Origin of the sequence: Mycobacterium arosiense ATCC BAA-1401 = DSM 45069 (assembly GCF_002086125.1) — a bacterium.
Lineage (GTDB): Bacteria > Actinomycetota > Actinomycetes > Mycobacteriales > Mycobacteriaceae > Mycobacterium > Mycobacterium arosiense.
In genome coordinates, this window is record NZ_MVHG01000007.1 from 1 (window position 1) to 112,856 (window position 112,856).

Below are 112,856 nucleotides of genomic sequence, written 5' to 3' on the forward strand. Positions count from 1 at the left end.
TCGCCGTCGTCTACCGCGGCGCAGCAGTCCTACGCGCCATCACCCTCTGGCTACCCCATTTGTCAGACACGCCCTAGTCCTCGGCGGTCATGACGGCGGCTGCCGAGGGCGCCCGCCCTGCCGTGCGCCCGCCCTGCCGTGTCACGGATCCGTTCTCCGGTTTACTTCTGGTGTTTTCGGGCATGTCAGACCGGCCAAGGTTGGGTGGCGCCGTCAACTCGACCGTTGACGACCGAAAAGCCTTGAACTGCAAGAACTATTCGCGATTGCTGCCGACGCTCCTGTTACTGCCGACGCGTTCGTGCGCGGTCAACAGCAGGTGGTCGAATTCCGACTGGGTGTTCAAAGATTGGCCCGCGCCGCGGAAGTCGTGGGCGATCTGCTCCGCGAGCGGTCGCAGCTTGATGTTCGCCTCCTGGGACAACCACTTGAGCAGCTCGAAGGCCGCGCTGTCGCTGATGCCGTAGATCAGCATCAGCATGCCTTTGGCCTGCTCGATGCCCGCCCGATTCTCACTGATCTCAGCGAGTTTCGCGCTCATGGCATCCTCGCGCGCCTGTTCGTAGTTCGCGGAGACCTCGATGTAGAACCCGTGTGTTCCGATCACGTCACCGTCGTCGTCGAAGATCTGGTCGCCGACGACGACGACGTGGTGCACCTTCCCCTGGGTATCGACGATCCGGTGGCGTGTGCTGAACGCCTGGTGGGCGTGGACGATTTGATCGATGGTGGCCGCGACGTGTTTGCGGTCCTCGGGATGCTTGTGGGATAGCACCAGTTCGGTGGTCGGGGTGACGCTGCCGGGTTCGTAGCCGTGCATGCGTTGCACTTGGTCGGACCATTCCCAGCGCTGATCGGTGAAGTAGAACCTAAACCACCCCGTGGGTTGCGCATCGCCGCCGGCCAACGCCTCTTCAACGTTGGCAGTCTGGCCGTCGAGTTCCCATTTCATCGTGTATCCGTCCGCCGCGGGTTAGATGTTGGCACCGGTGACCGGTAGCTGGCGGCGTGCGGCGGCCGCATGCACGTGTGCGTTGAGTGCGGCCGCCGCACGGCCCCCGGTCGGTCAGGCGTTGATGACCTCGTGCTGGGCAGCGCCCTCGCCAACAGCCCGCTGAGCGTGGTTGCGGCCGACCGTGATCTTGCGTGGCTTGGCCTTTTCGGCCACCGGGATGCCCAGGCGCAGAACGCCTTCGGAATAGGACGCCTCGATCCTGTCGGTATCGAGGTTGTCGCCGAGCACCAGCTGGCGGCTGAACACGCCGCGCGGCCGCTCGGTGGCCAGCATCTCGCGGTTTGGGTCGACGGCCGGTCGTTCGGCGCGCACCGTCACCACATTGCGCTCGATGTCGATGTCCAGCGAGTCGGCGTCGATGCCGGGCAGGTCGAACTCGACCACGAAGTGCTCGCCTTCACGCCAGGCGTCCATCGGCATCACCGCCGGCCGGGCGGCGGTACCCAGGACCTGGTGGGCGAAGCGGTCGAGCTCACGGAACGGATCGGAACGCATCAGCATGGTTGTCACCTCTCGCTCCTATCTAGGCGGTGGGTCGGCAATTTCCTATGTCTAATGACATAGATTTTATATAGCACTATCGACAGGTTGATGCAAGTGTGCTAAACAGATTTTCTATAGTGGTTAACGAAGGGGAGGTGCGATGGTCGACTACGGCGGAAACGCGGATGCTCCGGCGTCCGACCATGGGGTGTATGGCATCTCGGTGGCCGCCGAATTGTCCGGGGCTGCGGTGCAGACGCTGCGGCTTTACGAACGCTACGGCCTGATCACGCCGTCGCGCAGCAAAGGCGGCACCCGCCGATACAGCGCCGACGATCTGGCCAGGATCAAGCGCATCAGCGCGCTGGTCGAGTCCGGGGTCAACCTGGCCGGTGTCGGGCGGATCCTCGATCTCGAAGACCACAACGCCACGTTGTCGGCGGCCAACACCGATCTGCGGTCCACCAACCGCACCTTGCGAGAAGCCGGGAAAGCGGCGAAGCCCGCCGAGCCGGGCACCGTCTGAGTCCATCGCGGATTGCACCGACGCAGGTCGGGTACCCATGTCGCTATGCGTTCAAGGAGAAGCAATGGGTGAGCTGACGGAAACCGGTGCTCAGGTGGTCGATGGCGCACGAGAGGAAGCGGACGCCTACCGGGGCGACAACGATCGCCCGCTGGGCGGCTACCTGGCGGTCATGGCTGTCTACGGCGTGGTCGTGGTCGCCGCGGTGCTGGCCGCGCTGGCCACCGGCCGCACGTTGCCCACGCGGTGGCGAGTCCAGGACTTGTTGATCCTCACCCTGGGCAGCCACAAGCTGTCGCGGACCCTGACCAAGGACGCGGTGACGAGCCCGCTGCGCGCGCCCTTTACGCGCTACCAGGGCACCGGCGGCCCGGCCGAAGTCCAGGAAGAGGTCCGCGAGCAAAGCCCGCTCCGGCACAGCCTGGGGGAGTTGTTGACCTGTCCGTTCTGCCTGGACATGTGGGTGGCCACCGGATTTGCCATCGGCCTGGTGTTCGCGCCCCGGTTCACCCGGCTGATCGCCGGCGTGTTCAGCGCCCTGGCGGGCGCGGACTTTCTTCAGCTCGCGTACGCGATGGCCCAGCAGTCGGCGGAGGGCTGAGGCGCGGCGCGTCAGCTTGTTTTTGGCATGGGAATGCCTTCGCTGGCCGTGAATTGCGCGTCGTCCTCGGAGGTCAATCCGATCGAAACGACCGAACGGGTGAACAGCGCGTCGGTCAGGTAGGCCAGCGACACCGCCCACCGGTTGACGCCGCGCGGAATCGCATACAGGTGGTAGGACCTGGTGACCGCCTTGGCGGGCAGCCCGGACAGGTGGATGTTGAGCGGATTGGCCACCGCATAGCGCGGCCCGAGGTCGACCACCAGGCCGAGGTTGCGGTGCTTGTATTCCTTGCTGCTGCCATAGCCGAGGCTGGCCGCGACGTTGCGGGCCAGCGCCTTGCCCTGCCGAGTCGCGTGCTGGGCGGTCGGCGGGGTGATCTTTCCTGGCTGGGTCAGATCGGGCACGGCGGCCGCGTCGCCGGCCGCGAACACCTCGGGGTGATCCGGCACCTGCAGGTCGGCCTGCACCTTGAGCCGGCCCTTTTCGGTCGGCAGCCCCAGGTCTTGGATCAGCGGCGCCCCGGTCACCCCCGTCACCCACGCGATCGTGCGCGTATCGATGCGCGAACCATCGCTGAGCACAACGTGATCGGCGTGCACTTCCTTGAGGGTGATGCCCAGCCGGACGTCGATTCCGCGCTTGCGTAACACCTTGAGCGCGGCGTCACCCAGCCTCTTTCCCACCTCCGGCATCACCTGGTCGGCCAGGTCCAGCAGCAAAAACCGCACCTCGGCGCGGTTGAAGCCCATCTGTTTAGCAGCCGCGTCGGCCAGCGCCCGCAGCTGCGCCACCAGTTCGGTGCCCGAATAGGACGCGCCGACCACCACGACGGTGCGCCGGGCGGCGGCCGCGCGCGGATCGTCCTCGATGTTGGCCAGCTCCAATTGTTCGATGAAGTGGTCGCGCAGGTAGAGGGCTTCGGCGGTGGTCTTCAGTCCGCGCGCGTGCCTGGCGAGCCCCGGTACATCGAACAATCGCGTCACCGAACCCGGCGTCAGCACCAGCCGGTCCCAGGACAGCGAATGGCTGCGCTCTTCGGGATCGCAATAGGTCAGCGTGCGTTGGGTGAAATCCACGGCATCAACACGGCCACGCACCGCACGTACGTCCTTGAGCGAATTGGCCAGGGGGACAGCGACAAAGCGGGCATCGACGACCCCGCCGGCGACGTCGGGCAACAACGGCGTGTACAGCATGTAGTCGACCGGGGAGATCATCGTGATGTTTACGGGCGCGCGCCGCCGGCGCATGATTCGGGCCAGCCGCCGGGCGCAGGTGAATCCGGTAAAGCCGCTTCCCACGATCACTATGGAGGTCACGGACCCGAGTGTAAGCGGGCTCGATCCTGTCGTACGAGCTCTCATCGGCGGCGCCGGCATGGCCGCGCCTAACTTCTATGCCGACCGTCCGCGGGCATTCAGCGAGGAGGTCGTGGAAGTCGGCGCCGTATTCGCAACGCACATCGCCCTGGCGTGGTCGATGATGCGCCGGCCGGACCAATTTCGCGGCGCCTTGGCTTCGCGGGACATCATCGGGCAGGCCAAGGGCGTTGTGATGGAGCGCTTCAGTCTCGACGCGGTCGAAGCGTTCGAGCTGCTCACCCGGGTGTCACAAAAATCCAACGTTTGGCTTGTCGACATTGCCGCCGCGCTGATAGACAGCGAGCATCCCCTCAAAGGCGACCGGCACTGATCAGAACTTGCGTAGCATCGGCTCTCAAAATTCCTGCACCCCAATAGATTTGGGCTGATTCTCGCCGCGCTGTGCTGCGGCCGCCCGGCCGGGCCGTCGCCGACGGTGATCGTTTCTCCGCCGGCTCGCCTTCGGGTGCGGTTTCGACGAGCGCGAGAAGGGTATGTGCCACCCATATGAAGGCTGTTACCTGGCAGGGCAAGCGTGATGTGCGGGTGGATTCGGTGCCCGATCCGAAGATCGAGCAACCGACGGATGCCATCGTGGAAGTCACGTCGACCAACATCTGCGGCTCCGACCTGCACCTCTATGAGATTCTCGGCGCGTTCATGAACCCCGGGGACATCCTCGGGCACGAAGCCATGGGCATCGTGCGGGAGGTCGGCACGGAGACGGGCGACCTGCGGGTGGGCGACCGGGTTGTCATCCCCTTCCAAATCTCCTGCGGCAGTTGCCACATGTGCGGCCAGCAGCTCTACACCCAATGCGAGACCACTCAGGTGCGCGAGCAGGGCATGGGGGCGGCGCTGTTCGGCTATTCGGAGCTCTACGGCGAGGTGCCCGGCGGCCAAGCCGAGTTGCTGCGCGTCCCCCAGGCGCAGTTCACCCACATCAAAGTTCCTGTGGGCCCGCCGGATTCGCGGTTCGTCTACCTGTCCGACGTGCTGCCCACCGCATGGCAGGCCGTCGCCTACGCCGACATTTCGGACGGTGGCTCGGTGACCGTGCTCGGGCTGGGTCCCATCGGGGACATGGCCGCGCGCATCGCCGACCACCTGGGCTACCGCGTCATCGCCGTGGACCTGGTGCCCGAACGGCTCGGCCGCGCCGCGAAGCGCGGCATCCACACCATCGACTTGGCGCGGCTCGATTCCTCCCTCGGGGATGCGATCCGCGACCTGACCGATGGACGGGGAACCGACTCGGTCATCGACGCGGTGGGCATGGAGGCGCACGGCTCGCCGGCCGCCAAGCTGGCGCAGCAGGTGGCCGGGGTGTTGCCGGATGCTCTGGGCAAGCGGCTGATGCAGACCGCCGGCGTGGATAGGCTGTCCGCCCTGTACTCCGCCATCGACGTCGTGCGGCGTGGCGGAACGATCTCACTCAGCGGCGTGTACGGCGGCACAGCCGACCCGCTGCCGATGCTCACCCTTTTCGACAAGCAGGTGACCCTGCGGATGGGGCAGGCCAACGTCAAGAGGTGGGTCGACGACATCATGCCGCTGCTGACCGATGACGACCCACTCGGCGTCGACAACTTCGCCACCCATGTGCTGCCGCTGGACCAGGCCCCGCACGCCTACGAGATCTTCCAGAAAAAGCAGGATGGGGCGGTCAAGGTCATACTTAGGCCATGATCACCTATCCCACAAGGCTTTCCGCTTGGCGCCGGCGACGGCGCGTCGTGGCCCACCGTTTGACGGCCACGACGGCAGGGTATTGACACCGCCATGACCACCGCAGACGCCCTGGCCCCCACGCCCACCGGAGAGGTGTGGCCCGGCAGGGCCTACCCGCTGGGCGCCACATACGACGGCGCGGGCACCAACTTCGCCGTCTTCAGCGAGGTGGCCGAGCGGGTGGAGTTGTGCCTGTTCGACGCCGAGGGCGCCGAGAGCCGCATCGCCCTGCCCGAGATCGACGGTTTTATCTGGCATGCCTACATCCCCAACATCGAACCGGGCCAGCGCTACGGATACCGCGTGTACGGTCCGTACGACCCGCAGGCGGGGCTGCGCTGCAACCCGAACAAGCTTCTGGTGGACCCGTATTCCAAGGCCATCGACGGCTCCTTCGAGTGGAACCAGTCGCTGTTCAGCTACAACTTCGGCGACCCGGACAGCCGCAACGATGACGACTCGGCGGACAGCATGCCCAAGTCGGTGGTGATCAACCCCTACTTCGACTGGGGCAACGACCGTCCACCGGATCACCAATACGCCGACACGGTGATCTACGAGGCGCACGTGAAGGGGCTGACTCAGACCCACCCCGATATCCCGGAACCGCTGCGCGGCACCTACGCCGCGGTGGCGCACCCGGTGATCATCGAGCATCTCAAGGAACTCGGCGTCACGGCCATCGAATTGATGCCGGTGCACCACTTCGCGAACGACTCCACCCTGGTCGACAAGGGACTGTCCAACTACTGGGGCTACAACACGATCGGGTTCTTCGCGCCGGACTTCAAATACTCCAGCTCCACCACGCCGGGCGGGCAGGTCCAGGAGTTCAAGGCCATGGTGCGCGCGCTGCACGAGGCCGACATCGAGGTCATCCTCGACGTGGTCTACAACCACACGGCCGAGGGCAACCACATGGGCCCCACCCTGTCGATGCGCGGCATCGACAACGCGGCGTACTACCGGCTGGTCGATGACGACAAGCAGTACTACATGGACTACACCGGCACCGGCAACAGCCTCAACGTCGGGCACCCGCATGCGCTGCAGCTGATCATGGACTCGCTGCGCTACTGGGTCACCGAGTTGCACGTCGACGGGTTCCGCTTCGACCTGGCCTCGACTTTGGCCCGCGAGTTCTACGACGTCGACCGCCTGTCGACGTTTTTCGAACTCGTGCAACAGGATCCGACGGTCAGCCAGGTCAAGTTGATCGCCGAGCCGTGGGACGTCGGTCCTGGCGGCTATCAGGTGGGCAACTTCCCCCCGCAGTGGACCGAGTGGAACGGCAAGTACCGCGACACCGTCCGCGACTTCTGGCGCGGCGAGCCCGCTACTCTCGACGAGTTCGCCTATCGGCTCTCCGGATCGGCGGATCTCTACGAGCACACCGCGCGCCGGCCGGTGGCCTCGATCAACTTCGTCATCGCCCACGACGGGTTCACGCTGCGTGACCTGGTGTCCTACAACGAAAAGCACAACGAGGCCAACGGCGAGGACAACAACGACGGCGAAAGCCACAACCGGTCCTGGAACTGCGGCGTGGAGGGGACCACCGACGACGAGCAGGTCAACGCGCTGCGCGCCCGCCAGCAGCGCAACTTCTTGACCACGCTGCTGCTCTCCCAGGGCGTGCCGATGATCTGTCACGGCGACGAACTCGGGCGCACCCAGAACGGAAACAACAACGGCTATTGCCAGGACAACGAGCTCACCTGGATCGACTGGGACAACGCCGACGCCGGGCTGCTGGAATTCACCAGGACGGTGTCGGCGCTGCGGGCCGAGCATCCGGTGTTCCGCAGGCGCCGATTCTTCTCCGGAAAACCGGTGGGCCGGCGCGGGCAGGACGGCCTGCCCGACATCGCCTGGTTCACCCCCGAGGGCACCGAGATGACCGAGGAGGACTGGGGCGCCAGCTTCGCCAAATCCGTTGCGGTGTTCCTCAACGGCCACGGCATTCCCTACCTCGACGCGCGAGGTCAGCGCGTCCTGGACGACTCGTTCCTGTTGTGCTTCAATGCCCACTACGAGCCGATCGAATTCACTTTGCCGCCAAAGGAATTCGGCGCGGCCTGGGAGATCGTGGTGTACACGGGGCCGGAAGAGACGACGCCGGCCGACGAGGTGCCCGGTGGTGGCGCGCTCAACGTCGAAGCGCACACCGCCGTGGTGCTGCGGGCCCTGCCCTCGGAGTAGCCGTTCGCGACACCCGGGCTGCTCGCGGCGCTGCGCGTCGTCGACGATCAGGTCGAGGCCGGGACTTGGTGCTGGCAGCCCTGGCGGCTCGGATCCCCGAAAGCGCCCGCAGCACCGACGAGCTCGCCCGGATCGCGGAGAAGAATCCCAGCCGGGTCGCCGAGCCGATCCACATGTCCGGCAACATGATTCGCGCCACCTTTGAGCATCGCTGCCACGCTCGCCCGTTCCGCCGAGACCGTCGCGGCGCGAGCGGACGAAACATGTACCGGGCCAGATCGGGCGACCGGAACACCGTCGTTTCGAACTAAGTGGCCCGGTGCGCACCACGCGGTGCCCGCCATCCGGTAGGTTTCTCGCGACAGCGTCTTGCGTTACAAGAGAGGGCGAATATGTCAAGGACAGTGGTGGTCGGCGCCTCTAGCGGGTTGGGGCGTTGCATAGGTGTCGGTCTCGCGCAGCGCGGTGATCACGTCGCGCTGCTTGCCCGCCGTCGGGAGCGCATCGAGGCTGCGGCCAAGGAAGCCGGGCCGAACGCCGTCGCCATCGAATGCGATGTCACCGACCAGGCGTCGTGCCGCTCGGCCATCGACCGCGCCGCCGCCGCACTCGGCGGCATCGACAATGTGGTTTACACGCCGGCCGTCGGGCCGCTGGTCCGCATGGTCGACACCGATGCCGACACGTGGCGGCGCATCTTCGACACCAACGTCATCGGCGCATCGCTGGTGACGGCCGCGGCGGTGCCGCATTTGACCGCGTCGGCTGGCAAGGCGGTCTACCTGTCCTCCGACGCGGGGACCTTCGGGCCGCCGTGGCCGGGCCTGGGCGCGTACGGCGTGAGCAAGGCGGCGCTGGAACGGCTGGTGGAGGCGTGGCGGGCCGAGCATTCCGACATCGGCTTCACCAACCTGATCGTCGGCGAGTGCGCGGGCGGCGAAGGCGACGGGCAGACCGGCATGAACGAAGGCTGGGACATGGATCTCGCGATGAAGGCGGTTCCGCTGTGGTCCTCGCGCGGCTGCATGCCCGGCAAGTTGATGCCCGTCGAGGACCTGATCGACGTGGTGCACACGATCCTGCGGACCAACGCCTCGACGTCGATGCCGCTGGTGGTGGCCCGCGGCGCGCCGGCCAGCCCCGCGGCGTTCGCCGAGGCCAATCAGTCCTAACCCGGCCGCTCAGCGGCGGCCGAGTTTCTCCTTGGCCAGGTCGGTCAAAAAGCGTGCCGCCGGGGTCGGTTGGAAGGCCAGGGCCGCCTCGGTAAGCGCGTCACGGGATGCGGTGGGCAGCTCGATGTCGGCCGCGGCGACGTTGAACTCCAGCTGCTCGACGGACGAGGCGCCGGGAATGGCGACCACGCCCGGATAGCTGATCAGCCAGGCCAGGGCCACCTGCGCCGGCTTGGCGTCGACGTCCTTGGCGACGTCGCGCAACAGCTGCAGCAGCGGCTCGATGCGGCGCAAGTTTTCGGTGCCAAACCGCGAGTTGACCGCGCGCACGCCACCCGGACGGTTGTCCACGCCGTACTTGCCCCCCAGCAGGCCTTGTTCCAGGGGGCTGTAGGCGATCACGATGCGGTTCTCCCGCTCGGCGAACGGCACCAGGTTCTTCAGCGCCTTCGGGTAGGCGAGCGAGAAGTGCACCTGGTTGCTGATCACCGGCCGGCCGAGCGCGGCGTCGGCCTGCTGCCAGCGCTGCAGCGAATAGTTCGAGACGCCGGCGGCGCCGATCTTGCCGCGCTCCAGCAGGTCACGCATGCCCGGCATGATCACCGAGTCGGGGAACACCGGGTTGGGCTGGTGGATCTGGTACAGCGGGATGCGTTCCAGCCCCAGCCGCTGCGCGCTGGCGCGGGCCCGCTGCTTGACCACGGCGGGGAACGGCGCGACCGGCATGATTTTGCTGGCTACCGCCACCTCGGCGCGCTCGTCGCCGAGCGCCTCGCCCAGGATCCGTTCGCTTTTGCCCAGGCCGTACACCTCGGCCGTGTCGAACAGCGTCACCCCCAAAGCGCGGGCGCGGCGCACGATGTCACCCGCGGCGCCGGCGGCGTAGCTGTCCCCGTAACCCCACTCGCGTGAACCGAACTGCCAGGTGCCCAGGCCGATCCGGCTGACCCGGCCGACCCCGTCGACGTCCACGTATTTCATGTGGTCAGCCTAGTGGCGATCGCAAGTGCGGCGGAGCCGGGCGCGGCGGGTCGCCACCGTTTGGGTCTAGTGGCGATCGCAAGCGCGGCGGGCGCTCAGCCGGGGATCTTGCCGAGGATGTAGTTGGCGATGCTGACCGCGGCCGCGCGGGGCAGCGTGCTGTCGGTGGTCCCGCTGGCGGAAACGTTCAGGTCGATGACGACGTTCGCCTTGGCCGCGATCGCCCGTGCCGAGCGCACCTGGATGCCCTTCGGCGTCAGGTCCAGGGTGGTGATGCCGTTGCCGGCGTCGGCGGGCTCGCTTACCGACATCGGGATCGGCTGGCCGCCCGGAGCGGACACGGTGACGGTCGTGCCGCCGCACTTGTGCCATCCCGACTGCAGGGCGGCCAGCTGCGCCTGTGCCGCGCCCGGATCGCGGAACGCCGCGACGCCCTGGATGACCTGCATGGACTTCAACATGCTGCGGGTGTCGGTGAATTCTCCTGCGTGGTATCCGGCCAGCGTCCCCGGAGTGTAGGCGTCGGGGCTGCCGGCGGCGATGCTTTCCCAGCACTCCGGTCGGTCGATGCTGCCGTCATCCGGGGAGCGGCCGGGGCTGTTCCAGGTCGGGCCGACGTCGAGGTTCGCGTCGCCGGTGATGTTGCGCAGCGCATCGAGGCCGGGCAGCAGGGTGGCGATGGTCTCCGGCGGCACGGTGGGCGGCGGTGGCGCGGCGGCCGTGCTGGAGCCGGCGGACGTCCGGTGCGATGAGGTCGAACCGGCCAGCGTGGCCCAGCCGGCCAGGGCGACGACCGCCAACAGGATGAAGATGTATGACAGCGTCACGCCCACCAGCGCACGATCGCGGCCGAGTTCGCCGGTGCGGCGGATCTGCGCCAGCCCGAGGTGCCCCAGGAGAGCGCCCGCTGGCGCGAACAGGAACGCGAAAATCAGCGACAGCGTCGCCAGGGTGTTGACCGGCGGCCGGTAGGGCGGGGGTGCGGGCGGCGGTGTGTACGGCGGCGACTGCGGCGCAAGCGGCTCAACCTCCGGGGGTGGGACGCGGCCGAGCGGGTCATACCTCAGCGGGTTCTGCCAATATGGGTCCTCCGGGTTGGTCACGCAGCGCCTCCTTCGCGGGGAGAACCTGCCCGAAATGTAGCCGACACGGGTGCGGGGCTAAACCAGGGCCGTCACAGGCGCGGTTTGGCGATGCTGACGACGTACGGCGCCTCGGCCAAGGTCAGGTAGACCCGATGCGGCCCGACTGCCATGCCCGACAGATGGGCCGGTTGCGCGGCGGGGGGCAGCCCCGACCGGTAGTCGATGGTGCGCAGCACGGGAATTCGCCCGTCCGGGAAGCCGGTGAAGCTTGCGGTCTCGAGCGCCACCAGTTCGTGGTCGGTGGCGGCGTAGATCCTGGTGTCGTCGGTGCCGAGTTCGCGGATCGTCGAGGGCAAGCGGGTGCTGGCCAGCACCTCCATCCCCCGTCCGCCCCGGCGCGAGTCGACGGCGCGCACCGTGTCGTCGTCCTGCCCGGCCACATAGCTGCGGGTCACCGCGGTGCCATCACCCGCGGACACCGCGACGTCGACGGTCAGCGAGCCGCGTTGTGCCGGCGGTGACGACGTGCCCTGGAAGTGCCGGATGCCCGATGATCCGTACAAGTGGTAGTCGAGTTCGCGGCCCCGGTTGGCGCCGTCGATGGTGTCGGCGCTGCTATCGGTGGTCGCCGTGGGCAGCTTTCGGTAGTCGTCTTGATCCACCGGTGTCACCGCCGTCCCGTCGGCGGACAGCGCCAGCAGCATGCGCAATCCCGCGTCTTCGGCCAGGTAAGCCGGCGCCGGTCCGGCGTCGAAATCGTCGACCTGGCGCAGGCTTTCCAAGTCGACGGCGGCCACCTTCCCGCGGGCGGGCTGCGGCACGAACACCAGCCGCTGGTCCTTCTGGCTGATCTGCAGGTTGCGTCCGGACGCCATGGGGGCCGAGAGGCGCGTTTTGGCATCGGTGCCGCGACCGCCGTCAATGACCTCGGCCAACCGGTGATCGTCGGTGAGCGCGACCAGGGCCCGCGTGACGTACGACCACACCGGTTCGTGCAAGGGGACAGCTGTGCGCCACAGCTCGACGGCGGGGGCACTCTCCAGCGATGCCCCTGGGCGCGAACACGCTGTGGTCAGCGAGGCCACCGCCACCGCGCCGCCGACCGCGCGGCGCAGCAACACCCGGATGCGCTGGCCCGCGGTCGAACCCGCTTCGGCGCCCATCGACCCGCCCGCTCCTCTCACTGTTTGTCCAGGACGTTTGTCCAGGACATACCCCACGCGGGCGCGGCCACACCCCGTTTGGCGGTCGGATTGGTCGGGTAGCCGGTTCGGGAGTGCGCACAGCCCGCGCGCCGAACCAAAGATGGGAGGGACATTGTGGCATCCGCCGCCGCCATGCAGTCGCCCACCGACGTGGTCGACTTTCTCGTCAGTCAGCATCAGCAGATCAAGGCGATGTTCGCCGAAACGCTTCAGGCGTCCGGCGAGGCCCGCCAGAAGGCCTTTGTCGAGTTGCGTCGACTGCTCGCCGTGCACGAAACCGCCGAGGAAGAAATCGTTCACCCGCGCGCCAAGCGCAAGATCTCCGGCGGTGCCACCGTCGTTGACGAGCGGTTGCACGAAGAGCACGAGGCCAAGACCGTTCTGCAGAAGCTGGAAAAGCTGGACGTGGACAGCGACGAGTTCGCTCGCGAATTGACCAGGCTGCGCGACGCGGTCATCCAACACGCCGAGCATGAGGAGCGCGACGAATTTTCCAGGCTCGGTGAGGAATTGAGCGGCGACGAGCTGGAACGGATGGGCCGCGCCGCGAAGCTTGCCGAAGCGATCGCCCCGACCCGCCCGCACGCCGGTGTGGAATCCCAGGTGGCCAACCTGGCGGCGGGACCGTTTGCCGCGATGCTCGATCGGGCCCGCGACGCCATCATCGGCAAGGGCTGACAACAGCCACCCCCGGCGTGGTACCCCCGCTCGGTGGGGGAGCGGGGGTACCACGCCCTTTACGAGGAAATCATGGTCGCAGCGACAAAAGCGCCCGGTGCCCAGCGCTACCTCCCGGCGGAGCGAGGTCTGGATTCCTTGCGGGTAGCGGCCGAAACATGCCACGGCTGTTCGCTTTTCGAAGACGCCACCCAAACCGTGTTCGGAAACGGACACCCCGGTGCGCCGATCATGCTGGTGGGTGAGCAGCCGGGCGATCAAGAGGACCGCGCCGGTGAGCCGTTCGTCGGCCCGGCAGGGCGCCTGCTCGCCCGGGCTCTCGAGGACGCCGGCATCGAGCCGGCGCTGGTCTATGAGACCAACGCGGTCAAGCATTTCAAGTTCACCCGCAAGGGCGGCAAGCGACGCATCCACCAAAAGCCGGGGCGCACGGAGGTCGTCGCCTGCCGGCCGTGGCTGATCGCGGAGATCGAAGCGGTGCGGCCGCAGGTCATTGTGTGCCTGGGCGCCACCGCCGCACAGTCGTTGCTGGGGGCCACATTCCGGGTCTCCACGCAACGCGGCCAGCAATTGCGGCTGCCGTCATCCGTCGACGTTCACGTGGAGCCCGAGCCGATCGTCGTCGCCACGGTTCATCCGTCGTCGGTGTTGCGCGACCGCAGCGACCGGCACGACGAGGTCTACAAGTCCTTCGTCGACGACCTGCGCAGTGCGGGTTCGGGCGTCACCAAGGGCAGCTGAAACCTGAACCCACTGCGGTTCAACTCTTCTTGTGCGGCAAGAACTCCTGGGCTTTGGTCTTCAGGCCGACTTTGACGAAGCCCACCCGGTCCTCGTCACCGGAGAGCACCGCCGCGGTCGCCGACTTGAACTGCTCCCACGTCGCGTGGGGCGGAATCGGTGGCATGTCGGGGTCGGTGTGAACGTCCAGCACGGTGGGACGGTCCGCCGACAGCGCGTTGCGCCAGGCGTCCGACAGTTCCTCCGGGTCCTTGATGGCCATCGCGTTCAGGCCCAGGCTGGCGGCGAATGCGGCGAAGTCGATGTCGGGAAGATTTTGGGACTCCGCGAATTTCGGGGCGCCGGCCATGGCGCGCATCTCCCAGGTAACCTGGTTGAGGTCGTTGTTGTGCAGGATGGCGATGATCAGGCGGGGGTCTTGCCATTCGCTCCAGTACCGCTTGATCGTGATCAGCTCGGCCATGCCGTTCATCTGCATGGCGCCGTCACCGGCGAACACGATGACGGGCCGGTCCGGGTGGCCGAACTTGGCGCCGATGCCGTACGGAACCCCGGGGCCCATCGTGGCCAGCGTGCCCGACAGCGAGCCCCGCATGTTGCCGCGGAAGCGCAGGTTGCGCGCGTACCAGTTGGCCGATGAGCCGGAATCGGCTGTCACGATGGCATTTTCGGGCAGCTGGGGGGACAGCTCGGAGAACAACCGCAGCGGGTTGATCGGGTTAGCGCTGACCATCGCCTCCTTGTCCATGGTCTCCCACCAGCGGGAGACGGTCTTCTCGATGCCCTCGCGCCACGACCGGTCCTCCTTGCGGCGCAGGTGCGGGATCAGCGCCCGCAGCGCGGTTTTCGCGTCGGCGACCAGGTTGACCTCGTAGGGGTAGCGCATCCCGATCATCCGGCCGTCGACGTCGATCTGCACCGCGCGGGCCTGACCGAATTCCGGCAGGAATTGCGTGTAGGGGAAGCTGGACCCCACCGTCAGCAGCGTGTCGCAGTCGCGCATCATCTCATAGCTCGGCCGCGTCCCGAGCAGCCCGATCGAACCGGTGACCCAGGGCAATTCGTCCGACAGGACGTCCTTGCCCAACAGGGCCTTGGCCGCCCCCGCGCCAAGCAGGTCGGCAACCTCGGCCAGCTCTTCGTGGGCCCCGCGCGCGCCGGTGCCCACCAGGATGGCGATTTTCTTGCCGGCGTTGAGGACGTCGGCCGCCCGCGTGATGGCGGTGGCGTCGGGGGCGATGTCCGGGTACTCGATGCCCAGGCTGGAGGGCACCATTTTGAACGCGTGCTCGGGCGGCGAGTACGGCAGCTCCTGGACGTCGCTGGGAATGATCAACGCCGTCGGTGCCCGCTGGGTCATCGCTATCCGGATGGCGCGGTCCAGCACGTTGGGCAACTGCTCGGGGACGGTGACCATTTGGACGTAGTCACTGGCGACGTCTTTGAACAGGTTCAGCAGGTCGACCTCCTGCTGATAATTTCCGCCCATGGCGCTGCGGTTGGTCTGGCCGACGATGGCCACCACCGGGACGTGATCGAGCTTGGCGTCGTAGAGCCCGTTGAGCAGATGGATCGCGCCGGGGCCGGACGTGGCCGCGCAGACCCCGACCCGCCCGGTGAATTTCGCGTAGCCCACCGCCTCGAAGGCGCTCATCTCCTCGTGGCGCGACTGGATGAATTTGGGCTTGTTGTCCGCGCGGCCCCACGCAGCCAGCAGCCCGTTGATGCCGTCGCCGGGATACCCGAATACATGCTCCACGCCCCACGCGCGCAAGCGCTCGAGCAAATAATCGGAAACCTCTTGTTTGGACATGTTTTCCCTCCTCGGCAGACGGTTCTACAGTGCTGGCGGATGGGTGTGTGGCTATTGTTCGAGCCACCTGCGCGGCACCGCCGCCGATGCGCGCACCAACCGGGCGCGGCTCCCGCTGACGGGCGTAACGTATGCAGGCTGCGACCGCATGGGCGGCTTGGGCACTTCCCACCCGAGCCGTATTACCCGGATTGGCCGGTGTTATTCGCCGAAACGACGCCGGCGGGCCGACTCTCAGCCAGCTTTCAGCTGGCGAGTGTGCAACATTGCCCAGCGGTGCACCCGTAACGCTCGAGGCCCGCATCAAAAGCCTTGTGGCACACCGTTTCCGAGATAGACAAGGCCCGCTTCACGCACCGTGGCCGGGTCGAGCGAGTTTCTGGCATCGATGACGACGGCCAGCGGCGCGTCCTGCGCGATGACCTGCCAATCGAGATCGCGGAATTGCGGCCATTCGGTCAGCACGACGATCGCGTCGGCGGCTTTGGCGGCGCGGTAAGGGTCGTCGACGGCCGTCACCCCGCTTTGCTGCAGGACGGTGGGATCGATGTTGGGCAACTGGGGGTCAAATCCCACCACCTGGGCGCCGACGGCGGTGAATTCTTCGCACGCTGCCAGCGCGGGCGAGTCGCGGGTGTCGCTGGTGGCGGCCTTGAAGGTGAGGCCCAACGCGGTGATTCGACAACCCGATAACGGTCGACCGATCGTTTGCCGCAGGGCGGTGACGATTCGTTGTGCCTGCCCGGTGTTGGTGTGGCGGGCCGCTTCGACCTCCGAGAAGGACACGTCGTGCCGGTGTGCGATGTGGACCAGCGCCGCCGTGTCCTTCGGCAAACAGGAGCCGCCCCAGCCCGGGCCCGGGCGCAGAAACTCCGGCCCGATGCGCCGATCGGCGCCCATGCAGCAGGTCACGTCGTTGATGTCGGCGCCCACCCGCGCGGACAGCGCCGCGAGTGAATTCGCGTAGGACAGCTTGACCGCGAGGAAGGCGTTGCTGGCGTACTTGGCGAGCTCGGCGCTCTCCGGGCTCATGCGCAGCACGCGGCGTGCGGCGAAACCGTACGACTGCTGCACCAGTTGGGCCGCCAATTCATCGTCGGTGCCGATCACCAACCGGTCAGGATGGCGGAAATCGCCGACGGCGCGCCCCTCGCGGAGAAACTCGGGTGCGGAAACGACACGAATGCCCCTGCGACAGAGCCGCCGCGCCATGACGGAGGTGGTGCCGACCGGCACGGTCGACTTCAACGCGACAATGGCCCCGCGCCGCAGCACACCGCCGAGGCCGTCGATCACCGATTCGACGGCGCCCAGATCCGCGGCTCCATCGACGGCGCTGGGGGTGGGGACGCAGACGAACACGACGTCCCGGTCTGCCAACGCACCGAAGTCGGTGCTGAAACTCAGCGTGCCGCGCGCGAGTCCGTCGCTCAGCAATTCGCACAGCCCGGGTTCATCGATGACCGAAACCCCGGCTGCGAGTTGGCGCACCCGGCGCGGGTCGGCGTCCACCGCAACCGTATTCAGTCCTTGCCCGGCCACACAGACCGCGGTGGTCAAACCGACGTAACCGGCGCCCACCACACCGACGAGAGGGCCGCCGCTCATGCCGTCTCGCCCAGGACATGGTGGCTTGCGGACAGCACGCGGTCGACGGTGATGTTCAGCAGGCCTTCGTCGGGCACCGCGGCGTGGGGGTCGCCGCTGCGGCCCGCCCACAGCGCGGCGTGTGGCGCGGGCCCGCGCGGCCCCCACTGGCGCGGCGAGGTGGGGCCGAACAGCACCACCGACGCCGTGCCGGTCGCGGCGGCAAGGTGCGCCACACCCGTGTCGCCGCAGATGACCAGCCGGCTGTCGCTGATCAGGGCGGTCAGCGCCGGCAGGTCCAGCAGGCCGGACACGACGGCGGTGCGCTGCAATCGGGCGGTGCGGGCAACAGCGTGGGCGAGGTCGAATTCGCTCGGCGATCCGGTGACGACGATTTCGTAGCCCTCGTTGCGCAACGCGGCGGCCACCGCGGCGAACCGTTCCGGTGGCCACTGCCGCGCCGGTGCGGAGGCGCCGGGATGGATCACGACGGCCCCGGTCTGGTCACGGGGAAGCGCTGGGCGCGGGAGCAGCATATCGGTCAAATCGCAAGGGATTCCGGCCCATTCGAGCAGCGCACACCACCGGTGCATTTCGTGCAGATCGGCGCGCCAGCGCGGGCCCGCCACGGCGGGATGGCAGTGGTGACAATGGCTGATCACCGATTGCGGTGCCCAGGCCAGCAAATGCTCGATGCTCTGCGGCCCGCGGCCGTGCAGGTTGACCGCCAGCGCCGGCGGCCCGCCCAGCGGTTGCACGTCGCCCAGTTCGCTGGTGGGCAGCAACCCGTCGATCGCGCCGGTGAGCATGGCCAGGTCCCGGTAGCGGTCCGGCGCGGCCAGCGTCACGCGCGCTGCCGGATAGTGCCGCCGCAGCCCACGCAGGGCCGGCACCGCCGTCAGCAGGTCGCCGAGCCCCAGGGCGCGCAGCACCACGATGCTGTCCCGCGCACCGGCATCGAGAGTCGCTGCGGCCCTTAGGGCCACGACGACTCCGTGGAGGCGCAGACCACCATCTCTCGCACCTCGCACCCGGCCGGTTGGGAAAACGCGAAAAGCACGGTCTGGGCGACGTCTTCGGGCCGATTGAGCTTGGCGCCCGCCGGCGGCTTGTACTGCTCGGGCCGCCCGTCGAAGAACGGGGTGTGCATGCCGCCGGGGATCAGCAGCGTCACACCCACCTCCCCGGCGAGCTCGGCCGCCAGCGCGCGAGTGAATCCGACGACCCCGAACTTCGACGCGCAGTAGGCGGTGGCGTCGCTGACCGCCTTGATGCCCAGCGTGGAGGCGCAGGTGACGACGCGCCCCCGGGTGGCCTTCAGGTACGGCAGGGCGGCGCGGATGACCGCGGCCGTGCCGACCAGGTTGACGGCGATGACCCGTTCCCATTCCTTGGCGGGGACCTGCTCGAGGGTGCCGCAGCAGTCGATGCCCGCCGGGGTGAAGACACCGGTGATACGGCCGCTCACCTTATCGGCCAAAGACTCGACGGCGGTCGCGACCGCGCCGGTGTCGGCCAAATCGCAAGCGACATAGGGAACGTCGGCTGCCGGTGGTTTCTTGTCGATCACCAGCGGCAGGCCACCGTGGGCTGATACCGCGGCCACGGTGGCCGCGCCCAAACCGGAGGAGCCGCCCGAGATGAGCACACCTTGAAGCGATTGCTGCGTCATGACAACACCTTTCACCTATGTTCGCGGCGCGAAGTTGCCGCGGCGATCAATCGGGAAGACGAATAGCCCGCCACCGTGGGCAGGATCATCACCTCGCCGCCGTGGCGGTACACCACGTCGGCTTCGGGCAGGTCGGCGGCGGCGTAGTCGCCGCCTTTGACCCAGATGTCGGGTCGCAGCTCTTCCAGCATGCGCTCCGGAGTGGGGCCGTCGAAAATGGCCACGGCGTCGACACAGGCGAGCGCTGCCAGGACGCGGGCCCGATCCGCGTCACGCATCACCGGACGGCCGCTGCCTTTCAGCGCACGCACCGACGCGTCCGAGTTCACCAGCACGATCAGCGCGTCGCCCAATTCGCGGGCCTGCCTGAGCAGCCGGATGTGGCCGGTGTGCAACAGGTCGAAGCAGCCGCCGGTGGCCACCAGCGTGCCCCCGCGACGGCGCAGCCGCGCCGCCAGCGCAACCGGGTCAACCGTGCTGGCGTCCGCACGGCCGGCGGCGCCGGCCAAAACGTCAGGTCCATTGGCCGACACCGGCGTCGAGACCGACGCCGCGCCACCGGCGCCGACGAACCGCGCCGCATCGCCGACTGCGGCGCGCACGGCGGCGACGGCGTCGGCACCGGCACCGAGTGCTACCGCCGCGGCGACCGCGAACCGGTCGCCGGCCCCGCAGACGTCGGCGGCACCCGCCGCGGCGCCCTGCGGGATCCCGACATGATGGACGTCCGCCTGCGGCAGGTAGACCCGCGCGCCGCGGGCTCCGCGAGTGATGCACACCGCCGCCGCGCCCCACCTCTGCAGCAGCAGTTCCGGGCCGTCGCTCGGCGAATCTTTGCAGAAGGTCCGGGCTTCTTCATGATTCGGCGTCACCAGGGCGCATCCCGGCACCGGTGGCGCGCCGCGCGGGTGCGGGTCCCACACTGTGGGTATCCGGCGCGCGGATTCGGTCAGCGCCGTCCGGATGGCCGGCAGCGCGGTCACGCCCGCGCCGTAGTCGGCGACGCAGATCGCCCGCGCACCGGCCAGGGCGTCGGCCACCTCGGCGGCCAGCGGGCGGTTGATCGGGGCGCCGTCCCCGCGATCCACCCGGAGCATCGACTGGCCGCGGGCCCGGATCCTGATCTTGCTCACCGTCGTCCCGCTCATCGGCAACGCCAGCACCCGCACCCCGGAGGCGGTCAGCAGGTCGTGCAGCTGTCGGCCCGCGTCGTCGTCGGCGAAGCCGGTGATCAACACCACTGCGGTCTCGGTGCGGGCCGCGAGCAGGGCCGCCAGCCCGGCCCCGCCCGGCCGTTGTACGAGCCGTTCGGCGTCGACCACCGGCACCGGGGCCTCGGGGCTGAGCCGGTTCGTCGAGCCCAAGATGTCGATGTCCAGGATCGAATCACCAACGATGACAAGCGGTTTGGCGGTCATGATGCTTCCCGTCGCAACAGGATGTCGTCGAGCGCCATGCACAACCCGTGGATCAGCATCAGGTGGACCTCCTGCACGGTCGCCGTGCTGGCGGCGTCCACGCAGATCGCCTCGTCGCACATGCCGGCCAGCTCGTTGGGCCCCCGGCCGGTCAGCGCCCAGGTCACCATGCCGACGTCCTGCGCGGCTTTGGCCGCCGCTATCACGTTGCGGCTGGCGCCGCTGGTCGACAACGCCACCAGCACGTCGCCCGCCCGGCCGTGTGCCCGCACCCCGCGCGCGAACATCTCCTCCTCGCCGTAGTCGTTGACGATCGCGGTCAGCGCGGACGTGTCGGCGTGTAAGGCGATGGCGGACATGGGGATTCGTTCCTCGCGAAAGCGCCCCACCAGCTCGGCGGTGAGGTGTTGGGCCTCGGCGGCGCTGCCGCCGTTTCCACACGCCAACAGGCGGCCCCCGCGGGGCAGCACCACGGCCAGCTGCCCGCCCCAGCCGCGCAGCCGGGTCGCCTCAATGCTGGTGCGCCGCACCGCGTCTCGCAGCGCATCGAAGTGCACCTCGATCATGGCTCTCCTCCTTCCACCGCGGCGAGCAACTCCGCATCGGTGATGTGGTCCAGGCACGGGTGTCCGGGTACGGGGCAGACCCGCGCGCGGGTGGCCGCGCACGGCGCGGACTGATCGCCGAGGACGGTGACGCGCGGGCCGTGGGGCCGCCATTGCGCGGCCGGCACCACCGGGGCGAACAACGACACCACCGGGGTGCCCACCGCGGCGGCCAGGTGAGCCGGGCCGGTGTTGGGGACAACGACGACGCGCGCGGCCGCGAACACCGCGGCGAGTTCGGCGAGGCTGGTACGACCGCCGAGATCGACGGCCAGGTCGCTGGCCACCGATGCGGTCAGCGCTGCCTCCTCGGGGCTTCCCGTGACGACCACACGGTGGCCGGCGCCGACGAGCGCGGCCACCATGGCCGCGCTGCGCCCTGCGCTGGGCCGGCGCGCCGGCACGGCCGCACCGGGGTGAACCACCAGGAACGGCCCGGTCCCGAGCTGGGTCGCTAGCCGCGGCGGCACCGGGCCTATCGCCCGCACCCGCAGCCCGCCGTCGTCGCCGGCTGGCAGGCCACAACCGGCGGCCCGCGCCAGCGACAGCGCCCGCTCCGGCTCGGGGATCCCCTCGGGCACCTGATGCCGCAGGTTCAGCAGCGCGCCGGGATAGTCCACGCAGATGGCGCCCACCCAGGGCACCGCCGCCATGCGGCACAATAAGGCCAGCGGCAGCGGCGACTGGTGAAACGACGTGAAGATGTACACCCGGTCGGGGGCGAGATCGCGCAGCTGCTTGATCAGCGCCTCGGCATGCGCGGCGGTCATCTCGGGCGCCTCGAAATCCACCCAGGGCGCCTGCCATTCGACGATCTCGTCGACGCCGACCAGCAGCTCGGCCGCGTCCCGGCCGCGTGGCCCCACCAGCAACGTCAGCCGGTCGTGGTGCGCGGCCACCGCGCGCACCGCCGGACCGGTGATCAACACGTCACCGGCGCTGTCCAGGCGGGCCACCACCGCGGTGCTCATCGGCACTCCGAAAGCACCAGGGACACCGCGTCATTCAGCGTCGCGGCCACGCGCGCGTGCCGGCGCGCGTGCTCGACCTCGGCCGCCACGGTGCGGTCGGTGGGAACCAGCACCGCCCGGGCGCCGGCGGCCAGGGCGGCCCGGACGTCGCCGCCGGTGTCACCGATCATCACGCAGCGCCGGGGCGGCACGGCCAGGGCCTCGGCCGCCGCCAACACCATGCCCGGTCGCGGCTTGCGGCATCCGCAGCCGTCGGTCTCGTCGTGGACGCACACCTGCCAGGAGTCGAACGGGCCAAGCACGTCGTCCACCCGGCGGTTGACGGCCCTGAGCTGTTCGGTGCTGATCAGCCAACGCGCCACCCCGGACTGGTTGGTCACCACGGCCAGCAGCAGGCCGCGCCGACGCAGCCGAGCCAGCGCCCGGGCCGCTTCGTGGGTGGGGCGGACACCCGCCGGATCGTTGAGGTAGGGCTGGTCGACGATCAGGGTGTCGTCGCGGTCCAACAGCACCGCAAGCGGCGGATCCCGCCGCGCCCGGCGAAACGTCCATTCCCCGGCCAGCCGGTGGGCCACCGCGACCGGGGGAATGATCGCGCTGCTCAGCGAAAGCCACAGCGCCTCAACGCCGTTGCATGGTCCGCTCAGCCAGCGCCGGGCGGTGAACTCCGTCGTCAAGAGCAGCCACAGGGTGCCGGCCCGGCGGGCCGCGCGGCGACGACGCGACAGCGCGGCCCCCAGGGTGACCACGCCGGCCAGTGTGATGGCCGAGTGTGCCGGCATCCGGCCCGGCCCTTCGCCGATCTGCACGCGCCAGGCCCGTCCGTACTTGCGGCGCAGCAAGGCGTTGTCTCGGTTACCGATCTGCGCTGCAACGCTCGACCGCCAGGTGGCCGGCGCGACGGGGTGGATCGAGCGACGCTCGCCGCGCAGGATCGTGCCGCCTGCCGCCACAATCCGCAGCGCCAGGTCGGAATCCTCGCGGTAGGCGCGCGGAAACCGCTCGTCGAATCCGCCGACCGCCACCAGCGCGTCGCGGCGATACGCCATGTCGGCGGTGATCCATTGCGCCGTCGACAACCGTGCGGTCCGGCGCTCGTCGTCGGTGGGGCGGCGCGACCGGCTCGTCGGGACCACGAGCACCGCCTGCGATCCGACCGCGCCGGCGGCGTCCGCGGCCTTCAGGTCGATGCACAACGCCGACCCCCAATCCGGATCCGGCACCACGTCGTCATCGACGAAACACACCCAGCGGGTGGTGGCCGCACGCCATCCCACGTTGCGGGCGGCCGCCGGTCCGCGTCCGCCGCTGCGCAGCACCCGCACCCCCAGGCCGTCTTTCACCGCCAGCTCGCGGGGCGGCCCCGGCCTGTCGTCAACCACCACGACCCGCGGCGGCACCGGACCCGCACCACGCCTCAGTGCAATCAGCAAACGCCGCAATGAATCCCGGCCGATGGTGGGGATCACGAGGGTGCATTCGGGGATCACAGGTACCGCCTTACCAAATAGGGGCCCAGCGCCAGCACGTCGATCGGCGAACTGCCGAACACCTCGAGCGCGTCGCGCGGTGTGTCCACCATGGGTCGTCCGGCGGTGTTGAAGCTGGTGTTGATGACCACCGGAACCCCGGCGTGTTCGGCGAATCGGCTGATCGTCGCGTGCAGCAGCGGGTCTTCGGCCTTGTCGACGGTCTGGATCCGCGCGGTGCCGTCGACGTGGGTAACCGCCGGGATGCGGCCCCGCCAATTTTCGGCGACGTCGTGGACGAACAGCATGTAGGGGCTGGGAAGTGGCCCGCGAGCGAAGATCTCGGCCGCCCGCTCGCCCAACACCATGGGCGCGATGGGCCGGAACTGTTCGCGTCCCTTGACGGAGTTGAGGCGCTCCAAGTTGGCGGGGCAGCGCGGATCGGCAAGCAACGAGCGCCCGCCGAGGGCGCGCGGCCCGAATTCCGCGCGGCCCTGAAACCATCCGATCAACTGGTTTACGGCCAGCGCGTCACCGACCGCCGCCGCCAGGTCGTTCGGGCGCTCATAGCGAACGGCCGCGTCGTCGAGTGCGGCCTTGATCCGTTCCTCGGACCAACCGCGACCCAGCCGTGCGGTGGGCATCGGTGTGATCGGCTCGTGAAACGATGCGGCCAGACTCAATGCGGCCCCCAGCGCGGTGCCCGCGTCGCCGGACGCCGGCTGCACCCACATCCGGTCGAAACCTCCCTCGGCGTAAATGCGGCTGTTGGCAACGCAATTCAGCGCCACGCCGCCGGCCAGGCACAGCGCGTCACCGTCGGTACGGTCGCGCAGCCAGCGAACGAGATCAAGCAGCACGTCTTCGATGACCCGCTGCACGCTGCAGGCCAGATCGGCGTGCGCCGGGTCCAGCTCCGCCGCATCCGCCCGGCGCCGCGGCGCCAGCTGTTCCCAGTCGATCGGTTCGGTGCGAAAACCTCCGTCGCCGCGGGCGTAAACCCGGTCGCGAAGCCGCTCGGCGAAGCGTGGCCGGCCGTAGGACGCCATCGCCATCACCTTGTACTCGTCACTGGATCGCACGAAACCCAGGTGCTCGGTGAGGCTTTCGTACAGCAACCCCAGCGAGTGCGGCAGCTGTTGCGCGGCCAGCACGTCGAGCTTCTGGTCGCGATACGCACCGGCCAGCATGGAGGTGCATTCACCGCGCCCGTCGACCACCAGCACGGCGGTATCGGGATGTGGGGAGGCCAGCGCCGTCGATGCGGCGTGTGCGACGTGATGGCGGACGTGATGCACGACAGCGGGATTGAGGCCGGGCAGCGCGGTCTTGAGAAACCACGGCGCGCGCTCGGCGTACAGGGTGCGCAGGTACTCCCAATCCTTGTCGAGTCCGGCGGGATCGACTGGTTCGTCGTACATCAACGCCGGATCGTAGGAGTAGCCGACGGCATCGATCTCTTCGGCGGCGACACCGGCGTGCTCGAGACACCACCGCATGGCGGCGACGGGAAGTTCCCAGGTGGCGAAGGGAACCGCCTGCTTACCGTGCTTGCGCCGAGAAAAGCGTTCCTCTTCGGCGGCCGCCACCACCTGGCCGTCGATCACCAGCGCGGCGGCGGGATCGTGGAATACCGCATTGACACCGAGAATTCGCACTGCTTCCTCCTACCAGGTGCGTCGATCATCGGCCGGGACGAGCTCTTCATCGAATTTGTCCTCCGCGTCGGTTGTGCAGCGAAACCAGTCCACGGTCGTCTTCAACCCGGTGCGGTAATCGACGTAGGGTTGCCAGCCCAGGCGCTCGCGGGCGAGCGTGATGTCGGGGCATCGCCGTTGGGGATCATCCGTGGCCGGCGGGGTGAACAGGATCGTCGACGTGCTACAGGCGAGGTCACGGATCAGCTCGGCGGCGGCCAGGACGGTGAGCTCGTCGGGATTGCCGATGTTGACCGGTCCGCTGAAGTCGCTGTGCGCCAGAGCAAGCAACCCCGCGATGGTGTCGTCGACGTAGCACAGCGATCGGGTCTGCAGACCGGTGCCGGACACGGTCAACGGATCACCACGCAGCGCCTGCAGGCAGAACGTCGGAACCATGCGCCCGTCGTCGGCGCGCATGCCGGGCCCGTAGGTGTTGAAGATGCGCGCCACCCCGACATCGGCGCGGCCCAGGCGGCGGTGGGCGAACGCGAGCGCTTCGGCGTACCGCTTGGCTTCGTCGTAGACGCTGCGCGGCCCCACCGGATTGACGTTGCCCCAATATGTTTCGGTTTGGGGGTGCACGTCGGGGTCGCCGTACACTTCGCTGGTGGAGGTCAACACGAACCGGGCGCAGCCGCGCTCCGCGATGTCCAGTGCTGTCGCGGTGCCCGCCGACCCGGCGCGCAGCGTCTCGATCGGCCTGCGCTGGTAGTCGACCGGGGAAGCCGCCGAAGCCAAGTGGAATACCACATCGAAAGAACTGCCGATCTTGTCGACCAAGGCGGGATCGCAGACGTCGTGCTGCACGAACCGGTACCCGGGATGCCGTGCCAGTCGGTGATCCGTTGTGCTGGTGGACAGGTCGTCCACACTGACCACCTCGACACCGGCGGCAAGGAGTCGGTCGCACAGGTACGCGCCGAGGAATCCGGCTCCGCCGGTGACCAGAGCGGTTGAGAGCGAACGCATTCGGCTCTCGTACCCGTGGGTCTGGCGGTGAAACTCCGTTTCGCCGTTCGGCCTCGGGGCGTCCGCCCTTGGCGGGGCAACCAAGCTGATATTGGAAAACATTTGAGCCACAGGATCACCCGGAACGTGTGCTCGGTGTGCTCACGTCGCGCCGGGCGGGTGCCATTTTCTCGTAGATGCGTTCGGTGTCGGCGGCCACCCGGTCCCAGGTGTAGCGTGCCCGGGCCCGTTCGCGCCCGGCCTTACCCAGCGCCCGTCGGCGGCGGCCATCGCAGATCAGGGTCGCCAGGGCATCGCCGAGCGCATCTGGATCCTTGGGTGGCACCAGCCGGCCCGTGCCGCCGTCGACGACGGTGTCGCGGATCCCGCCCACCGCGGTGGCCACCACCGGGATGCCACACGCCATGGCTTCCAAGGGCACGATGCCGAACGGCTCGTACCAGGGCGTGCATGCCACCACATCGGCGGACCGCAGCAGCGCCGGCATTTCGGCGCGGGTGACCCCGCCGAGCAGGCGCACCCGGTCGGCCACCCCGAGCTCGGTCGCCAGTCGGTGCAGTTGTCGTGCGTGCGAGTCCTCGGGCAGCTCGGTGATGGGCGGGCCGCCCACGATCATCAGCTCGGCACCCGGGATGCGCGGCATGGCCCGGATCAGTGTCCCAAAGCCCTTGCGCGGCACCAGACGCCCCACCGAGACGATGCGCGGCCGGCTCCCACGGGCGGCCACCGGGCCGTGTGGTGTGAACGCGTCGATGTCCACCCCGCACGGCACCACGGAGGTCCGGGACTGCGCGCGGCCCATGCGAACCAGCTCGAAAACCTCGTCGGTGCTGGTGGCGGCAACCCAGTTGGCTTCCCGTGCGATCCGGGCCTCCACGGTGATTCGGCAATCCGGGCTGGTGTCGTCGGTGCCCTGATGCAATTTCTTGGTCAGACCCAACGCGTGGAACGTCTGCACGGTCGGTATCGAGTGCGCCCGCGCGGCGCGCTGGGTGGCCACGCCCGACATCCAGAAGTGCGCGTGGGCCACGTCGGGCGTATCCGTCAGCCACCGGCCATCGAGGAAATGGGCGAAGCCGTACATGTATTGCAGCAATTGGTCTTTGGGTAGCACCCGGGCCGGGCCCGCGGGAACGTGCACCACGGAATAGCCGTCCGGTGTCTCGACTGACTCGGGAAGCTCCGGGTCGTCGCGGCGGGTGTACACCACGACGTCGTGGCCACGCCGCGCCAGCGCGGAGGACAGCTCGGCGACGTGGACGTTCTGTCCGCCGGCATCCACGCCGCCCAGGTGCGCCAGCGGGCTGGCGTGCTCGGAGATCATCGCGATCCTCATGCGGGCTCCTTCCTTTTCAGCTGCACTGTTCCTCGATCAGTTGGTCCCACTCGGCGAGGAAGCGCCCGAGCCCGAACCGGGCGGTGGCGAATTCGCGTGCCGCCTTGCCGGCGGCCGCCGCGGTTGCCCGGTCGTCGAGGAAGTCGCGTAACCCTTCACCCAGCACCACCGGGTCCGGGCTGACAACGCCTGCCTCGGTGGGGATTACGAACGGCGCCATCGTCGCGCCGACGGCCACGATCGGCATCCCCAGCAGCATCGCCTCGATCAGGGACAGCCCGAGCGAGGTCCAGCGGGCGGTGTGCAGGTACACGCGGCGGCGGGCGATCTGACGCCACAGCTGCGGGGCGGCGACGTCGCCGCTACCGGTGACCGCGCCGCGGTTGACGCAGATCCCCTCGGTGCCGATGCCCCACACGTCGATCTGGGCATACTTCGACAACGGCTCCAACAGGTCGGCCCCGACCACACGGCCGCGTCGTGCCGGCTCGTTGATCATGGTGGCCGCCCGCGGCATGTCGCCGGTGTACAACTGGCCGGGATCGGCAACGCCGTGATCGACGACCCGCGTCGGCGCGCGACCGTTGTCCCACATCAACCGGTTGAAGTCGGTGACGTGCACCAGGGGAATGTCGCGGCGTTCGGCGAGGGGATGCCGGGTCTGGGCGGCGCGCTCGCGTGGCGCGTTGTGCTCGACATACACCGCCGGCAGGTCCAAGCCGGGGCGGCGGTGAGTCCAGCGGGCCACGAGTTCTGCTTCGTGCGGGCGTTGCAGCACCACCACGTCGATGTCTTCGGCGGCCAGGTCCTCGAGTGCGATTTGCCGCGCGTTGGGCCACGAGCGTCCGGCCAGCCCGATGCCGTCCTCACCGGCATCGGCGGCCACCGGAATCAGATACCGGTGCCTGCCCGCGACGAAGGCCTGCGCCCACGATCCGTGGACATGCCACACGAGAATGCGCTTTGCTCGCCCTGCATCCAACATGGCGAGCCAGATACCCTGTGACTTCTCCGATAAACGGCGTTTCGGGCGCTGTTTCTTGCGTGGTCGGGCGCTCACGGGCCGGCGTAGCTGCATCTATCGTTGGTGCACAACGGATTTGGCCGAAAAGCGGTCCCCATCCCGGGCAGCGTCAAGGTCGGGCCCAGTGTCCACGATGCGAACACCTTTGGACACGGGGCGAATACCTCCGGACGAGAACCGGTTTGCCCGGCCGCACCGTCAGGATCGGCCGAGCCCGCGGTCTTTGCTCAGGCGCTCTTTGGCAGCGATGATCCTGACACGCTGTTGCCCTTGGCGACTCGCCGGATCAGCATGCGGGTGGCCTTGTCCAGGATCTCCTGCGCCACGTCCGGCTTACGGGCGCGTTCGGCGCGGCGCGTCGCCGCGGCGATGGTCAGCCCTTGCTCGTAACCGGCGACGACGCGGGGGTCGACGTAGGAACCGCGCGCCACGGCCGGGGTGTTGCCCAGCTCCTCGGCCACCTCTTTCATCACCGCGGATTCCACGCGCTTGGCGACCCGTTGCGAGACCGCCGGGTCGGCATCGGCGAACGCCGTGGCCGCGAGCACCGTCCCATGCCAGGTTCGCAGGTCTTTGACGGTGTACTCGTCACCCACCAGCTCCTTGAAGCGGGCGTTGAGATCATCGGCACGCACATCGATCCACCCGGATGCGGTGCGGCACACCAACAGTCGTTCGGTGCGGTTGGGCCGGCGCATCAGGGCGCGCACGGCGCGGACCACTTCGGGATCCTCGATTCCCACGGTGCGCCGGACCCCGCTTTTGGCCGGGAAGTCGAACTCGACGGCGTCGCGCCGGACCACGACATGCTCGCACAACAGGGTGGACAGGCCGTAGGACTCGTTCTCCTCGGCGTACTGTTCACCGCCGGCACGGAAGTAGCCGCGATCCAGCAGCCGCAGCGCGAGCGCCAAGACACGCTTGCGGGTCAGACCCTGTCGCGTCAGATCTTTGGCAATCTCTGCGCGCCAGGCCGGCAGCCGTGTGGACAGTTCCAGCACCCGGTCGAATTTCTCCTCGGCACGCTCCTGCTGCCAGGCGGAGTGGTACAGGTACTGCCGGCGACCGGCCGCGTCGACGCCCACCGCCTGAATGTGGCCGTTGTCGAACGGCGAAATCCATACGCTCCTCCACGCCGGTGGAATGACCAGATCCTTGATGCGCTGCAAGGTTTCGGGGTCGGAGAGCGGTTTGCCATCAGGTTGGTAGTACGCAAAGCCTTTGCCACGACGCTTGCGCGCGATTCCCGGCTTGCTCAGCACGCTACGGCGCAACCGCATTGTCGTCCTCCAGTCCTGGTAGCTGACTGCACAATTACCCGCCGGAGAAGTTGTTCACACGGTTCGCAAAGCGCAGCCGAAATCCAAACGACCCGCCACGACGTCGTGGCGGGTCGTCTCGGACTCCGATCAGCCGGCCATGAATTCCTGGTAAGCCGACTCGAGGTAGGGCGGCAGGGCGGTGACATTGCACTGCCGCTCGGTGTCGCCGATCGGCGCCAGGATGCCGCGCAGGTCGTTGTATTCCTGCGGGTGGCCGGTGAAGTAGCTGCGCAAGCTCGACTCGGCCTGGGGCCGCGGCTGCCCGTAGGCGGCAGTCACCACCTGGTTGGCGCCCGGGTGCGCCGCCAGATACTGCTCGGCCGAGCCCTGTACCGCGGACACGGTGTTGTTCACACCGCCGGGACTGCAGTCGGGTGCTGCCGCCGCCGATGGTGCGCCGACGATGCCCGCGGCCATTCCGGCGAGCAGGCAGCCGGCACTGAATCCGGCCACTTTCCGGCGCGCGACAATGCTGCTGATTTTCATGATGTGTGATGTCCTTCGAAAGCGAAGTGATTTTCTCTAAAAGAGGCTCCCGATCCTCGAAATCCAAAGTAGCGGAGGCAAAAAGTGGAGGCGTTCGCCGACAACGAACGCCTGGGCCGTCGAGACCACTTCAGGGGTCATTTGCTAAGTGAACGATCAAACGATCCACCAATTTCTAAGAAACGGGGCCGTTTCTTAAGGAATCGTCATCGGGATCGTGACGCAATCGTTATCTGAAGCCCGTTATCGAAGCCCGTTATCTGAAGCCGGGCTTTCCGTCGCCATCTACGTGGCCGTCGGTGCTGGGCGGCGCCAAGGTGTGCAACCAGGTGTCGACGTCGGGGCCGACGACCACCGCGCGATCGCAAGCCAGCAACGCCCCGGCGCCCAGCGCGGCGACCGCCGGCTCCACCACGCGAACCTGCCGGGGATCACCTTGCTGGCTAAGCAGTTTCGATGTCAGCTCCGGCAACCGGATGGGGTCCGGCCCGGTGATGGTGCGCGGCATGTGCGTCTGACTCAGGGCGGCCTCGACCAGCACGTCGGCGACGGTATCGGCCGCGATGGGCTGAATCAGCCAGTCCTCGACGACCACCTCGTGGTCGTCACAGCTCACCGCGTCGTGATTGGTGGCGAACTCGTACCAATGGGTCGACTTGACGATCGAGGTCGGCACCGGGCCGTCGAGCAGGATGTTTTTCGCCCGCCGTTTGGCCTCGTAGTAGGCGAAGCCGTCGAATACCGGGTCTTCGATTCCCGCGATCGTCGACACCACCAAACGCTGCACTTCCTGCGTGGCGCACGCGCCCACCAGGTTGTGGGAGGCGGTGGCAAGGGTCTGGCCGATGTCGGACCGCCCGTCGGGTGGCACCGGGTTGGACACGTCGATGACGACGTCGACTCCCTTGAGCGCCTGCGAAAGGTCCGCTCCGTTGAACAGATCGACGCCGTGCTCACGCGAAATCTCGACCACTGCGACGTCGCGCGCCCTCAACCGGGCGACAACACGCCTCCCTGCTGTGCCGGTCGCTCCGATCACGGCGATGGTCGTCGTCACTGAAACCTCACCCCCCGGCGTTCGTCGTCGAACACTACCCAGTAATACCCGGCTCAAACCGGCCGTTTTAGCGAGCCTACGTGTGAGCTTGGGGCGCAGATACCGAGTGAGTGATCGCACACACCGCGGTGCCTGTCCAGGCTCGACGCGTGGCCCGGCGTTTGATGCCCCGCGCGGCGGGAACGCCCTAGCCGCCATCGAGCGCACGTCCAGAAACCACCCCAGACACCAAGAAAGGAGGTCGACCCATGGGCGACCAGAACAGCGGCCCGCAAGAAGCGGTCAAGGGCACCGTCGAAGGCGTAAAAGGCAAGGCCAAGGAGGTCGGTGGGACGGTACTCGGCCGCGACGACCTGACCGAAGAGGGCCAGGCCCAGCAAGATAAGGCCGACGCCCAACGCGATGCGGGCAAGAAGGAAGCCGAAGCCGAATCGGCAAGGGCCGGCGCGGACGCTGCCGAAGAGCGCCAGAAGAAGAACCAATAGGGTTTTCGCAAGGGGCCGGGTCCGATCGTCGGGCCGGGCCCCTTGCGCGCGTGAGGTATACCGACGGCATCGATCGCCGATCGACGGTTTCAAGCCGTCCCGCCGGGCTACTCCGGAGCTTGACTGCTTTTGGCGGGCGGCGTGCGGAGGAGCGGGGTGACAGATGAGTCTGGGACAGCGGGTGGCGGGCGCGCTCGCGTTTTTGCGGGCGGGCTGCCCCAGGGGCGCGCCCGAGGTCGGCTACGCACCGCTGTTGGCTTTATTGCCACGGCGGGTGACCGACGACGAAGTCACCGCCATCGCCCGCAAGCTGCTCACACCCGGCCGCCTCGGGATCGGCCACGCCGACGTTGGAGTGGCCATCATCGGGGTCACCGACGCGATGCCCAGCACGGCAGACGTCGAGCGGGTGCTGGCGGCGATGAGATCGGTTGGCGCTCAGGCAGACTGAACGGGTTCAGTCCCGGTCCAGATCCACCACCAGCGGACGGTGGTCGGAAATGGTCATCGGGTCTGCCTTGACGGCGCCGCCGCGCAGCCGGGGATCGTCGGTCAAGATGTGGTCGAGCTGACGGTTGGGCCCCTCCGAGGGGAACGTGTGCGCCGTGGCCAGCGCCCGCATGCCGGACCAGCGGTGCACCGTCTTGGGAGTCATGTTCAGGTCGCCGGTCAACAGCCGCGGACCCGGGAAACCGCGCAGGTCTCGAATGAGCCGCCGCAGCTGGCGCCGATTCCATCCCGGAACGAACGACAGGTGCGTGTTGGCCACCGTCAGCCCGCCAATCGGGGTGTGCAACTGCGCGATGACCGCCGCCCGCGGCTCCTCGTCGACGACCATCACCTTATTGGGACCGGGCAGGTACATGGGAAACCGTATGGGAATCCGCGGCAAGCGCAGCACCTGCCAGCTGGTCACCGGGTATCGGGACAGCAGCGCAATCCCGTAGGCCGAGGTACCCGGCTGTTCGCGGCCGGTGGCGGCCATCCAGGTCGCCCCCGGTGTGCCGGAAATGGCCGCCACGAACCGGTGTTCGACCGCTCCCATGGCTTCAGCCGCCGCGGCTGTCAGGTCGGCGCGCTCCGACCGAGGCTGATCGCAGTCGACCTCTTGCAGGCTCAGCACGTCGGGGTCGAGGCGCCGCACGCAGTCACGCAGCCGGTCGACCACCACGCCGTCGCCGACGGTGCGACCGTGCAGGATGTTGAATGTCGCCACGCGCATAGGCCTTCAGCTACCCACTTTCGCGGTACTCGGTCACCGGGCGATGCGGTCACCGGAATACGACTTCGCCCACCGTGAGCAGTCGCGAAAGAACGAAGCCCGGCAATATGGGCGCTGAGTGGCCTGTGCTGGAAGCGAATTGGCTACGGTAGCATTGCGCGGCGCGCCGTTTGCGCTGCATCGCCCAGCCGGGCGTGTGCACCGAGTAGGCCCGGTCCCATGGCACCGCCGAATCGGCTGGAATTGCCCAGTGCCACATCCAGATCGGATATTCCAGCAGCGTGGCTGCGGTGCGCTCGCATGCGGCCGAGGCCGCACGGCCAACGGCTTCGTGATCGGGATCTCCGTCGCCCCGCCAGGTGGCCGCGCACCAGGCCGCGGGCCCGGCGGCTTCGAGGATCCCGGTGAGCTTTTCGGTCAGCTGGTCCTCGTGGATTGTCAGCTCGCCGGCGGGTAAGCCCAGCGACACTGGGGGAGGGACGTTCAAAAGGTGTGTTGCCCTGCGTGATTCGTATCGAAGGATGGTTTCCATGCGAAGCCGCTCCGAGCCCGACGCGCCGGGGCGTGCGGCACCGCCATCGCTGGCGCAGACCACTCGAATTCGCGCCCCGGCCGCGGCCAGCTGGGTGATCATGGCACCCAGACCCAGAGTTTCGTCATCGGGGTGAGGGGCCACGACCACCAGGTTCTTGCACTCGGTCAGATCCAGCGCCGGCAGGGGTCGCTCCGCAAATGCGGCCAGCCACAACGGCGCTGGAGTGCCGCTGTGCGTCAGGGGCTTGACCGCGAACCTGGTGCAGTTGCCCGCCGGCAGGGTCTTCATGGGTGCCTCGTCGGCTGCCGGCCCGCCAGCCGCCCGAGCTCGGCAAGGTCTCGCTCCGCGTGGCTTTGGCGGATGTAGATGCTCAGATCGGCGACCCGTTGCGCGTGCCGGCCATCCTGGCACAGTGGGCCGGGGCCCAGCGCACGCCCGGTGCGGGTGATGGCTTCGTCGACCGCGTGTTCCACCACCGTGCGCACGCGGCGGGCCAACAATTGCGCGGTGCCGGCCCGGTCGAACGGGTCGTCATCGACCTGACTCGCCGCTGCGGCCAGGATCGCGTCACCGGCGGCCAGCGCGGCGTCCACGGCACCCAGGTGCGCCAGTGAATACGCGTCGGCGGATTGGCTTGCGGCGCACCGGTACAGCGGGTCCGCGACCCGGCGCGCGCCACCCAGCCAACAGGCGGCGACACCGATGGCGCCGTGCCAGAAGCCGGGCCGGCTCAGGTAGGCCCCCGGGTCGCCCACGGCGACGGCTTGAGCATTGGTGAACTGCACCGGCCTGGTGTCACTGCCCGCCATTCCGGCGTTCCACCACGTGCTGGGCAACGCCTTGACCGTCGGGTCGGTGGCGGCGACCGCGAACAGGCCGCGGGTCCCGTCCGCCAGTCGCGCGGTCACCAGTGCATGGGTGCAGAACCCCGCGCCGGCGCACCACACCTTGGTGCCGCTCAGGGTGAAGGCGCCGTCGGCGCCGGTGGCCGTCAGCGCGGCGTCCGGGGCTTCGGCCGTCCACACGCCCCATAGCTGACCCGGTTCGGGTGGCTTGCCGCCCAGCTCGTGAAGGATCGCCACCGCGTCAACGTGGGCTTCGGCGATCCTGGCCGCCACGATGTTCTCCTCGGCCAGCCGCGCCAGGCGTTCCCAGCGTTCGGCGGTGCGACCGGAGGCGGGAAAGGGTAACTCGAGTCGTCCGGACTCCAGCCAGTGCTCAACCAGCCCCGCCGTCATGCGCAATCACCCGCCGCCGATCTCCCCAACTGCCCGAGGTGGGCGAATCCGTCAAGGACCCGAGCCTCGGTCCGCGCCGGTGTGATCACAGACAGTTCGGTGTGACGATGAATGCGGTGTCCCGCGGCTTCAAACCGCTCGATTAGGTCGGCTTTCTCGCCGGTCGGCAGGGTCCGAAAGCCGCCGACATGCCAATATGCCCGCGCGTCGAAGCCCATGTCGCCATCGACGAACTCGTGGCGGCTTTCCGGGCGACCGGGGCCGGCTTCGTAGTACCGCACGACGCCCACCACTATGTCCGCGCCGGACTTCAGCTGATGAGCCAGCCAGCGTGGGTCTACCCGGCTGTCGGCGTCGGTGGTGGCGAACCAGCATCTGGCTCCGTCTCTCAAGAGGGAGCGCGCGTAACCGAACCCGACGGCCCTGGCCGTGCCGAGGTTGTGCACGCCGACCTCGATGAAATGCACATCGGGCCCGTATTCGCCGGCCAGCTCCTCGCTGCCGTCATCGCAAGCGTCGAGGACCACTACGATGTGCACCGGGATCGACGCGCACAGGGCGGCGGTCAGCACCGCGCGCAGACACGCAGGCAGCTTGGCTCGTTCGTTGTGGACGGGAATCACGATGGCTGCAGCGTCATATGCGCATGGCACGGCGGTTGACATAACCCCAAGATTTCCCAATTGGCCGCGAGTTAAACGGCTTTAGCACCGCACCAGGTTGCCCCGCCCGCTCGCCGGGTATGACCTAAACACCATGGCCGCCACCGACGCCCAGACCGATGGCTCCGCCTGCGCGACGCCCTTGCGAGATGCGCTGCGGGGCGCGGCGTCGGCGCTCAAGGGTCGCGGACCACGCTTCGCATTGGCCGGCAGCTACGCGCTATGGGCTTACGGCGCACCGGAACCCAGCCACGATGTGGACCTGGTGGTTAGCGAGTCCGACGTGGACGCGGCCGTCACCGCCTTGGCCGACGCCGGGTTCGTCATCGAACGCCCGCCGGAGGATTGGCTGTTCAAGGCCCGCACCGGCGGCGTGCTGGTGGACATCCTGCATCGCATCAATGGCGTGCCCGTTGACGCGGACACGCTGGAGCGGGCCGAACAACGCGACGTGCTGGCGATCCGCATGCCGGTGTTGCCTCCCACCATGGTGCTGGTCCAGCAGCTGCGTTCCCTGGGCGAGCACCACTGTGATTTCGCCAGATTACTGCCCGCGGTCCGCGCGGTGCGCGAACGCCTGGACTGGGAAGCCATTCGGGCGCAGACCGCCGACAACGACTACGCCGTCGCTTTTCTGGTGCTGGTCGAGCGACTCGGCCTGACGGGTCAGTGATTACGCAGTTTGGCGACCAGTTTGTCTTTGCTCAGGCTCGAATAGCGGGACATGCCAAGCTCTTTCGCACGCTTCTTGAGTTCCGGCACCGTCCAATCCCGATAGGAGCCCGACCTGCCCCCCTTGCGGGACACCTTCGGCTTGCCCTGTCCGGCGGCGGCGTTCGAGACGCGCGCGGCCTTCTCCTTGGAATCGCCCTTCTTGCGCAAGTCCTGATACATCTTTTCGTTTTTGATAGACGAACGCGGCATGATCTCTCCTCCTGTCCACGGCGAGGCATCCTCGTCAGTAGTGCCCGCCTCGGCCGATTCAAAAACCTTTTCAGGCCGGCACCGGATCCGTGCGCCGGTCCCAGCAGCGGTGTCGCGCCAGTGCGGCGGCGAATTCCTCCGCGAAGCGGTCGGGCAGCTCGTCGGCGGCCGCTTTGGTGGTGATGACCGACTGTTCGTTGAGAACGTCGGTGTCCTCGGCCAGCCGATTGGCGATGCGGGCGGTGCGCAGCAGCTCAACGCCTGCCCCATAGGCGCCGATCGGCTTCAGGTGCTTGTACGCCTCGGTCACGAAGTGCACGGCGTAGCCGTCGTCGGACAGCGTCGATACCGACCGCGGCCCGCAGGCCACCACAACGGCGTCGTAGAGCACCGACGCCATGGTGGTGAACGATCGGTCGACCGCAAGCTCGCCGCCGGACCCGCCCTCCAGCGTGCCGCCGGCCACCGGCGCTAATACCTCGACCACCGCGCCGCGTTCGCCCATCTGCTCGATGAAGCGCTGCGTTCCCACCACGTCGACGCCGTCGGCGGCCAGCACCGCGATCTTGCGCGAGGCGATGGTGTCGCTGACACCGATCTGGGACAGCGCCGGTGACGCGGCCACATTCTCGTCGACCGGCTCCTCGGGCGGTTCGGGGAGGCCCAACTTGGCCGCCACCTGTGCGGCCAGCCCGCCGTCCACCCGGGCGAGCTGACCCACGACGGCCGAACGGATCTCGGGCATTTCGACCTTGCCGAGTTCAAATGCGAACGCCGCCACGATGTGTTCGGCTTCGATTGGCGACATGCTGTGCCAGAACATTCGCGCCTGGCTGTAGTGGTTTTCAAAGGACTTGGCGCGCTTACGCATCGTCTGGCCGTCCACTCGCTCGGTGTAGTGGCGGAAGACGTTCTCGTCGGCCAGCGCCGGGCAGCCGCCGCCGACGCTGTTCCTGAAGTAGCTCGAACGGCCCTGCGGGATCGCATGCTGTCCGTAGCCGTCGTGCTGATTGGTCCGCACCTGCGCCACCGGCCGGTTGATGGGCAGCTGCACGAAGTTGGGGCCGCCCAGCCGGATCAGCTGGGTGTCCAGGTAGGAGAAGTTGCGGAATTGCAGCAGCGGATCGTTGGTGAAATCGATGCCGGGCACCACGTTCGCCGTGTGGAACGCCACCTGCTCGGTCTCGGCAAAGAAGTTGTCCGGGTTGCGGTTCAGCACCATCTTGCCCACCGGCCGAACCGGAACCTGCTCCTCCGGAATGATCTTCGTCGCGTCCAGCAGATCGAAATCGAACTTGAACTCGTCCGCCTCGGCGACGAGCTGCACGCCCAGCTCCCACTCCGGGTACTGGCCGGACTCGATCGCCTCCCACAGGTCGCGACGGTTGTAATCGGGATCCTTGCCGGCGATCTTCTGGCACTCGTCCCAGATCAGTGAGTGCACACCGAGGCGCGGCTTCCAGTGAAACTTGACGAAAGTTCCGTCGCCGCTGCTGTTTACCAGCCGGAAGGTGTGCACGCCGAAGCCTTGCATCATGCGGTAGCTGCGCGGCAACGCCCGGTCCGACATCAGCCACATGATGGTGTGCAGGGTTTCGGGTTGCAGTGCCACGAAGTCCCACAGCGTGTCGTGCGCCGACTGCGCCTGCGGAATCTCGTTGTGCGGCTCGGGTTTCACCGCGTGCACGAAGTCGGGGAACTTGATGCCGTCCTGGATGAAGAACACCGGGAAGTTGTTGCCCACCAGGTCGTAATTGCCTTGTTCGGTATAGAACTTGGTGGCGAAGCCGCGCACGTCGCGCACCGTGTCGGCCGATCCGCGTGACCCGGCCACCGTGGAGAACCGGACGAACACCGGCGTCTGGACGCCCGGGCCGGTCAGGAATTTGGCCGCGGTGTAGTCGGCCAGCCAGTCGTCGTACGGTTCGAAATAGCCATAGGCGCCGGCGCCGCGCGCGTGCACCACGCGTTCGGGAATGCGCTCGTGGTCGAAGTGGGTGATCTTCTCCCGGGCGTGAAAGTCCTCCAACAGCGTCGGACCCCGCTCGCCGACCCTCAGCGAGTCGTCGGTGTGGTCGACGCGGACGCCCTGCTGCGTGGTCAGGTATCCGGTGTCGCGGCGGAACCGGGCCGGCTCCAGATCGCGTTGCTTGGGATTCTGGTCGGTGGCCATAGGTCGCCTCCTTTCCACGTTGGGGTTACCACCGGGCAACCGGGGCAAACGACACGGATGCGCAGCAAGTGAACGGACGCCGATTACTTAGCCTCGTTTGGGGTAGTAGAAAGCGATGGTTTACATGGCCTAGGTCGGCGCGGGTGACCGACATCGGCGCAGCGGGGTGAAGCCGGATGCATGATGATCGTTCGGCTACCCGGGTGGAGCCGGAGACCGTCCCCGAGCTACCGGTCCTGACCGTCGAGGGCGTGCTGGACAGCTCCACCTATCGGACCGTCCGCGACGTCATCATCAAAGCCGCGATCGACGAGCCGCGCGCGGTGATCGTCGATGTCAACCGTCTGCAGGTGCCGTCCGCGTCGGCCTGGACGGTGTTCACCAGCGCTCGTTGGCACGTCAGCGTGTGGCCCGATGTGCCGATCCTGCTGGTGTGCGCGTCGCCGGAGGTGCGGCGCACAATCAGGGCGGCCGGCGTCTCCCGAATGTTCCGATACATGCAGCGCTGGAGCCCGCCGTGGACGCCGCGGCGAGCCGGTCCCTCCTCGTCCGGCGGCGGGCGCGCGCCAGCCTTGCGCGAAACATCAGCAGCCTGGAAATCGCGCGCGGTTTGATCGCCGAATGGCTCACCCAGTGGGAGATCGATGGGGCGATCCCGGTGGCTGCCACGTTGGCCACCGTCTTCATCGAAAATGTTCTCGACCACACCCAGAGCGCGCCGGCGTTGATTGTCGAGAGCTACCGGGACACCGTCACCGTCGCGGTCGAGGACAACAGTTCTCACCTGCCCGGTCGGCATGAGGATGCCGACTCGGGGGCCGACCTCGTCTCCGGGCTGGCCATCGTCGCCGCGCTGTCCCGGGTGCGGGGTGCGGTCCCGACGTCGTCGGGCAAAACGGTCTGGGCACTGATCGGGCGAGAAAACCAGTTTTGACGGCTTTCGAAGCCCCGATGCGCTGTACGCGGGCTTCGCGCGGATTCGGCGGGTTATACCGTTACGCTCGGAGAACGAAACGTGTTGAGGTGCCTGCATTTTGGCCTTTCCCTGCACCTGAGGCGCCGAACGCACATTCGCCTGCAGGTGCTCGCTGATGGAGGTCGTGGGCCAGCCACCGGCCAGCAGGCGAAGTTCGGGCCACGATGCGAAGAGGCTCTCGCGGCCGTTTCGCGATTTTCGGGCCCGGGTATGCCACTTGATGTTGTGCAAAAGCGGGTGGCGCGGAGGGAATCGCAGTTGAGGGTCGCAATTGTCAGCGGCGATGACGTCGCCGGGGAGGACCCGGAACAACTGTGCGCCGCGCTGGGAGCCCAGGGACACGATGCCACGCTCTGCCTGCGACGAGCCAGTCGGCGGTCCGCGCAGGCGTCCGCCGAGGCCGATTACCACCGCGTCTCGATTCCCGTCGGTCCGCGCGGGGCGACATCACCGGTCGACGTGCTGCCCTATGTGGGGCAGTGGGCGGCCACTTTGGACCGAATCTGGACGACCGAGCCACCCGTCGTCGTGCACGCCTACGGCTGGCTGGGCGGCCTGGCCGCTCAACTGGCCGCGCGCCGTCGACGAATCCCGACCGTGCAGACGTTTCTGGGGTTGGCCGCGACGTCGCCCGGCCATGCCGGGGCGGAAAGCGAACGGAAGCGCATCGAGCCGCTCCTGTCGCGCAGCGCGACCTGGGTGACCGGCGAAAGCAGCGACGATGTCGATGCGCTGGCCCGACTGCGCCGCCGCCGGACCCGGGTGTCGGCCCTGACCTGCGGTGTGGACGCCGAGCGCTACACTTCGACGGGTCCGACAGCCCCGCGCAACGGGCTGCAACGCATTCTCGCCGTGACGCCGAACCCGTTGTCGCACAACGGCATTGATATCATCATCCGCGCTCTGCCTAAGGTGCGCGGTGCCGAATTGGTGATCGTGGAAAGCGACGCCACCAACGGCAGCCACAACGACGCGCGCGCAGTGCTGCAACGTCTCGCGTCGGAGCTGGGAGTGGCCGATCGCGTGCGCTTTGCCGGCCGGGTCCCGGATGACGAACTGCCCATGTTGATCCGGTCCGCAGACCTGGCTGCGTGCACTCCCCGGCAACCACCCCGGGCCACCACCGTGTTGCAGGGCATGTCCTGCGGGGTGGCGGTGGTCGCGGCCAGCGTGGGAGTACTGGCCGACGTCGTGCTCGACGAGATCACCGGTCTGGTGGTGGCCCCGGAGAATCCCGCCGCGTTGGCCGCGGCGGCGAGAAGGCTTCTCGGCCATCGGTTTCAGTCCGAAAGCATGGGTTCGGCGGGCCGCAGCCGCGCGGCGTCGCGTTTCGCGTGGCAGCGGATTGCGCTCGACGCGTTGAATATCTACGCAAGCCTCGGTTCACCAGATCGGACACCGGCGGGTGCGCCATCCACGGTGCGGTGAGGCAATGATGCGGGCGCTCGAGTTGTTTCATCCAGGCCGGCCATGACCATCGTGACGAGCGGAGCCGGCAGCAAGCCTGCCAAACTGGCCGGGGGGAACGCCGGTGACCCGACGGAACAGACCGGGGCCGATTACTGCCCCGCGCGTCCGATGCTTGGCCGTGACGCCGAACCGGCCCTCCATCCGGCCGCGGTGCAATACAAGCAGTTTCGCACTGCCGATGGGCATGCCGCGCGGCGGTTCTTCGCCGATGCGTATCAACCGGGATGGCGAATCTCCGGGCTCACCACTCACGCCGGGATGTCACATCGGCGCAGTGATGCCGGCTGGTTGACGGTGGATGAGGTGATGATCCAAGGTCGTTCGACCCTCGAGGTGCCGGCGTCTGAAACCATCCTGGTGATCCAGCCGCGTGCGGGATCTTTGAGCGTCGCGGGCGGTCCGCTGGCGACCACGGACTTCCCTATCCTTGTCGCCCACGGGATGTCTTGCGTAATGCACTGCAGCTGTGCAGGTTTCGATGTGATCACCATCGAGGAGGACGTGCTACAGAGAGTCGCCGCGGATTGGCATGCGTCGCTGGGGCAGCAGACCCAGTTCGTGAATTGGCGTCCCCGTTCCCGTGCCGCCGTGCGGGCGTGGCACCGGGCGCTGGACTACGCGGTAACGACGTTGGCCTGCGCCGATACCGCCCAGCAGCCGCTGATCGCGGCGGGTATGGCCAGCCTGCTGGCCGGTGCGCTGCTCGAGTGCTACCCGTCCAACCTCACCGAGCATGACCCGGCCAGCGATCTGGCCATGCCCGAAGCCCTCAAGGAGGCGGTGTCCTTCATTCACCGCCACACCGTTGAAGACATCGGCATCAATGAGGTCGCGGCGGCGGTGCACCTGACGCCCAGGGCGGTGCAGTACCTCTTCCGCCGACAGCTCGACACGACACCGACCGAATACATGCGTCGTGTCCGGCTCAGCCGCGCCCATCAAGAGCTGATGACGGCGACATACCCCGCTTCGACGGTCACCGAAATCGCCCAGCGGTGGGGGTTCGCGCACACCGGACGGTTCGCGGTGCTCTATCGGCAGACCTATGGGCAAAGCCCGCACACCACGCTGCGGCAACAAACCGCACCCTCTTGATGGCCCCGCCGGTCGCGGCAGCGAAGAACGCCCGGCGCAACAACCCCGACACGAGTTTAAGCGGCATATAAGAATCGTTTGCCGGATTTGCCAAAAGCACGCCGACCTCAGGGATAAAATCCTCGCATCCTTAGCTGCGGCAACGGCGCCGCGTGGAGGGGGGAGCGGTGATGAGTCCTCGACGATCGACCCGCCCGATTGACCCGTTCCCCGAGCAGCTGCCGCCGAGTGAGACCGTCACGGTACGGGCGGCCGACGGCACCCGGTTGCACGCGGAGGTGTTCGGGCCGCCCGACGGTTACCCGATCGTCTTGGCGCACGGCATCACCTGCGCCATCCGCGCGTGGGCGTATCAGATCGCCGACCTGTCCAACGACTACCGGGTGATCGTCTTCGACCATCGGGGTCACGGCCGCAGTGACTTGCCCCGAGCCAACAACTACAGCCTCAATCACCTTGCGTCCGATCTGGATTCAGTGCTGGATGCGACCTTGGCGCCGCACCAACGCGCCGTGGTGGCCGGCCACTCGATGGGCGGTATCACCATCGCGGCGTGGTCGCAGCGCTACCGCCACAAGGTTCCCCGCCGCGCGGATGTGGTCGCGCTGATCAACACCACCACCGGCGATCTGATCCGCAAGGTACAGCTGTTGCCGGTGCCCTACGGGTTGTCGCCTGCCCGGGTTCTGGCCGGGCGCGCCCTGATCAACACGTTTTGTGGGTTCGCGGTGCCCGGTGCCGCCCGAATCCCGAGCCGCTATATGGTGGCGATGCTGGCCACCGGACGAGACGCCGATCCGCGCATCGCCAGGCTCGTCTACGAGCTCTTCGAGAACACCTCGCCGGCGGGACGGGCCGGCTGCGCGCGGGCGCTGGTCGCGTCGCTGGGCTCTCGCTATCTGAACCTGGACGGGTTGACCGTCCCGACGTTGGTCATCGGCAGCGAGCGCGACCGGCTCACCCCGATCAGCCAATCCCGCAGGATCGCGCGCACCGTGCCCAACCTGATCGGCCTGGTGGAACTGCCCGGCGGGCACTGCTCGATGCTGGAACACCCGCGAGAGGTGAACCGCCAGCTGCGCGCGCTCGCTGAAACGGCGATCCGCACCGCGGCCACCCGCCGAATCAGCTCATAGCAGGGCGGTGATTTCGGCGGCCGCGCGCTGCCCGGAGCGGATCGCCCCGTCGAGGAAACCGGTCCACTCGTCGGCGGTTTCGGTGCCGGCCCAGTGAATCGGCCCGACCGGTTCCCGCAACCACGGCCCGAACCGCGTCCACGACCCCGGTGGCACCGCGGCGGTGGGGCCGCCCGGCGCGAATTCCTCTGCGCCCCAACGATGATCGATGTAGTCCAGGGGCTTGAGCGCTTCGTCGCCGAAAAGCGTTGCGAAGCAGCGCAGCGCGTCGCGGCGGCGCTGATCGCCGGGTAGCGCGTCGAACGAGCGGCCGTCGACAAAACCCATCAGGATGCCCGGTCCGTCGGGGTGCGGACTCACGTCGAACGTGATGAAGACCGGGCCCTCGTCGGACAGCGCCTGGCCGGAAAACCCGTTGGTCCGCCAGAACGGCGTGGAGTAGGCGGCGTAGGCCTTGCTGAGCCGGCCCTGCGGCCAATGCCGGGCGAGCTGCTCGTACTCGGCGGGCAGCGGGGGAGTGAACTCGATGGCGGCGCGGTGGGCCGGCGGGATGGCGACGATGACGAATCCGGCCTCGGTTTCGGCGAGGTCGGTGGTGACGGTGACGCCCGCGCCGTGGCGCTCGATCCGCCGCACCGGTGCGTTGAGCACCACCCGGCCGCCCAGTTCGGCGGCCGCCGCCTCGGCGATCTGTTGGGTGCCACCGGCGAACCGATCCTGTTGGGCGCCGTCCTCGACGTCCAGCAGCCGGTCCAGGCCGCCGGCCGCATGCGCGTAGCGGGCGGCGTGCAGCATCGACACGTCGTCGGGTTCACATCCCCAGGTCACCCGCGCCACGATCGCCAACAGGTCCTGCGAGGAAGCGGTCGCGCGCACCGAGCGCAACCAGCCGCCGAGCGACAGGCCGTCGAGTTCATACGCGCGGCGGGCGTCCCACGGCGCCGCTAGCGGGATGCTGCGCGCGATCCGGTCGAATTGCCAGCGCAGCCGACCGATGTCCAGCAGGCCGGTCAGCGAAAGCTTGGGGATGGTGCCGTGGTACGCGTGCGTCCACCCGCGCCAATGAATCAGATTTTTGCCGTCGTGATGGGTCGGGGTGGTCGGGACGTCGAGCTCGGCGGCCATCGTCAGTACGGCGTCTTGGGTAGGCCCGACGAACGTGCCGCCCAGATCGGCCGGCAATCCGGCGACGCTGCCGGTCAGCGAACGTCCGCCCACCCGGTCGCGACCCTCGAAAACCGCGACATCATGGCCTTGCTGGGTCAGCTCGCGCGCCGCAGCGAGTCCGGCGAAGCCGGCACCGACCACGACAACGTCGACAATTCGCGGCGGATTCGACACGCGGTCCAGTGAACCGCATTTTTCCGCTTTTCACGGCAATTTCTGCCAAGCTGAATGCCGGGCGTTAGCCTCACGGCGATGGCAAACATATGCCGACCTCGCTATGTTGATTACGCTGCCGCCACGTGCTTTCCGAAAGTCCCGTCACCAGTCCGGCCGCCAGTCCTGCCAGTTCAGCCCCATTTGCCGGCACCGCGTCGAACCTGCGCACCGTGGCCCTGGGCAGCATGATCGGCACCACCATCGAGTGGTATGACTTCTACCTGTACGCGACCGCATCGGCGTTGGTCTTCAAACCGCTTTTCTTCCCGAATATCTCACCGACGGCGGGAACATTGGCCTCCTTCGCCACCTACGCCGCCGGATTCGGGGCCCGGCCCCTCGGTGCGGTGTTGTCGGGGCATTTTGGCGACCGGTTGGGCCGCAAAACGGTTTTGGTGGGCGCGCTGGTGGTGATGGGTCTGGTCACCACCACGATCGGAGCGCTGCCGACATACGCCGAAGCCGGGCTGCTCGCGCCTGCCCTGCTGGCGACCCTGCGTGTGGTGCAGGGCCCGGCCGTGGGCGCCGAATGGGGCGGTTCGGCCGTGCTGTCGGTGGAGCACGCGCCGCCCGATCGTCGCGGATTGTTCGGCAGCTTCACCCAGTTGGGCTCGCCGGCCGGCATGCTGCTGGCGACCTCGGTATTCTTCCTCACGCGAAAGGCCACCGGTCCGGGCTTTTTGGCATACGGATGGCGAATCCCGTTCCTGCTCAGCGTTTTCCTGGTGGGCATCGGTCTGTTCGTCCGGCTGAAGCTGACCGACGCGGAAATCTTCGAGCGGCTCAAGCGGCGCGACGAGCTGGCCCGGCTGCCGATAGTGGAGGTCTTGCGCAAGGACTCGCGCAACGTGGTCATCACCACCGGCTTGCGGCTGTCACAAATCGGGCTTTTCGTCTTGTTGACGACGTATTCGATTACCTATCTTCAGGATTCATTCGGTAAGGGCAGCGCGGTGGGCCTGATCGCGGTGCTGGTCTCCTCGGCCCTCGGGTTGCTCAGCACGCCGGGCTGGGCGCTGATGTCGGACCGGGTGGGGCGGCGGCCGCCGTATCTGTTCGGCGCGCTGGCTGGAGTCGTGGCCCTGTTGTTGTTCTTCGTGGCTGCCGGCACCGGGTCGGCGCTATGGGTCATACTGGCAATCGTGTTCGGTGTCAACGTCGTTCACGACGCGATGTATGGCCCGCAGGCGGCCTGGTTCGCCGAACTCTTCGGCACCCGGGTGCGCTACAGCGGCGCGTCGCTGGGCTATCAGATCGGTGCCGTGCTGTCGGGAGGGTTCGCGCCGTTGATCGCCGCGTCGTTGTTGGTGCTCGGCGGCGGACGGCCCTGGCTGATCGTGGCATACTTCGCGGTGCTGGCGGCGGTCACCGTCGCCGCCGCGTACTCAGCGCCCGAGACGCGTGAGGATTACATCGGGTGAATACGCCGCGCAGGATCTTTCTGAACGCCTTCGACATGGCCTGTGTCGGGCATCAGTCCGCGGGGCTGTGGCGCCATCCCGACGATCTGGGTTACCGCTACCGGGAACTGGGCTATTGGACCGAGCTCGCCCGCATCCTGGAGACCGGTGGGTTCGACGCGTTGTTTCTCGCCGACGTGCTCGGGGCCTATGACGTGTACGGGGGCTCGCGCGACGCCGCGGTCGTCGACGCCGCCCAATTTCCGGTCAACGACCCGACCGCCGCGGTCTCGGCGATGGCGGCGGTGACCGAGAGCCTCGGCTTCGGAATCACCCTGTCGCTGACCTACGAGCAGCCCTACGTGTTGGCCCGCCGGCTCTCGACCCTCGACCACCTGACCGGTGGCCGGGTGGCGTGGAACATCGTCACATCGTATTTGGACAGCGCCGCAAAAAATTTGGGCCTGGACGCGCAGATCCCGCACGACCAGCGTTACGAGATCGCCGACGAGTACCTCGAGGTCTGCTACAAGCTGTGGGAAGGGTCGTGGGAGGCCGACGCCGTGGTGCGCGACGCGGAGCGGGGCGTGTTCACCGACCCGACCAAGGTGCACGACATCGAGCACAAGGGCCGCTATTTCTCGGTGCCCGGTCCGTTCCTGTGCGAGCCGTCGCCGCAACGCACCCCGGTGTTGTTCCAGGCCGGAGCCTCGCCGCGGGGTGTGCGGTTCGCGGCGGCCCACGCCGAGGCGGTCTTCGTCTCGGGCCCGACACCGCAGATCGTGCGCGGTCCGGTGCGGGCGTTGCGGACCGCCGCCGCCGCGCTGGGCCGCGATCCACGCTCGATCAAGGTGTTCACCATGGTGACCCCGGTGGTCGCCGAGACCCACGACGAGGCCGTCGCCAAGCTGGGTGAATACCGGCGGTTCGTCAGCCCCGCCGGCGCGCTCGCCCTGTTCGGCGGCTGGACCGGCGTCGACCTGGCCGAGCTCGACCCCGACGAACCGCTGAAATACGTCGAGACCGACGCCAACCGCTCGGCGCTGGCCTCGTTTACCACCGCCGCGCCGGACCGAGCCTGGACGGTGGCCGAGCTGGCCGACGAGATCGGGATCGGCGGCCGCGGCCCGGTGCTGGTGGGTTCGCCGACCGAGGTGGCCGACGAACTCGAGCGGTGGGTCGCCGAGGCCGACGTCGACGGGTTCAATCTGGCCTACGTGACGACCCCGGGCACCTTCGTCGATTTCGCCAAGTTCGTTGTCCCCGAGCTGCGCCGCCGGGGACGGGTGCCCGACGACGTGCCGCGTCGCACGCTGCGCCAGCGGCTCGGCGGCGCCGCGCCGCTGCTGCCCGACGATCACCCCGGCGCAGCCTACCGCCGCTGAACTACGGCGCGACCGTCAGCCAATCGGCGAATCCGGACGGGTCGTGCCGGCCCAGCGCGCCGTGCTCGTAGAGGCCCCAGCCCTCGACCGGCTCGCCGTCGCCGTCGCGGCAGACCGCGCGGCCGACATGGTCGATCACGCCGAACCCCGCGCGGCCGACGATGGCCGGGTCGGTCATGTCGTACGTCACCCGTTCGGCGAACTTTTCGCCTTTCCAGGTGCCGTGGATCCAGTCGGAGTCACCGCCATAACCGCCGCCGACGTGAATGGGCACCGGCAGCTTGGATTCCACATCGAAGTGGACCGGGGTCCCGTCCGGGGTGGTGGCGTCGATCGTCGCGCCGGTCGGGATGCGGGTACCGGAGCGGTAGTGGATCTTGACTCGGGGCCAGCCCAGCTGCTCGACGCGGCCGTCGCGCCAGATACGCGTGCAGTCGTTGAGCGAGCGGAACCCGTTGGGCTCCTCCTGAATGATCAGCACGATGGCGAAATCGTCGAAGGCCATGGGTATGTAGAGCCACCACATGCCCTCGAAGGGCGGGTCGGCGGGCCGGCCAGCGGGCTCGGCCTCGCCGATCGGGCGGATGCCCCAGGACCGGTCGCGACTGCCCAGCCAGGTGTTGGGGTCGACGATGATCTCCTCGCCGTCGATGACGAGGTGCCCGCTCCAGCTGCCCAGCTGCGCGAAGCGCTGCGCGTCCAGGGTGACCCGGTTGCCCGAGCGCAGGATGTGCGGCTGTTCCTGGACGACGTCGAACAGGCCATTCCAGGTGAGATCGGCTGCGATGCCTTCGGTTTCGTCGAGCACGATGCGCAGCTTGCGCAGCGGCTCGATGACCTCGACGCGGTAGCCGTTCACTTGCTGGTTGAGGCGGTCCTGATCGATGGCATTCGAAACGTGAACGGCGGTCTGGGTATCCCCGCGCCTGATGAGCAGGAACGCATCCTTGACCCCGAGGTTGGGGTAGTAGCCGATGCCGCTGATCACGAAGATGTCGCCGGTGCGGTCGTGGGCGTTGAAGTAGGAGCGGTCGTAGAAGTTGCGGTCCGAAGAGCCCGGCCAGGCGATCGGCTGGGGGATCTGGTGTACCGGAAATTCGTCGAGCGGTCCGAGCATTACTGATCCTCTCCGATTGAGCCCTCGCCGATTAAGCGGCGCATCAATCCGGCGTGATAGAACAGGGATTCGACATCGTCGGGCTTTTCGGTTTCGCCGAAGTGCACTCGCCGGGCGCCGGTGCGCATGAACACGCACGCCCACATCACGCCGGAGTACACGTAGAACCAATGTAGGTCGCCGACTTCGACTCCGGCCAGGCGCGCATAGGTGGCGCGCACGTCCTCCTCGCGCATCACCCCGGGCAGCCCCGGCAGCGTGGCCAGACCGGCCAGCTCCTGAAAAACCATGTGCGCGAATATCATCCACGCCACGTCGAGCTCGCGCGGTCCCAGCGTCACCATTTCCCAGTCCAGCACGGCGACCGGCCGGAAGTCGTTGTACAGCACGTTGCCGACCCGGGCGTCACCCCACAGCAGCACCGGCTCGGCGGCGGCCGCCTCGGCCGGCCAGTTCGCCTCCAGCCAGCCGAAAGTCCGCTCCAGCAGCGGCGATCGCCCGATGTCGGGTACCGCGAAGTCGTACCAGGACCGCACCCAGTTGAAGTGCTTGCGCAACGCGGTGTCGCCGGATTGGCCGTCGGTGAGGAAGCCAAATATGCTCTGCGCGTTCGGAATCGAGTGCAACTTCGCCAGGATGCCGACCGTGGCGTCCTGCAGTTCGCGCTGCCGCTCGGCGGGAGCGTCGGCAAACCAGTTGCCGCCGAAGGTGTACGGCATGACGTCGGGGGGCACCTCACCCTCGACGTAGTCCATCACGAAGAACGGTGTGCCCAGGACGTCGCCGGTGTTCTCCAGCCAGCGCACCCGGGGCACGGGCACGTCGGTCAGTTCCCCCACCTTCCGGATGACCTCGAATTGGTGGTCGAGCCGGTAGGTTGGGAAGACCTGCACATCCTCGGTGGAGGGCGCCACCCGCGCCACCAGCCTCTGTTCGGTCGGCCGGCCGTCCTGCTGCCAGCGGGTGGTCAGGATGATCGTCTCGGAGGACATGCCCGTCGAATCCACGCCGCTTTCCACGGTCACCTCGGGATTTGCGGCGTCCGGCAGTACGGTGGAAAGCCAACGTGACATGACCGTCGGCAACGTGGTGACGTCGCGGCTGGAGCGCTGGAGCCGGTCGACGTTGTCGACCGCCGGTTCTGTTGCCATAAGGTGCCTCCTTCGTTGAGGCAATTACGATACGGTAGGTAGCGTTATGAAAGCAGACCCGTCCGACCTTGACAAGGCCTCCGGGGCCGGCCGCCCGCGCGATCCGCGTATCGACTCTGCCATCCTCTCGGCGACCGCGGAACTGCTTGTCCAAACGGGCTATTCCAACATCAGCCTGGCCGCGGTCGCCGAGCGCGCCGGCACTACCAAATCCGCGCTGTACCGGCGGTGGTCGAGCAAGGCCGAACTGGTGCACGAGGCGGCGTTCCCGACGGCCCCGACGGCGCTGGAGTCGCCGGCGGGGGACATCGCCGCCGACATGCGGATGATGATCGAGGCCACCCGCGACGTGTTCACCACCCCGGTGGTGCGTGCCGCGCTGCCCGGTCTGGTTGCCGACATGACCGCCGATCCGGCGCTCAACGCGCGGGTGATGTCGCGGTTCGCGGACTTGTTCACCGCGGTGCGGGTGCGGCTGCGGGAGGCGGTTGACCGGGGCGAAGCCCATCCCGATGTGGATCCCGACCGTTTGATCGAACTGATCGGGGGAGCGACGATGCTGCGGATGCTGCTGCGTCCGGGAGAAGAGCTTGGCGAGGCGTGGGTGGAGCAAACCACCGCCATCATCGTGCACGGGGTGCGGCGGTGACGGGGCGGCTTACGGGGCGCGCCGCGATCGTCACCGGCGGCAGCCGCGGTCTGGGCCGGGCCATCGCGCTGGCCCTGGCCGCCGAGGGGGCGGCGGTGGCGGTCGCCGGGCGTACCGAAGAAGTATGGGACGACCGCTTGCCGGGCACCATCGGGGAGACCGTCGCCGACATCGAGGCGGCGGGCGGGCGTGCGGTGCCGGTCCGGGCGGATCTGACCGATCGCGAGCAAATCGCCCGGCTGGTGAAATCAGCGCGAGAAGCGTTGGGCCCCATCGGGATTCTGGTCAATAATGCGGCCTTCACCGCTCCCGGTCGACCGCCGGCGCCGGGCGCGCAACCGCGTGACGGCGCCGCCAAGCCACCGGGCGCCGCCAGGCCATCGAGTGCCGCCAGGCCACCGGGCGCCGCCAGGCCCGGCTGGCCGGGATTCGTCAGCACGCCCCTGCACGCGTATCGCCGGCACTTCGACATCGCGGTGTTCGCCGCCTACGAGCTGATGCAGATGGTTTGTCCCGACATGATCGAGGCGGGTGGCGGCTCGATCATTAACATCACCTCGATCGCGTCGCGATTGCCCGGTGATGGCCCGTATGCCGATCGCAGCAGTGGGGTACTGCCCGGGTATGGCGGATCCAAGGCCGCGCTCGAGCACCTGACCCAGTGCGCCGCATTCGATCTGACCGACCACAACATCGCGGTCAATGCGTTGTCGCCGTCCAAGCCGATCCTCACCCCGGGGCTGTCCTACTATGCCCGCGACTTCGATGACACCGCGTCTGAGGACGAATTCGCTCGCGCGGCAGTCGAATTGGCTCTGGTCGATGCCGGCAAGGTCACCGGCCGCACCATCGGTCACCTCCAGGTCCTCGACGGCAGTTTCCGGCCCTTCACGGTGGGCTAGACCGAGTCGCCTTCGGGCGGGTCGGGATCCCCGCGCAGCAGCTCGTCGGGATGGTGCGCGTGGTTGACCTCGGGCGGGCCGTTGCCGTCGGTCCAGCCGAGTCGCCCGTTGTCGGCCACCACGGTGCGCCATTCGCCGCGGCTCACCGCACCGTGGTCGGATCCGCAGGCGAAAAACAGGTTGTCGGCGTCCGTCCGTCCGCCATCCGCCCACTCGTGCGCATGATGGACCTCGCAGTGATAGCCGGGTTCAAGGCAATTGGGGTGGGTGCAGCCGCGGTCACGGGCGTAGCAGACGAGCCGTTGATCCGCGGATGCGATGCGTTTCTCTCGCCCGAGATACAGCGGCCGGCCGGTGTGTTCGTCGAACACCGCGAGGTAGTGAATTGCTTTGGCGGCTATGCGAATCAGATCCGGCATGGGCAGTCGTGAACCGCCGCCCGTGCGCGCCGGCGCGGGCATCGGGATTGACGAGTCGACGGCGGCGTGCGCGGCTCGATCGAGTTCGGCCAGCGTGGTCGTGGCGATCACCGTGACGGGCAGGCCGCGGTGCGCCCCGATACCGCCGGAGGCGATGGCGATTTCGAGGCCCAGCTTGAGGGCGTCGTGGCAGCGTTGGGCCGGGGTGCGATCATCGCGTGCCTCGGGATCGCTGTCCGGGGTCTGATGGCGGCCGGGCCGCACCGCCGCTTCGAGGGCTTCGAAGTAGGCCCGGGCCTCCGGATCCAGTAGACCGGAGAGCCGCGACATTCCGTCGGGCCGTTGCGGGCCGAGGTACACACAACGGCGGCGGGCGCGATCGACGTCGGTGAACCGGCCGTCGGGATTGAGATAGTCGGCGATTCGGTGGCCGAGCTTGGTGACCACCGCGGCGTCGAGCTTCGTCGCGTGCCGCACCAGCGTGCGCTCGGCCTCCGCCACATCATCCGGCGAGGCGCACGAGGGCAACGTATCCACAGCGGCACATACGGCGCGGATGTGGTCCTCACCCACGGCGCCGGCGGCCACCGCCTCCGCCAGCGCTGGCAGTTCGGGTTCCAGGGGCGCGCCGGTCAGCGTACGGCGCGGCCGTAGGCGGGCGGTGAGCCGAAACCGGCGCGCGACTTCCTTGGGGGTGATGCGTAGTCGCGCCCACAGTGCGCCGCGCACCGCGGGAACGCACCCCACGCCGTCCGGTGGGTCGGCGATTTCGCCGAAAATCCGGTACATCAGGCCGCGATTGGTGCGGTCCTGCGCCTCCAGGCGTTCTGCGACGTCGACCCGAAAGGCGTTGCCGACCGCATCCGACGGGGTCTGGCGCAGCGCCTCGTGGGCAGCGTCGATCGCGTCGAGCGCCGAGCAGATTCGCTCCCGCGCCTGTGCCGCGTTCACCAGAGGACCCACACCCGCCATGGTATGGAACACACGTTCGAATCGGCACCGCGCGCGAGGAATCTGTGGATGAACCGCCGACTGTGGATAACCAAGGACGCCGATCCTGGCCCTGGGGCCGTTTGACGTGCAAGTATGAGGAAAGTCAGTGCCGCGACGGCGGCAGGCAACCAATCGAGTGGTGTGCCAATGCCTGGTATGGACAAGCCGACAGGGCGGGTCGTTGCCCTGATCGTCCTGCTGCTCGTGGTCGCCGCCGCCCTGCGCGGCTACCTTCCCGCTCGCCACGATGCGGTGCGCAACGAGCCGGCCGGACGGGCGGCGCTGGCCTTCGTGGTAACGGCTCTGGCCGTCGCGCTCGCGCTGATCGCGATCGCCGTCGTCGCGCGGCTGCGTGACCCCCGCGCTCCCGCGCCCACCGCCGGTGCACTGTCCGACATGCTGGGCACCGGTAGGGGGCGACCGAGCTGGCGGGTGTTGCTGATCGGACTGGCCGTGATCGTGGCCTGGCTGCTCGTCGTGATGCTGCTGGCCCGATTCCTGCCCCACGCCCTCGCCCCCGGCCCGTCACAGCCCGACATCGGCGCGGCGCCGTCGACTAACCCGTCCGCACCGCCGTCACAGCAGCAGCGCCAACACCGACCCCGCGACGGTACGCAGGACATGCTCGGGATGCTGCTTGCCTGCACGGTCGCGATGCTGGTGCTGTTCGTCGCCGGTACGGTCGCCACGGCGCGCCGGCGCTGGCGTCCGCCGGCGCCTGGCGTCGCCGACGAACCGGCGGAACCCCCGGCGCCGGCCGCGCGTTCGGAGTCACTAGCGCGGGCGGCCGAACGCGGTCTGGCGGAAATGACCGACCTGAGCCGTGAACCGCGCGAGGCGATCATCGCCTGCTATGCCGCTATGGAACGTGAACTCGCACATGTTCCCGGCGCCGTCCCCCAGGAATTCGACACCCCCACCGAGGTGCTGGCCCGCGCGGTCCAGCATCATGCCCTGCACGCCGACAACGCCGTCAAATTGGTGAACCTGTTCGCCGAGGCGCGGTTCAGCCCCCACGTGATGAACGAGGGCCACCGCGACATCGCGGTAGTCGTCCTCCGGTTGGTCCTCGACGAGCTGAGTTCGCGGAGTTCCGCATGAAAAAGATTACGACACTGGGCGTTTGTTTCATCGTCGGCATAGAACTGTTGGCGCTGACCCAGCATGATCGACGCTGGGTGTTGGCGGCCTCCGGTGTGGGGCTGGCGCTGGTGCTGCTCACCCTGCGTCGTGCGCTGGGGCGGGGTCCCGATGCCGACGCGGAGCCGAGCGCCGATGATCTCGGAGATTCGTTGCGCCGCTGGCTTGCCACCACCGAGACGACGATCCGGTGGTCGGAGTCGACGCGGGCCGACTGGGATCGGCACCTGCGCCCGATGCTCGCCCGCCGGTACGAGATGACAACTGGCCAAAGGCGATCCAAGGATTCCGAGGCGTATCACGCAACCGGGCGCATGCTTTTCGGTGTGGAACTGTGGGAATGGGTCAATCCCAACAACGTCACCCGCAGCGGTGATCGCCAACCCGGCCCGGGCCGTGCGGCGTTGCAGGAGATTCTGCAGAAGCTGGAGCAGGTATGACAGGAGGCGCGATCCCAACATGACGCTGCCGGCCGCCACCACGACCGCCCACTGCGAGGCGATTCTCGACGAGATAGAACGCGTGGTGGTGGGGAAACGATCCGCGTTGCGGCTCATCCTCACCACTGTCCTGGCGCGCGGCCACATCCTCATCGAAGACCTGCCCGGCCTGGGCAAGACGCTGATCGCGAGATCTTTTGCCGCGGCGCTGGGGCTGCAATTCACCCGAGTGCAGTTCACCCCCGACCTGTTGCCCGCGGACCTGCTCGGCTCGACGATCTACGACATGCAGTCCGGCCGCTTCGCGTTCCGGCCCGGCCCCATCTTCACCAACTTGTTGCTGGCCGACGAGATCAATCGCACACCGCCGAAGACCCAGGCGGCGCTGCTGGAGGCGATGGCCGAAGGGCAAGTGAGCATCGACGGCGAAACGCACCAGCTGCCAAAGCCTTTCATTGTGCTGGCCACTGACAACCCGATCGAGTACGAGGGCACGTATCCGCTGCCCGAGGCGCAACTCGACCGGTTCGCGATCCGGCTGGAACTGCGGTATCTCAGCGAGCGGGACGAGGCGTCGATGCTGCGCCGCCGCCTCGAACGCGGTTCGGCCGAACCGACGGTCGACCAGGTGGTGGACGCGCGCGACCTGCTGGCCATGCGTGAATCTGTCGAGCAGGTGACCGTGCACGAAGACGTCCTGCATTACGTGGTGTCGCTGGCCAACGCCACGCGGCACCACCCGCAGGTCGCGGTCGGGGCCAGCCCCCGCGCCGAACTCGATTTGGTCCAGCTCGCCCGCGCCCGCGCGCTGCTGCTCGGACGCGACTACGTCATCCCCGAGGACGTGAAGGCGCTCGCCATCGCGGCGGTCTCGCACCGAATCACCCTGCGCCCGGAGATGTGGGTACGAAAAATCCAGGGCGCCGACGTCATCGCAGAGCTGTTGCACCGCCTGCCGGTGCCCCGCACCGGCGCCGGCGCCGGTGAGATCGGATGAGCCCCGCATGACCCACAGCACGGCGGTCGAGTTCCGCTGGCGGGCATCGGAGTTGACGCGAGCCATCGCCACGTGCGCGGGGTTCGCGATCGCCGCGGCGGTGATCGGAGGCCGGTGGCAGCTGATCGCCTTCGCCGCGCCGCTGGTGGGCGTGTTGAGCTCGATCAGCTGGCAGCGCCCGGCGCCGGCGATCCGGGTGCACGGTGAACCCGACACCCAGCGATGCTTCGAAGACGAGCAGGCACGCGTCAGGGTGTGGGTGACGGACGAAGCTGGGGCGTCGGCCGTGCAGCTTACGGTTCCGGACATAGCGGGCATGGAGCTCGACGTCCCGGAATTCGATGGGGAGCAAGCGAGAACGGTCACGGCGACCGCGCGTCGCTGGGGCAGGTATTCGGTCGAGGTTCGCGTCGATGTCGTCGCCCGCGGTGGGCTGCTCACCGGAACGGCCGTCGTCGGGGCCGCCGAGGTCATCGTGTTCCCGTTGACGCCGCCGCAGCCCACTCCCATCCCGCAGACCGAGCTGCTCGACCGGTTGGGTGCCCACCTGACTCGTCATATCGGGCCGGGTGTGGAATACGCCGACATTCGTCCCTACGTGCCCGGTGACCAACTGCGCGCGGTGAATTGGCCCGTCAGCGCTCGCCGGGGCCAACTGCACGTGACACAGCGGTTGACTGACCGTGCGGCCGACGTGGTGGTGCTCGTCGATGGCTACCGGCAGCCGGCCGGGCCGGCGACCGAGGCCACCGAACGGGCCGTGCGCGGTGCGGCGCAAGTGGTGCAAACCGCGTTGCGCCATGGTGACCGGGCCGGCATCGTCGCCCTCGGGGGCAACCACCCGCGATGGCTGGGAGCCGACATCGGGCAGCGCCAGTTCTATCGGGTGCTCGACACCGTCCTTCGCGCCGGTGGCCGGTTCGAGCACACCACGGGCACGTTGGCGCCCCGCGCGGCGGTTCCCGCCGGGGCGATCGTCATCGCGTTCTCCACGCTGCTCGACACCGAATTCGCCTTGGCCCTCATCAATCTGCGCAAGCGGGGCCATGTGGTGCTCGCCGTCGACATTCTCGACACTTCGCCGTTCGAGGACGAACAGGACCCCCTGGTGGATCGAATGTGGGCGTTGCAGCGCTCCGCGATGTATCGCGACATGGCCACCATCGGCGTGGATATCGTGTCGTGGCCCGGCGATGGCGGCCTGGAGCAGTCGATGGGTGTGTTGCCGGATCGGCGACGGCGGGTGCGGGGGAGGCTTCGTGGCTGACGGCGGCGCGGGGGGCTTGACACGGGTCGGGGCGCCCGCGTTCGCGACGGGCTTCGGCCTGCTCATGGTGGGGCTGGCCGCCGGCGGCTGGCACGAGTCCGCGATCGCCGCGTGGCCGGCCGCGCTCATCGCGGTCGCGGCTGGGATCGTATTCCGTCCGGCCGCAACGGTTGCCGTGCTGTTGGCGGCCGTCACGGTCCTGCTGTCCAGCCCGCCGGTGATGTTCGTCGCGCTGTCCGGTTTGTGCGCCGCCGCCTACCTGGTGTGTCGCCATGCGGTCGGCACGACGGCGCTCGTGGTGCTGGACAGCTGGCCGACCGCGCTTGGCGCCGTCGGGTTTACGGTCGCCGGGTTGGTCGCGACGTCGTTTCCCCTGCAGTTGCCCTGGTTGCCGCTGGTCGCCCCGCTGGCGGCGCTGCTGATCTACCTGCTGGCCGTCCGGCCGTTCATGGACTGACCGCTGTCGACGGGCGCTGCGTCAGTGCAGCAGCTGGGCGGCCTGGTCGGCCAGATCGAGCACCGGCTGCGGGAAGATGCCCAACACCACGGTGATCGCGGCGCACACCGCGATCGCGGCCTTGCTCAAGATGCCCGGCGCCACCACGTGCGGCGTGTCGTCGGTCGCTTCGGTGAAGAACATCGACACGATCACCCGCACGTAGAAGTAGGCGGCCACCCCGCTCGCGACCACACCGACGATCACCAGCGGCACGGCACCACCCGCGGCGGCGGCCTTGAACACGGCGAGCTTGCTGACGAATCCGCTCGTTAGGGGGATACCGGCGAAGGCCAACAAAAACATCGAAAACATCACGCCCACAATGGGGGAGCGCTGCCCCAGCCCCGCCCAGTGCGAGAGCGCGGCGTCCTCGACTCCGTCAGCGTCGCGGATCAGGCCGACGATGGCGAACGCGCCGACGGTGCTGAAGCTGTAGGCCAGCAGATAGAACAGCGTGGCGGACAGGCCCGTGTGGTTGTCGGCGATGACGCCGGTGAGGATGAATCCGACGTGGGCCACCGACGAGTAGGCCAGCATGCGTTTGACGTCGGTCTGGTTCACCGCCGTGATGGTGCCCACCGCCATCGTCAGAATGGAGATGGCCCACAGGACCGGGCGCCACTGATCGTGCAGCGGCGGTAGCGCCACGTAGATAACCCGCAGCAGCGCACCGAAAGCCGCCACCTTGGTGGCGGCCGCCATGAACCCGGTGATGGGGGTGGGCGCGCCCTGGTACACGTCGGGGATCCACGAATGGAACGGAACGGCGCCGACCTTGAACAGCAGGCCGACCGACAGTAGCGCCACACCGACCAGCGCCATCGACGTATCACCCTGTGTGGCGAGCGCATCGCGGATGCCGGTCAACAGCAGCGTGCCGGTCGCGCCGTACAGCAGCGCCACGCCGTACAGGAAGAACGCCGACGAAAACGCGCCCAGCAGAAAGTACTTCATCGCGGCTTCTTGCGACAGCAGGCGGCGATGACGGGCCAGGCCGCACATCAGGTACAGCGGCAATGACAACACTTCCAGCGCGACGAACATGGTCAACAGGTCGTTGGAGGCGGGAAAGACCATCATGCCGCCGACAGACAGCAGCGCCAGCGGAAACAGCTCCGTCTGGGCGGCTCCGGCCCGCTCGGCGTCCCGCTCGGCATCACTGTCGGGTACCGCCGACGCCTGCGGCGTGAAGGCGTCCAGGCCGCCCGAACCGGCCGTGCCGACGCCCACGGAGACCTTGCGCCCCGCCCTGGTCTGGGTGCGTTCGGCGATGAAGACGACTGCCATCACCGCGACCAGCAGCACGGTGCCCTGCAGGAACAGCGTCGGGCGGTCGATAGCCATGGCGCCCAACACCGCGACGCGCCCCGTGCTCGGGATCGTGCGGCTCACGGCGATGACCGCGACGAACGCCGCGATCAACCCGCCAAGCGCGAGCGTCACCTGCGCGGTGTAGCGAATTCGCCTGGGCAGGAAGGCCTCTGCGAGGACGGCCACCACGGCGACGCCGAACACGATGAGCGTCGGGCACAGCAGGAAATACTGGATGCTCGGGGTTGGGAGGGTCATCGCGGTCCTTCGGCGGTCCGGGGTAGGTCGGCCGGCCTGGGTGTCGCCATGGGGACGGTCGGCTTGGGGTCATGCTGGCCGATGGTGGTCATGGTGTTCTCCACGGCGGAATTGATGATGTCGAGCACCGGCTTGGGATAAATGCCGAGCACCAGCAGTAGCGCGATCAACGGTGCAACGACGATCAATTCGCGGGCGCGCAGGTCGCCGATCTTCTCGTTGCCGCCGGCGACCGGCCCGGTCATCATTCGCTGGTAGAGCCACAACATGTAGACGGCCGACAGCACCAGCGCGGTGACCCCGAATGCAGCCGCCAGCCAGTATCGGTTGAAAGTTCCCAACAGGACCAGGAATTCGCTGATAAACGGCGCCAACCCGGGCAGTGACAGGGTGGCCATGGCCGACACCAGGAAGGTGCCCGCCAGTATGGGCGCCACCTTCTGCACGCCGCCGTAGTCGGCGATCGCGCGGCTGCCGTGCCTCGATATCAGGAAACCGGCGATCAGGAACACCGCGGCCGTGGACAGGCCGTGGTTGAGCATGTACAGCGTCGACCCGCTCTGTCCCTGACTGGTCATCACGAAGATGCCCAGGATGATGAACCCGAAGTGCGAGATCGAGGTGTAGGCGATCAGCCGCATGATGTCGGTCTGGCCGATGGCGACGATCGCGCCGTAGATCACCCCCATGACCGCCAGCACCACGATCAGCGGCCGGAAATACGTTGAGGCGCCGGGGAACAGCTGCAGGCAGTACCGCAGCATGCCGAAGGTGCCGACCTTGTCCATCACCGCCATCATCAGCACCGCGGTCGCCGGGGTGGCCTCGACCGCGGCGTCGGGCAGCCAGCGGTGGAACGGCCAGAGCGGGGCCTTGATCGCGAACGCGAACATGAAGCCCAAAAACAGCGCCTTGAACACCGCGGAGTCCGCGCCGTAGTGGCCCGAGGCGACGCCGGCCACGATCTCGCGGAAGTCGAAGGTGCCCGAACCGTGCTGCGAGGTCACCACGTACAGCCCGATCACCGCGGCCAGCATGATCAACCCGCCGAACAGGTTGTACAACAAGAACTTCACGGCCGCGCGCGACCTGCCGGCCCCACCGCCGAAACCCCCGATCAGGAAGTACATCGGGATGAGCATCGCCTCGAAGAACACGTAGAACAGCAACACGTCGAGCGCAATCACCGAGATCAACACCATCGACTCGATCGCCAGCGTCAGCGCGACATAGGCGTGGACGCCGCGGGTACGGCCGCCGCCGTCGTTCCAGCCCGCCACCTGCAGCACCGGAATCAGCACCGCGGTCAGCAGCACCAGCACCACCGCGATGCCGTCGACGCCCAGGGTGTAGCCGGCGCCGAACGCCGGGATCCACTGATGGCTTTCGACGAATTGGTAAGGCGCGCCGCCGCTTTTGAACCCGACCGTGACGACGATCGCCACGGCCAGGGTCGCGACGCCGAAGACCAGACCCGTCCATTTGGCGAGCTGTCGCAACCCGGGCGGGGTGAGGATGATCAACACCGAGCCGACCAGCGGCACCAGCCACAACACGCTCAGCCATGGCACGTTATTCACCGGCGCCGCTCCTCCTCATCGCTTCGTCCCCCGCGAGCGGGTGGCACCCCCGCTGCATCGTCGCCGGCGCGAATCACCACAGCCGCACCGCCAGAATCAGCGCGATCACCAGCACGGCGCCCGTCAGCATCGACAGCGCGTAGTTGCGGGCGAAACCGGTTTGCAGCGCCCGCAGCCGATTCGACGTCGAACTCACCAGAGCCGCCAGCCCGTTGACCGAGCCGTCGACCCCCGCGTTGTCCACGTCGACGAGCGCCCGAGTCAGTTGCGCGCCGGGGCGCATGAACACCTCTTCGTTGAAGGCATCGCCATAGAAGTCGTTGCGTACCGCCGTCGTCAGGGGCGAGACCGAGAGCGGAGCCACCCGCGGGATCGGTGTCGTCGCATACAGCCGGTAGGCCACCGCGATGCCGATGACGACGACACCCAGCGCCAGCGCGGAGCTGACCCAGACCGGGAACGCGTGGGTGACTTCCTCGTGCTTTCCGACGACCGGCTCGAGCCAGCGCTGCAGGGTGCCGCCCACCGCCAGCAGGCCACCGGAGAACACCGAGCCGACGGCCAGCAGGATCATCGGCCATGTCATCAGGCCGGGCGCCTCATGCGGGTGGCTGCCGGGACCCCAGCGCTTCTTGCCGAAGAAGGTCATCAGCATCACGCGCGTCATGTAGAACGCGGTGACGCCGGCGCCCAGCAACGCAGCGCCACCCAGCAGGTACCCCTGCAAGCCACCGGCGGCGAGCGCCGCCTCGATGATGGCGTCTTTGGAGAAGTAGCCCGCAAAGGGCGGCACGCCGATGATCGCCAGGTAGCCCAGGCCGAAGGTGACGAACGTAATGGGCAGCGCCGCATGCAATCCGCCATAGCGGCGCATGTCCTGTTCCTCGTGCATCGCGTGAATCACCGCGCCGGAGCCGAGGAACAATCCGGCCTTGAAGAAGCCGTGGGTGAGCAGGTGCATGATCGCGAAGGCGTAGCCGGCCGGCCCGAGGCCCGCCGCCAGCACCATGTAGCCGATCTGGCTCATCGTCGACGCCGCCAGCGCCCGCTTGATGTCGTCCTTGGCGCACCCGATGAACGCGCCGAGCAGCAGCGTGACCGCGCCGACGATGACCACGGCCAGCCGGGCGTCGGGGGACAGGTTGTACAGCGGGTTGGACCGCACGATCAGATACACCCCGGCGGTCACCATGGTGGCGGCGTGGATGAGCGCGGACACCGGGGTGGGGCCCTCCATCGCGTCACCCAGCCAGGCCTGCAGTGGAACCTGGGCGGACTTGGCGCAGGCGCCCAACAGCAACAGCAATCCCATGGCCGTCAGCGCGCCGCGGCCCGCCGCCGGTGCGCCGGCGAACACCCCGGCGTATGACAGGGTGCCGAAAGTGCTGAACATCAAGAACATTCCCAGGGCCAGCCCGGCGTCGCCGACCCGGTTCATCACGAACGCCTTCTTGGCCGCGGTGGCCGCCGTCGGCTTGTGGTACCAGAACCCGATCAGGAGGTAGGACGCCAGGCCGACGCCCTCCCAGCCGACGTAGAGCACCGCATAGTTATCGGCGACGACCAGCAGCAGCATCGACGCCAGAAACAGGTTGAGGTAGCCGAAAAACCTTCGGCGGTCGGGGTCTTCGGCCATGTAGGCGACCGAATAGATGTGGATCAGCGACCCGACCCCGGTGATCAGCAGCACGAAACACACCGAGAGCTGGTCGATCTGCAGCCCGAGGTCGACCTGGAGCTGGCCGACCGGAATCCAGCTGAACACCTTCTGGTGGATGAAGCGGTGGTCGGCCGCGCGGCCGAGCAGCTCCGAGAGCAGGCTCAGGCCTAGCCCGAACGCCGCGAGGGCGGTGGCGCAGCCCAGCCAATGCCCCCAGCGGTCGGTGCGGCGCCCGCCGAACAGCAGGATTGCGGCGCCCGCCAATGGCAGCGCGACCAGCAGCCAGGTGTTTTGAGTCATGTTGGCGTCTTCAGCCTTTGAGTAGGTTCGCGTCGTCGACGGACGCCGATTTGCGGGTACGGAAGATGGTCATGATGATGGCCAGGCCGATGACCACCTCGCAGGCGGCGACCACCATCGTGAAGAACGCGATCATCTGCCCGTCCAGGTGGCCGTGCATCCGCGCGAACGTGACGAACGCGAGGTTGACCGCGTTGAGCATCAGCTCCACGCACATGAACATCACGATCGCGTTGCGGCGCAACAGCACACCGGAGGCGCCGATGGTGAACAGCAGCGCCGAAAGGTATAGGTAATTGGCCGGATTCACGATGTACCGCCTTGCGAAAGACTCGGGCTCGGCTCGGTGGACGGGGTCTGCTTTCCATCGGCGCCGCGGCTTTGCAGTATCGGCGACACCGAGAGCTTCGAGTACGAGCCGTCCGGCAGCAACGCGGCCACGTCGACCGCATTGTGCCGGGCGTACACGCCGGGGCTCGGCATCGGCGTGGGATGTCCGCCCGCCCGGAAACGTTCCTGGGAGAGCTCGCGCTGCGTCTTGCGGCGCTCGAAGCGCTCGCGGTGCGCCAGCACCATCGCGCCGACGGCCGCGGTGATCAGCAGCGCGCTGGTCAGCTCGAACGCCCACAGGTACCGCGAAAAGATCAGCGCCGCCAGCCCTTCCACGTTGCCGTTGGCGTTGGCGGTGGTCAGGCCGGCGAAACCGCCGGTCGCCACGTTGCCGATGGCGGCGATGAGCAGAATGCCGAACCCGATACCCGCAGCGACTCCGGCGACGCGCTGACCGCGCAGTGTCTCCTTGAGCGATTCCGCGGAATCCACACCGATGAGCATCAACACGAACAGGAACAGCATCATCACCGCGCCGGTGTAGACCACCACTTGGACCACACCCAAAAACAGCGCGTCCTGGACCATGTAGAAGATCGCCAGGATGATCATGGTCATCGCCAAGAACATCGCGGAATACACGGCGTTGACGGCGGTGACCACCCCGATCGCGCCGAGCACGGCCAGGACGCCCAACACCCAAAATGCGACCGCTTCGCCGGTGGAGGTTCGGACGATGGTGTCGTGGGCAAAACTGGACGCCACGACGACGGCGTGGCCGGTCGATCCGGTCACCGGGATTCTCCGGCCTGCTCGACCTTTCGCAACCCGTGCGCGGTCACATTGCCCTGGTAATAGTCCTTGTCGGTGGCGCCGGCGGCCCTCGGGTGGGGCGGCGCGAGCATGTCCTGCAGCAGCGGCGCCAGCAGCCGGTCCTTTTCGTAGATCAGGTCGGCGCGGTTGTCGTCGGCCATCTCATAGTCGTTGGTCATCGTCAACGCCCGGGTCGGGCAGGCCTCGATGCACAGGCCGCAGCCGATGCATCGCAGATAGTTGATCTGGTAGACCCGGCCGTAGCGTTCGCCGGGCGAATACCTGAGCTCCTCGGTGTTGTCCGCGCCCTCGACGTAGATCGCGTCGGCCGGACAGGCCCAGGCGCACAATTCGCACCCGATGCACTTCTCCAGGCCGTCGGGGTAGCGGTTGAGCTGGTGGCGGCCGTGATAGCGCGGCGCGACGGGGCCCGGTTTTTCCGGATACTCCTCGGTGACATTCTTTTTGAACATCGATCCGAACGTCACGCCGAATCCGGCCACGGCGTCCAAGAACTTAGCCACGTGCTTCCTCCTTGCTCGCCGCCGCCAGGGACCTCTGGGTCTTCGCGGGCAGCGGCGGTGTCGGGAATACCGGTGCGGAGATCGGTGCGGCCGGCAGCTTCTTCGCCTCGCGGCGCAGCTGTCTCTCCAGCGCGCGGATACCCGGCGCGCTGAACGGCTTTCGCAGCAACAGCACGAGCGCCGTGGCGAACACGATGCTGCTGGCCACCAGGATCGGGGTCCAGTGCGCGTAGCCCTGATTCTGCAGCGTGCGGATCACGGCGGCGATCAGCACCCAGACCAGCGAGGCCGGGATCAGCAGCTTCCAACCCAGCCCCATGAACTGGTCGTAGCGCAGCCGGGGCAACGAGGCCCGCAGCCAGAAATAGATGAACAGGAAGGTCCACATCTTCGCGGTGAACCACAGCACCGGCCACCATCCGGTGTTGGCGCCGGCCCACATGTTCAACGGCCACGGCGCGTGCCAGCCGCCGAAGAACAGGGCGGTCGCGAGCGACGAGACCGTCATCATGTTGACATACTCGGCCAGCATGAACATCGCGAACTTCAGCGACGAGTACTCGGTGTGGAATCCCGCGACCAGCTCACCCTCGGCCTCGGGCAAATCGAAAGGCGCCCGGTTGGTTTCACCGACCATCGAGATGAGGTAGATCAGGAACGACGGCAGCAGCAGAAACACGAACCAGACCCGGTCCTGCGCGGCGACGATCCGCGACGTCGACATGGAGCCCGCGTAGAGGAAGACCGCCGCGAACGACAGGCCCATCGCCACCTCGTAGGAGATGACCTGGGCGGTAGAGCGCACCCCGCCCAGCAGCGGATAGGTGGATCCGGAAGCCCAGCCGCCCAACACGATTCCGTACACGCCGATCGCCGACAGCCCGAGGATGAACAACACCGCGACGGGCAGGTCGGTCAGCTGCAGCGGCGTGCGGTGGCCGAATACCGACACCACCGGGCCGAACGGGATGAACGCGAAGGCGGTGAACGCCGGGATCGTGGAGATGACCGGCGCCGCGAAGTAGACGAACTTGTCGACCCCACCCGGGGTGATGGTTTCCTTGAGCGCCAGCTTGATTCCGTCGGCCAGGCTCTGCAGTACCCCCCACGGCCCGGCCCGGTTGGGGCCGGGGCGGCGCTGCATCCACCCCAGGATCTTGCGTTCGAGCAGGATCGCCACCAGCACGTTCAGCATGAGGAACACGAAGATCGCCAGCGCCTTGCCGAGCACCAACCACCAGGTGTCGTGCCCGAATGCGGTCAACCCGGTCATGAGCCCACTCCGATCTTGACTGTGCTGCCGACCGACACCCCGAGTTGGCGGTGCACCGCCGAGCCGGGCGAGTTCACCGGAAGCCACACCACCCGGTCGGGCATGTCGGTGATCACCAGCGGCAGGCTGATCGATCCGTGCGACGTGCTGACCGTGACCGCGTCGCCGTCGGCGGCGCCGATCTCGGCGGCGGTATCGGCGGACAGCCGAGCGAAGGGCTTGCGCGCGGTTCCCGCCAGATGCGGCTCACCGTCCTGCATCCGGCCGTTGTCCAGTAACGCCCGCCAGCCGGCCAATACCGCCTCACCGGCGCCGGGCTGGGCGGGCTGCGGGGCGGGGGCGTCCGGGTTCGCGGCGCGCTTGCCGTCCCAATTCCGCAGTGCGGCAAGCTCTTCGCGGGCCGCTTCGATGCTGGACATTCCCAGATACACGCCCAGCTCGTCGGCCAGCGTGTCGAGCACCTGGTGGTCGGATTGGCTGGCCTGTTGGCTGGTGCCGCGCAGCGCGGCTTCGAACGGCCGGAAGCGGCCCTCCCAGTTGACGAATGCGCCGGCCTTCTGCGCCGCCGGCGCGACCGGGAAGACGACGTCGGCGCGTTCGGTGACGGCGCTGTGCCGCAGCTCCAGGCTGACCACGAAGCCGACGCCCTCCAGCGCCGCCAACACGACCGCCGGATCGGCGAAGTCGTCGGGCTCCACACCGCCTACCAGCAGCGCGCCCAGCGTTCCGTCGGTGGCTGCGGCCAAAATCGTGTCGACATCACGTCCACTGCCGGAGGGCAATTCGGACACGTTCCAGGCTTGGGCAACCTGCGCCCGGGCGTTCTCGTCGTCGACCGGGCGGCCACCGGGCAGCAGCCCGGGCAGCGCACCGGCCTCCAGCGCGCCGCGCTCACCGGCGCGGCGCGGCACCCAGGCCAGGCGGGCGCCGGTGGTGTCGGCGAGCCGGGCCGCGGCCGACAACCCGCCCGGCACCGAGGCAAGCCGTTCGCCGACCATGATGACCGCACCCGGGGTGGAGAGCAGATCGCCCACCTCGCCGGTGGCCAGCCCGTCGAGCGCCGAAGCCTCGGCGCCCGGAACGGTTTTGATCAAGCGGCCGGACATCTTGGTCAGCGCGCGGGTGGCGAACGGCGCGATCGCGTAGACCGGCAACCCGTGCTTGCGCGCCGCCTTGCGCAACCGCAGGAACACGATGGGTGACTCGTCTTCGGGCTCGAAGCCGGCCAGCACGACGACCGGCGCCGACTCCAGATCGGCGTAGCTGACCGTGATCGGTCTGCCGGCGATCCGCGCGGCCAGGAAGTCGGCCTCCTCGGCCGAACTCGGGCGGGCGCGGAAGTCGATATCGTTGCTATCCAATACGATTCGCGCGAACTTGGAGTAGGCGTAGGCGTCTTCCAAGGTCGCCCTGCCGCCCACCAGCACTCCCGCGCGGCCACGCGCGGCCTCGAGGCCCTTCGTCGCGACGGCGATCGCGTGCGACCAGGAGGCCGGCTGCAACGATCCGTCGGCGTCGCGGATCAGGGGAGTGGTGAGCACGTCGGCCTGGGTCGCATAGGTGAACGCCCACCGGCCCTTGTCGCAGTTCCACTCCTCGTTGACTTCGGGATCGTCGCCGGCCAACCGGCGCAGCACCTTTCCGCGGCGGTGGTCGGTGCGCTGGGCGCATCCGGAAGCGCAGTGCTCGCAGACGCTGGGGCTGGAAACCAAGTCGAACGGGCGGGCCCGGAACCGATACGAGGTTCCGGTCAGCGCCCCCACCGGGCAGATCTGCACGGTGTTGCCCGAGAAGTAGGACTCGAACGGTTCGTTGGCGTAGATGCCCACCTGCTGCAGGGCGCCCCGTTCCTGCATGTCGATGAAGATGTCGCCGGCGATCTGCTCGGAGAACCGTGTGCAGCGCGCGCACAGGATGCAGCGCTCGCGGTCCAGCAGGACCTGCGAGGAGATGTTGATCGGCTTGGCGAAGGTGCGCTTGACGTCGGTGAAGCGAGAGTCGGCGCGGCCGTTGGACATTGCCTGGTTCTGCAGCGGGCATTCGCCGCCCTTGTCGCACATCGGGCAGTCCAGCGGGTGGTTGATCAGCAGTAGCTCCATCACGCCGTGCTGGGCCTTATCGGCGGCCTCCGACGTGAGCTGGGTACGCACCACCATGTCGTCGGTGGCGACAGTGGTGCACGAAGCCATCGGCTTGCGCTGGCCCTCCACCTCGACCAGGCACTGCCGGCACGCGCCGACCGGTTCCAGCAGCGGGTGGTCGCAGAACCGCGGGATCTGGATACCCATCAATTCGGCGGCCCTGATCACCAAAGTCCCCTTGGGAACGCTGATCTCGTTGCCGTCGATGGTCAGCGAAACCATGTCCGGCGGACGGACCTCGTCACCGGTCTCGGTCTTGGCCGCACTAGTCATGAGCGCCGCTCCTCTTCATCGCTTCGCTCTGCATCGTCACGGGCGCGAGTCATGAGCGCCTAAGCCTTTCCGTTCGGCGTCAGCATGGAGTCTCGGGGATCAAAGGGGCAGCCGCCGCCCTCGACATGCGCGACGTACTCGTCGCGGAAGAACTTGATCGACGACATCACCGGGCTGGCGGCGCCATCGCCCAGGGCGCAGAACGACTTTCCGAGGATGGTGTCCGAGATGTCCAGCAGCTTGTCGATGTCTTCGCTGGTGCCCTTACCGGTCTCCAGCCGCTCGTAGATCTGGTCCAGCCAGAACGTGCCCTCGCGGCACGGTGTGCATTTTCCGCAGGACTCGTGCTTGTAGAAGTACGTCCAGCGTTGCACGGCACGCACCACACAGGTGGTCTCGTCGAAGATCTCCAGTGCCTTGGTGCCCAGCATCGATCCGACCCCGCCGACGCCCTCGTAGTCCAGCGGCACGTCGAGGTGCTCGTCGGTGAGCAGCGGGGTCGACGAGCCGCCGGGTGTCCAGAACTTCAGCCGGTGCCCCGCCCGCACCCCGCCGGCGTAGGCGAGCAACTCCCGCAACGTGATTCCCAGCGGCGCCTCGTACTGGCCGGGGCGGGTGACGTGACCGGACAGCGAATACAGCGTGAAGCCCGGGGACTTCTCACTACCCATCGAGCGGAACCACTCCACGCCGTTGCCGATGATCGACGGCACGCTCGCGATGGTCTCGACGTTGTTGATCACGGTGGGGCAGCCGTACAGCCCGGCCACGGCGGGGAACGGCGGGCGCAGCCGCGGCTGACCTCGACGGCCTTCCAGGGAGTCCAGCAGCGCGGTTTCCTCACCGCAGATGTAGGCGCCGGCGCCGGCGTGCACCACCAGTTCGAGGTCGAAGCCGGAGCCGTTGATGTCGCGGCCCAAATAGCCCGCGGCGTAGGCCTCGGCCACCGCGTTCTGCAGGCGGCGCAGGACCGGCAGCACCTCACCGCGAACATAGATGAACGCGTGGCTGGCCCGGATCGCGTAGGCGGCGATGACGACGCCCTCGACGAGGACGTGCGGTGTCGCCAGCATCAGCGGAATGTCTTTGCACGTCCCGGGTTCCGACTCATCGGCGTTGACGACCAGGTAATGCGGTTTGGCCGCCGCGCCGGTGTCGCCCTGCGGGATGAACGACCATTTCGTGCCCGTCGAGAAGCCGGCACCGCCGCGCCCGCGCAGCCCGGAGTCCTTCACCACCCCGATCACCTCGTCGGGCTGCATCGCCAAAGCCTTCTTCATCGCCTCGTAACCACCGTGGCGGTGGTAGGTCTTCAAGGTCCAGGACTCGGGATCGTCCCAGAAGCGGCTGATGACCGGAGTGAGCGGCGTCGCCTGATTGCCAGAAGTCGTTGTCATTACTGGCCTTCCGGCGCGTCGGGCGCAGCCATGCCGTGTTCCTTGGCCACCTTCAGGCCGGCCAGAGTGGCGGCGCCGGCGCCGCCCTGCCCTTGGTCGGGACGCTCGTCGGGCAGCCCGGCCAGGATGCGCGACGTTTCGCGGAAGACGCACAGCGGGGCACCGCGAGTGGGCGGCTGGGGCTCGCCGGCACGCAGCGAGTCGACAAGTTCGCGCGCCGAGTCCGGCGTCTGGTTGTCGAAGAATTCCCAGTTCACCATCACCACCGGTGCGTAATCGCAGGCGGCGTTGCATTCGATGTGTTGCAAAGTGACCGACCCGTCGGCGGTGGTTTCGTCGTTGCCGACGCCCAGGTGTTCTTTCAGGGCATCGAAGATGGCGTCGCCACCCATGATGGCGCACAACGTGTTTGTGCACACACCCACCAGATAATCCCCGGTCGGGCCCCGGCGATACATGGTGTAAAAGCTCGCCACCGCGGACACTTCCGCCCCCGTGAGCCCCAGTTGCTCACCGCAGAACTCCAGCCCCGCCGGTGTCAGGTAGGAATCCTCCGACTGCACCAGGTGCAGCAGCGGCAGGAGCGCCGAGCGTTTGTCGGGGTAGCGTCCGATGATCTCCTTGGCGTCGACCTCCAGCCGGGCCCGCACCTCGGGCGGATACGTCTTCGGCGCGCCCTCGACCACGAACGCGTTGGGCTCGTCCGGCGGCGGGCCGAGCCGGATGAAGACCGGCTGTCCCTGCGGCCCGGTCACCGGTCCACCCCGCCCATGACCGGGTCGATGCTGGCGACCGAGGTGATCAGATCGGCGACCATGCCGCCTTCGCACATCGCCGCCACCGACTGCAGATTGGTGAATGAGGGGTCTCGATAGTGCACCCGGTACGGCCGGGTGCCGCCGTCGCTGACCATGTGCACGCCCAGCTCCCCGCGCGGCGATTCCACCGCCGTGTACACCTGGCCGGGCGGCACCCGGATGCCCTCGGTGACCAGTTTGAAGTGGTGAATCAACGCTTCCATCGAGCCGCCCATGATCTTGGCGATGTGCTCCGGTGAGTTGCCCAGGCCGTCGGGGCCCACCTTCAAGTCGGCCGGCCAGGCGATCTTGCGGTCCTCGACCATGATCGGGCCGGGCTTCAGCTGGTCCAGACACTGCTCGACGATCTTGATCGACTCCCACATCTCGTTGACGCGAATCATGTAGCGCCCGTAAGCATCACACGTGTCTTCGGTGATTACGTCGAATTCGTAGTTTTCGTATCCGCAGTACGGCTCGCTCTTGCGCAGATCGTGGGGTAACCCGGTGGCGCGCAGGATGGGGCCGGTAATGCCCAGCGCCATGCACCCGGTCAGGTCCAGGTAGCCGACGTCCTGGGTGCGGGCCTTCCAGATGGCGTTCTCGTTGAGCAGACCGCCCATTTCGCGCAGCACCTGGCGCAGCGGACCCAGGGCCTCGGCGATCTCGGTTTGCGCGTTCGGCGGCAGGTCCTGGGCCACTCCACCGGGCCGGACGTAGGCGCTGTTCATCCGCAGGCCGGTGATCGATTCGAACAGGGTCAGCACGATTTCGCGTCCCCGGAAGCCGACGAACATCGGGGTCATGGCGCCCAGCTCCATGCCGCCGGTGGCTAGCGCCACCAGATGCGACGAGATCCGGTTGAGTTCCATCATCATCACCCGGATGACGTTGACCCGCTCCGGTATCTGGTCGGTGATGCCGAGCAGCTTCTCTACGCCCAGGCAGTAGGCCGTCTCGTTGAAAAACGGTGAGAGGTAGTCCATCCGGGTCACGAACGTGACCCCTTGGGTCCAGTAGCGGTATTCGAGGTTCTTCTCGATGCCGGTGTGCAGATACCCGATGCCGCAACGGGCATCGGTCACCGTTTCGCCCTCGATTTGCAGGATCAGCCGCAGCACCCCGTGGGTGGACGGATGCTGGGGGCCCATGTTGACGATGATGCGTTCGCCGGGATCGGCGCCGCGGGCGGCTTCGACGACCTTGTCCCAGTCCTGGCCGCCGGCGATCACGAACGTCTCGCCGGCGCCGTCGTGCGTCGCTTCGGTGGTAGTGCTCATCAGTTGTACGCTCTCCGCTCGTCGGGCGGGGGTATTTGTGCGCCTTTGTATTCGACGGGAATCCCGCCGAGTGGGTAGTCCTTGCGCTGGGGGTGCCCGTGCCAGTCGTCGGGCATCTCGATGCGGGTCAGCGACGGGTGTCCGTCGAAGATGATGCCGAAGAAGTCGTACGTCTCCCGCTCGTGCCAGTCGGTGGTCGGATAGATGCCGTACAGCGAGGGGATGTGTGGATCGCCATCGGGCACAGCCACTTCCAGGCGGACACGGCGATTGTGCGTGATCGACTGCAGCGGGTACACCGCGTGCAGTTCGCGACCCGTCTCGTGCGGGTAGTGCACTCCGCTGACGCCCAGGCACATTTCGAAGCGCAGTTGCGGGTCGTCACGCAGCCGATGAGCGACCTGCACCAATGCGTCGCGGCGGACGTGCAAGGTCAGTTCGTCGCGGTACACCACGACTTTTTCGATGGCGTCGGTGAATTCGACGTTGTCCTGGTTCAACGCCGCGGCCAGGCCGTCGACAACCTCGTCGAAATAACCGCCGTAGGGCCGTGGGCTGCTGCCGGGCAGCAGTACTTCGCGCACCAGCCGTCCGTAACCGGACGTGTCGCCCGTGCCCTTGCCGCCGAACATGCCGCGGCGCACGTCGATGACCTCTTCGTCGGCGCGGCTGATTGCTTCCCGGGGATCTTGGTCCGGTGTGCTCATCGCAGCAGTCCGCGCATCTCGATCGTGGGCCGCGCCGACAGGGCCGCCTGCTCGGCCTCGGCGATGGCGGTTTCCCGGTTGACGCCCAGCGGCATCTCTTGAATCTTCTCGTGCAGCTTCAGGATTGCGTACAACAGCATCTCCGGTCGCGGTGGGCAGCCGGGCAGGTAGATGTCCACCGGAACCACGTGGTCCACGCCCTGGACCACCGCATAGTTGTTGAACATCCCGCCGGATGACGCGCAGACGCCCATGGCCAACACCCATTTCGGTTCGGCCATCTGGTCATAGATCTGTCGCAGCACGGGAGCCATCTTCTGGCTAACCCGTCCGGCGACGATCATCAGATCGGCCTGCCGGGGGGTGGCCGAGAATCGCTCCATGCCGAACCGGGCGATGTCGAACCTTGGCCCGGCCGTTGCCATCATCTCGATGGCGCAGCAGGCCAACCCGAACGTCGCCGGCCACAGCGAGTTCTTGCGGACGTAGCCCGCGACCTTCTCGACTGTGGACAGCAGAATCCCGCCGGGCAGTTGTTCCTCAAGACCCACGTCTTACCTCAATCCCACGTCAAGCCGCCGCGGCGCCATACGTAGGCGTAGGCCACGAAAACCGTCAGCATGAAAATCACCATTTCGACCAGAGCGAACGTGCCCAGCGCGTCGTAGCTGACCGCCCAGGGATACAGGAACACGATTTCGATGTCGAAGACGATGAAGAGCATCGCGGTGAGGTAGTACTTCACCGGAAAGCGCTGGCCGGCTGTCGCATGCGGGCCGCTCACCGATGTCTCGGTGGGTTCGATTCCGCACTCGTAGGCCGACATCTTCGACTTGTTGAAGCGCGACGGGCCGGCCAGGCTCGCGATCACCACCGAGCCCACGGCAAAGGCAGTGGCAATGGCGCCTAGCACCAGGATGGGTATGTAGACGTTCAATTCGCTCCATGATCCGTCGTACGAGCCGCCTGCAGCGGCCAGGCCGTAACCGGGCTGCTGTGACGAACTGGGCCGCAAGCCCGCCACAGTGATTTACAACATAGCGTCGCGGCGGGCGACGCGCTTGCCCGGGGTGGGGGTTTTGCAGTATCGGCGGTGCCACGCGCCGCTGTGCTGCGCAAACTCCATAGCCGGTGAAACCAACGCTCGCCGCCGGCCGCGATCCGCCGCATCGTCTACGCGGGTAGCACCAGCAAAGGCGCTGCTGCGCCGATCGCTGCGGCGCTAAAGATCAACGGCGTCGCCAGGGCGGATAGGCCCGCATCCGGTGGCCGGAAAGGGGTGGTCACAGCAAAGCCGCGACGCGGATCGGGTCAGCGCACCGGCGCGCGCAGCAGGTTCAGCACGGTGCGGCCCAGCACGATGGGGTCGATGGGATGCGGCACCGCACCCTCGGCGCGCGACCAGGCGGCCAACCACGCGTCGTCGGGCCGTCCGGTCAGCACGACCAGGGGCGGGCAGTTGTCGAGTTCGTCTTTGAGCTGCTTTGCGATTCCCATCCCACCGGTCGGGGTGGCCTCACCGTCCAGGATGGCCAAGTCGATGCCGCCCTTGTCCATCGTCGCCACCACCATGGGCCCCGTCGCCACCTCGACATAGCTCAGTTCGGGCAGATCGGGGTGCAGCTGCTTGCCCAGCGCCCGTATCACCCGTTCGCGGGTTTGGACGTTGCTGCTGTAGACGAGGATCCGCAGGGCGACGCTGGATTGGGGGGTGGAGTCGGGCACGGTGCAGATGCTACTGGTGTCGCACCCGGTGGGGCGGGGTGCCCGCGGAAATCCTTAATGCGATACCCGCACGAAGATGGCATCCGCGACGACCTTTGCCGTGGAGCTGATCATGCCGAGCCGGTTCCACCCCAGGTCGAACTGGTCGCGATCGAGCTTGGTTTCGCCGGTGATTCGGATCGAGCCGTCCTCCAGCTCGGAGATCGTGACCGGCAGCGTTACCTCCTCGCTGACGCCTTTGATGGTGAAGGTGGCCCGAAGGTCGGCGGCCTTGCCCTTCGTCGGGTGCACTCCGGTCACCACGACGCTGATCTCACCGAAGCGGTCGACGTCAAAGAAGTCGGCCGAGCGCAGGTGTGTGTCGCGACGGCCGATGCCGGTGTCCAGCGAGGCGGCCCGAATGTCGACGCGGCCGAAAACCGCTCCCTTGCCGGTCAGTTGGCCGTCGCCGGTGAAGTCGGTGAAGCGGCCCTTGACGTTCAGCAGGCCCCACATGTTGCGGATCTTGAACGTGATGGCGCAGCGATCCCGAACCAGGTTCCACACGCCGGCCATGTCGGGATCGTGAAGCAATGTCTCCAAAGTCGTCATCGTGACCCCCAGTGTGTCGTGGCGAATCTAGCGCTAGTTCAGCAACGGCGCGATCCCTGCGGGATCGAAATATTCGTCGATGCGCTCGATCATGCCGTCGGTGCCCACCCTGATCACGATGCAGACCCGCAGCGAGATCGACTGTCCGGCATGCCCGGTGGCGTGCAAGATGTGCTGCTGGACGAAGCCCCGGGCGGATCCGTCATCGAACAGCTGCCGGTCCAGGATTTCGTAGCGGCGCTGCGTGGTGGCTCCGATGAACCACCCGATGACCCGCATCGCCCGGGCCTTGTCATCTGCTGTGAGCGGGCCGCGGTGCGAGCCGGTGCGCCACACCGCGATGTCGTTGCTCCACATCGCCTCAACCGCGGCGATGTCGCCGCGCTCGATCGCCGCGAACAGGCGGTTGGCCGCGTCGATGACCGTCTCGGTGCCGGAAGCGGGCATGTCTGGCTCCTGTCTAATCGCCGGGCTGTTCGCTGTCGTATCCGGGACGCGCGACCGCCAACCGGCGCCGTACCAGGGCGCGCAGGCACGCGGTGACCTGGTCGGCTTGCCCGTCCAACTCGCCGGAGCGTATCGCGGCGGCCAACCGTTCCTCGTCGGGAAAGCCCAGGCCGGCCAGTGCCGCGCGGGATTGCGCCTCGCTGTCGTCGAGCAATTCGCGTTCGACGATGCGCAGCGCGTTGGCGGCGACGCGGGCGTGGAAGTTGACCTGTCCTTCGGTCGCCCCGCGCACGTCGCTTTCCAGGAATTCGGCGACGGCGGCCACGAGTTCGGCGGCCCGCGGGCGGCCGTACGCGCTGGTCATGCCCGGCCCTCTAGCAGGTTGAGCAGGTCCCACTCGGTCTCGCAGACCCGACGGCCGATGGTGGCCAACTCGACCGAGCGGTGTTGCCCGCTCAGGTGGCGTTCGGCCTGGAAGCGGCAGATGACGCCCCAGCGCAAGGTGGCCAGCACCAGCCACCAGTGAAACGCCACCCGGTCGACGCTAGTCCCACTCGCCTGCTCGTAGGCCCCTAGGAAGCTCTCGATGCTGCCCAGGCCGCCGGCGCCGAGGCCGGCTGGGGCGCCGAATCGCCAGGCCCGGATGCAGAACCAGGCCAGGTCTTCGTACGCCTGCCCGACGTGTACGAGTTCCCAGTCCAGCACCGCGGCAAGGTCGGATCCGTCGACGATGAGGTTGCCCATCCGAAAATCGCCGTGCACCAACACCGCGGCCGACGATGGGGGGCGGTGGGCGGTCAGCCAGCGAAACCCCCATTCGAAGGTTGCGGTGGTGTCGCCCATGTCGTCGAGGCGTTGGCGCCATTCGGCGAGTTGGTCCTCCTGGGTCAGGTCGGGAATGTCCGGGTCGGCGCGGTGAATGGCGGCCGCCGCCTGCGCGCACTGCTGCAGCAATCGCGTGCGGGCCGCGTGTCCGCCGGAGCGCTCGAGCTGACGCTGGATGCGCCGCACGATGGTCTCGCCCTTGATCTCGTCACAGATCAGGAACGGATTGCCCAGTGTGGCAGCCGAATTGTCGGCGATCAACACGTGGGGGACCGGGGCCCCGGCGGCGCGCGCGGCGGCCTGCGTCCTGGCTTCCAGCTCCATGCCGGCATGCACGTCGTCGGGTGGGCCGGTGCGCAGGATCAGCGCGCGACGCCGCGTGTCGGTGACGGCCTCGAACGCCCAGGTGGTCCTGCTGGCGCCACCGGTCAACGCCCGCAAGTTCTCGACCGCGGTGTCGGCGCCGAGGGCCGCCGTGAGCACCCCGGCCAGTTTGGTGGCCAACTCCGCTGACTCGACGACGTCCATCATTTGTTGCCGAACTTGAACAGCCGCTGCGCCACCCGGCGAATCTGGATTTCCTCGGCGCCCTCGGTGATCCGGTAGCGGCGGTGGTGGCGATAGATGTGTTCGAACGGCTCGTGGCGGCTGTAGCCGAGGCCGCCGAAGATCTGCATGGCGCGGTCGGCGGCGTCGCACACCAGCCGGTTGGCGCGGTAGTTCGCCATCGACACCTTGTCCGAGACCTCCATGTGGTGGTCGCGGTCGAGATGCCAGGCGGCGTAGTGCACCAGCAGGCGCACCATCTGCGCTTCCGTCGCCAATTCGGCCAGCGGCCACTGGACGGCCTGGTTGACCGACAGCGGCTTGCCGAACACCGTTCGGGTGCCGGCGTATTCGGCGGCGCGGTCGATGCAGTACTGCGCCGCGCCCAGGCTGCTGGCGGCTTGCCGAATTCTATTCTCGTGCAGAAAGGTTTGTGCGACCTCCAGCCCGCGGTCCACCTCGCCGAGCACCGCGTCGGCGGGAACTCGCACATCGGCGAGCTCGACCTCGCCGTGGTCGGTCGGCATGTTGAATGTCCACCAGTAGTAGGGAACGTTGAATCCGGGCGTGTTCGTCGGCACCAGAAACGCGGTGATGCCCCGGGCGCTGCCGGCTTCCCCGGAGGTGCGGGCGAAGACCAGGTCGTGAGTCGCGCGGTGCACGCCCGTGTTGAACCGCTTGGAGCCGTTGATCACCCAGCTGTCGCCGTCGCGTTCGGCGTGTGTTTCCAGCCAGGTGGCATCCGAACCGTGGTCGGGCTCGGTCAGCCCGAATGCCATGGAGCGTTCCCCGGTGATCAACGCCTCCGACCACACCTTGCGCTGCTCCTCGGTGCCGAACCGCTCCATCATGATCACCTGCGGGAAGTTGCCGACGATCGACGACTCGTTCTGCAGGTCGTTGTGCAGACCAAGGCCCTTGTGCGCCAGGTGTTCCCGGATGATCGCCATGTCGACGTTGCTGCCGTCGCGGCCGCCGAGCGAGGCCGGCAGTCCGTACCGCAGCCAGCCTGCCTTGTCGGCTCGTCGGCGCATCTCCGAGAGCAGGTCCTCCCACTCGCGCGTCGGGATGCCGCCGTTGTCCCAATCGGTGCGCGCGTGCTCGCGGCGCTGGTCGAAGTACTGGATGTTCTCACGTTCCAGCGGCTTGATCTCGGTCTCGATGAACTCGTCGATCTCGGCGAGCACGCCCGGGAGGTGTTCTGGCAGGGTGAAATCCACGGCTATCTCCTCGCGATTCTCGCGTTACGCACCATAGAGGGTCTTCTTCCACACCGTCGACAGCGTGGCGATCGCGTCCTCGTCGCTCATCTGGATTCCGAGACCCGACTGCCCGACGAAGACGGTGGTGAAGTTCTCGAACAACAGCGCGATGGCCGCCGCCGTGTGTTGCGGGTTGAGCTCGGCGCCGTAACCCTGCTCCTGCGCGCGCCGAACCGAAGCCGCCACGATGTCCACGCCGAAGCGGCGGAACTCGTTCTGCACGGCCGCGAACCGCCGTTGGGTGGCGGCCAGCTGGGCCACGGCGATCATGATGCCGATGTTCTGCTTGAACATGTTCCAGTAGCCGGTGACCACCGAGGTGAAAAAGGCGTCGTCGTCGGGAGAATCCGGCAGGTGGACGCTCAGCCCCGACGGCCTCACCACCTCGTGCAGGAACGATTCCGCGAGGCCCGCCAGCAGGTCTTCCTTGTCGGCGAAGTATCGGTAGAACACCGCCGGTGATTTCCCCGCGGCCGACGTGATGTCGGCCAGGGTGGTGCCGTGAAAACCACGTTCGGCAAACAATTTTCGGGCGGCCTGTTCGATGGCCTGCCTGGTCTGGCGGCCCTTCGTGGTCAGGTTCTCGGTCGGCATCAGTCCCGGATCCGGTCGCCGGCGCGTAACAGGGCGCTCGGCAGGTCATGACTTACCAGGGATTTCGCCACGTCGGCCGCGGCGATGGCGGCCCGCAGGTCGACGTCGACGTCGATGCCGCTGTCGCTCAACAGGTACACCAGATCCTCGGTGGCGATGTTGCCGGTGGCGCCCGGCGCGAAGGGGCAGCCGCCCAGCCCGCCGACCGAGGCGTCGAGCCGGGTGACGCCGGAGCTGACCGCGGCGTAGGCGCTGGCCAGTCCGGAGCCGCGGGTGTTGTGGAAGTGCCCGCCCAGCGGCATGTCGCCGATCACCGGAAACAGTTGCGCGATAAGCGAACTCACCCGGCCCGGAGTGGTGGTGCCGATGGTGTCGGCGATGGACAGGCGGTCGGCCCCACGCTTGCGGGCGGCCGCCGCGATTTCGAGCACCCGCTGGGGCGGGGTGGGGCCTTCGAAGGGTGAGTCCCAAGCGGTGGCGATGACCACTTCGACGGTGACCGGACGACCGGGGCCGTCGTGCGCGATGGCGACGATCTCGTCGATCGCCCCGGTGGCCTCGGCGCTGGTGCGTCCGACGTTGGCCTTGCTGAAGGTGTCGTCGGCGGCCACCACGTACTCGATGGAGCGCAATCCCGCGGCGACGGCCCGCTTGGCACCGTTGGGACTGGCCACCAGGGCCGAGAATTCGATGTCGGGGTAGTCCTGCAGATGGGCGGCCAGTTCGGCGGCATCGGCCATCGACGGCACCTTCGTCGGGGAGACGAACGCGGTGACCTCGACCTCGCGGACCCCGGTGGCCGCTACCGCGGCCAGCAGTTCCAGCTTGGCCGACAACGGGATTGGCGTTTCGATCTGCAGACCGTCGCGCAGGGCCACCTCGCGGATGTCGACGTGGGCGGTCATAGCACCTCCTGTGAGCGCAGCTCCTCGAGCTGCTCGGCGGTCTTGCCCAGCAACCCGATGAAGACGTCGTCATTGTGCTGGCCCGGTCGCGCGGGGCCGGCGTGGCGCAGGCGGCCCGGTGATTCCGAGAGCAGCGGCACGATGCCCGGGCCCAGCACGTTGCGCTGCAAACGCTCGTCGTAGTGCTCGATCAGCATGTCGCGGGCGCGCAGTTGCGGGTCGTTGACCACCTCGGCCACCGTGTTGATCGGGCCGGCGATCACCCCTGCGGCGGAGAGGGTTTCGATGATGTCACCGGGCTGGCGTTCGGCCGCCCAGGCGCCGATGATGTTGTCGAGTGCGTCCTGGTTGCGGCCCCGCGCGACGTGTGTGACGAACCGGTCGTCGGTGGCCAGCTCGGGGCGGCCCATCGCCTTGCACAGCCGGGCGAATACGGTGTCCTGGTTGGCGGCGATCACCACCCACGAGCCGTCGGCGCTGCGGTAGATGTTCGATGGCGCGATGCCGTCGAGCCGGGTGCCCGACGGTCCGCGCACCACTTTGCCGACGTCGTAATCGGGAATGGTGGATTCCTGCACGGCCAAACATGATTCGGTCAGCGCGACGTCGACCACCTGGCCGCGTCCGGTGATGCTGCGCCGGTAAAGCGCGGCCAGCGCGCCCTGGGCGCCGAACATGCCGGCCAGGCTGTCACCGAGCGAGAGCGCCAACCGGGGCGGCGGCCCGCCGGGGAAACCGTTGAGGTGCCGCAATCCGCTGGCCGCTTCGGCGACCGAGGCGTAGCCGGCCTTGGAGGCGTCCGGTCCGGTCTGGCCGTAGCCGGATACCCGCACCAGGATGATGCCCGGATTGCGTTCGCTGAGCACGTCATAGCCCAGGTTCCATTTTTCCAGTGTGCCGGGGCGGAAGTTCTCCACCACGATGTCGGATTTCTCGACGAGCTCACAGAACAGCTCACGCCCACGCGGGTGGCGCAGGTCCAGGGTGATCGCCTTCTTGTTGCGCGCATGCACCGTCCAGAAGACATGCTGCCCGTCGAGTTCGGCCTGGCCCCAGGTGCGCAGCGGGTCCGGGGCCGTCGGCAGTTCCACCTTGATCACCTCGGCGCCCATGTCGCCGAGGAGCCGGCCGGCGAAGGGACCGGCGATCAACGTGCCCAGTTCGAGCACCCGAATGCCGTCCAGGGCGCCGGCGGACGTCATTCGGCGCTCGCGAAGTCGTGCCGCACCAGCCAGTCGGTGACGATGGTGACGGCGGCCCGTAGTGCGTCCCGCTGGTCGGGGCCCGCGTAATAGTGTGTCGCGCCAGGGATTTCGTGCATTTCCTTGTCCTCGTGTCCGATGGCCTGGAACAGCCGGCGGGTATGACTGGGTGTGCAGGCGTCATCGGCAAGGTTACCGATGACCAACGCCGGGATCGCGATGTCGGGCCCGCAGGCGACCGCGTCGCCGCGCGCGTCGTCATAGCTCCATTGCGACAGCCAGCCGCGCAGGGTGCAGAACCGGGCCAGCCCGACGGGGCTCATGTTCACCACCTGAGGATCCCCCAGGTAGCAGGTGCCCGGGGCGCGTTCGTTGGGATCGACGGTCGGGTCCAGCCAGCGCGGGTCGGCCATGGTGCCGTGCACGACGAAGCCGAACTCGTCGTCGGGCCGCCCGGCGGCGGCCAGCTCGGCCAGCTTGTCCCTGACCCATGCGGTGATGCGGCGGTTGCGATCGATTTGCGCCTGCCGGTAGCGCTGCAGGAATTCTTGGCTGTAGGGCGGCTGATTGGGGTTGTCGGGGTTGTACAGGTCCAGCTCGGGATCGCGCCTGGTGGGGTCGGATTCGTCGAAGATCGACGCGTCCAGCCATTCGGTCAGGGTGCCGTGCCGGCTGATGTGCGCGGCGAGCAGCATGATGCCGTCGGCGGCCGGCAGGTCGAGTTTGGTCAGGTCGGGGCCGTCACCGGTCGGGCTGCACGTGATGGTCGGATTCTGCGCCTGCTGCTGGTAGAACACCGAGAGCGAACCGCCGCCGCTCCATCCGGCCAGCACCACCTTGGAATAGCCCAGTCGTTTCTTCGCGTCCTTGACGCACTCGCCGAGATCCTCGACCACCTTTTCCATCAGCAACGCCGAGTCGGTGCCGCGGAAGCGGCTGTTGCAATAGATGACGTGATGGCCGGCCCGGGCCAGCGCGCCCGTCATCGGCAGGTAGGCGCCCCCGCCGATCGGGTGCATGAACACCAGCACGGTGTCCGACGGCTTGTCCTTCGGCTTGAGCAGGTAGCTCTCCAGCACGGTGATCTCGGCCAGGCCACCGTAGACGTCGCGCACCCCGGAATTGTTCTGGAACGCAACGAGATAGGGGATTCGGTCGTATTCATGCTTCATCAGTGCTGTCCTAGGTCGTGGGCCAGTACTTCGGCCGACGGGGTCAGCCGGCGCCGGGTGTCGATGGCGATCACCTGCCAGTCGGCGCGGGAGTAGTCGTCGAATTTGCGTCGCGCCCGTTCCCGGGCCTTCTCCGGTGCGCCGTGGTGAACGCCTTGTGGCGCATGCGAAATCAAGCCGGGCGGCATCGGGATTCCGTACAGCGAACCGCCATGAAAGAAGGCGATCTCGTCGTAGTCGACGTTGCGGTGATACCACGGGGTGCGTTCGGTACCCGGAACACCTTCGGCGGGCTTGGGCAGGAAATTCATCACGTAGACGCCGGTGGCCTGCATGAACAGGTGCACGGTCGGGGGCAGGTGGACGCTGTCGGAGGTGACCACGTTGTAGTCGGCGATGTTGAAGGTGAACGCGAAGTTGTCGCCACGCCAGCCCTCGACGTCCAGCGGATTGTGTTGGTAGAACAGCGTTGTCGGGCCGCCCTGGTGGATTAGCCGGACCTCGAACTCGCCGCCGGTTGCGTCCTCGTCGGCCGGCGCCGGTTCCGGGATGACGACCTGGGACGGGTCGAACGGGAAGTGGCGGCCCAGCGCGCCGGGCGGCGGCACCCGAAACTCGTCGTTGGCCTCGATCATCAGCATCGTCGTGGCGCTGTCGGGGAGCTGGCGCCAGGTGCAGGCCTTCGGGATGTACAGCCAGTCGCCCTTCCGATAGCGCAGCGGCCCGAATTCGGTCTCGGCCAGGCCGCCGCCCTCGTGGACGAAGCACAGCAGATCCCCGTCGACATGACGGACGAAGAACGGCATCGGCTCTAGACGTCGGCTCAACAGAATTCGGCAGTCGTCGTTGCCGAACATCAGCAGTGGCCCACCACCCGCTTCGGCGGCGTCGCTGGGCTTGAGTTCGCTGGACAGCACGTCGATGGGGCGCAGCGGGCCGACCGATCGATAGGCGGTGGGATCATGCCGCCGGTAAAGATTGGCGGTGCGGCCGGTGAATCCGCCCCGGCCCAACTCGTCGTCCTTGAGGCCGTCGAGGTCGGCGTGCAGGCGGCGCGGTGTTCGGCCTGTTCGCAGGTGCACAAAGGATTCCATGGACGGCCCCTCCGCCGGGGATCAGCCGGCCGGCGATCAATACTACAAAACTGAAAGTGACATTACTTTCTCTTTTTGGCCCACACAAGGGGCCATCTTCGCCGCTGTCGCTTAGAAGCGGACAACGGTCGAGTGCCATGCGCCCAGACCGCTGTGGCGACTGGGACCAGATGCGGCGTCTAACCGCGAACGCGCAGCACGACCTTTCCCTTGGCGCTGCGGTTCTCCAGGGAGGCGACCGCGGTCGCGGCCTGCTCCAGCGGGTAAGCGACCGGCTCGGGCGGGGCAAGCTCCCCGGAGGTAAGCAATCGTTCGAGACCGGCCCACTGCTCGGCCAGCGCGCCCGGATGGGTTCCGGTCCACGCCCCCCAGCCCACACCGACCACGTCAACATTGTTGAGCAGCAACCGGTTTACCTTGACGGTGGGAATCTCGCCGCCGGTGAAACCGACCACCAGCAGCCGACCGCCGGGCGTCAGCGACCGCAGGGAATCGGTGAACCGGTCGCCGCCGACCGGGTCGACGACGATGTCGACGCCACGGCCGTGGGTCAACTCCTTCACCGCGTCCTTGAACCCGTCGGCGAGCACTACATCCGTCGCCCCGGCCGCCGTGGCGATGTCGGCCTTGTCCTGCGTGCTGACCACCGCGATGGTGCGTGACGCGCCCAGCGCCGGCGCCAGCCGCAGCGCCGAAGTTCCGATGCCGCCGGCCGCGCCGTGCACCAGAACCGACTCGCCACGCTGCAGCCGGCCCCGCACGGTCAGCGCGAAATACACCGTGAGGTCGTTGAACAGCAGGCCGGCGCCCGCCTCGAAGCTCACATTGTCGGGCAGTTTGAACACCCGGTCCGGGGCCAACACCGCGACCTCGGCCATGCCGCCGGACAGCATCGTGAGTCCGACCACCCGGTCGCCGGCACTCACGTCCGCGCCCTCGGGTGCCGACCGGACCACGCCGGCGATCTCGGCGCCGAGCACGAACGGCAATTCCGGGCGGTACTGGTAGAGGCCGCGGGTGAGCAGGGCGTCCGGAAAAGCCACCCCGGCGGCGTGTACGTCGACGACGACCCCGTCGCCCGTCGGTTCGTCGATGTCGGTCAGCTCGACCGCGTCTGGACCATCGAGCCGAGTCACCTGTACCGCGCGCATGCCACCAGAGCCTACTAACCGCTCAGAACCCGCCGGCCACCCGCACCACCGCCCGGCCGGAGAATTTGCCGGCGCGCACCTGGTCGATCACGCCGACGACGTCCTGCACGTCGACGTCGCTGACCAGAGCGTCCAGGTGGCGTGGCCGCAGCGAATCGCCGAGCCGGCCCCACAATTCGCGTCGCGGGCCGATCGGCATCAGCACCGAGTCCATGCCCAGCAGCGCGACGCCGCGCAGGATGAACGGCAACACCGTGGTGTGCAGGGCCGGGCCGCCGGTGAGGCCGCTGACCGCCGCCGCGCCGCCGTAGTCGACGGTGCTGAGCACGTCGGCCAGCGTCGCGCCGCCCACGCAATCGACCCCACCGGCCCAGCGTGCCTTGCCGAGCGGCCGTGGCTTGGCGTCGGGGTCGGCGGGCAGCCGGCCGATAACCTCTGCGGCGCAAAGGTTTTTCAGCCGGTCGGCGGCCTCCGCCTTGCCGGTGGAGGCGACCACCTGGTACCCGGCGGCCGCCAGCAGGTCGACGCTGACAGAGCCAACGCCGCCGGTGGCCCCGGTGACGACGATGGGACCGGCGTCGGGCGCGATGCCCCAGTCGATCAGTGCCTACCTGATGAGCACGTGGGACGAGGGCGTGCCCTACGACATCCCGCACGAGAATCTCTACGGCCTGGCGTGGAATCCGATGACTGTCATCTCGGTGCTAAAGCGCATCGAAGGTGCGGCCGCTGCGAAACGGGTTGGGACCGATGCATTTTCTCCTGTCTTCGCTCAGTTACTGCCGATGGCGTTTCCGAATGCCGAGCTAGTCGACGGCGAGTTGGCGATGCGCGCGGCGCGCCGAGTCAAGACCCCCGAAGAAATGGTGGCGCTGCGTGAAGCCATCCAGGTGGCCGAGACGGCGCTAGCGACGACCGTGGCCGAGCTGCGTCCGGGTGTCAGCGAGACGGTGCTGGCCGGTGTCTTGTTGGAAGCGATGACGGCCGGTGGGGTGAGCACCCCGGCGACGCAGGACGTCGCGTGGGTGACGTCGCGGGAGCATCCGTGGCGGCCGGGGCAACACCGACGGGCGGATTGAGCCCGGGGAACCCTTGACCAGATCCGCCGTCTGGGCAAAATCTTCCGGTGTCGCCGGCGCAGTCGATACGCTTTGGATCGGTTTGCAGATGTCGATCGCGATGATGTCGGCGCCCTCCTGCGCCAACCGCACCGCGTGACTACGGCCTGACCGCTCGCCGCGCCGGTGATGAACGCTACCTGTCCTTCGACCCGTGCGGCCATCAGTACCTCACTTTTCATCGTTGAGCTTCAGACCTGCTGCCGTTCAGCGGAGCATAGCCGGCATCGATTCCCAACCCCGCACCGTTGACGTCGGCGAGAGTTTGGCGTTAGTCAGGTCAACGTCCCACTCCGGGAAGCGCTTCAAGACTTCCTCGAGTGCGATCCGACCCGCCAGCCGGGCCAACGCCGCACCGAGGCAGAAATGAATCCCGACACTGAATGTCAGGTGCTGGCGGGCCTCGCGGTGGATGTCGAAAACGTCGCCGTCCGGCGGGAATTGGCGATGGTCGCGGTTAGCGGCGCCGACCAGCAGCATCATGATGCTGCCCGCCGGCACTGTCTGGCGGTAGTAGTCGACGTCGCGGGTGACATACGTGGCCAGGTGGGGAGCCGGTGGCTGGCAGCGTAAGAGTGCTTCAATGGCCTGCGGAATCAATGACTTGTCTGCGGCTAGTTGGCGACGCTGCTCTGGATGTTCAGCCAGCACCTTGCCCATCGAGCCGATCAGCCGGGCGGTGGTCTCGTCGCCCGCGCCAGCGACCAGGCCCGCATAGGCGAGCAGTTCGTTGCGCGTCAGGCGGCGCGTGGTGCCGGTCTCATCCTCGAATTCGACGTTCAACAGCTCGGTCATGATGTCATTTGACGGGTGCTCGGCTCGCCAGTCGATGTATCTGGCGAATACTTCGCCGGCGTCAATGCCTTCGGCGGCGACGTCATCGATTGGCCGGCCTCGGTGCGCAGGTTGGCGTCCCAGCGATCTCGGACGGCTTGCTGGTCGTCGTCAGGCATACCTAGCAACATGCCGATCACCCGCATCGGCATCTGCGCGCCGAGGTCCGCGACGAAGTCGGACCGGTCGGCGTCGATCAGCGGATCCAAGCACTGAGCGCAGAATTCGCGGATCTTGGGTTCCAGCTCACTGATCTTGCGCGGCGTGAACATCCGGCCAAGCAACTTGCGGCGCGCGCGAACTTCCGTCCAGTCGACACGAACGTCCCGTCGGAGCGAGCCAGCGAGGCTTGATGAGCAGCCCGGCAGGCCAGGTCAATACCAAAAATCAGCTCCACGCAACTCCTTTCGTCGCGATCGACAGGGTCGGTCCCCAGTCCGACGGGCGTAGCCCAGACATTCCCGAAGCAGAAGTCCGCTATTTAAGCATCTCCAAGCCCCAAACAGGGACACCGGCCGGCTTAGGGCACGTGCTCGCGGACGACCACTCAAGAATCAGGAACCCCGGGGGTTCCAGTCGGTGGCCGCGGTCGCGCGAGCACACACCAAACCTCAATGTCGGTGGTGTGCTGTAGGAACAGGGTTATGAATCTGGCGATGTGGGCTGAGCGCCACGGTGTTGCGCGGGTGAGTGCGTCGCGCCGTCGCCGGCAGCGTGATGACAGTGCAGCTATCAACCTCGCACGCTACGAGGACATTGTTTGCGTCGTCTGCCCAGTTGAGGCCTCCGTCAAGCGTGGAGCCGACCGTAAGACCCGCCCGAGCCGGCCTGGTGGCCGTGAACCGCGGAAGGGAACCGGCCGGCGAACAACGCCGAGACGGGGTGCGAGTCGCATGATCACTAAAGATCACCCACTCGCGACGGTGCCGCATTGGGGCCAGATCCGATCTGGTCGGCATCCAAATCATCGCCGGGCTCTGGAACCTCAAAACCCGCAATCAATTATGGGCCAACTCTCCTAGCGAGTTGTTGCTCGATGACCTGCGGCTGCCTGTCGAGCGTCGTGTCGGCGAGGAGGGCAACGCTCGAGCTGACTGACCGTACGCGTGCTTGCGGAGCACTGTAATTACAGATACTGTCAAGCGTTATACAAGATCGTGCCCCTGGGCGTATGGATTCGGCGGTGAGCAGTCAGTGATTGCTGAAGACCGTGGCTACTCGGGAAGGCGATATCGCCATCAAGGACATGCTCGGTGCGCTGACCCGAGCCCGTAGTTGCCGCAACCATGAGGCCCCTGTGAGGCGGAAGAGCCGATGTGAATTAGGAGAGGGCGGATGCCAGAGCTTGATGGGAGGGTCGCTGTCGTTACGGGGGCAGCGAGTGGGATCGGCGCCGCGACGGCGCGCGCGTTGGCTGAGGCAGGCGCGCGCGTTGCTGTTGTCGACGTCAACGGTGTGAGAGCCGAGGAGGTTGCCGCGGCGTTGACGCAGAGCGGAGCGCAGGTGATCGCAGTCTGCGCTGACGTCAGTGACGAGGAGCAGGTCGCGGGCGTTGTCGCGCGAACCGTACGTGAACTGGGAGCGCCGGATATCCTGCACAACAACGCGGCAGCCGTCGCGCCGGAGCACCTGGCCCGCGATGGAATGATCCACGACCTCGACCTGGAGGTGTGGGAGCGGACGATGGCCGTCAATCTGCGCGGCTATTTCCTTTGCACGAAGCACGCCTTGCCACACATGATCGAGGGCGGCGGCGGTGTGATCGTCAACACGACGTCGGTCGGGGGAATATTCGGAGATGGTGGGCGTCCGAGCTATGGCACGTCGAAGGCCGGCATCATCGGCTTCACGCGTAATGTGGCAACGCAATACGGGAAACACGGAGTCCGGTGCGTGGCGGTTGCTCCGGGAATAATCATGACGCCCGCGGCATCGAGCGTGCCCGAGGAGTTCGTCACGATGATGCTCCGCCACCAGCTGACATCACAACTCGGCGCGCCGGAAGACGTTGCCAACGTGGTGGCCTTCCTCGCCTCCGACCGCGCCCGCTTGATCACAGGCGTCACGATCCCACTCGACGGCGGATTGAGTGTGCATGGGCCGCAGTGGGCCGACGAGGCGGCGCTGCTTGCCGAGTTGGCGCCAGCAGGGAGCTGACAGTGCAGACCCCGCAGCGTGGCGTTGCGCGACTGCTCGCGGGAGGCGCCGGCGATCGCGTCCAAGACAGGAGGGTGAGATGACCGGGGCAGTGCTGTCATGACGTGGCTGCCGATGACCGTGGATGGGCGGAACGAGCGCGATGTGGTGCTGGGTGTGCATCCGGAGGTGTACGCGCGGCATCGGGAATTTCTCAAAGCATGCGCGGCGGCCATCGATCCGGACCTGCTCGCGCTGTGTAAGGCACGAATCGCGCAAATGCTGCATTGCCGTGAGGAGCTCGCCTTGCACAGCCCCGATCTGCTCGCCGAGCTCAAGTCGTGGGAGCGATCGTCGTCGTTCACTGCGTTGCAGCGCACCGTGTTCGAATTCGTCGAACAGTTCGTCATCGACCCGTCAATGATAAGCCGCGAACTCGTTACCAGTCTGGAGCGCGAGTTGGGAACGTCCGGGGTCATCAACTTCACGACCGTCATCACGGGATACGAGGCCTCGCTCAGGCTGTCGACGTTGCTCGACCTGGAGCCGGCCCCATGACGACTCCGAAGATCAATGTCCGGCCGGTCGCACCGGGCGAGGACGCGGCCCTATACCTCAACTCGCTGACCGACCAGCGCCTCATCGGCACGTATATGGACTTCTACGTCGCCGCGCTAAGGCTCGCGCCCCAGGATCCCGATCTGATCGAACTGCTCCGGATCCGCAACGGTGTTGCGCAGTCCTGCAAATACTGTTTGAGCGTGCGGACCGAGTCCGCAAGCAACCTCGCCGACGACATCGAGCACACCGTGGTGCGGTTCGAGCAGAGCGACCTTCCCGAGCGGCAAAAAGCGGCGCTGCGGCTGGCCGCGGCCTTTCTCGAGATGCCCTCGGAGCTAACGCAAAAGGCGCGGGACGACGCGCTCAAGTATTTCTCCCCCGAAGAGGTCGTGGGCCTCATGTTCAGGCTCACCTCGTTCCTGGTCAACAAGCCCCGCGCCGCACTCGGAATCGACGGCGCACTCGACCCGGAGCGGCTGACCACGCTGGGTTCCGGCGACGTCGGCAAGTTCATTCCGCAGGCCCGACCAGGCGGGGAATGAGTCTGTTAAAGGCGCATGCCGCGCTGGCCGGCAAGACCGCCGTAGTCGTGGGCGGTGCCGGGGGAATCCTCGGGCGGGCGGTGACGCTGGGACTGGCCGGGGCCGGTGTTCGGATTGCTGCCTGTGACATCGACGAGCAAGCGGTGCACCTGATCGTCCCGGAGGTCGAGGCGCTCGGTTCGCAGATACTGTCGATGCACACCGACGTGGCCGATGTGGAGGCATTCGATCGCTTCTATGACCGGGTAGCGGCTGAGTTCGACCGGCTCGACATCGTGGTCAACCTGGTCGGCGGGGTTGCGCGCAATTTCTTTCTGGAGACCACGCGCGAGCAGAACACGCGCGACATCCGCTTGAACTACGGCTATGTCATCGACAGTGTCCGGCGCGCGGTTCCGCTCATCCGCGCGGGCGGAGCGGGCGGCAGCATTATCAACTTCACCACGATCGAGGCGCACCGCGGTGCCGCGACATTCGCCGTTTACGCGGGCGCGAAGGCCGCAACGACGAACTTCAGCCGCGCGATGGCACTCGAACTGGGCGCCGACAAGATCCGCGTCAACCTGATCGCGCCCGATACCAACCCGGCGAAGGGATCCAATGCTGCGCTGTATCCGGAAGACCTCGCAAGGCTCGCCGATCTCGGTGACGAATACGACGACATCTTCGCGGAAGCGTTCAACATGTACGTCCCGCTGAAGCAGGCGCCGACGGTCGACGACATTGTCAACGGGGTGTTGTTCCTGGCCAGCGACCTGTCTCGTTCGATCACCGGCACGACGCTGCACATCGACGGCGGCACCAGCGCCGGCTTGGGTTTCCTGGACTGGCCGCACGGGGACGGCTTCATGCCAGCTCCACTGGGCGGAACCCTCAAGCGCTTGTTCTCGGGGAACGGCTGATCACCGTGTTGCGGTGGGCGCAATATCGCAAAGTGAAGGGGTAAGCATGAGCGATGAGACTGCAGCGGCGATCCGAGCGGACCGACACGATTGGGTAGCGCGGCACCGCGAGATGTATCTGATGTCAGCAGGAAAACACGGCCACATCATGGACCTAACAGATACCGGTGGGCGTGCGCTGACGGCGCACTGCCTACTTCGGACCAAAGGCCGCCGTTCCGGCCAGGTTTACGTCAACGCATTGATCTATGGAATCGTCGCGGGGGAAGTCGTGGTCGTCGCATCGAAAGGTGGTGCCGACCGCCATCCCGACTGGTACCTCAACGTGCGCGAGATGTATGACCTCGAGTTCCAGATCGCGACACAAGCATTCCGCGCCAGCTGGCGCGAGCCTGAAGGCACTGAGCGGAAGACAATTTGGAATTTCATGGTCGGTGTATATCCGCCATACGCGAGTTACCAGGCTTCTACGGTCCGAGAAATTCCGCTCGTGATGATGCAAGCACTCGAACCGGTCGAGGTGTTCGGTGCCATAGGTGATTCCGCGTCAGAACCGAGCGGCTGTCACTGATTTGTAGCTTGGGTATCGCAGGTGGGTCATTGTATTGCCATTGACAGTATATCAAATTACAGAATAAAATGCTGCATTCACACAACGGGGTAGTGGCTATGCCCTCAGGTCGCTACCAGGTACGGCCTTCACGACGCCGATGGTGACTGCCGAACGGATTGCAGCCCGTCCACGGGGTTGCTCAGCACAGTTAGGGAACGGAAATGCATCCCCGCTATCCCAATGTCTTCAGTCCAATACGGGTCGGACCTGTTGAACTACCCAACCGCTACTACTTCGCGCCACACGGGCTGCCACTCACCGTCGGAGGTGCCCCGTCCAACGATCTCGTCGCCTACTGCACCGAACGGGTAAAGGACGGCGGCTGCGGCCTGGTGATCCTGAGCTGCACCGCGCATCAGCGGGGACGTGATTACCAGCCATGTCCGTATCCGGAGGACAGCATTCCGGCTTTCGGCGCACTTGCCGATGCGGTGCATCGGGCGGGAGGCAAGATTTTCGCCCAGATCTGGTATCACTGGCTCGGTGCAGGCGTCTGGCAGCCGCTGGCACCGCGGGCGCCGTCGTTTAGCGCGTCGGTGTCGCAATTCGCTTTCGGCGGGTTGAGCGGCGCGACCCGCTCGGCCACGCGCGAGGAAATCGCGATGATGGTCGGCGCGCATCGGCAATCGACGGTGCATCTGCGCCAAGCCGGTTTCGACGGAGTCGAGGTGCATGCCTCGCATTCCAGCATGATCGAACAATTCGTGTCGCCGTATTTCAACCGCCGCACCGACGAATACGGTGGCCCGCTGGCAAATCGACTGCGGCTGCTGATGGAAACGCTGGAGACGGTCCGTGAAGCGGCCGGCGCGGGCATCGCGGTTGGCATGCGGTTTAACTGTGACGAGCTGATCGAGGGCGGCTACCACGCCTCCGACGCGCATGAGGCGGTTCGGTGGATCTGCGAGCGGGGCCTGGTCGATTTTGTCGACCTCGACGTCGCGATGGAGCCGCTGCAGCTGAAGTACGGCATGCCGTCGGTCTTTGTCGAAGAGTTCTTTTATCGGCCTTTCGTCGAGAAGGTACGCGGCGCGGTGGGCGATGTGCCGGTGTTGAGCGTGCTTGGCCGGGTGACCCGGATGGCCGACGCCGAAGCCGCGATCGCTTCTGGCGTGTGCGATGTGGTCGGTTCGGCGCGTGAGCTAATCGCTGAGCCGCAATTCGTCAAGCATGCCCGCGAGGGCACCGAAGACCAGGGGCGCATTTGCATCGCCTGCAACTGGTGCCTTGGCGGGATGGCTTATGGCGCGTTCGGTTGTTCAATCAATCCGGCGAGCTATCGCGAACGGATCTGGGGCGTGGATACATTCACGTCGGCGGTGACACCATCGACGGTCCTAGTGGTCGGTGGCGGGCCGGGCGGGTTGGAGGCGGCTCGGGTGGCTGCGCGCCGGGGCCACGCTGTCACACTGATCGAAGCGCGCCCGCAGCTCGGCGGGGCGCTGGAGTTGTGGGCGCGGCTACCAGGGCGCGAGTTCTACCGTCACGCGATCGACTGGTGGGAACGCGAGCTTGTCCGTCTGGGAGTCACCGTCCGCAAAAGCAACCCGGCGACAGCCGGTGAGGTGCTAGCGCTTTCGCCCGATGCGGTCGTCGTGGCCACCGGTGCTGAATTCAGCCGCACTGGTCGCAGCGGCTTCGTCGACCGGGAGATTCCCGGTACGGACAAATCGCATGTGTGTTGTCCCGAAGACATCTTGCTCGGCCGTGTGCACCCATCGGGCAAGGTCGTGGTGGTGGACGGGGAGGGCACCCATGCGAGCACTGGCGTGGCTGAGCTACTCGGCCGCCGCGGCGCCGAAGTGATCCTGCTGTCCGCCAATTACGCGCCCTTTTCGAACCGCGAGCTGATGAGCTTCGAAGGGGAAATGATCGCCAAGCGGATGGCCGAGGCCCATGTCACCTTCCAGCCGGCAACCTGGGTGCGCAGTATCGGGGATCGTGAACTGGAGGTCTTCGACGTCAACAGTGCGAGCGAGTCGGTGATCGCCGACGTGCAGACAGTCGTTTTGGCCACCGGCCGCATCCCGCTGGACACGATTTCGCGCGAGCTGGACGGCAACATCGCGCAGCTTTTCACCATCGGGGATGCGCTTAGCGTCCGGCAGTTGGCCACGGCCACCTATGAGGCGCAGAAATTCGCCCGGTTGATCGGCGAGCCCGATGCTCCGAAAAACGTTGCTGCGGCTTATTTTGCAGCCGACGACCCCAGCATTTACCCGGCCCCCGCGGGCTGACGGAAATTATGGACACCGCAAGCCGACTGAACAGAGTCCAGGCAATGTTCGCTGGCCTCATGGGCTTGGTGGTGTCAGAGCCGATGAGACGAGAGGAGATGCCAGCGCATGCGGTTGACCCCGTTACCACCCGATCAGTGGGATGAGCAGGCGCGTGAGGCGTTGGCCAGCGTGGTTTCCGCCGAACGGATTTCGGGGGTCGGCGTGGGCAATCTGATGGCGACGCTGGTTCGCCATCCGATGTTGACGCGGGCCTATCTGCCGTTTGGCTTCTACCTACAGCGGGATTCGACACTGCCGCCGCGAGTGCGCGAGATGGTGATCTTGCGCGTGGCGCACCGTACGGAGTGTGAGTACGAATGGGCCCATCACGTGGGGCTGGGCCGCCAGGTCGGACTATCTGATGCAGAGATCGCAGCGGCTACCGCGGATCACGGGGACGGTGTAGCGGCTGCGGCGCTGCGGGCAGTTGATGAACTCCTGGCCGGATTTTGCGTGTCGGACGACACCTGGACAGCCTTAGCCGACCACCTCGATGAGCGTCAACGCATGGACCTGATTTTCACGATTGGCGGCTATCTGCTTCTCGCGGCCGGAATAAACACTTTTGGAGTCCAACCCGAAGGCCAGAACTGGCGAAACGCCGCCCATGACCTCGACGATAGGTAGAAGTTGGGCTGCAACGATCGTAAACCCCGCTGTGTAACTAGCGATTTGGAATCGGCCCGAGCCAGAAGAGGACCAGAAGAGGAGAAGCCATGGCACCACGCACTGCGGTGGTCACCGGCGGCGCGTCCGGCATCGGCGCGGCCATCGCCGAACGGCTACGCAACGACGGATATGGGGTTGCGACCTTCGATGTGAGGCCGGACGGCACCGAACTCTGCTACGCCGTTGACGTGACCGACCGGGCCCAGATCGATGCGGCCCTGGCGAAGGTACGCCCACAACTCGGCCCCGTTACCGTCTTGGTCAACGCCGCCGGCACCGAGGGGTTTGTCGCCTTCCATGACCTTGACTTCGCGGAATGGCAACGGGTGGTCGACGTCAACCTCAACGGCGTATTTCACTGTGTGCAAGCGGTGCTGCCCGACATGCTGACCGCCGGGTGGGGGCGAATCGTCAACATCTCCTCATCGAGCACACATTCGGGCACCCCGATGCGGGCCCACTACGTGGCGGCGAAATCTGCCGTCAACGGTCTGACCAAAGTGCTCGCCCTCGAATACGGCCCGCACGGCATCACCGTCAACGCCGTCCCACCCGGGTTCATCGACACCCCCATGCTGCGAAACGCTAAGCGGCGCGGCGATTTCGGCCACGTCAGCATCGACGATCTCATCGGGGCTACCCCCGTGCGACGAATTGGGCGGCCGGAAGACATCGCCGCCACCTGCGGCTTCCTCGTCTCCGAGGACGCTGGCTATATCACCGGACAGATCATCGGCGTCAACGGAGGACGGGCGACATAAAGCACCGGGCCCGAGTTTGGGCGGCGGAGCATTGAGGAGGTTCGCTGGGGCAGTTGGGACGGACCGGCCATTTGGTCCGGATAAATAGATCAAGCCGCGGCTCCAGTCATGCGCCGCGGTTGCCCATCGCTGACTGCGCCCATAATCGTGAAATGTAGCGCTCTGCCAAATGATTGGCAACGCATCAGCCGCTTGACACAGTGTCAGCACTGCCCGAATATAGACTACATCACATAAGAGCAAAATTGTCCGGACAATAATTGGGCCACGTTTGGTCGCCGAGTTCGCGCCAGAAGGGAGCCGACAGTGCCGACCCCTCAGCTCGATGTCGACTTCCGTGATCCTGCGCTGGCGGTCGACCCGTTCCCGATGCTCGAGGAGATCCGTGCCGCAGGGCGTGTCGTGTGGAACGGATCGGCCCACGCCTGGATGGTTCCGGGGTATGACGACTGTACGGCTGTGCTGACGGACACCCATACGGTCCAGTTCAGCGTGCCCGGTGCGCTGCGACCCGACGTGTATTTCTGGTTCGAGGCGCCGGCGATCAGCATCACCGAAGGCGCAGATCACCGTCGCCTTCGTGGCCCCATGGCCCGCCACTTCGCCGCCACGTCGATGCAGCGCGACTGGGAGCCTCGCGTCCGCGGCATCGTCGACCAGCTGCTCAGGCCACTGGTCGACGGTCGTGACCACTTCGACATCGACGATTTCACCAGGATCCCGGTGATCGTCGTCGCCGAGCTGCTGGGCGTGCCCGAGGACCGACACGACGACTTCCGGCGCTGGTCGAATGTCCTTGTTGGCAACGTCGCGTTCGGGAACGAAGCGCCCGAGGCCCACCGCGCGATGGAGGCTGTCGTCGCCGAAGCGAAGAATTACCTAAGCGAAGAGATCGCGCGCCACCGTCGCGAGCGACCCGATGACCTGCTTACCGTCATGGTCGACGTTGCCGATTGGAGCGATGCCGAAATCCGGGCGGTCGCGTTGAACCTCCTGCTCGCGGGCTATGACACGACTGCCAAGCTTTTGGGGCTAGCCCTGGTCGCCCTCGAGCAGCATCCCGCGCAACGCCGCCAACTCGTCGAAGACCCGTCTTTGATTCCCAGCGCAGTCGAGGAGGTGCTGCGCTGGCAAAGCCCCACGCAGGCGATCGTGCGCGTCGTCGTCCGGGACACCGAGCTGGCGGGAACGCGCTTCGAGAAGGGCGACGTGATCTACGCGATGCTCGGTGCCGCCAACCGCGACCCAAGCCGCTGGCCGGACCCGCAACGCTTTGACATCGGCCGCGAGCTCAAGGCGCACCTGGCCTTCACGACGGGCAGGCACGTCTGTATCGGTGCCGCCCTCGCACGGCTGGAAGCCCGCGTGGCACTGGAAGCACTGCTGGCCACCGCCCCCGAGTACCGGCTACACGACATCGATTACGGAGACGCATTTTTCGCCCGCGGGCCCGTGGGGGGCGTCATCAACGTCGGCGTTCCGGCGACGACCTAGCGACAGAAATCTTCAACCAAAGAGGTAGCCGTGACTTTACGACCGCAGGAGTTCGAAGGTCGCCGCATTCTCGGCTCTTCGCTCAACAGCCAACGTCACGAAACCGCCTGGGAAGGAACGGTATCGAAGCAATCCGTTCGCGCTGGAATGTTGGCGGGGCTTTCATAACAGGCGGTGGAGCTGGGATTCACGCTGTGGCGATCTATAGCGTCTGGCTTCGATGGGTTCGTTAAGCCGCCGAAAGGGTGGCGGGAGGAAGGAAGCGCGGATGGCCTCGTTTGTGGAACATGATGGGCGGCCGGCAACGAAATTGCGGACCAGGGATATGACGCCTCGCATCGCAACCGAGATCCGGGCGGACAAGCAGACGCTTCTAAGCGGCGGCCATGCCGGCGTGATTCGCGAGTTGCTCGAGCAAAGGGGCGTGCTGGTGTTTCCGCAGATTGGCTTGACCGATGAGGAGCAGGTCGCGTTTACCCAGACGCTGGGCACGATCGCGCGTGAAGTCAGCGGGGAGGAGGTATACAACGTCACTTTAGATCCCAAGGTCAGCCGAACCGCCGACTATCTCAAGGGATCGCTGTACTGGCATATCGACGGCACGATGAGCAAAGTACCGATCCTGGCCTCGCTGTTGTCGAGCAAGGTAGCGCCACAAGGTGGCGGCGATACCGAGTTCTGCAACACCTATGCCGCATATGAGGATCTGTCGGATGAGGACAAGCGCCAGATCGGGTCGTTACGCGTGATGCACTCGGCGTGGAACACGCTGTTTTACTACGACCCGGAACCAGGTATCGAGGTGCTGCGCCGCATGATGGCGATCGGCGACCAGGAGTTGCCACTGGTATGGACTCACCGCTCGGGTCGTAAGTCTCTGGTCCTAGGTGCCACCGCTCGCCATATCGTCGACATGGAGTTCAAGAAGAGCGCTGAACTGCTTGTGCGGCTTCGTGATTGGGCGACTCGTCCGCCGTTTGTGTACCGTCACAAATGGTCGGTCGGCGACCTGGTGATCTGGGACAACACCGGAACGATGCACCGCGCCACACCGTATGACCCGAACTCCGGACGGTTATTGCACCGGACCAAACTTCAGGGCGAGGAACCCTTCGCCTGATCACCAGATACGGGAGTTCAGAATCATGAGCAGATTCCCGAGTGCGGCGATCGCGGAAGCTGTCCGTGCGAGGGCTCTCTGCGTCCATCGCGGAAGACATAAGCAAGTTGAGAGCGCGTTCGTACCGTTGTTGTGCACAAAGATGGGGGATGGATCGATGGCAGAACTGAGAGTTTCCCATGTCGGCCTGTGCGTCGCGGACCTGACGACGTCGCTGCGCTTCTACACCGAGGGGCTCGGCTTCGAGGTTGCCGAAACGTACGGCGCCGGAGAAGAAGTGGCTGCAGCAGCCGAGATCACCGGCGGCGCGCAACTAACCTCGCAGATGATCACTAAGGACGGTTTGCGGCTCGAGCTGATGTGGTGGGCCGAACCCGGCTGCATCGGCGCTCCGTCGACCAGACGCAATCAAGTCGGTCTGACCCATCTGTCGTTCGAAGTCGATGACCTGCCCGGCGCCGAAGCTCGACTGGTCGTACACGGGGCAAAAGTCATTGAATCGACCCGGACATGCGTCAGAAACGCGGACGTCGGCTACGACTTGGTTTTTTTGACCGACCCCGACGGAAACCGGATCGAGCTGATCCAGTGGATCAGCTCGGCTGAAAACACCGACACCCGAAGCCGCTCGGCGCACACCTCCCGAAGTGCTCGAGGATGAGAAAGTGCTCTTCGATCGCTAGTGCTACCGGGCGATGAGAGAATTCAAGTAATTGAGGAGCGAAAGATGGCGCACGGACTGATACTCGACCCCACCGCTACGCGGCAGGACGATATCGCTAGCCACGGTCCAGACGTCGGCGCCTTGTCGGGCAAACGGATCGGCTTCCGGGTGGACCGCATGTGGCGTGCTTGGGACTGGATCAGCGAGCTTTGGGCTGACAAACTCCGCACCGCCGGTGCGGAGGTGAGTTTTTGGCGTTCGGCCGGTCGCTCGGGCGAGGAGGGCGAACGCTGTGAGCGCGAATACGAGGCCTTCCTCGAGCAGATCGACGCGGCTGTCGTGGGCCTCGCCAACTGCGGGTCCTGCACCGGGTGGACCATCCGCGACGCGATCTCCGCGGCGAACCGGGGGCTGCCGACCACGGCCGTCGCGACGGCCAACTTCGAGACCTTCGCCCACGAGATTGCGCGGCGCGGCGGGCGCTCGGGCCTTCGCGTTCACGTGCTGCCCTATCCGCTGAACGAGTGCGAGCGCACCGAGGTGTTGTCGATCGGGGAGGCGCATTTCCATGGCTTGCTCGAGACAATGGGCGCGCAACTCGCAGTCCAAGAGGTGACCGCGTGACCATCGAACTGATCCGTCCCAGCGGCCGCCGCGCGACGCCGCAGCCCCAGCCTTTGATCAGCCGCGACTGCGGCCCCGACGGCTGCGAGGTGGACTGGCTGGCCAGCCGCACCCATGAGGTCGACCTCGACGTCGAGGCCTTCACCGACTTTGCGCTGCAGCAGGGCTGGGGCGACGGCCTGCCGCTGATTCCGCCGACGTCCGGCCGTGTACGGGCCTTTCTCGCTCGTAACGACCGCTATCCCGACGAGATCATCGCCCACCTGCCGCCGACCAACGTCGAGCTCACCGTCGAGAAGATCGTCATCAACGCCGTGATGGCCGGCGCACCGCCGGAGTCGCTGGAGCTGCTGATCGCGATGATCGTCTCGATCGCCGACCCTGACTTCGAGCTCTACGGCGTCAACGCGACTACCGCGCCGGTATACCCGGTCTTCGTGGTCAACGGGCCTATCCGCAACGAGCTGGACATCCCCTTCAGCTACGGCTGCCTGGGCGGGATGGCAAACAAGGCCGCTGCGATCGGCCGGGCCGTCCGGCTGATCATGCGCAACGTCGCCGGCCAGGCCCCCGGAGTGACGTCGCAGACCACCTTCGGATCGCCTGGACGCGTGGCCGGCGTGGTCACCGGCGAATGGGAGGAGCGCTCACCCTGGCTCCCGCTGGCCGTGCGGCGTGATATCCGCGGCGACGCTCTCACCTCGTTCGGCGCTATGGGGACTCAGAACATCATCGATACGACATCGCACAAGGCGACGGATTTCCTCGAGATGATTGGCAAGTCAGTCGCTTACGCCGGCTGCAACTGCTTCTCCGGCGCGGTGCCCTACGGCGAGATGCTGGTCGCGATCAATCCTATCTGCGCCGAGATCGTCGGCCGCGAGATGCCCGACATCTCCGACGTGCAGGAGACGTTGTGGCGCTTCGCCAGCGTCGATGCGTGCTTCTTGCAGCGGCTGCACCGCGACCAGCTCGAGCAACAGGGCCGCATCCGCGAGGACGGCCGGGTCTATATGACACCAGAACCCAAGGACATTCTGGTGTTCGTGGCCGGCGGCCCGGGCGGCCTTCACGCCACCGGGTTCCACAGCTTCGGAACATCGCTGGCCCAAACCGTGCCGGTAGCCGCGGCCGAGCGCACCGAGGGCGAGACTCACCCCCGGTAATACGGTTCACGGAGGCCGCGCGAACCCAGTCCTTCGACGACATAGACGTAGCCCGACCCGTCCTGCGCTGGCCAGCCGAATTGCGTGGGATTGATCGTCGTGACATAGAGCTGGTCGAGGTTCGGCCCGCCCCCACGCCGCACTGGAAATCAACGTCACCGGCATCTCGATTACCCGTCCGATATCCCCGTCAGGGCGGAAGGCGACGACCTTGCCGCCCTGGAAGATCGTGACCCACACCATGTCGTCCGCGTCGACCGCTGAGCCGTCCGGCACCCCGCCGAGTTCCGATGTACCGGCGAAAACACGCTTGGTCGCAATCTGTCCGGTTTCGGGGTCATAGTCATAGGCGAACACCGTGCGGACAAAGCTGTCGGCGGAGTAGAGCGTGCAGCCATCAGGTGAGAGACAATGGCTGTTGGACTGGTGAATGCCGCTGTCGAGTTTGCTGATGCGATGGCTGGTGCCGAGGCTGAATAACCCGCCGTCCGCCTGTGGATCGTCAAGCTGGGTGCTAGTAGCGCCGAACAAAAACCGGTCGCGCCGATCGGTTGCACCGTCGTTCACTGTCAGATATGAGCCGTCGAACGCCGGCCCGGCAATCGTTTCGGCCGCCCAGCTCACCAAATTGAGCGCATAAAACGAGGTCTCCACTGCCACTACCACGCCGCCACGCTTGCGCAGCGCCACGGCCCCGGCGCGCCCGGGCGTCTGCCAGCTCTTTGTTGCGCCGCCAGGATCGTGGCGGAAGATCCGCCGTAGATATCGAGGTAGTAGAGCGCCTGTTCGTCGGCGGACCACGGCGCACCCTCGCCATGCGCGCAACGTTCCGTATTGACACGTTCGATGTTCATGCTGGCCTTCCGGTACCTGTCGCGATGCTTCGCAGGCGAGTGGGTGCCGTCACTGCGGAGAGGGGGAGACGAAGCGGGGTGACCACCGGACCGCTCGCGGATTAGCCACCATCGACGGCCAGTGCGGCGCCTATGATCGAGGCGTCGCCGCTGGGAAAAACAATGCGGCGGCGGCAAGTTCGGCGGATTGGCCCCAACGCGCCATGGGCGTCGCCAAGTGCTCACCGCTCGGTACCAAATCGTCGGGTTTAGCCCCGGCGAGTCCGGTGTAAGTCATGCCCGGGCAGATCCCGTTGATACGCACGCTGGAGCGGGCATAATCCAATGCCGCCGATTTCGTCATCTGCACCACGGCGGCTTTGGCTGCGGCATAGCAGGAGAGGCTTTTCCAGCCGACAAGCGCCGAAGCGGACGCGGTGTTAACGATTGCACCGCCGCCGATTTCGAGCATGACGGGAATAGCGTATTTCATGCCGAGGAATACGTCGTTGAGGTTGATCGCCACGATGTCGTCGAATAGTTCTTCGCCGGTGTCAAGCCAGTGCGACGTGCAGCCCGCCGAACCCGGCGTTGTTGAGCAGAACGTCGGCGCTGCCGAACCAGTCGACGGCTGTGGTGATCATGCGTTGGACGTCGGAGGCGTTGGTGACGTCGACATGAACTGGCGCAAGCGCGCTCGCCAAGCAGTTCGGCGATGTCGCGCTCGTGCCCGCTGATGTCCGCGCAGACGACGCGTGCTCCTTCGTCAACGAATCGCTTGGCAGCGGCCCCATCCGATACCGGACCCGGCACCGGTGATGATGGCGACCTTGCCCTCGAGTCGGCCATCTTGATGTGTATCTGGAGCCATAGCTGTGTTGCATCCTATTACGGCCGGGCACCTCGGCCGGCGATGCACGTGCCGCTAAGTGTATGGCGGGCCAGGATGTTCTCGGGTTGGTAACCGTAAAGGTAAATGTGCGAGTCCGCCGGTCGATGATGGTGCGTGCCAGGTGAATTCGTGGTAGCGCCGGTGCGGCAACACCCTATCACCGAGACCTGGCTGGGCCGACGTCGCTGTGCACCTGCGACTTGGGAACTGTAGGGTGGACGTCCCACGGTGACATCTGGGTTGATGTCGGTCGGATTGGAATCGACGGCAAGGGCTACGTGTTCATCGATGAGTTTCGAAAGCCACTTGATCACTGCACTCATCCACTGTCAGAAGCTAACAGTGTATGTTTTGCCGTCCCAGGTTTCGGCGGCGGCGCGCATGGCGGCGAACGTTTCGGTAAGCGCGGGGTTGGATTCGAGCAGCTCGACCATGATACCGAGTGTGGGCGATGTGTCGACGTAACAGACGCGGCTGCCGTTCCATACACCCTCGAATGCGAGTTCTGCCCCTGCGTCAGTGTAGGCGTCGCGATCTGTTTCGTAATCCTGACACACCAACGCTATGTGGTGGAGCCCAGCCCGCCCACGGGGGACGAGATCACGGAACACGCTGGTATCGTCGTTGTCCTGGCAGACCAGTTCGATCTGTAGATCACCCGCATAGGCGATGGCGATTGCCAGCGCGGGAAACTCGGTGCTTCTACCGCGGTAGCGGGCATCGGTGAACTCAATCCCGTCGAAGCGGAAGAAAGGCCCGACACCGGCGCTGCGCACCCACGAGTCGATGGCGGTCGAGACGTCGGGTACCACCCAGCACACCTGCATGAAGTTTCGGTTGGGAAAAGGCTTGGAAACAGACAAAGTGGCCATCTGACGCAAGCTACCCCCTTACACAGCGAAATACCAAGGGGCGCCGCGATTTCAGCCGCATCACCACCAATGACCTAATCACGACGACGGATTCAGCGTCGAGCTCGATCGACGATGCGGCCGCACTCGCTCGTCGTGCCAAAGCTTCGACGATTGAACAAATCGCCAACAGCGAGATGAATCTCCCCTGGTTGGTGCGCCGACCACTGACCAAAGCTGGTCCGTACAATTTGTCTATTAAATGTGTCGCCGCGACTGAATGCCGGGTCCCGGCTTCTGCAATGTAAACTTCCCGTCCCCCAGCCCGTTCTCGATTGCTTGACGCACTGATAAACCTGCCTAATGATATTTGACGTCTTTTATCCGGACAAATAGGAGTGGTGATGATCGCGCAGACGTTGGAAGGGGAGCTCACAATGCAAAGTCGGCGGTGCGCGCCGGTGCGCTTCGACCCCGACATGGTCGGCGGCTCGCGTTCGGGATCGATGGTTAGCCGCGGTGGCTGCGTTCTACGCGAAATCCCGAACGTCCCTTCGGTTTCGGAGCCGCGATGACTGCACCACTTGTTGATACTGCGGCGTTGGTGACCGGTGCCAGCAGCGGTATCGGTGCGGCCACTGCACAAGCACTGGCTGCCCACGGCGCCGCGGTGGCCCTGCTGGCGCGCCGCACCGACCGGCTTGAAAAACTCAAAGCGGATATCGAATCGGCGGGCGGCACAGCACTGGTGGTGCCCGCCGACGTCACCAACGCTGAGCAAGTGGCCGCCGCGGTGGCTCGGGTGGTGACCAAATTGGGGCGCCTGGACATCGTGATCAACAATGCCGGGCTGATGAGCCTGGGTTCGGCCTCCGATGCGCCCCTGCAGGAGTGGGACGAGCTGGTGGCGGTCAACGTCCAGGGCGTTTTGTATGTCACCCGCGCCTCATTGGCCCATTTGATCGACGCGGCCAGCAGCTCACCGCGCGGGGTGGCCGATCTTGTCACCATCAGTTCGGTTGCCGGCTGGTTAGCGCGACCTGGCAGTGCGGTGTATTCGCTGACCAAATTCGGTGTCAACGCGTTCAGCGAAGGTGTACGCCAAGAGGTGCTCGGCCAGCGGGTTCGTGTCGGCGTGGTGGGATCGGGCACCACCGACACCGAGATCAGCAGCCACCTGCCCGCGCAGGCCCGCGAGGCGTTCGAGCGCCTCACCGGCGACATGGTCAGGATGCGGCCCGAGGACATCGCCGACGCGGTGATCTACATGGTGACCCGCGACCGTCGGGTAGCGGTCAACCACATGCTGGTACGCGCTGCCGAACAAACCTGGTGATGATGCTGGCCGCGCCTGATGGTGGAGGATGTCTGCGGACTTCAGTTCTGGTGGGTTGTCTTATGAGCTGGTCTAAGAGCAGACCGGTTTGTTCGCCGATCAGGTGTTGCGAAAGCTGAAGGGCTACCCGAAATCGCCCCCGAGTTGCGAGCCTTTTCAGCCGCAACGAATACTGACAACGGGCGTGCTGCTCTTCCTCAATCGCCTGCGCGGCATGGCGGTGGGAAGCCTTTGCGCCCGACCGCAATCCCTGATACTGTCAAGTACTATACAAACTTGCCGTTGACTCACCGGATGCGTATCTGCGGGCTGGTCCTGGGCTGTTGGCGAGAACACCTGGCAGCCCAAGCTGGTGTCTAGAAATTATGTCCATACAAGACAGCGGTTGCCGCCCTGTGGGCGCGGGAATCTGGCCACCCATCATCACTGCCTCTGCCTTGGATTACACCCTTGACCTCGGTATCAGGACGGGTGAATTATGTCTAGGGGTTGCGGGAAACTATCAGCGCGGGCCTACAAAGGAAGCAGGACTTGTCTGGACAATTAATAGCTTACATCTGGCCGGGCATCGAGGTCCTGTGGTGCAGTGAGGGCAAGTCACCGTGGCCTGAGGCGCCGGTCCGATTGCGAGACGTCCAGAATCTGCCCTGCAGGAAGAGTTGGGGAAATCTGATCATGACCGTCAAGGTGTGTGAACGCATCCTGGATCTCTTCGAGGCGAGAGGCATCGCCTCCCTGTTTGGTATCCCCGACCCGAACTTCGTGCATCTGTTTCACGAGGCACAGCGGCGTGGTTGGGATGTCGTGGCGCCGCATCATGAAGAATGTGGCGGATTCATGGCCGAGGCCGTTTCGTGTATGACCGGAAAGCCGGGACTGTGCATCGGGACGCTGGGCCCGGGCCTGGCCAATCTGGCCGGGGCAATGATGTGCGCGAAAGTCGAGAACTCGCCCGTCATCTTCCTCGGCGGTCAGCGGGCCAGGGTCACCGAGCAACGGTCCGACCCGAGTTACGATCCGAACAAGTGCATCTTCGAAGTTGCCGTATTCGAGCTTTTCCCCAAAGGCCAGGATCCGCAGACGGACTGGGTCTACTCGCCAGCAGACGACCCAGATTGGCGCACCGTCTTACCACATGGCAGCGGTGCAGCAGGGCATAAAATCCCTTGGCTTTCCCGGCACCAAACCCAATCCCTATCGCGAGCGCAACACGGCCAATCTCCACCGCCAACTCGCGAAGTACACGGGTACTGGCGAACCACGCGAGCTCCCGACGACGAGGGGTGAGACGCTCACATGACATGCGAGCCGACGCAAACACCGCAGGACCTTGATTTCTCGGCGCTGCGGGAGAAGTACCGTCAGGAGCGGGACAAACGGCTGCGTACAGACGGTTCGAAGCAGTACATCAGACTGTCGGGCGACTATGAGGACTATTACGAGATCGACCCGTACACACCAGTGGCGCCCCGCGACCCGATCTCGGAAGACATCGATGTGGCTGTTCTGGGTGGGGGTTTCGCCGGCCTGCTGTGCGCTGCCGATCTGAAGAAGGTCGGTGTCGAAGACGTCCGGATTATCGAATTCGGTGGAGATTTCGGCGGTGTGTGGTACTGGAACCGCTTTCCCGGTATCCAGTGTGATAACGAGTCCTATTGCTACATACCGCTTCTCGAAGAGCTGAATTATGTCCCGACCAAGAAGTTCATCGACGGGGCGGAGATCTACGAGCATTGTCGGCGCATCGGCAAGCACTTCGGCCTGTATGATTCCGCGATATTTTCCACCCGGGTACGCGCCTTGCAGTGGGACGAATCGGTCAGGCGCTGGCGGATCAGCACTAATCGCAACGACGAGATCCGGGCACGCTTTGTCGTCCTGGGCGCCGGCAGCCACCATATGCCGAAGTTGCCGGGCATCCCCGGGATCAACGACTTCAAGGGCCACAGCTTTCATACGGCGCGTTGGGACTACGACTACACGGGTGGAGATGCGAGCGGCGGCTTGGACAAGCTCGCCGACAAGCGGGTCGCGATCGTCGGCACGGGTGCTACCGCCATCCAAGTCATCCCGTTTTTGGGCTGCTACGCCAAACACCTCTACGTCTTTCAGCGCACGCCTTCCACTGTTGCCGAGCGCGACAACCGGCCGACTGATCCCGAATGGGTAAAAACGTTGAAGCCGGGATGGCAGCAGGAACGTCGACGCAACTTCCATGCTTGGACCTTCGAAGGCGGCGCGCCGGGCCAGCCGGACTTCGTGTGCGATTTTTGGACTGAACTCGGCCGCAACACGGCTGCAAGGATTCTCGCGCGGGGGAACCCAGCTGAGCTGACACCCGAAGAGTTCATGGCACTGCAGGAGGAGGAGGACTTCAAGGTAATGGAGCGGCTGCGGCGCCGCGTCGACAGCATCGTCGCAGACCCCCAGACCGCCGAAGCGCTCAAGCCTTACTACCGATTTTTCTGCAAGCGGCCGTGCTCTAACGACGACTACCTGCCTACGTTCAATCGTCCGAACGTCACGCTGGTCGACGTGTCGGCGTCGCAGGGTGTGGAGCGGGTAACGGAAAAGGGCCTGGTAGCCAACGGAGTCGACTACGAAGTGGACTGCATCATCTATGCGAGCGGCTTTGAGATCTCCACTGAAGTCAGCCGACGCTACAGCATCGACCCGATCGAAGGCCGTGACAGTTTGTCCTTGTTCGATAACTGGCGGGACGGCTTTCGTACCTTCCACGGCATGACAAGCTGCGGTTTTCCCAACCTGTTCTTCACCGGCTTCACCCAGCTCGGGGTGGCGGCCAATATCACCGCAAACTACGAGCTGCAGGGTGAGCACATCGCCTACATCATCGCCGAGGCCCTGGCCCGTGGTGCGACGACCGTCGAGCCCAGCCACCAGGCCCAGGACCAGTGGATAACGACGATGCGCGAGACCGCAGTCGATAACAGCCGGTTCGAAATGGAGTGCACCCCCGGGTATTTCAACAACGAAGGAGGGGGAGGGGGCGAAGGGATCCGCTCGTATCTGGGTGAGCAGTACGGGCCCGGCTTTTACGCATTCGCCGAGCTGTTGGAGAACTGGCGCGCCAAAGGCGAACTCGACGGCCTGGTACTTGGAAGATGAATGCCTGAACTCAGATTCGACGGTCGGGTCGCGGTCGTAACCGGCGCCGGCCGGGGACTGGGCCGCGCCTACGCATCGCTGTTGGCATCTCGAGGCGCGAAGGTCGTCGTCAACGACATCGGTGCAGCCTTGACTGGCGAGGGTATCGACTCCGGGCCCGCCGAGAAGGTGGTGTCCGAGATAATGGCGGCCGGTGGTCAGGCCATCTCTTTCGTCGAATCGGTGGCCACGCGTGCCGGCGGCGCCAGGATCGTCGAAGCCGCGATAGACCATTTCGGGCGCATCGACATCCTTATCCACAACGCGGGCAACGTTCGTCGAGTCCCGTTGGCGCAGATGAGCCATGCGGACTTCGATGCTGTGCTCGATGTCCACCTACGGGGCGCCTTCCATGTCGTGCGTGCAGCGTTCCCACTGATGCGTGCGGCCCGTTACGGTCGCATCGTCGTGACCTCGTCGATCAGCGGGTTGTACGGCAACCACGGGGTGGCCAATTATGCTGCCGCGAAGACGGGTGTCATCGGATTGGCCAATGTTGTCGCACTCGAAGGTACGGCCGACAACGTGCTCTGTAACGTCATCGTGCCATCGGCAGTAACCAGAATGGCTGAGGGCCTAGATATTTCGGCGTATCCGCCGATGGAGCCGGAGCTGGTGGCGCCGGTGGTGGGCTATCTCGCTCACGAGTCGTGCCCGATCACCGGCGAGATGCTGATCGCGGTCGCCGGCCGGGTGGCACGAGCCGTGATCGGTGAAGCCCCTGGTGTGTATCGGCCGTCGTGGTCGATCGAGCTGGTGGGCGAACAGCTCGAGGCGATCCGCAATATGGACGCACCGTTGGTGTTCCCGGTAGTGCCACATGGTCAGAGCGACCATCTCCGTTACAGCTTTGAGATGGCCAAGGGAGCACAGCATGCGCAGCCGCAGTAACGGCAATGGCCCGCTGGCTGGGGTGCGGGTCGTCGATCTCACTGTGATGGTGCTGGGGCCGTACGGCGCCCAGATCATGGCCGACATGGGCGCCGATGTGATCAAGGTCGAACCATCGGACGGGGACGACACCCGTTACATCTCGGTCGGACCGGAGCCGTCGATGGGCGGCGTGTTCGTCAACGTGAACCGGGGCAAACGCAGCATCGTCCTCGACCTGCAGTGCGACACCGGCAAGGCGGCGTTGCGGGGGCTCATCGCAACTGCGGACGTATTCATCCACTCGATGCGGGCCAAGGCGATCGGCCGGCTCGGATTCGGCTACGACGACGTCGCGGCGATCAACCCTGTGATCGTCTACACCAACTGTTACGGCTACGGCCGGCGTGGTCCCGGCCGGGATATACCCGCCTACGACGACACCATTCAGGCTGCGTGGGGACTGCCGAGTGTTCAAGCGCAGCTGACCGGTAAGGCCACCTACGTCGGAACGATCATGGCGGACAAGATCACCGGGCTGACCGCGCTGTACGCGACGATGATGGCGCTGTTCCACCGCGAGCGCACCGGCGAGGGGCAAGAGGTCGAGGTCGCCATGTTCGAGACGATGGCGTCGTTCATGCTGGTCGAACACGCCAACGGTGCGATGTTCGATCCTCCGCTAGGACCGGCAGTGTATCCGCGGACGGTGGCGCCCAACCGCCGGCCGTATCGCACCAGTGACGGCTACATCGCCGCGCTGATCTACAACGACAAACATTGGGCAACGTTCATCGACGCGGTGCGACCCGCCTGGACCGACTCCCGCTACGCGGCGCTGCCGCAGCGGGCCCGCCAGATCGACGACGTCTACGCATTGCTCGCCGAAACGCTCAAGGAGCCAACGACCGAGGAATGGCTGAAGCTGTTCCGGGAGCTGGAAATACCCGCCGCCGTGCTGAACACGCCCCGCCGACCTATTCGACAGCCCGCACCTGAACGCCGCCGGATTCTTCGAGACGGTCGACACACCGCACGACCCGGTGCGCTTTCCGGGTGTGTCGACCTGGTTTTCGCGTATACCCGGCCGAGTCGCCCGTCCGGCTTCGCCGCTGCGCGCCGACAACGCCGACGTCCTCCACGAACTCGGCCTGGCGGTAGAGGCCAACCCAGCCCGCGGCTCGATGTAGTGATCAGGACATGCGCTGCACACATGTAACCGTTGAAATCCAGAAAGGGCAGTCTCGTGGCAAATTTCGATAGCATCGACTTCTTCAGCGATCCCTCCGTCGTCGAGAACCCGTATCCGTATTTCGAGCAACTGCGTGCGACGTGCCCGGCCTATCGGGAGCCGCACCACGGTGTGGTTGCCCTGACCGGATACGACGACCTTTTGGCGGTGTATCGCGACACCGACAGGTTCTCGTCGGTCAACGCGGCGATCGGCCCCTTCCCACCGCTGCCCTTCACACCAGGGAGCGGCGACATCACGGCGCTGATCGAAGCCCATCGCCACCAGTTCCCATGGGGCTCTGAAAACCTTGTCTGCTTTGACCCGCCGCAGCACACTCGGCACCGCGCGCTGGTAAATGGCCTGTTTACGCCCAAGCGGCTCAAGGAGAACGAGGACTTCATGTGGAGATTGGCCGACAGCCTGCTCGACGAGTTCATCGCCGACGCCCGCTGTGATTTCGTCCAGGCCTACGGCCGCCCATTCCCACTTTTGGTCATCGCCGACCTTCTCGGTGTGCCCGAAGCCGACCACGCAACGTTTCGCCGGTGGTTCGGCGCCGACATGGGTTCACGCCAGGGACACGACGGCACGATCGCGATCAACCCGTCGGCCGAACTCGACCAGTGGTTTACCACCTATATCGAAAAGCGCCGACGAGAACCGCGGAACGACATGCTTACTACGTTGGCGACGACGACATTCCCCGACGGCTCGACCCCCGAGATCACCGACATCGTGCACCTGGCGACTTCCTTGTTCTTTGCCGGCCACGAAACCACTGTGCGCCTGCTCGCCGGTTCCCTGAAATTGCTGGCCGAGCAGCCACAGCTTCAAGCGACGCTGCGCGATCACCCTGAGCGCATATCCAACTTCGTCGAGGAGATGTTGCGCATCGAAAGCCCGATCAAAAGCCACTTCCGGCTCACCCGGGTCGCCACCGCCATCGGCGGCGTCAAGATTGCGCCGGGCACCACGGTGATGCTTTTGCCCGGAGCTGCCAATCGGGATCCGACCAGGTTCGACTGCCCGGCAGAGTTTCGGGCCGATCGCCCCAATGTGCGCCAGCATCTCGCATTCGGGCGCGGTGTGCACAGCTGCCCGGGTGCCCCGCTGGCGCGCATCGAGGCCAGAGTCAGCCTCGAACGCATCCTGGACCGGATGGCCGACATTCGGATCTCCGAGGCACATCACGGCCCACCCGGCAATCGCCGTTACGACTACTCCCCGGACTACATCCTTCGCGGGCTGACGGCGTTGCACCTGGAATTCACGTCTGGGGAAAGCTTATGACCCAGGTGCAGCAGGAAGCCGATTGCGATTTGGCTGCATTGCGGGCGGCGGCCGGGACATGGATGCTCATCGAGCTGTGGCCCGACACGAAGGCGTTCAACAAGCACAACCTCGCTCTTGGCGTGACGACGCTGCGCGGCGAGGTTGGTGAGTACCGTAACGGCGCGCAAGACGTCGAGATATCGCAATCGGTCGTCTCCGGTAACCCGGCCGACGGCGAGCTGGGAGGCTGACATGGCATCGCTAGACGACAAGGTCGCGTTCATCACGGGTGCCGCCCGCGGCCAGGGCCGCGCGCATGCGGTGAAACTAGCGTCGGAGGGCGCCAGCATCATCGCAGTTGACCTTTGCGACCAGATCGCATCCGTGCCGTACCCCATGAGCACCGTCGACGACCTAACCGAGACAGTCAAACTCGTTGAGGACACCAGCGCGCGCATCGTCGCCACCCAAGCCGACGTGCGCGACTCCGTTTCGCTGACAGCAGCGCTCGAATCCGGCGTAGCGCAGTTCGGTCATCTTGACATCGTCGTTGTCAACGCCGGAATCGCCCCGATGCAGGCAGGCGAGGATGGTTGGCGCGACGTGATCGACGTCAACCTCACCGGTGCCTACAACACCGTCGAGGCGGCGGCGCCGACGATGATCGAGCAGGGCCGCGGGGGTTCCATCGTGTTAATCAGTTCGGCCGCTGGGCTGGCCGGGGTCGGCAGCGCCGACGCCGGGGCAATCGGCTATGCTGCTGCCAAGCACGGCATGGTCGGGTTGATGCGGGTGTATGCCAACCTGCTTGCCCAGCACAGTATTCGAGTCAATTCTGTGCATCCGGCCGGCGTCGATACGCCGATGATCAACAACGACTTCACCCAAAAGTGGCTTGTGGAGATGTCCGCTGGCCGGCCGATGGGCTTGGAAAACGCGCTGCCAGTGCAGGTGCTGCAGCCCGAGGACGTCGCCAACGCGGTCGCGTGGCTAGTGTCCGACGCGGCGCGTTACGTCACCGGCATCACGTTGCCAGTCGATGCGGGGTTCACCAACAAGCGCTAGAGTACGAGACGCTGCCGCGGTCCCATGACGTTGGCCCTTTGAGTCAACGCCGCTGCACACGAAAACCCGTCAGCTGTTGGACCGGTCGCCGGATGGTGTTAGTAGGGCGTCGCGCCATGCCACCAGTACTGCTTAATCAATCCGGGCGTATCACGAGGTGCTCGACTCAACGATGCATGGGCTCGTGGCTCTCTCGCTGACGGAACAGCACCTGCGGCGACAGCGCATGGATGCGCTAGAGCGGTCCGATCTGCCAGTGTGTCGGTCTGGATGTCGGTGAGGTGGCGGGCGGAGATATGACGGGCCCGGTCGACATCGCCGACCTCGATCATCTCGGCCAGCTTGAGATGGGTGTTGAGCACCGCGCGCCGCTTGGCCAGCGACGGGTAGCTGCCGCGAGCCGCGCTCTCGTCGGCCCATTGCTGTAGGTGGCTGCTCCACAGCGTCTCAAGGGTGCCGACAACGGCGATGGGAGTGCGGTTTCCGCAGCCACGCATGACGAGATCGTGGAAACGGCGGCCAATTTGGGTGAGTTCGTGTCGTCGTGCAGATGCCCGGCCATCGCTTCGCTAACCTGGCTGAGTTCGGGCACCAACGTGTCGGTGCGGTCGGGCCGTCGGGCGGCAAGAGCCGCGCATGCGGGTTCCACTTCTCGCAATGCCGCACCCAGATCGGCGGCGCCGACCGACTCGCGTTGCAGCAACAGGCCCAGCATGTAGGCGGCGCTGATCTTGGCCGGCGCGTGCACGACGGCCCCGCCCCGGTTGCCGCGCCGTACCAACCGTCAGCCAATTCGCCGGCGATGATCTGACGCCGTAACTCGCAGGCTACCATCTCGCCGATCCTAGGCGCCGACAAGCGACGCCGTGTCTCAAGGCTAATTCCCAACGCGGTCATACCATTCCAGCAGCGAAATAACTGGACCGACTGCACGCTCGCTGCTCAGCGGCCTCCATCGGTTCGACCTCAACAATAATGCGCTTAACAATATTGGCACAAGCGCCGTGCTGGGTCGAATGGTCGGCAACGTGAGCAAACTATGATCGGCCAAGTTACCGACGACACGGAAAAGCTGGACGGATGCGAACGTTCGCTTGATCTAAGCGGACGTGTTAAAGGCCCGATGGGCAGCAGGGTGGAAGCCGGCGCTCAATGCGTTTGCGATCACCTTAAACGACCGGATCAACCGACCGGTAACTAACCGATGCCAAGGTCAGATCCGCCGTTTATCGGACAGTCCTCGGAACCACCTCGAACACAGCCCGTTAGGTACTTCATCTAGCGGTCTTAAACCTACTGCGATTGGATCTCCTGATTATGGTCCGCGGCAGGATGGTGCCGTCTGCCCGCGATAACTCGTAGGCCATGTTGAAAAGGCCATAAGTGGTTCGTTGGCCAATGCCAAGGCTTCGTCGTCGTCGTCGAACGGCAGGACCGTCATCTCAGGCCCGAAAATTCCCTCCTGATACAGCCGCATGCCGCGATCGACATTGGTCAGAACGGTGGGGTGCACAAAGTAGCCGCGCCGATCAAGCCGATACCCACCAGTGACCACCTCAACGCCATCGTTTTCCCTTCGTCGATAAATTTCATCACCCGGGTGAGCTGCTTTTGGCTGACGAGCGGGCCAAACATCTGCCTTCTTCTTTGGGGCCACCCAGTTTTAACGGATTAGCTACCGTCGCAATGCCTTCCACGACCTGGTCGTAGATACCACGCTGAACGAAAATGCGTGACCCACAAGCGCATACCTGGCCAGCGTGCATGAAGGTCCCCATCGCCGCCATGGGTATGGCCGCACTCAGATCAGCGTCGTCGTAGGTCAGCACCGGCGACTTCCCGCCGAGTTCGAGCATGACTCTCTTCATATTGCCCGCCGACACCTGCGCGATCTGCTTGCCGACTTCGGTCGAACCGGTAAGGGCGATCTTATCGACGTCGGAATGCGCAACAAGCGCCGCACCAGCGGTGTGGCCTGTAACCGTCACAAGGTTAACGACCCCCTCGGGGACACCGGCTTCCGCGATGATCTTCTCCAGAAGCAGTGCCGACAGCGGCGTTTGCTGCACGCTCATCGCCGCGGTGAATCCGGCGGTCCCGATCGCCGCGCCCTCATGTGGGCTCAATGCGCCGAGCGCGACCACCTGGTCGGCCGGCAACCGCGCGTATTCCGCGTAGCAGCCGTGGTGACCGGTGCCGATCGCGTACCCGTGGGCCAGGACCTGGTCGCCGACGGCGAAGTCGGCCGACGTCGATTCCACCACCTCGCCGGTCAGGTCGATGCCCGGCACCACCGGGTAGTCGCGCACCACGCCGCCCCCGGCGTCAGCGCCAGGGCGTCTTTGTAGTTGACGCTGGAATACAGGACCCGGATGTCACATCGCCGGGCGGCAGGTCTTCCGGACGAAGGGTTTCGACCGACGCGGTGATCCGGTCGCCATCTCGGCGAGCGACGAGCGCGTGAAAAGTGTCCATGCCTCGACGTTAATCTCACCGTATGGATCCCTTTCCACTCGGTGAGTTTTCGGTCAACCGCGTCGGGTTCGGCGCCATGCAGCTGCCCGGACCGAATGCGTTCGGTCCGCCGCGTGACCGCGACGAAGCGCTTGCCGTGCTGCGCCGCGCGGTCGAACTCGGTGTTGACCACATCGACACCGCCCAGTTTTACGGCCCCGGCGTCGCCAACGAACTGATTCGCGCCGCGCTGCATCCCTATCCGCCGAACCTGGCACTGGTCAGCAAGGTCGGCGGGCGCCGTGACGACGGCGGCGCCTGGTTGCCGGCCGGTGAGCCGGCTCAATTGCGCCGCGACATCGAAGGCAA

The 112,856-nt window shown here is 66.5% G+C and carries 106 protein-coding genes and 12 pseudogenes (1 of these 118 running past the window's edge); 50 read left to right on the forward strand and 68 right to left on the reverse strand.

What is annotated here, in order from left to right; genetic code table 11:
• Positions 1-256: 256 nt before the first annotated feature.
• Positions 257-952, reverse strand: coding sequence for a PAS and ANTAR domain-containing protein (locus BST14_RS04905; RefSeq protein WP_083063469.1), 696 nt, complete (start codon positions 950-952; stop codon positions 257-259).
• Positions 953-1,066: 114 nt separating this feature from the next.
• Entirely contained in the window at positions 1,067-1,516 is a 450-nt protein-coding gene (locus tag BST14_RS04910) for an Hsp20/alpha crystallin family protein (protein ID WP_083063566.1), read from the reverse strand.
• Positions 1,517-1,658: 142 nt separating this feature from the next.
• Here BST14_RS04910 and BST14_RS04915 point away from each other — a divergent pair, with 142 nt between their 5' ends.
• Together BST14_RS04915 and BST14_RS04920 are read left to right on the forward strand one after the other, a co-directional pair.
• A complete protein-coding gene (locus tag BST14_RS04915; protein ID WP_083063470.1) occupies positions 1,659-2,024 on the forward strand; it encodes a MerR family transcriptional regulator in 366 nt (121 codons plus the stop codon).
• A gap of 64 nt (positions 2,025-2,088) precedes the next feature.
• Entirely contained in the window at positions 2,089-2,625 is a 537-nt protein-coding gene (locus BST14_RS04920; RefSeq protein WP_083063471.1) for a DUF1360 domain-containing protein, read from the forward strand.
• Between the two features lie 11 nt (positions 2,626-2,636).
• Here BST14_RS04920 and BST14_RS04925 read toward each other — a convergent pair whose 3' ends face one another.
• Positions 2,637-3,947 (reverse strand): NAD(P)/FAD-dependent oxidoreductase, encoded by a 1,311-nt coding sequence (locus tag BST14_RS04925; protein ID WP_083063472.1) that lies wholly within the window; start codon positions 3,945-3,947, stop codon positions 2,637-2,639.
• 20 nt (positions 3,948-3,967) lie between these two features.
• Between BST14_RS04925 and BST14_RS04930 the strand changes: the two are divergent.
• From BST14_RS04930 to BST14_RS04950, 5 genes and pseudogenes are all read left to right on the forward strand, one after another.
• Positions 3,968-4,320: pseudogene (locus BST14_RS04930) on the forward strand (ANTAR domain-containing protein); the annotation flags it as partial.
• A gap of 176 nt (positions 4,321-4,496) precedes the next feature.
• Positions 4,497-5,678, forward strand: coding sequence for a zinc-dependent alcohol dehydrogenase (locus tag BST14_RS04935; RefSeq protein ID WP_083063473.1), 1,182 nt, complete (start codon positions 4,497-4,499; stop codon positions 5,676-5,678).
• A 93-nt stretch (positions 5,679-5,771) separates the two neighbouring features.
• On the forward strand, positions 5,772-7,922 hold the full coding sequence (gene glgX / locus BST14_RS04940) for a glycogen debranching protein GlgX (protein ID WP_083063474.1): 2,151 nt from the start codon (positions 5,772-5,774) through the stop codon (positions 7,920-7,922).
• Between the two features lie 65 nt (positions 7,923-7,987).
• Positions 7,988-8,233: a hypothetical protein gene (locus BST14_RS04945; protein WP_245845310.1), complete on the forward strand. Its 246-nt coding sequence runs from the start codon at positions 7,988-7,990 to the stop codon at positions 8,231-8,233.
• Between the two features lie 93 nt (positions 8,234-8,326).
• Positions 8,327-9,094: an SDR family oxidoreductase gene (locus tag BST14_RS04950; RefSeq protein WP_083063475.1), complete on the forward strand. Its 768-nt coding sequence runs from the start codon at positions 8,327-8,329 to the stop codon at positions 9,092-9,094.
• 9 nt (positions 9,095-9,103) lie between these two features.
• Here the strand turns inward: BST14_RS04950 and BST14_RS04955 are convergent, their stop codons facing one another.
• The 3 genes from BST14_RS04955 to BST14_RS04965 all read right to left on the reverse strand — a co-directional run bounded on the left by BST14_RS04955 (position 9,104) and on the right by BST14_RS04965 (position 12,323).
• A complete protein-coding gene (locus BST14_RS04955; protein ID WP_083063476.1) occupies positions 9,104-10,075 on the reverse strand; it encodes an aldo/keto reductase in 972 nt (323 codons plus the stop codon).
• 95 nt (positions 10,076-10,170) lie between these two features.
• Positions 10,171-11,178, reverse strand: coding sequence for a sensor domain-containing protein (locus BST14_RS04960; RefSeq protein WP_083063477.1), 1,008 nt, complete (start codon positions 11,176-11,178; stop codon positions 10,171-10,173).
• A 71-nt stretch (positions 11,179-11,249) separates the two neighbouring features.
• Positions 11,250-12,323 (reverse strand): hypothetical protein, encoded by a 1,074-nt coding sequence (locus tag BST14_RS04965; protein WP_083063478.1) that lies wholly within the window; start codon positions 12,321-12,323, stop codon positions 11,250-11,252.
• 174 nt (positions 12,324-12,497) lie between these two features.
• On the opposite strand from BST14_RS04965, the gene BST14_RS04970 reads away from it, so the two are divergent.
• The gene (locus tag BST14_RS04970; RefSeq protein ID WP_083063567.1) at positions 12,498-13,043 is read left to right on the forward strand and encodes a hemerythrin domain-containing protein; all 546 of its coding nucleotides are present in this window, start codon (positions 12,498-12,500) and stop codon (positions 13,041-13,043) included.
• Between the two features lie 72 nt (positions 13,044-13,115).
• Complete coding sequence (locus BST14_RS04975; protein WP_083063568.1) at positions 13,116-13,784, forward strand: UdgX family uracil-DNA binding protein; 669 nt, start codon at positions 13,116-13,118, stop codon at positions 13,782-13,784.
• A 19-nt stretch (positions 13,785-13,803) separates the two neighbouring features.
• Here BST14_RS04975 and BST14_RS04980 read toward each other — a convergent pair whose 3' ends face one another.
• The 15 genes from BST14_RS04980 to BST14_RS05050 form a co-directional block, all read right to left on the reverse strand.
• Positions 13,804-15,597, reverse strand: a complete 1,794-nt coding sequence (locus BST14_RS04980; protein ID WP_083063479.1) for a thiamine pyrophosphate-requiring protein — start codon at positions 15,595-15,597, stop codon at positions 13,804-13,806.
• 303 nt (positions 15,598-15,900) lie between these two features.
• Positions 15,901-17,205 carry a UDP-glucose dehydrogenase family protein gene (locus tag BST14_RS04985; protein ID WP_083063480.1) on the reverse strand — a complete coding sequence of 435 codons (1,305 nt, stop codon included), beginning with the start codon at positions 17,203-17,205 and terminating at the stop codon, positions 15,901-15,903.
• Positions 17,202-18,170, reverse strand: a complete 969-nt coding sequence (locus tag BST14_RS04990; protein ID WP_083063481.1) for a glycosyltransferase family 9 protein — start codon at positions 18,168-18,170, stop codon at positions 17,202-17,204. Before BST14_RS04990 ends, BST14_RS04985 begins: the two co-directional genes overlap by 4 nt.
• A complete protein-coding gene (locus tag BST14_RS04995; RefSeq protein ID WP_083063569.1) occupies positions 18,161-18,856 on the reverse strand; it encodes an SDR family oxidoreductase in 696 nt (231 codons plus the stop codon). Before BST14_RS04995 ends, BST14_RS04990 begins: the two co-directional genes overlap by 10 nt.
• Before the next feature lie 11 nt (positions 18,857-18,867).
• Entirely contained in the window at positions 18,868-20,274 is a 1,407-nt protein-coding gene (locus BST14_RS05000; RefSeq protein ID WP_083063482.1) for a PfkB family carbohydrate kinase, read from the reverse strand.
• Entirely contained in the window at positions 20,271-20,840 is a 570-nt protein-coding gene (locus BST14_RS05005; protein ID WP_083063483.1) for a D-sedoheptulose-7-phosphate isomerase, read from the reverse strand. Before BST14_RS05005 ends, BST14_RS05000 begins: the two co-directional genes overlap by 4 nt.
• Entirely contained in the window at positions 20,837-21,850 is a 1,014-nt protein-coding gene (locus BST14_RS05010) for a glycosyltransferase family 9 protein (protein WP_211280656.1), read from the reverse strand. Before BST14_RS05010 ends, BST14_RS05005 begins: the two co-directional genes overlap by 4 nt.
• The gene (locus BST14_RS05015; protein WP_211280657.1) at positions 21,847-23,340 is read right to left on the reverse strand and encodes an HAD-IIIA family hydrolase; all 1,494 of its coding nucleotides are present in this window, start codon (positions 23,338-23,340) and stop codon (positions 21,847-21,849) included. The genes BST14_RS05010 and BST14_RS05015 overlap by 4 nt, the downstream gene beginning before the upstream one ends.
• Complete coding sequence (locus tag BST14_RS05020; protein WP_083063484.1) at positions 23,337-24,977, reverse strand: carbamoyltransferase family protein; 1,641 nt, start codon at positions 24,975-24,977, stop codon at positions 23,337-23,339. The genes BST14_RS05015 and BST14_RS05020 overlap by 4 nt, the downstream gene beginning before the upstream one ends.
• Positions 24,978-24,986: 9 nt before the next feature.
• Positions 24,987-26,090 (reverse strand): NAD-dependent epimerase/dehydratase family protein, encoded by a 1,104-nt coding sequence (locus tag BST14_RS05025; protein WP_142279273.1) that lies wholly within the window; start codon positions 26,088-26,090, stop codon positions 24,987-24,989.
• Between the two features lie 13 nt (positions 26,091-26,103).
• Positions 26,104-27,324 (reverse strand): glycosyltransferase, encoded by a 1,221-nt coding sequence (locus BST14_RS05030; protein ID WP_083063486.1) that lies wholly within the window; start codon positions 27,322-27,324, stop codon positions 26,104-26,106.
• 16 nt (positions 27,325-27,340) lie between these two features.
• Positions 27,341-28,309, reverse strand: a complete 969-nt coding sequence (locus tag BST14_RS05035; protein WP_142279274.1) for a glycosyltransferase — start codon at positions 28,307-28,309, stop codon at positions 27,341-27,343.
• A gap of 266 nt (positions 28,310-28,575) precedes the next feature.
• A complete protein-coding gene (locus BST14_RS05040) occupies positions 28,576-29,628 on the reverse strand; it encodes a DNA topoisomerase IB (protein ID WP_083063488.1) in 1,053 nt (350 codons plus the stop codon).
• Positions 29,629-29,757: 129 nt separating this feature from the next.
• Positions 29,758-30,156: a heme-binding protein gene (locus tag BST14_RS05045; protein ID WP_083063489.1), complete on the reverse strand. Its 399-nt coding sequence runs from the start codon at positions 30,154-30,156 to the stop codon at positions 29,758-29,760.
• A gap of 256 nt (positions 30,157-30,412) precedes the next feature.
• Complete coding sequence (locus tag BST14_RS05050; RefSeq protein WP_083063490.1) at positions 30,413-31,213, reverse strand: SDR family oxidoreductase; 801 nt, start codon at positions 31,211-31,213, stop codon at positions 30,413-30,415.
• A 248-nt stretch (positions 31,214-31,461) separates the two neighbouring features.
• Between BST14_RS05050 and mbp1 the strand changes: the two genes are divergently transcribed.
• Together mbp1 and BST14_RS05060 are read left to right on the forward strand one after the other, a co-directional pair.
• A complete protein-coding gene (gene mbp1 / locus BST14_RS05055; RefSeq protein WP_083063491.1) occupies positions 31,462-31,698 on the forward strand; it encodes a microaggregate-binding protein 1 in 237 nt (78 codons plus the stop codon).
• A gap of 163 nt (positions 31,699-31,861) precedes the next feature.
• Positions 31,862-32,149, forward strand: coding sequence for a DUF3349 domain-containing protein (locus tag BST14_RS05060; protein WP_083063492.1), 288 nt, complete (start codon positions 31,862-31,864; stop codon positions 32,147-32,149).
• Between the two features lie 6 nt (positions 32,150-32,155).
• On the opposite strand, the gene BST14_RS05065 is transcribed toward BST14_RS05060, so the two are convergent.
• The 4 genes from BST14_RS05065 to BST14_RS05080 are packed head-to-tail and all read right to left on the reverse strand — an operon-like array spanning position 32,156 to position 35,358.
• On the reverse strand, positions 32,156-32,920 hold the full coding sequence (locus tag BST14_RS05065) for an endonuclease/exonuclease/phosphatase family protein (protein ID WP_083063493.1): 765 nt from the start codon (positions 32,918-32,920) through the stop codon (positions 32,156-32,158).
• Positions 32,921-32,969: 49 nt separating this feature from the next.
• On the reverse strand, positions 32,970-33,743 hold the full coding sequence (locus BST14_RS05070; RefSeq protein WP_083063494.1) for a PIG-L deacetylase family protein: 774 nt from the start codon (positions 33,741-33,743) through the stop codon (positions 32,970-32,972).
• Entirely contained in the window at positions 33,740-34,693 is a 954-nt protein-coding gene (locus BST14_RS05075) for an acyl-CoA dehydrogenase family protein (protein WP_083063495.1), read from the reverse strand. Before BST14_RS05075 ends, BST14_RS05070 begins: the two co-directional genes overlap by 4 nt.
• On the reverse strand, positions 34,690-35,358 hold the full coding sequence (locus BST14_RS05080) for a glycosyltransferase family 2 protein (protein ID WP_083063496.1): 669 nt from the start codon (positions 35,356-35,358) through the stop codon (positions 34,690-34,692). The genes BST14_RS05075 and BST14_RS05080 overlap by 4 nt, the downstream gene beginning before the upstream one ends.
• A gap of 91 nt (positions 35,359-35,449) precedes the next feature.
• Here BST14_RS05080 and BST14_RS05085 point away from each other — a divergent pair, with 91 nt between their 5' ends.
• Complete coding sequence (locus BST14_RS05085) at positions 35,450-36,028, forward strand: nucleotidyltransferase (RefSeq protein WP_083063497.1); 579 nt, start codon at positions 35,450-35,452, stop codon at positions 36,026-36,028.
• Here the strand turns inward: BST14_RS05085 and BST14_RS05090 are convergent.
• Together BST14_RS05090 and BST14_RS05095 are read right to left on the reverse strand one after the other, a co-directional pair.
• Positions 36,022-36,279 carry a DUF7218 family protein gene (locus BST14_RS05090; protein WP_083063498.1) on the reverse strand — a complete coding sequence of 86 codons (258 nt, stop codon included), beginning with the start codon at positions 36,277-36,279 and terminating at the stop codon, positions 36,022-36,024. The two genes, BST14_RS05085 and BST14_RS05090, sit on opposite strands and share 7 nt — an antisense overlap.
• A 70-nt stretch (positions 36,280-36,349) precedes the next feature.
• A complete protein-coding gene (locus BST14_RS05095) occupies positions 36,350-38,452 on the reverse strand; it encodes a catalase (protein ID WP_083063499.1) in 2,103 nt (700 codons plus the stop codon).
• Positions 38,453-38,628: 176 nt separating this feature from the next.
• Between BST14_RS05095 and BST14_RS05100 the strand changes: the two are divergent.
• The 4 genes and pseudogenes from BST14_RS05100 to BST14_RS05115 all read left to right on the forward strand — a co-directional run bounded on the left by BST14_RS05100 (position 38,629) and on the right by BST14_RS05115 (position 43,129).
• Positions 38,629-39,386: pseudogene (locus tag BST14_RS05100) on the forward strand (STAS domain-containing protein).
• Positions 39,387-39,686: 300 nt separating this feature from the next.
• Entirely contained in the window at positions 39,687-40,856 is a 1,170-nt protein-coding gene (locus tag BST14_RS05105) for a glycosyltransferase (RefSeq protein ID WP_083063572.1), read from the forward strand.
• Positions 40,857-41,006: 150 nt separating this feature from the next.
• Entirely contained in the window at positions 41,007-41,993 is a 987-nt protein-coding gene (locus tag BST14_RS05110) for a helix-turn-helix transcriptional regulator (protein WP_438502132.1), read from the forward strand.
• A gap of 170 nt (positions 41,994-42,163) precedes the next feature.
• Complete coding sequence (locus tag BST14_RS05115) at positions 42,164-43,129, forward strand: alpha/beta fold hydrolase (RefSeq protein ID WP_083063501.1); 966 nt, start codon at positions 42,164-42,166, stop codon at positions 43,127-43,129.
• Here the strand turns inward: BST14_RS05115 and BST14_RS05120 are convergent.
• Positions 43,124-44,470 carry a flavin monoamine oxidase family protein gene (locus BST14_RS05120; protein ID WP_083063502.1) on the reverse strand — a complete coding sequence of 449 codons (1,347 nt, stop codon included), beginning with the start codon at positions 44,468-44,470 and terminating at the stop codon, positions 43,124-43,126. The two genes, BST14_RS05115 and BST14_RS05120, sit on opposite strands and share 6 nt — an antisense overlap.
• A gap of 227 nt (positions 44,471-44,697) precedes the next feature.
• On the opposite strand from BST14_RS05120, the gene BST14_RS05125 reads away from it, so the two are divergent.
• Both BST14_RS05125 and BST14_RS05130 read left to right on the forward strand, forming a co-directional pair.
• Complete coding sequence (locus BST14_RS05125; protein WP_142279279.1) at positions 44,698-45,933, forward strand: MFS transporter; 1,236 nt, start codon at positions 44,698-44,700, stop codon at positions 45,931-45,933.
• Positions 45,930-47,297, forward strand: a complete 1,368-nt coding sequence (locus tag BST14_RS05130) for an LLM class flavin-dependent oxidoreductase (protein ID WP_083063504.1) — start codon at positions 45,930-45,932, stop codon at positions 47,295-47,297. Before BST14_RS05125 ends, BST14_RS05130 begins: the two co-directional genes overlap by 4 nt.
• Before the next feature lies 1 nt (position 47,298).
• Here BST14_RS05130 and BST14_RS05135 read toward each other — a convergent pair whose 3' ends face one another.
• Both BST14_RS05135 and BST14_RS05140 read right to left on the reverse strand, forming a co-directional pair.
• Positions 47,299-48,414, reverse strand: a complete 1,116-nt coding sequence (locus BST14_RS05135; RefSeq protein WP_083063505.1) for an Rv3169 family protein — start codon at positions 48,412-48,414, stop codon at positions 47,299-47,301.
• Complete coding sequence (locus tag BST14_RS05140) at positions 48,414-49,565, reverse strand: phosphotransferase family protein (RefSeq protein ID WP_083063506.1); 1,152 nt, start codon at positions 49,563-49,565, stop codon at positions 48,414-48,416. Before BST14_RS05140 ends, BST14_RS05135 begins: the two co-directional genes overlap by 1 nt.
• 46 nt (positions 49,566-49,611) lie before the next feature.
• Here BST14_RS05140 and BST14_RS05145 point away from each other — a divergent pair, with 46 nt between their 5' ends.
• Both BST14_RS05145 and BST14_RS05150 read left to right on the forward strand, forming a co-directional pair.
• On the forward strand, positions 49,612-50,214 hold the full coding sequence (locus BST14_RS05145; RefSeq protein WP_083063507.1) for a TetR/AcrR family transcriptional regulator: 603 nt from the start codon (positions 49,612-49,614) through the stop codon (positions 50,212-50,214).
• The gene (locus BST14_RS05150) at positions 50,211-51,116 is read left to right on the forward strand and encodes an SDR family NAD(P)-dependent oxidoreductase (protein WP_083063508.1); all 906 of its coding nucleotides are present in this window, start codon (positions 50,211-50,213) and stop codon (positions 51,114-51,116) included. Before BST14_RS05145 ends, BST14_RS05150 begins: the two co-directional genes overlap by 4 nt.
• On the opposite strand, the gene BST14_RS05155 is transcribed toward BST14_RS05150, so the two are convergent.
• Positions 51,113-52,498, reverse strand: coding sequence for an HNH endonuclease signature motif containing protein (locus tag BST14_RS05155; protein ID WP_083063573.1), 1,386 nt, complete (start codon positions 52,496-52,498; stop codon positions 51,113-51,115). The genes BST14_RS05150 and BST14_RS05155 overlap by 4 nt on opposite strands.
• Positions 52,499-52,684: 186 nt before the next feature.
• On the opposite strand from BST14_RS05155, the gene BST14_RS05160 reads away from it, so the two are divergent.
• From BST14_RS05160 to BST14_RS05180, 5 genes are all read left to right on the forward strand, one after another.
• Positions 52,685-53,629 carry a DUF4129 domain-containing protein gene (locus BST14_RS05160; RefSeq protein ID WP_083063509.1) on the forward strand — a complete coding sequence of 315 codons (945 nt, stop codon included), beginning with the start codon at positions 52,685-52,687 and terminating at the stop codon, positions 53,627-53,629.
• Positions 53,626-54,108, forward strand: coding sequence for a hypothetical protein (locus BST14_RS05165; protein ID WP_083063510.1), 483 nt, complete (start codon positions 53,626-53,628; stop codon positions 54,106-54,108). The genes BST14_RS05160 and BST14_RS05165 overlap by 4 nt, the downstream gene beginning before the upstream one ends.
• Positions 54,109-54,127: 19 nt before the next feature.
• A complete protein-coding gene (locus BST14_RS05170; RefSeq protein WP_083063511.1) occupies positions 54,128-55,105 on the forward strand; it encodes an AAA family ATPase in 978 nt (325 codons plus the stop codon).
• Positions 55,106-55,112: 7 nt separating this feature from the next.
• Entirely contained in the window at positions 55,113-56,372 is a 1,260-nt protein-coding gene (locus tag BST14_RS05175) for a DUF58 domain-containing protein (RefSeq protein ID WP_083063512.1), read from the forward strand.
• A 64-nt stretch (positions 56,373-56,436) separates the two neighbouring features.
• Positions 56,437-56,829, forward strand: a complete 393-nt coding sequence (locus BST14_RS05180; RefSeq protein ID WP_245845317.1) for a hypothetical protein — start codon at positions 56,437-56,439, stop codon at positions 56,827-56,829.
• A 21-nt stretch (positions 56,830-56,850) separates the two neighbouring features.
• Here BST14_RS05180 and nuoN read toward each other — a convergent pair whose 3' ends face one another.
• The 28 genes and pseudogenes from nuoN to BST14_RS05310 all read right to left on the reverse strand — a co-directional run.
• Entirely contained in the window at positions 56,851-58,440 is a 1,590-nt protein-coding gene (nuoN, locus tag BST14_RS05185) for an NADH-quinone oxidoreductase subunit NuoN (RefSeq protein ID WP_083063514.1), read from the reverse strand.
• The gene (locus BST14_RS05190; RefSeq protein ID WP_083063515.1) at positions 58,437-60,020 is read right to left on the reverse strand and encodes an NADH-quinone oxidoreductase subunit M; all 1,584 of its coding nucleotides are present in this window, start codon (positions 60,018-60,020) and stop codon (positions 58,437-58,439) included. Before BST14_RS05190 ends, nuoN begins: the two co-directional genes overlap by 4 nt.
• A pseudogene (locus BST14_RS30750) lies at positions 60,017-60,091 on the reverse strand (16S rRNA (guanine(966)-N(2))-methyltransferase RsmD); the annotation flags it as partial. The pseudogene BST14_RS30750 and the gene BST14_RS05190, both read right to left, overlap by 4 nt.
• A 2-nt stretch (positions 60,092-60,093) precedes the next feature.
• Positions 60,094-61,980, reverse strand: a complete 1,887-nt coding sequence (gene nuoL, locus BST14_RS05195; RefSeq protein WP_083063516.1) for an NADH-quinone oxidoreductase subunit L — start codon at positions 61,978-61,980, stop codon at positions 60,094-60,096.
• Between the two features lie 10 nt (positions 61,981-61,990).
• Positions 61,991-62,290 carry an NADH-quinone oxidoreductase subunit NuoK gene (nuoK, locus tag BST14_RS05200; RefSeq protein WP_007772892.1) on the reverse strand — a complete coding sequence of 100 codons (300 nt, stop codon included), beginning with the start codon at positions 62,288-62,290 and terminating at the stop codon, positions 61,991-61,993.
• Positions 62,287-63,075 (reverse strand): NADH-quinone oxidoreductase subunit J, encoded by a 789-nt coding sequence (locus tag BST14_RS05205; protein ID WP_211280661.1) that lies wholly within the window; start codon positions 63,073-63,075, stop codon positions 62,287-62,289. Before BST14_RS05205 ends, nuoK begins: the two co-directional genes overlap by 4 nt.
• Positions 63,076-63,101: 26 nt before the next feature.
• Positions 63,102-63,647, reverse strand: coding sequence for an NADH-quinone oxidoreductase subunit NuoI (gene nuoI, locus BST14_RS05210; RefSeq protein ID WP_083063518.1), 546 nt, complete (start codon positions 63,645-63,647; stop codon positions 63,102-63,104).
• Positions 63,640-64,911 carry an NADH-quinone oxidoreductase subunit NuoH gene (nuoH, locus tag BST14_RS05215; protein ID WP_169926051.1) on the reverse strand — a complete coding sequence of 424 codons (1,272 nt, stop codon included), beginning with the start codon at positions 64,909-64,911 and terminating at the stop codon, positions 63,640-63,642. Before nuoH ends, nuoI begins: the two co-directional genes overlap by 8 nt.
• A gap of 5 nt (positions 64,912-64,916) precedes the next feature.
• Positions 64,917-67,334 carry an NADH-quinone oxidoreductase subunit G gene (locus tag BST14_RS05220; RefSeq protein ID WP_083063520.1) on the reverse strand — a complete coding sequence of 806 codons (2,418 nt, stop codon included), beginning with the start codon at positions 67,332-67,334 and terminating at the stop codon, positions 64,917-64,919.
• 59 nt (positions 67,335-67,393) lie between these two features.
• Positions 67,394-68,731, reverse strand: a complete 1,338-nt coding sequence (gene nuoF, locus BST14_RS05225; protein WP_083063521.1) for an NADH-quinone oxidoreductase subunit NuoF — start codon at positions 68,729-68,731, stop codon at positions 67,394-67,396.
• On the reverse strand, positions 68,731-69,486 hold the full coding sequence (gene nuoE / locus BST14_RS05230; RefSeq protein WP_083063522.1) for an NADH-quinone oxidoreductase subunit NuoE: 756 nt from the start codon (positions 69,484-69,486) through the stop codon (positions 68,731-68,733). The genes nuoF and nuoE overlap by 1 nt, the downstream gene beginning before the upstream one ends.
• On the reverse strand, positions 69,483-70,808 hold the full coding sequence (gene nuoD, locus BST14_RS05235; protein ID WP_083063523.1) for an NADH dehydrogenase (quinone) subunit D: 1,326 nt from the start codon (positions 70,806-70,808) through the stop codon (positions 69,483-69,485). Before nuoD ends, nuoE begins: the two co-directional genes overlap by 4 nt.
• Complete coding sequence (locus BST14_RS05240; protein ID WP_083063524.1) at positions 70,808-71,515, reverse strand: NADH-quinone oxidoreductase subunit C; 708 nt, start codon at positions 71,513-71,515, stop codon at positions 70,808-70,810. The genes nuoD and BST14_RS05240 overlap by 1 nt, the downstream gene beginning before the upstream one ends.
• Positions 71,512-72,066 (reverse strand): NuoB/complex I 20 kDa subunit family protein, encoded by a 555-nt coding sequence (locus BST14_RS05245; RefSeq protein ID WP_007772881.1) that lies wholly within the window; start codon positions 72,064-72,066, stop codon positions 71,512-71,514. The genes BST14_RS05240 and BST14_RS05245 overlap by 4 nt, the downstream gene beginning before the upstream one ends.
• A gap of 8 nt (positions 72,067-72,074) precedes the next feature.
• The gene (locus tag BST14_RS05250) at positions 72,075-72,452 is read right to left on the reverse strand and encodes an NADH-quinone oxidoreductase subunit A (protein WP_083063574.1); all 378 of its coding nucleotides are present in this window, start codon (positions 72,450-72,452) and stop codon (positions 72,075-72,077) included.
• A 374-nt stretch (positions 72,453-72,826) separates the two neighbouring features.
• Positions 72,827-73,240: an Rv3143 family two-component system response regulator gene (locus tag BST14_RS05255; RefSeq protein WP_083063525.1), complete on the reverse strand. Its 414-nt coding sequence runs from the start codon at positions 73,238-73,240 to the stop codon at positions 72,827-72,829.
• A 54-nt stretch (positions 73,241-73,294) separates the two neighbouring features.
• Positions 73,295-73,831, reverse strand: coding sequence for a YceI family protein (locus tag BST14_RS05260; RefSeq protein ID WP_083063526.1), 537 nt, complete (start codon positions 73,829-73,831; stop codon positions 73,295-73,297).
• Positions 73,832-73,864: 33 nt separating this feature from the next.
• The gene (locus BST14_RS05265; protein ID WP_083063527.1) at positions 73,865-74,278 is read right to left on the reverse strand and encodes a nuclear transport factor 2 family protein; all 414 of its coding nucleotides are present in this window, start codon (positions 74,276-74,278) and stop codon (positions 73,865-73,867) included.
• Positions 74,279-74,291: 13 nt separating this feature from the next.
• The gene (locus tag BST14_RS30525; protein WP_142279276.1) at positions 74,292-74,642 is read right to left on the reverse strand and encodes a DUF6285 domain-containing protein; all 351 of its coding nucleotides are present in this window, start codon (positions 74,640-74,642) and stop codon (positions 74,292-74,294) included.
• On the reverse strand, positions 74,639-75,634 hold the full coding sequence (locus tag BST14_RS05270; RefSeq protein ID WP_438502131.1) for a phosphotransferase family protein: 996 nt from the start codon (positions 75,632-75,634) through the stop codon (positions 74,639-74,641). The genes BST14_RS30525 and BST14_RS05270 overlap by 4 nt, the downstream gene beginning before the upstream one ends.
• Entirely contained in the window at positions 75,631-76,869 is a 1,239-nt protein-coding gene (locus tag BST14_RS05275) for an acyl-CoA dehydrogenase family protein (protein WP_083063528.1), read from the reverse strand. Before BST14_RS05275 ends, BST14_RS05270 begins: the two co-directional genes overlap by 4 nt.
• Positions 76,870-76,893: 24 nt before the next feature.
• On the reverse strand, positions 76,894-77,505 hold the full coding sequence (locus BST14_RS05280) for a TetR/AcrR family transcriptional regulator (RefSeq protein WP_083063529.1): 612 nt from the start codon (positions 77,503-77,505) through the stop codon (positions 76,894-76,896).
• On the reverse strand, positions 77,505-78,410 hold the full coding sequence (locus BST14_RS05285; protein ID WP_083063530.1) for a hydroxymethylglutaryl-CoA lyase: 906 nt from the start codon (positions 78,408-78,410) through the stop codon (positions 77,505-77,507). The genes BST14_RS05280 and BST14_RS05285 overlap by 1 nt, the downstream gene beginning before the upstream one ends.
• Positions 78,407-79,612, reverse strand: coding sequence for a CaiB/BaiF CoA transferase family protein (locus tag BST14_RS05290; RefSeq protein ID WP_083063531.1), 1,206 nt, complete (start codon positions 79,610-79,612; stop codon positions 78,407-78,409). Before BST14_RS05290 ends, BST14_RS05285 begins: the two co-directional genes overlap by 4 nt.
• Positions 79,609-80,784 carry an alpha/beta hydrolase family protein gene (locus tag BST14_RS05295; protein WP_083063532.1) on the reverse strand — a complete coding sequence of 392 codons (1,176 nt, stop codon included), beginning with the start codon at positions 80,782-80,784 and terminating at the stop codon, positions 79,609-79,611. The genes BST14_RS05290 and BST14_RS05295 overlap by 4 nt, the downstream gene beginning before the upstream one ends.
• Positions 80,784-81,878, reverse strand: a complete 1,095-nt coding sequence (locus tag BST14_RS05300; protein WP_083063533.1) for a homogentisate 1,2-dioxygenase — start codon at positions 81,876-81,878, stop codon at positions 80,784-80,786. Before BST14_RS05300 ends, BST14_RS05295 begins: the two co-directional genes overlap by 1 nt.
• Before the next feature lie 179 nt (positions 81,879-82,057).
• Positions 82,058-83,029: an NADPH:quinone oxidoreductase family protein gene (locus BST14_RS05305; RefSeq protein ID WP_083063534.1), complete on the reverse strand. Its 972-nt coding sequence runs from the start codon at positions 83,027-83,029 to the stop codon at positions 82,058-82,060.
• Between the two features lie 22 nt (positions 83,030-83,051).
• Positions 83,052-83,636 (reverse strand): annotated as a pseudogene (locus BST14_RS05310) (zinc-binding dehydrogenase); the annotation flags it as partial.
• Positions 83,637-83,640: 4 nt separating this feature from the next.
• On the opposite strand from BST14_RS05310, the pseudogene BST14_RS05315 reads away from it, so the two are divergent.
• Positions 83,641-84,116 (forward strand): annotated as a pseudogene (locus tag BST14_RS05315) (M24 family metallopeptidase); the annotation flags it as partial.
• Position 84,117: 1 nt separating this feature from the next.
• On the opposite strand, the pseudogene BST14_RS30755 reads toward BST14_RS05315, so the two are convergent.
• Positions 84,118-84,311 (reverse strand): annotated as a pseudogene (locus BST14_RS30755) (SDR family mycofactocin-dependent oxidoreductase); the annotation flags it as partial.
• A gap of 43 nt (positions 84,312-84,354) precedes the next feature.
• Positions 84,355-85,271 (reverse strand): annotated as a pseudogene (locus tag BST14_RS05325) (cytochrome P450); the annotation flags it as partial.
• A 369-nt stretch (positions 85,272-85,640) separates the two neighbouring features.
• Here BST14_RS05325 and BST14_RS05330 point away from each other — a divergent pair.
• The 14 genes and pseudogenes from BST14_RS05330 to BST14_RS05395 all read left to right on the forward strand — a co-directional run.
• Positions 85,641-85,865, forward strand: a pseudogene (locus BST14_RS05330) (IS607 family element RNA-guided endonuclease TnpB); the annotation flags it as partial.
• Between the two features lie 451 nt (positions 85,866-86,316).
• Positions 86,317-87,138: an SDR family NAD(P)-dependent oxidoreductase gene (locus BST14_RS05335; RefSeq protein ID WP_083063535.1), complete on the forward strand. Its 822-nt coding sequence runs from the start codon at positions 86,317-86,319 to the stop codon at positions 87,136-87,138.
• 99 nt (positions 87,139-87,237) lie between these two features.
• A complete protein-coding gene (locus BST14_RS05340; protein WP_083063536.1) occupies positions 87,238-87,675 on the forward strand; it encodes a carboxymuconolactone decarboxylase family protein in 438 nt (145 codons plus the stop codon).
• On the forward strand, positions 87,672-88,220 hold the full coding sequence (locus tag BST14_RS05345; RefSeq protein ID WP_083063537.1) for a carboxymuconolactone decarboxylase family protein: 549 nt from the start codon (positions 87,672-87,674) through the stop codon (positions 88,218-88,220). The genes BST14_RS05340 and BST14_RS05345 overlap by 4 nt, the downstream gene beginning before the upstream one ends.
• Complete coding sequence (locus tag BST14_RS05350) at positions 88,217-89,122, forward strand: SDR family NAD(P)-dependent oxidoreductase (protein ID WP_083063538.1); 906 nt, start codon at positions 88,217-88,219, stop codon at positions 89,120-89,122. The genes BST14_RS05345 and BST14_RS05350 overlap by 4 nt, the downstream gene beginning before the upstream one ends.
• 46 nt (positions 89,123-89,168) lie before the next feature.
• Complete coding sequence (locus tag BST14_RS05355; protein WP_083063539.1) at positions 89,169-89,693, forward strand: nitroreductase/quinone reductase family protein; 525 nt, start codon at positions 89,169-89,171, stop codon at positions 89,691-89,693.
• A 203-nt stretch (positions 89,694-89,896) separates the two neighbouring features.
• The gene (locus BST14_RS05360; protein WP_083063540.1) at positions 89,897-91,972 is read left to right on the forward strand and encodes an oxidoreductase; all 2,076 of its coding nucleotides are present in this window, start codon (positions 89,897-89,899) and stop codon (positions 91,970-91,972) included.
• 108 nt (positions 91,973-92,080) lie between these two features.
• A complete protein-coding gene (locus BST14_RS05365) occupies positions 92,081-92,641 on the forward strand; it encodes a carboxymuconolactone decarboxylase family protein (RefSeq protein WP_083063541.1) in 561 nt (186 codons plus the stop codon).
• 89 nt (positions 92,642-92,730) lie between these two features.
• Positions 92,731-93,444, forward strand: a complete 714-nt coding sequence (locus BST14_RS05370; RefSeq protein WP_083063542.1) for an SDR family NAD(P)-dependent oxidoreductase — start codon at positions 92,731-92,733, stop codon at positions 93,442-93,444.
• Between the two features lie 306 nt (positions 93,445-93,750).
• Entirely contained in the window at positions 93,751-94,938 is a 1,188-nt protein-coding gene (locus BST14_RS05375; RefSeq protein WP_083063543.1) for a cytochrome P450, read from the forward strand.
• 268 nt (positions 94,939-95,206) lie between these two features.
• Positions 95,207-96,058, forward strand: coding sequence for a TauD/TfdA dioxygenase family protein (locus tag BST14_RS05380; protein WP_083063544.1), 852 nt, complete (start codon positions 95,207-95,209; stop codon positions 96,056-96,058).
• A gap of 142 nt (positions 96,059-96,200) precedes the next feature.
• Complete coding sequence (locus BST14_RS05385; RefSeq protein ID WP_083063545.1) at positions 96,201-96,719, forward strand: VOC family protein; 519 nt, start codon at positions 96,201-96,203, stop codon at positions 96,717-96,719.
• 66 nt (positions 96,720-96,785) lie between these two features.
• On the forward strand, positions 96,786-97,346 hold the full coding sequence (locus BST14_RS05390) for a UGSC family (seleno)protein (RefSeq protein WP_083063546.1): 561 nt from the start codon (positions 96,786-96,788) through the stop codon (positions 97,344-97,346).
• Positions 97,343-98,512, forward strand: coding sequence for a hypothetical protein (locus tag BST14_RS05395; RefSeq protein ID WP_083063547.1), 1,170 nt, complete (start codon positions 97,343-97,345; stop codon positions 98,510-98,512). Before BST14_RS05390 ends, BST14_RS05395 begins: the two co-directional genes overlap by 4 nt.
• A gap of 6 nt (positions 98,513-98,518) precedes the next feature.
• Here BST14_RS05395 and BST14_RS05400 read toward each other — a convergent pair whose 3' ends face one another.
• From BST14_RS05400 to BST14_RS05410, 4 genes are all read right to left on the reverse strand, one after another.
• A complete protein-coding gene (locus BST14_RS05400) occupies positions 98,519-99,313 on the reverse strand; it encodes an SMP-30/gluconolactonase/LRE family protein (protein ID WP_158085854.1) in 795 nt (264 codons plus the stop codon).
• Between the two features lie 183 nt (positions 99,314-99,496).
• Complete coding sequence (locus tag BST14_RS30760) at positions 99,497-99,871, reverse strand: SDR family oxidoreductase (protein ID WP_245845311.1); 375 nt, start codon at positions 99,869-99,871, stop codon at positions 99,497-99,499.
• A 28-nt stretch (positions 99,872-99,899) separates the two neighbouring features.
• The gene (locus BST14_RS30765) at positions 99,900-100,049 is read right to left on the reverse strand and encodes an SDR family oxidoreductase (RefSeq protein WP_245845312.1); all 150 of its coding nucleotides are present in this window, start codon (positions 100,047-100,049) and stop codon (positions 99,900-99,902) included.
• A 517-nt stretch (positions 100,050-100,566) separates the two neighbouring features.
• A complete protein-coding gene (locus BST14_RS05410; RefSeq protein WP_083063549.1) occupies positions 100,567-101,109 on the reverse strand; it encodes a VOC family protein in 543 nt (180 codons plus the stop codon).
• Positions 101,110-101,659: 550 nt separating this feature from the next.
• On the opposite strand from BST14_RS05410, the gene BST14_RS05415 reads away from it, so the two are divergent.
• From BST14_RS05415 to BST14_RS05450, 9 genes and pseudogenes are all read left to right on the forward strand, one after another.
• A complete protein-coding gene (locus tag BST14_RS05415; protein WP_083063550.1) occupies positions 101,660-102,424 on the forward strand; it encodes an SDR family NAD(P)-dependent oxidoreductase in 765 nt (254 codons plus the stop codon).
• 675 nt (positions 102,425-103,099) lie between these two features.
• Positions 103,100-103,423 (forward strand): annotated as a pseudogene (locus BST14_RS30285) (thiamine pyrophosphate-binding protein); the annotation flags it as partial.
• Positions 103,421-103,724: pseudogene (locus tag BST14_RS30535) on the forward strand (aromatic ring-hydroxylating dioxygenase subunit alpha); the annotation flags it as partial. The pseudogenes BST14_RS30285 and BST14_RS30535, both read left to right, overlap by 3 nt.
• Positions 103,721-105,553, forward strand: coding sequence for a flavin-containing monooxygenase (locus BST14_RS05425; RefSeq protein WP_083063551.1), 1,833 nt, complete (start codon positions 103,721-103,723; stop codon positions 105,551-105,553). The pseudogene BST14_RS30535 and the gene BST14_RS05425, both read left to right, overlap by 4 nt.
• Positions 105,554-106,483, forward strand: coding sequence for an SDR family NAD(P)-dependent oxidoreductase (locus tag BST14_RS05430; RefSeq protein ID WP_083063552.1), 930 nt, complete (start codon positions 105,554-105,556; stop codon positions 106,481-106,483). It abuts the gene before it with no gap.
• Positions 106,467-107,681: a CaiB/BaiF CoA transferase family protein gene (locus BST14_RS05435; protein WP_245845313.1), complete on the forward strand. Its 1,215-nt coding sequence runs from the start codon at positions 106,467-106,469 to the stop codon at positions 107,679-107,681. Before BST14_RS05430 ends, BST14_RS05435 begins: the two co-directional genes overlap by 17 nt.
• Before the next feature lie 27 nt (positions 107,682-107,708).
• Entirely contained in the window at positions 107,709-108,986 is a 1,278-nt protein-coding gene (locus tag BST14_RS05440; protein ID WP_083063553.1) for a cytochrome P450, read from the forward strand.
• Complete coding sequence (locus tag BST14_RS05445) at positions 108,983-109,219, forward strand: hypothetical protein (RefSeq protein ID WP_083063554.1); 237 nt, start codon at positions 108,983-108,985, stop codon at positions 109,217-109,219. Before BST14_RS05440 ends, BST14_RS05445 begins: the two co-directional genes overlap by 4 nt.
• A gap of 1 nt (position 109,220) precedes the next feature.
• Positions 109,221-110,033, forward strand: coding sequence for a mycofactocin-coupled SDR family oxidoreductase (locus BST14_RS05450; RefSeq protein ID WP_083063555.1), 813 nt, complete (start codon positions 109,221-109,223; stop codon positions 110,031-110,033).
• 166 nt (positions 110,034-110,199) lie between these two features.
• Here BST14_RS05450 and BST14_RS05455 read toward each other — a convergent pair.
• The 3 genes and pseudogenes from BST14_RS05455 to BST14_RS31370 form a co-directional block, all read right to left on the reverse strand.
• A pseudogene (locus tag BST14_RS05455) lies at positions 110,200-110,930 on the reverse strand (FadR/GntR family transcriptional regulator).
• 418 nt (positions 110,931-111,348) lie between these two features.
• The gene (locus BST14_RS31650; protein ID WP_083063556.1) at positions 111,349-111,690 is read right to left on the reverse strand and encodes an aldehyde dehydrogenase family protein; all 342 of its coding nucleotides are present in this window, start codon (positions 111,688-111,690) and stop codon (positions 111,349-111,351) included.
• A pseudogene (locus BST14_RS31370) lies at positions 111,626-112,508 on the reverse strand (aldehyde dehydrogenase family protein). The gene BST14_RS31650 and the pseudogene BST14_RS31370 overlap by 65 nt, the downstream one beginning before the upstream one ends.
• 22 nt (positions 112,509-112,530) lie before the next feature.
• Between BST14_RS31370 and BST14_RS05470 the strand changes: the two are divergent.
• Positions 112,531-112,856: the start of an oxidoreductase gene (locus BST14_RS05470; RefSeq protein ID WP_083063557.1), read on the forward strand. Its footprint extends 532 nt past the window's final position; the window shows 326 of its 858 coding nt (coding positions 1-326); the start codon lies at positions 112,531-112,533; its stop codon lies off the right edge, out of view.

What these genes read in the sequence shown, in the direction of transcription:
- BST14_RS04905 (WP_083063469.1), bottom strand. Translation starts at nt 952, where the DNA reads ATGAAATGGGAACTCGACGGCCAGACTGCCAACGTTGAAGAGGCGTTG.
- BST14_RS04910 (WP_083063566.1), bottom strand. Translation starts at nt 1,516, where the DNA reads ATGCTGATGCGTTCCGATCCGTTCCGTGAGCTCGACCGCTTCGCCCAC.
- BST14_RS04915 (WP_083063470.1), top strand. Translation starts at nt 1,659, where the DNA reads ATGGTCGACTACGGCGGAAACGCGGATGCTCCGGCGTCCGACCATGGG.
- BST14_RS04920 (WP_083063471.1), top strand. Translation starts at nt 2,089, where the DNA reads ATGGGTGAGCTGACGGAAACCGGTGCTCAGGTGGTCGATGGCGCACGA.
- BST14_RS04935 (WP_083063473.1), top strand. Translation starts at nt 4,497, where the DNA reads ATGAAGGCTGTTACCTGGCAGGGCAAGCGTGATGTGCGGGTGGATTCG.
- glgX (WP_083063474.1), top strand. Translation starts at nt 5,772, where the DNA reads ATGACCACCGCAGACGCCCTGGCCCCCACGCCCACCGGAGAGGTGTGG.
- BST14_RS04955 (WP_083063476.1), bottom strand. Translation starts at nt 10,075, where the DNA reads ATGAAATACGTGGACGTCGACGGGGTCGGCCGGGTCAGCCGGATCGGC.
- BST14_RS04965 (WP_083063478.1), bottom strand. Translation starts at nt 12,323, where the DNA reads ATGGGCGCCGAAGCGGGTTCGACCGCGGGCCAGCGCATCCGGGTGTTG.
- BST14_RS04970 (WP_083063567.1), top strand. Translation starts at nt 12,498, where the DNA reads ATGCAGTCGCCCACCGACGTGGTCGACTTTCTCGTCAGTCAGCATCAG.
- BST14_RS04975 (WP_083063568.1), top strand. Translation starts at nt 13,116, where the DNA reads ATGGTCGCAGCGACAAAAGCGCCCGGTGCCCAGCGCTACCTCCCGGCG.
- BST14_RS04980 (WP_083063479.1), bottom strand. Translation starts at nt 15,597, where the DNA reads ATGTCCAAACAAGAGGTTTCCGATTATTTGCTCGAGCGCTTGCGCGCG.
- BST14_RS04985 (WP_083063480.1), bottom strand. Translation starts at nt 17,205, where the DNA reads ATGAGCGGCGGCCCTCTCGTCGGTGTGGTGGGCGCCGGTTACGTCGGT.
- BST14_RS04995 (WP_083063569.1), bottom strand. Translation starts at nt 18,856, where the DNA reads ATGACGCAGCAATCGCTTCAAGGTGTGCTCATCTCGGGCGGCTCCTCC.
- BST14_RS05000 (WP_083063482.1), bottom strand. Translation starts at nt 20,274, where the DNA reads ATGACCGCCAAACCGCTTGTCATCGTTGGTGATTCGATCCTGGACATC.
- BST14_RS05005 (WP_083063483.1), bottom strand. Translation starts at nt 20,840, where the DNA reads ATGATCGAGGTGCACTTCGATGCGCTGCGAGACGCGGTGCGGCGCACC.
- BST14_RS05010 (WP_211280656.1), bottom strand. Translation starts at nt 21,850, where the DNA reads ATGAGCACCGCGGTGGTGGCCCGCCTGGACAGCGCCGGTGACGTGTTG.
- BST14_RS05025 (WP_142279273.1), bottom strand. Translation starts at nt 26,090, where the DNA reads ATGTTTTCCAATATCAGCTTGGTTGCCCCGCCAAGGGCGGACGCCCCG.
- BST14_RS05030 (WP_083063486.1), bottom strand. Translation starts at nt 27,324, where the DNA reads ATGAGGATCGCGATGATCTCCGAGCACGCCAGCCCGCTGGCGCACCTG.
- BST14_RS05035 (WP_142279274.1), bottom strand. Translation starts at nt 28,309, where the DNA reads ATGTTGGATGCAGGGCGAGCAAAGCGCATTCTCGTGTGGCATGTCCAC.
- BST14_RS05040 (WP_083063488.1), bottom strand. Translation starts at nt 29,628, where the DNA reads ATGCGGTTGCGCCGTAGCGTGCTGAGCAAGCCGGGAATCGCGCGCAAG.
- BST14_RS05045 (WP_083063489.1), bottom strand. Translation starts at nt 30,156, where the DNA reads ATGAAAATCAGCAGCATTGTCGCGCGCCGGAAAGTGGCCGGATTCAGT.
- mbp1 (WP_083063491.1), top strand. Translation starts at nt 31,462, where the DNA reads ATGGGCGACCAGAACAGCGGCCCGCAAGAAGCGGTCAAGGGCACCGTC.
- BST14_RS05060 (WP_083063492.1), top strand. Translation starts at nt 31,862, where the DNA reads ATGAGTCTGGGACAGCGGGTGGCGGGCGCGCTCGCGTTTTTGCGGGCG.
- BST14_RS05065 (WP_083063493.1), bottom strand. Translation starts at nt 32,920, where the DNA reads ATGCGCGTGGCGACATTCAACATCCTGCACGGTCGCACCGTCGGCGAC.
- BST14_RS05070 (WP_083063494.1), bottom strand. Translation starts at nt 33,743, where the DNA reads ATGAAGACCCTGCCGGCGGGCAACTGCACCAGGTTCGCGGTCAAGCCC.
- BST14_RS05075 (WP_083063495.1), bottom strand. Translation starts at nt 34,693, where the DNA reads ATGACGGCGGGGCTGGTTGAGCACTGGCTGGAGTCCGGACGACTCGAG.
- BST14_RS05080 (WP_083063496.1), bottom strand. Translation starts at nt 35,358, where the DNA reads ATGTCAACCGCCGTGCCATGCGCATATGACGCTGCAGCCATCGTGATT.
- BST14_RS05085 (WP_083063497.1), top strand. Translation starts at nt 35,450, where the DNA reads ATGGCCGCCACCGACGCCCAGACCGATGGCTCCGCCTGCGCGACGCCC.
- BST14_RS05090 (WP_083063498.1), bottom strand. Translation starts at nt 36,279, where the DNA reads ATGCCGCGTTCGTCTATCAAAAACGAAAAGATGTATCAGGACTTGCGC.
- BST14_RS05095 (WP_083063499.1), bottom strand. Translation starts at nt 38,452, where the DNA reads ATGGCCACCGACCAGAATCCCAAGCAACGCGATCTGGAGCCGGCCCGG.
- BST14_RS05110 (WP_438502132.1), top strand. Translation starts at nt 41,007, where the DNA reads ATGCTTGGCCGTGACGCCGAACCGGCCCTCCATCCGGCCGCGGTGCAA.
- BST14_RS05115 (WP_083063501.1), top strand. Translation starts at nt 42,164, where the DNA reads ATGAGTCCTCGACGATCGACCCGCCCGATTGACCCGTTCCCCGAGCAG.
- BST14_RS05125 (WP_142279279.1), top strand. Translation starts at nt 44,698, where the DNA reads ATGATCGGCACCACCATCGAGTGGTATGACTTCTACCTGTACGCGACC.
- BST14_RS05135 (WP_083063505.1), bottom strand. Translation starts at nt 48,414, where the DNA reads ATGCTCGGACCGCTCGACGAATTTCCGGTACACCAGATCCCCCAGCCG.
- BST14_RS05140 (WP_083063506.1), bottom strand. Translation starts at nt 49,565, where the DNA reads ATGGCAACAGAACCGGCGGTCGACAACGTCGACCGGCTCCAGCGCTCC.
- BST14_RS05145 (WP_083063507.1), top strand. Translation starts at nt 49,612, where the DNA reads ATGAAAGCAGACCCGTCCGACCTTGACAAGGCCTCCGGGGCCGGCCGC.
- BST14_RS05160 (WP_083063509.1), top strand. Translation starts at nt 52,685, where the DNA reads ATGGACAAGCCGACAGGGCGGGTCGTTGCCCTGATCGTCCTGCTGCTC.
- BST14_RS05165 (WP_083063510.1), top strand. Translation starts at nt 53,626, where the DNA reads ATGAAAAAGATTACGACACTGGGCGTTTGTTTCATCGTCGGCATAGAA.
- BST14_RS05170 (WP_083063511.1), top strand. Translation starts at nt 54,128, where the DNA reads ATGACGCTGCCGGCCGCCACCACGACCGCCCACTGCGAGGCGATTCTC.
- BST14_RS05175 (WP_083063512.1), top strand. Translation starts at nt 55,113, where the DNA reads ATGACCCACAGCACGGCGGTCGAGTTCCGCTGGCGGGCATCGGAGTTG.
- BST14_RS05180 (WP_245845317.1), top strand. Translation starts at nt 56,437, where the DNA reads ATGGTGGGGCTGGCCGCCGGCGGCTGGCACGAGTCCGCGATCGCCGCG.
- nuoN (WP_083063514.1), bottom strand. Translation starts at nt 58,440, where the DNA reads ATGACCCTCCCAACCCCGAGCATCCAGTATTTCCTGCTGTGCCCGACG.
- nuoL (WP_083063516.1), bottom strand. Translation starts at nt 61,980, where the DNA reads ATGACTCAAAACACCTGGCTGCTGGTCGCGCTGCCATTGGCGGGCGCC.
- BST14_RS05220 (WP_083063520.1), bottom strand. Translation starts at nt 67,334, where the DNA reads ATGACTAGTGCGGCCAAGACCGAGACCGGTGACGAGGTCCGTCCGCCG.
- nuoF (WP_083063521.1), bottom strand. Translation starts at nt 68,731, where the DNA reads ATGACAACGACTTCTGGCAATCAGGCGACGCCGCTCACTCCGGTCATC.
- nuoD (WP_083063523.1), bottom strand. Translation starts at nt 70,808, where the DNA reads ATGAGCACTACCACCGAAGCGACGCACGACGGCGCCGGCGAGACGTTC.
- BST14_RS05240 (WP_083063524.1), bottom strand. Translation starts at nt 71,515, where the DNA reads ATGAGCACACCGGACCAAGATCCCCGGGAAGCAATCAGCCGCGCCGAC.
- BST14_RS05260 (WP_083063526.1), bottom strand. Translation starts at nt 73,831, where the DNA reads ATGACGACTTTGGAGACATTGCTTCACGATCCCGACATGGCCGGCGTG.
- BST14_RS05265 (WP_083063527.1), bottom strand. Translation starts at nt 74,278, where the DNA reads ATGCCCGCTTCCGGCACCGAGACGGTCATCGACGCGGCCAACCGCCTG.
- BST14_RS30525 (WP_142279276.1), bottom strand. Translation starts at nt 74,642, where the DNA reads ATGACCAGCGCGTACGGCCGCCCGCGGGCCGCCGAACTCGTGGCCGCC.
- BST14_RS05270 (WP_438502131.1), bottom strand. Translation starts at nt 75,634, where the DNA reads ATGATGGACGTCGTCGAGTCAGCGGAGTTGGCCACCAAACTGGCCGGG.
- BST14_RS05280 (WP_083063529.1), bottom strand. Translation starts at nt 77,505, where the DNA reads ATGCCGACCGAGAACCTGACCACGAAGGGCCGCCAGACCAGGCAGGCC.
- BST14_RS05285 (WP_083063530.1), bottom strand. Translation starts at nt 78,410, where the DNA reads ATGACCGCCCACGTCGACATCCGCGAGGTGGCCCTGCGCGACGGTCTG.
- BST14_RS05290 (WP_083063531.1), bottom strand. Translation starts at nt 79,612, where the DNA reads ATGACGTCCGCCGGCGCCCTGGACGGCATTCGGGTGCTCGAACTGGGC.
- BST14_RS05295 (WP_083063532.1), bottom strand. Translation starts at nt 80,784, where the DNA reads ATGAAGCATGAATACGACCGAATCCCCTATCTCGTTGCGTTCCAGAAC.
- BST14_RS05300 (WP_083063533.1), bottom strand. Translation starts at nt 81,878, where the DNA reads ATGGAATCCTTTGTGCACCTGCGAACAGGCCGAACACCGCGCCGCCTG.
- BST14_RS05305 (WP_083063534.1), bottom strand. Translation starts at nt 83,029, where the DNA reads ATGCGCGCGGTACAGGTGACTCGGCTCGATGGTCCAGACGCGGTCGAG.
- BST14_RS05335 (WP_083063535.1), top strand. Translation starts at nt 86,317, where the DNA reads ATGCCAGAGCTTGATGGGAGGGTCGCTGTCGTTACGGGGGCAGCGAGT.
- BST14_RS05340 (WP_083063536.1), top strand. Translation starts at nt 87,238, where the DNA reads ATGACGTGGCTGCCGATGACCGTGGATGGGCGGAACGAGCGCGATGTG.
- BST14_RS05345 (WP_083063537.1), top strand. Translation starts at nt 87,672, where the DNA reads ATGACGACTCCGAAGATCAATGTCCGGCCGGTCGCACCGGGCGAGGAC.
- BST14_RS05350 (WP_083063538.1), top strand. Translation starts at nt 88,217, where the DNA reads ATGAGTCTGTTAAAGGCGCATGCCGCGCTGGCCGGCAAGACCGCCGTA.
- BST14_RS05355 (WP_083063539.1), top strand. Translation starts at nt 89,169, where the DNA reads ATGAGCGATGAGACTGCAGCGGCGATCCGAGCGGACCGACACGATTGG.
- BST14_RS05360 (WP_083063540.1), top strand. Translation starts at nt 89,897, where the DNA reads ATGCATCCCCGCTATCCCAATGTCTTCAGTCCAATACGGGTCGGACCT.
- BST14_RS05365 (WP_083063541.1), top strand. Translation starts at nt 92,081, where the DNA reads ATGCGGTTGACCCCGTTACCACCCGATCAGTGGGATGAGCAGGCGCGT.
- BST14_RS05370 (WP_083063542.1), top strand. Translation starts at nt 92,731, where the DNA reads ATGGCACCACGCACTGCGGTGGTCACCGGCGGCGCGTCCGGCATCGGC.
- BST14_RS05380 (WP_083063544.1), top strand. Translation starts at nt 95,207, where the DNA reads ATGGCCTCGTTTGTGGAACATGATGGGCGGCCGGCAACGAAATTGCGG.
- BST14_RS05385 (WP_083063545.1), top strand. Translation starts at nt 96,201, where the DNA reads ATGGGGGATGGATCGATGGCAGAACTGAGAGTTTCCCATGTCGGCCTG.
- BST14_RS05390 (WP_083063546.1), top strand. Translation starts at nt 96,786, where the DNA reads ATGGCGCACGGACTGATACTCGACCCCACCGCTACGCGGCAGGACGAT.
- BST14_RS05410 (WP_083063549.1), bottom strand. Translation starts at nt 101,109, where the DNA reads ATGGCCACTTTGTCTGTTTCCAAGCCTTTTCCCAACCGAAACTTCATG.
- BST14_RS05415 (WP_083063550.1), top strand. Translation starts at nt 101,660, where the DNA reads ATGACTGCACCACTTGTTGATACTGCGGCGTTGGTGACCGGTGCCAGC.
- BST14_RS05425 (WP_083063551.1), top strand. Translation starts at nt 103,721, where the DNA reads ATGACATGCGAGCCGACGCAAACACCGCAGGACCTTGATTTCTCGGCG.
- BST14_RS05430 (WP_083063552.1), top strand. Translation starts at nt 105,554, where the DNA reads ATGCCTGAACTCAGATTCGACGGTCGGGTCGCGGTCGTAACCGGCGCC.
- BST14_RS05435 (WP_245845313.1), top strand. Translation starts at nt 106,467, where the DNA reads ATGCGCAGCCGCAGTAACGGCAATGGCCCGCTGGCTGGGGTGCGGGTC.
- BST14_RS05445 (WP_083063554.1), top strand. Translation starts at nt 108,983, where the DNA reads ATGACCCAGGTGCAGCAGGAAGCCGATTGCGATTTGGCTGCATTGCGG.
- BST14_RS05450 (WP_083063555.1), top strand. Translation starts at nt 109,221, where the DNA reads ATGGCATCGCTAGACGACAAGGTCGCGTTCATCACGGGTGCCGCCCGC.